At 60.5% G+C, this 94,358-nt stretch carries 92 protein-coding genes; 44 read left to right on the forward strand and 48 right to left on the reverse strand.

The features are described 5' to 3' along the window. Window positions 1–157: 157 nt before the first annotated feature. Together ftsB and ispD are read left to right on the forward strand one after the other, a co-directional pair. The gene (ftsB, locus tag GIW48_RS09215) at window positions 158–436 is read left to right on the forward strand and encodes a cell division protein FtsB (protein ID WP_017137157.1); all 279 of its coding nucleotides are present in this window, start codon (window positions 158–160) and stop codon (window positions 434–436) included. Continuing rightward, complete coding sequence (gene ispD / locus GIW48_RS09220) at window positions 433–1,140, forward strand: 2-C-methyl-D-erythritol 4-phosphate cytidylyltransferase (protein WP_138450440.1); 708 nt, start codon at window positions 433–435, stop codon at window positions 1,138–1,140. Before ftsB ends, ispD begins: the two co-directional genes overlap by 4 nt. Before the next feature lie 112 nt (window positions 1,141–1,252). On the opposite strand, the gene GIW48_RS09225 is transcribed toward ispD, so the two are convergent. Then, window positions 1,253–2,149: a LysR substrate-binding domain-containing protein gene (locus GIW48_RS09225; protein ID WP_017137159.1), complete on the reverse strand. Its 897-nt coding sequence runs from the start codon at window positions 2,147–2,149 to the stop codon at window positions 1,253–1,255. 109 nt (window positions 2,150–2,258) lie between these two features. On the opposite strand from GIW48_RS09225, the gene GIW48_RS09230 reads away from it, so the two are divergent. The 8 genes from GIW48_RS09230 (at window position 2,259) to rpoS (ending at window position 9,391) form a co-directional block, all read left to right on the forward strand. Next, window positions 2,259–3,371 (forward strand): S-(hydroxymethyl)glutathione dehydrogenase/class III alcohol dehydrogenase, encoded by a 1,113-nt coding sequence (locus tag GIW48_RS09230; RefSeq protein WP_017137160.1) that lies wholly within the window; start codon window positions 2,259–2,261, stop codon window positions 3,369–3,371. A gap of 8 nt (window positions 3,372–3,379) precedes the next feature. Then, window positions 3,380–4,225 (forward strand): S-formylglutathione hydrolase, encoded by an 846-nt coding sequence (gene fghA / locus GIW48_RS09235; RefSeq protein WP_017137161.1) that lies wholly within the window; start codon window positions 3,380–3,382, stop codon window positions 4,223–4,225. A 54-nt stretch (window positions 4,226–4,279) separates the two neighbouring features. Beyond that, entirely contained in the window at window positions 4,280–4,753 is a 474-nt protein-coding gene (gene ispF / locus GIW48_RS09240; protein ID WP_012722614.1) for a 2-C-methyl-D-erythritol 2,4-cyclodiphosphate synthase, read from the forward strand. After that, a complete protein-coding gene (truD, locus tag GIW48_RS09245) occupies window positions 4,750–5,808 on the forward strand; it encodes a tRNA pseudouridine(13) synthase TruD (RefSeq protein WP_169985389.1) in 1,059 nt (352 codons plus the stop codon). Before ispF ends, truD begins: the two co-directional genes overlap by 4 nt. Further along, on the forward strand, window positions 5,796–6,545 hold the full coding sequence (surE, locus tag GIW48_RS09250; RefSeq protein ID WP_017137163.1) for a 5'/3'-nucleotidase SurE: 750 nt from the start codon (window positions 5,796–5,798) through the stop codon (window positions 6,543–6,545). Before truD ends, surE begins: the two co-directional genes overlap by 13 nt. Window positions 6,546–6,586: 41 nt before the next feature. Next, window positions 6,587–7,222: a protein-L-isoaspartate(D-aspartate) O-methyltransferase gene (locus GIW48_RS09255; RefSeq protein WP_169850588.1), complete on the forward strand. Its 636-nt coding sequence runs from the start codon at window positions 6,587–6,589 to the stop codon at window positions 7,220–7,222. Between the two features lie 209 nt (window positions 7,223–7,431). Further along, entirely contained in the window at window positions 7,432–8,274 is an 843-nt protein-coding gene (locus GIW48_RS09260) for a peptidoglycan DD-metalloendopeptidase family protein (RefSeq protein ID WP_017137164.1), read from the forward strand. Window positions 8,275–8,380: 106 nt separating this feature from the next. Continuing rightward, window positions 8,381–9,391, forward strand: a complete 1,011-nt coding sequence (rpoS, locus tag GIW48_RS09265) for an RNA polymerase sigma factor RpoS (RefSeq protein ID WP_017137165.1) — start codon at window positions 8,381–8,383, stop codon at window positions 9,389–9,391. 235 nt (window positions 9,392–9,626) lie between these two features. On the opposite strand, the gene GIW48_RS09270 is transcribed toward rpoS, so the two are convergent. After that, window positions 9,627–9,836 (reverse strand): cold-shock protein, encoded by a 210-nt coding sequence (locus GIW48_RS09270; protein ID WP_002554837.1) that lies wholly within the window; start codon window positions 9,834–9,836, stop codon window positions 9,627–9,629. A gap of 389 nt (window positions 9,837–10,225) precedes the next feature. Between GIW48_RS09270 and dcd the strand changes: the two genes are divergently transcribed. Beyond that, window positions 10,226–10,792: a dCTP deaminase gene (gene dcd / locus GIW48_RS09275; RefSeq protein WP_017137166.1), complete on the forward strand. Its 567-nt coding sequence runs from the start codon at window positions 10,226–10,228 to the stop codon at window positions 10,790–10,792. Between the two features lie 107 nt (window positions 10,793–10,899). Then, the gene (locus tag GIW48_RS09280; protein ID WP_017137167.1) at window positions 10,900–11,100 is read left to right on the forward strand and encodes a hypothetical protein; all 201 of its coding nucleotides are present in this window, start codon (window positions 10,900–10,902) and stop codon (window positions 11,098–11,100) included. Between the two features lie 25 nt (window positions 11,101–11,125). Here GIW48_RS09280 and pdeM read toward each other — a convergent pair whose 3' ends face one another. The 15 genes from pdeM to GIW48_RS09355 all read right to left on the reverse strand — a co-directional run bounded on the left by pdeM (window position 11,126) and on the right by GIW48_RS09355 (window position 30,653). Continuing rightward, window positions 11,126–11,776 (reverse strand): ligase-associated DNA damage response endonuclease PdeM, encoded by a 651-nt coding sequence (gene pdeM, locus GIW48_RS09285; protein WP_236460209.1) that lies wholly within the window; start codon window positions 11,774–11,776, stop codon window positions 11,126–11,128. Next, window positions 11,776–14,256 carry a ligase-associated DNA damage response DEXH box helicase gene (locus tag GIW48_RS09290; protein ID WP_138452022.1) on the reverse strand — a complete coding sequence of 827 codons (2,481 nt, stop codon included), beginning with the start codon at window positions 14,254–14,256 and terminating at the stop codon, window positions 11,776–11,778. The genes pdeM and GIW48_RS09290 overlap by 1 nt, the downstream gene beginning before the upstream one ends. Before the next feature lie 57 nt (window positions 14,257–14,313). After that, window positions 14,314–15,078, reverse strand: coding sequence for an ABC transporter ATP-binding protein (locus tag GIW48_RS09295; protein ID WP_017137170.1), 765 nt, complete (start codon window positions 15,076–15,078; stop codon window positions 14,314–14,316). Between the two features lie 13 nt (window positions 15,079–15,091). After that, a complete protein-coding gene (locus GIW48_RS09300; RefSeq protein ID WP_236460211.1) occupies window positions 15,092–16,210 on the reverse strand; it encodes a succinylglutamate desuccinylase/aspartoacylase family protein in 1,119 nt (372 codons plus the stop codon). Window positions 16,211–16,219: 9 nt separating this feature from the next. Beyond that, complete coding sequence (locus GIW48_RS09305) at window positions 16,220–16,930, reverse strand: ABC transporter permease (RefSeq protein WP_236460212.1); 711 nt, start codon at window positions 16,928–16,930, stop codon at window positions 16,220–16,222. Beyond that, the gene (locus GIW48_RS09310; RefSeq protein ID WP_017137172.1) at window positions 16,927–17,655 is read right to left on the reverse strand and encodes an ABC transporter permease; all 729 of its coding nucleotides are present in this window, start codon (window positions 17,653–17,655) and stop codon (window positions 16,927–16,929) included. Before GIW48_RS09310 ends, GIW48_RS09305 begins: the two co-directional genes overlap by 4 nt. A 60-nt stretch (window positions 17,656–17,715) precedes the next feature. Then, a complete protein-coding gene (locus GIW48_RS09315; protein ID WP_017137173.1) occupies window positions 17,716–18,495 on the reverse strand; it encodes a transporter substrate-binding domain-containing protein in 780 nt (259 codons plus the stop codon). Between the two features lie 328 nt (window positions 18,496–18,823). Next, window positions 18,824–20,458 carry an ATP-dependent DNA ligase gene (locus GIW48_RS09320; RefSeq protein ID WP_236460214.1) on the reverse strand — a complete coding sequence of 545 codons (1,635 nt, stop codon included), beginning with the start codon at window positions 20,456–20,458 and terminating at the stop codon, window positions 18,824–18,826. Next, the gene (locus GIW48_RS09325; protein WP_017137175.1) at window positions 20,455–21,459 is read right to left on the reverse strand and encodes a ligase-associated DNA damage response exonuclease; all 1,005 of its coding nucleotides are present in this window, start codon (window positions 21,457–21,459) and stop codon (window positions 20,455–20,457) included. The genes GIW48_RS09320 and GIW48_RS09325 overlap by 4 nt, the downstream gene beginning before the upstream one ends. Before the next feature lie 235 nt (window positions 21,460–21,694). Then, window positions 21,695–24,136, reverse strand: coding sequence for a penicillin acylase family protein (locus GIW48_RS09330; protein ID WP_236460215.1), 2,442 nt, complete (start codon window positions 24,134–24,136; stop codon window positions 21,695–21,697). A gap of 205 nt (window positions 24,137–24,341) precedes the next feature. Further along, window positions 24,342–24,986, reverse strand: coding sequence for a glutathione binding-like protein (locus GIW48_RS09335; protein ID WP_170036474.1), 645 nt, complete (start codon window positions 24,984–24,986; stop codon window positions 24,342–24,344). 93 nt (window positions 24,987–25,079) lie between these two features. Beyond that, window positions 25,080–25,865 (reverse strand): ABC transporter ATP-binding protein, encoded by a 786-nt coding sequence (locus GIW48_RS09340; protein WP_236460216.1) that lies wholly within the window; start codon window positions 25,863–25,865, stop codon window positions 25,080–25,082. Beyond that, on the reverse strand, window positions 25,862–26,920 hold the full coding sequence (locus tag GIW48_RS09345; RefSeq protein WP_017137179.1) for a FecCD family ABC transporter permease: 1,059 nt from the start codon (window positions 26,918–26,920) through the stop codon (window positions 25,862–25,864). Before GIW48_RS09345 ends, GIW48_RS09340 begins: the two co-directional genes overlap by 4 nt. Before the next feature lie 204 nt (window positions 26,921–27,124). Then, window positions 27,125–28,243, reverse strand: a complete 1,119-nt coding sequence (locus tag GIW48_RS09350; protein WP_236460217.1) for an ABC transporter substrate-binding protein — start codon at window positions 28,241–28,243, stop codon at window positions 27,125–27,127. A gap of 25 nt (window positions 28,244–28,268) precedes the next feature. Beyond that, window positions 28,269–30,653 carry a TonB-dependent receptor gene (locus GIW48_RS09355; RefSeq protein WP_236460218.1) on the reverse strand — a complete coding sequence of 795 codons (2,385 nt, stop codon included), beginning with the start codon at window positions 30,651–30,653 and terminating at the stop codon, window positions 28,269–28,271. A 197-nt stretch (window positions 30,654–30,850) separates the two neighbouring features. Between GIW48_RS09355 and GIW48_RS09360 the strand changes: the two genes are divergently transcribed. After that, window positions 30,851–31,561, forward strand: a complete 711-nt coding sequence (locus tag GIW48_RS09360) for a response regulator (RefSeq protein WP_017137182.1) — start codon at window positions 30,851–30,853, stop codon at window positions 31,559–31,561. Beyond that, window positions 31,558–32,943, forward strand: a complete 1,386-nt coding sequence (locus tag GIW48_RS09365; RefSeq protein WP_099548572.1) for an ATP-binding protein — start codon at window positions 31,558–31,560, stop codon at window positions 32,941–32,943. The genes GIW48_RS09360 and GIW48_RS09365 overlap by 4 nt, the downstream gene beginning before the upstream one ends. 124 nt (window positions 32,944–33,067) lie before the next feature. On the opposite strand, the gene GIW48_RS09370 is transcribed toward GIW48_RS09365, so the two are convergent. The 4 genes from GIW48_RS09370 to GIW48_RS09385 are packed head-to-tail and all read right to left on the reverse strand — an operon-like array spanning window position 33,068 to window position 34,752. Further along, window positions 33,068–33,280 (reverse strand): SEC-C metal-binding domain-containing protein, encoded by a 213-nt coding sequence (locus GIW48_RS09370; protein ID WP_017137184.1) that lies wholly within the window; start codon window positions 33,278–33,280, stop codon window positions 33,068–33,070. Then, a complete protein-coding gene (locus GIW48_RS09375) occupies window positions 33,277–33,759 on the reverse strand; it encodes an LEA type 2 family protein (RefSeq protein ID WP_017137185.1) in 483 nt (160 codons plus the stop codon). The genes GIW48_RS09370 and GIW48_RS09375 overlap by 4 nt, the downstream gene beginning before the upstream one ends. Before the next feature lie 20 nt (window positions 33,760–33,779). Continuing rightward, a complete protein-coding gene (locus GIW48_RS09380; RefSeq protein ID WP_017137186.1) occupies window positions 33,780–34,250 on the reverse strand; it encodes a YchJ family protein in 471 nt (156 codons plus the stop codon). Between the two features lie 4 nt (window positions 34,251–34,254). After that, window positions 34,255–34,752: a DUF6231 family protein gene (locus GIW48_RS09385; protein WP_017137187.1), complete on the reverse strand. Its 498-nt coding sequence runs from the start codon at window positions 34,750–34,752 to the stop codon at window positions 34,255–34,257. 190 nt (window positions 34,753–34,942) lie between these two features. Between GIW48_RS09385 and GIW48_RS09390 the strand changes: the two genes are divergently transcribed. The 3 genes from GIW48_RS09390 (at window position 34,943) to GIW48_RS09400 (ending at window position 36,815) form a co-directional block, all read left to right on the forward strand. After that, window positions 34,943–35,638, forward strand: a complete 696-nt coding sequence (locus GIW48_RS09390; protein ID WP_017137188.1) for an OmpA family protein — start codon at window positions 34,943–34,945, stop codon at window positions 35,636–35,638. Between the two features lie 132 nt (window positions 35,639–35,770). Then, entirely contained in the window at window positions 35,771–36,064 is a 294-nt protein-coding gene (locus GIW48_RS09395) for a DUF1145 domain-containing protein (protein WP_017137189.1), read from the forward strand. Continuing rightward, the gene (locus GIW48_RS09400; RefSeq protein ID WP_026013715.1) at window positions 36,057–36,815 is read left to right on the forward strand and encodes a hypothetical protein; all 759 of its coding nucleotides are present in this window, start codon (window positions 36,057–36,059) and stop codon (window positions 36,813–36,815) included. Before GIW48_RS09395 ends, GIW48_RS09400 begins: the two co-directional genes overlap by 8 nt. Window positions 36,816–36,920: 105 nt before the next feature. Here the strand turns inward: GIW48_RS09400 and GIW48_RS09405 are convergent, their stop codons facing one another. Then, window positions 36,921–37,385, reverse strand: a complete 465-nt coding sequence (locus tag GIW48_RS09405) for a CopD family protein (RefSeq protein WP_017137191.1) — start codon at window positions 37,383–37,385, stop codon at window positions 36,921–36,923. Window positions 37,386–37,484: 99 nt separating this feature from the next. Between GIW48_RS09405 and dinG the strand changes: the two genes are divergently transcribed. The 6 genes from dinG (at window position 37,485) to GIW48_RS09435 (ending at window position 45,971) form a co-directional block, all read left to right on the forward strand. Further along, window positions 37,485–39,629, forward strand: coding sequence for an ATP-dependent DNA helicase DinG (dinG, locus tag GIW48_RS09410; protein ID WP_017137192.1), 2,145 nt, complete (start codon window positions 37,485–37,487; stop codon window positions 39,627–39,629). A 114-nt stretch (window positions 39,630–39,743) separates the two neighbouring features. Then, window positions 39,744–42,041: a beta-galactosidase gene (locus GIW48_RS09415; RefSeq protein ID WP_236460219.1), complete on the forward strand. Its 2,298-nt coding sequence runs from the start codon at window positions 39,744–39,746 to the stop codon at window positions 42,039–42,041. An 82-nt stretch (window positions 42,042–42,123) separates the two neighbouring features. Beyond that, complete coding sequence (locus GIW48_RS09420; RefSeq protein WP_017137194.1) at window positions 42,124–43,269, forward strand: EstA family serine hydrolase; 1,146 nt, start codon at window positions 42,124–42,126, stop codon at window positions 43,267–43,269. Window positions 43,270–43,411: 142 nt separating this feature from the next. Beyond that, complete coding sequence (locus GIW48_RS09425; RefSeq protein WP_099548575.1) at window positions 43,412–44,569, forward strand: OmpA family protein; 1,158 nt, start codon at window positions 43,412–43,414, stop codon at window positions 44,567–44,569. Between the two features lie 27 nt (window positions 44,570–44,596). After that, on the forward strand, window positions 44,597–45,244 hold the full coding sequence (gene pdxH, locus GIW48_RS09430; RefSeq protein WP_099548576.1) for a pyridoxamine 5'-phosphate oxidase: 648 nt from the start codon (window positions 44,597–44,599) through the stop codon (window positions 45,242–45,244). Window positions 45,245–45,506: 262 nt separating this feature from the next. Then, window positions 45,507–45,971 (forward strand): glycine zipper 2TM domain-containing protein, encoded by a 465-nt coding sequence (locus GIW48_RS09435; protein WP_017137197.1) that lies wholly within the window; start codon window positions 45,507–45,509, stop codon window positions 45,969–45,971. Between the two features lie 282 nt (window positions 45,972–46,253). Here the strand turns inward: GIW48_RS09435 and GIW48_RS09440 are convergent, their stop codons facing one another. Further along, a complete protein-coding gene (locus GIW48_RS09440) occupies window positions 46,254–47,876 on the reverse strand; it encodes a methyl-accepting chemotaxis protein (RefSeq protein ID WP_236460220.1) in 1,623 nt (540 codons plus the stop codon). Between the two features lie 196 nt (window positions 47,877–48,072). Next, a complete protein-coding gene (gene nhaA / locus GIW48_RS09445; protein ID WP_138454015.1) occupies window positions 48,073–49,248 on the reverse strand; it encodes a Na+/H+ antiporter NhaA in 1,176 nt (391 codons plus the stop codon). A 215-nt stretch (window positions 49,249–49,463) separates the two neighbouring features. Here nhaA and GIW48_RS09450 point away from each other — a divergent pair, with 215 nt between their 5' ends. Further along, complete coding sequence (locus GIW48_RS09450; RefSeq protein WP_017137200.1) at window positions 49,464–50,558, forward strand: PLP-dependent cysteine synthase family protein; 1,095 nt, start codon at window positions 49,464–49,466, stop codon at window positions 50,556–50,558. Window positions 50,559–50,692: 134 nt separating this feature from the next. Here GIW48_RS09450 and GIW48_RS09455 read toward each other — a convergent pair whose 3' ends face one another. The 3 genes from GIW48_RS09455 to GIW48_RS09465 all read right to left on the reverse strand — a co-directional run bounded on the left by GIW48_RS09455 (window position 50,693) and on the right by GIW48_RS09465 (window position 53,781). Then, on the reverse strand, window positions 50,693–52,306 hold the full coding sequence (locus GIW48_RS09455; protein ID WP_236446415.1) for an NAD(P)/FAD-dependent oxidoreductase: 1,614 nt from the start codon (window positions 52,304–52,306) through the stop codon (window positions 50,693–50,695). A gap of 106 nt (window positions 52,307–52,412) precedes the next feature. Further along, the gene (locus GIW48_RS09460; RefSeq protein WP_236460221.1) at window positions 52,413–53,084 is read right to left on the reverse strand and encodes a COG3650 family protein; all 672 of its coding nucleotides are present in this window, start codon (window positions 53,082–53,084) and stop codon (window positions 52,413–52,415) included. Window positions 53,085–53,181: 97 nt separating this feature from the next. After that, window positions 53,182–53,781 (reverse strand): short chain dehydrogenase, encoded by a 600-nt coding sequence (locus GIW48_RS09465; RefSeq protein ID WP_236460222.1) that lies wholly within the window; start codon window positions 53,779–53,781, stop codon window positions 53,182–53,184. Window positions 53,782–53,885: 104 nt separating this feature from the next. Between GIW48_RS09465 and GIW48_RS09470 the strand changes: the two genes are divergently transcribed. Further along, the gene (locus GIW48_RS09470; RefSeq protein WP_099548581.1) at window positions 53,886–54,800 is read left to right on the forward strand and encodes a LysR family transcriptional regulator; all 915 of its coding nucleotides are present in this window, start codon (window positions 53,886–53,888) and stop codon (window positions 54,798–54,800) included. Here the strand turns inward: GIW48_RS09470 and GIW48_RS09475 are convergent. Genes GIW48_RS09475 through GIW48_RS09490 form a run of 4 tightly spaced genes read right to left on the reverse strand, consistent with a single transcriptional unit; the run spans window position 54,791 to window position 57,265 of the window. Beyond that, window positions 54,791–55,276 carry a DoxX family protein gene (locus tag GIW48_RS09475; RefSeq protein WP_017137204.1) on the reverse strand — a complete coding sequence of 162 codons (486 nt, stop codon included), beginning with the start codon at window positions 55,274–55,276 and terminating at the stop codon, window positions 54,791–54,793. The two genes, GIW48_RS09470 and GIW48_RS09475, sit on opposite strands and share 10 nt — an antisense overlap. Then, window positions 55,273–56,049, reverse strand: a complete 777-nt coding sequence (locus GIW48_RS09480; protein WP_017137205.1) for an HvfC/BufC N-terminal domain-containing protein — start codon at window positions 56,047–56,049, stop codon at window positions 55,273–55,275. The genes GIW48_RS09475 and GIW48_RS09480 overlap by 4 nt, the downstream gene beginning before the upstream one ends. Beyond that, on the reverse strand, window positions 56,046–56,933 hold the full coding sequence (gene bufB / locus GIW48_RS09485; protein ID WP_236446413.1) for an MNIO family bufferin maturase: 888 nt from the start codon (window positions 56,931–56,933) through the stop codon (window positions 56,046–56,048). Before bufB ends, GIW48_RS09480 begins: the two co-directional genes overlap by 4 nt. 23 nt (window positions 56,934–56,956) lie before the next feature. Further along, the gene (locus GIW48_RS09490; RefSeq protein ID WP_017137207.1) at window positions 56,957–57,265 is read right to left on the reverse strand and encodes a BufA1 family periplasmic bufferin-type metallophore; all 309 of its coding nucleotides are present in this window, start codon (window positions 57,263–57,265) and stop codon (window positions 56,957–56,959) included. Window positions 57,266–57,490: 225 nt separating this feature from the next. On the opposite strand from GIW48_RS09490, the gene GIW48_RS09495 reads away from it, so the two are divergent. Beyond that, a complete protein-coding gene (locus tag GIW48_RS09495; protein WP_236460224.1) occupies window positions 57,491–58,783 on the forward strand; it encodes an MFS transporter in 1,293 nt (430 codons plus the stop codon). A gap of 50 nt (window positions 58,784–58,833) precedes the next feature. Here the strand turns inward: GIW48_RS09495 and GIW48_RS09500 are convergent, their stop codons facing one another. The 5 genes from GIW48_RS09500 to GIW48_RS09520 form a co-directional block, all read right to left on the reverse strand. Further along, window positions 58,834–59,535, reverse strand: a complete 702-nt coding sequence (locus GIW48_RS09500; RefSeq protein ID WP_017137209.1) for an ABC transporter ATP-binding protein — start codon at window positions 59,533–59,535, stop codon at window positions 58,834–58,836. 1 nt (window position 59,536) lies between these two features. Next, window positions 59,537–60,304, reverse strand: coding sequence for a high-affinity branched-chain amino acid ABC transporter ATP-binding protein LivG (gene livG / locus GIW48_RS09505; protein ID WP_017137210.1), 768 nt, complete (start codon window positions 60,302–60,304; stop codon window positions 59,537–59,539). Further along, window positions 60,301–61,554 carry a high-affinity branched-chain amino acid ABC transporter permease LivM gene (locus tag GIW48_RS09510; protein ID WP_099548585.1) on the reverse strand — a complete coding sequence of 418 codons (1,254 nt, stop codon included), beginning with the start codon at window positions 61,552–61,554 and terminating at the stop codon, window positions 60,301–60,303. The genes livG and GIW48_RS09510 overlap by 4 nt, the downstream gene beginning before the upstream one ends. Then, the gene (gene livH, locus GIW48_RS09515) at window positions 61,551–62,474 is read right to left on the reverse strand and encodes a high-affinity branched-chain amino acid ABC transporter permease LivH (protein ID WP_017137212.1); all 924 of its coding nucleotides are present in this window, start codon (window positions 62,472–62,474) and stop codon (window positions 61,551–61,553) included. The genes GIW48_RS09510 and livH overlap by 4 nt, the downstream gene beginning before the upstream one ends. Before the next feature lie 228 nt (window positions 62,475–62,702). Further along, window positions 62,703–63,830, reverse strand: coding sequence for a branched-chain amino acid ABC transporter substrate-binding protein (locus GIW48_RS09520; RefSeq protein WP_017137213.1), 1,128 nt, complete (start codon window positions 63,828–63,830; stop codon window positions 62,703–62,705). Between the two features lie 137 nt (window positions 63,831–63,967). On the opposite strand from GIW48_RS09520, the gene GIW48_RS09525 reads away from it, so the two are divergent. Both GIW48_RS09525 and GIW48_RS09530 read left to right on the forward strand, forming a co-directional pair. Next, window positions 63,968–64,174 (forward strand): hypothetical protein, encoded by a 207-nt coding sequence (locus GIW48_RS09525; RefSeq protein WP_138453093.1) that lies wholly within the window; start codon window positions 63,968–63,970, stop codon window positions 64,172–64,174. Then, window positions 64,171–64,491: a DUF2288 domain-containing protein gene (locus GIW48_RS09530; protein WP_017137214.1), complete on the forward strand. Its 321-nt coding sequence runs from the start codon at window positions 64,171–64,173 to the stop codon at window positions 64,489–64,491. Before GIW48_RS09525 ends, GIW48_RS09530 begins: the two co-directional genes overlap by 4 nt. 376 nt (window positions 64,492–64,867) lie before the next feature. Here the strand turns inward: GIW48_RS09530 and GIW48_RS09535 are convergent, their stop codons facing one another. Together GIW48_RS09535 and GIW48_RS09540 are read right to left on the reverse strand one after the other, a co-directional pair. After that, on the reverse strand, window positions 64,868–67,132 hold the full coding sequence (locus tag GIW48_RS09535; RefSeq protein WP_236460225.1) for a putative bifunctional diguanylate cyclase/phosphodiesterase: 2,265 nt from the start codon (window positions 67,130–67,132) through the stop codon (window positions 64,868–64,870). Between the two features lie 138 nt (window positions 67,133–67,270). Beyond that, window positions 67,271–67,636 (reverse strand): YkgJ family cysteine cluster protein, encoded by a 366-nt coding sequence (locus tag GIW48_RS09540; RefSeq protein WP_099548587.1) that lies wholly within the window; start codon window positions 67,634–67,636, stop codon window positions 67,271–67,273. A 251-nt stretch (window positions 67,637–67,887) separates the two neighbouring features. Between GIW48_RS09540 and GIW48_RS09545 the strand changes: the two genes are divergently transcribed. Further along, complete coding sequence (locus GIW48_RS09545; RefSeq protein WP_017137218.1) at window positions 67,888–69,234, forward strand: spinster family MFS transporter; 1,347 nt, start codon at window positions 67,888–67,890, stop codon at window positions 69,232–69,234. 128 nt (window positions 69,235–69,362) lie between these two features. Here the strand turns inward: GIW48_RS09545 and rapA are convergent, their stop codons facing one another. Beyond that, on the reverse strand, window positions 69,363–72,209 hold the full coding sequence (gene rapA / locus GIW48_RS09550; protein WP_186616816.1) for an RNA polymerase-associated protein RapA: 2,847 nt from the start codon (window positions 72,207–72,209) through the stop codon (window positions 69,363–69,365). A gap of 217 nt (window positions 72,210–72,426) precedes the next feature. On the opposite strand from rapA, the gene GIW48_RS09555 reads away from it, so the two are divergent. Continuing rightward, window positions 72,427–72,768: a hypothetical protein gene (locus GIW48_RS09555; protein WP_017137220.1), complete on the forward strand. Its 342-nt coding sequence runs from the start codon at window positions 72,427–72,429 to the stop codon at window positions 72,766–72,768. On the opposite strand, the gene GIW48_RS09560 is transcribed toward GIW48_RS09555, so the two are convergent. The 3 genes from GIW48_RS09560 to GIW48_RS09570 form a co-directional block, all read right to left on the reverse strand. Next, the gene (locus tag GIW48_RS09560) at window positions 72,765–73,946 is read right to left on the reverse strand and encodes an aminotransferase class V-fold PLP-dependent enzyme (RefSeq protein WP_236460226.1); all 1,182 of its coding nucleotides are present in this window, start codon (window positions 73,944–73,946) and stop codon (window positions 72,765–72,767) included. The genes GIW48_RS09555 and GIW48_RS09560 overlap by 4 nt on opposite strands. Then, window positions 73,943–74,413, reverse strand: coding sequence for a RidA family protein (locus tag GIW48_RS09565; RefSeq protein ID WP_099548591.1), 471 nt, complete (start codon window positions 74,411–74,413; stop codon window positions 73,943–73,945). Before GIW48_RS09565 ends, GIW48_RS09560 begins: the two co-directional genes overlap by 4 nt. A 90-nt stretch (window positions 74,414–74,503) precedes the next feature. Beyond that, the gene (locus tag GIW48_RS09570) at window positions 74,504–75,376 is read right to left on the reverse strand and encodes a LysR substrate-binding domain-containing protein (RefSeq protein ID WP_236460227.1); all 873 of its coding nucleotides are present in this window, start codon (window positions 75,374–75,376) and stop codon (window positions 74,504–74,506) included. A gap of 158 nt (window positions 75,377–75,534) precedes the next feature. On the opposite strand from GIW48_RS09570, the gene GIW48_RS09575 reads away from it, so the two are divergent. The 3 genes from GIW48_RS09575 (at window position 75,535) to ccoM (ending at window position 76,543) form a co-directional block, all read left to right on the forward strand. After that, entirely contained in the window at window positions 75,535–76,020 is a 486-nt protein-coding gene (locus tag GIW48_RS09575) for a lipocalin-like domain-containing protein (RefSeq protein WP_236460228.1), read from the forward strand. Between the two features lie 101 nt (window positions 76,021–76,121). Further along, on the forward strand, window positions 76,122–76,283 hold the full coding sequence (locus tag GIW48_RS09580) for a hypothetical protein (RefSeq protein WP_017137225.1): 162 nt from the start codon (window positions 76,122–76,124) through the stop codon (window positions 76,281–76,283). A gap of 143 nt (window positions 76,284–76,426) precedes the next feature. Further along, on the forward strand, window positions 76,427–76,543 hold the full coding sequence (ccoM, locus tag GIW48_RS29750; protein ID WP_017137226.1) for a cytochrome c oxidase subunit CcoM: 117 nt from the start codon (window positions 76,427–76,429) through the stop codon (window positions 76,541–76,543). 198 nt (window positions 76,544–76,741) lie between these two features. Here the strand turns inward: ccoM and GIW48_RS09585 are convergent, their stop codons facing one another. From GIW48_RS09585 to GIW48_RS09595, 3 genes are all read right to left on the reverse strand, one after another. Beyond that, window positions 76,742–78,217 carry an inorganic phosphate transporter gene (locus GIW48_RS09585; protein WP_017137227.1) on the reverse strand — a complete coding sequence of 492 codons (1,476 nt, stop codon included), beginning with the start codon at window positions 78,215–78,217 and terminating at the stop codon, window positions 76,742–76,744. 339 nt (window positions 78,218–78,556) lie between these two features. Then, on the reverse strand, window positions 78,557–78,757 hold the full coding sequence (locus GIW48_RS09590) for a hypothetical protein (protein WP_003189295.1): 201 nt from the start codon (window positions 78,755–78,757) through the stop codon (window positions 78,557–78,559). Window positions 78,758–79,052: 295 nt separating this feature from the next. Beyond that, entirely contained in the window at window positions 79,053–79,274 is a 222-nt protein-coding gene (locus GIW48_RS09595) for a hypothetical protein (RefSeq protein WP_157786502.1), read from the reverse strand. On the opposite strand from GIW48_RS09595, the gene pcaR reads away from it, so the two are divergent. The 11 genes from pcaR (at window position 79,263) to pcaC (ending at window position 90,332) form a co-directional block, all read left to right on the forward strand. Then, on the forward strand, window positions 79,263–80,105 hold the full coding sequence (gene pcaR, locus GIW48_RS09600) for a pca regulon transcriptional regulator PcaR (protein ID WP_017137228.1): 843 nt from the start codon (window positions 79,263–79,265) through the stop codon (window positions 80,103–80,105). The genes GIW48_RS09595 and pcaR overlap by 12 nt on opposite strands. 144 nt (window positions 80,106–80,249) lie before the next feature. Further along, the gene (locus GIW48_RS09605) at window positions 80,250–81,590 is read left to right on the forward strand and encodes an MFS transporter (protein ID WP_017137229.1); all 1,341 of its coding nucleotides are present in this window, start codon (window positions 80,250–80,252) and stop codon (window positions 81,588–81,590) included. A gap of 311 nt (window positions 81,591–81,901) precedes the next feature. Continuing rightward, a complete protein-coding gene (locus GIW48_RS09610; RefSeq protein WP_017137230.1) occupies window positions 81,902–82,759 on the forward strand; it encodes a CoA transferase subunit A in 858 nt (285 codons plus the stop codon). Continuing rightward, the gene (locus GIW48_RS09615) at window positions 82,759–83,538 is read left to right on the forward strand and encodes a CoA-transferase subunit beta (protein ID WP_017137231.1); all 780 of its coding nucleotides are present in this window, start codon (window positions 82,759–82,761) and stop codon (window positions 83,536–83,538) included. The genes GIW48_RS09610 and GIW48_RS09615 overlap by 1 nt, the downstream gene beginning before the upstream one ends. After that, window positions 83,535–84,737 carry a 3-oxoadipyl-CoA thiolase gene (gene pcaF, locus GIW48_RS09620; protein WP_169985849.1) on the forward strand — a complete coding sequence of 401 codons (1,203 nt, stop codon included), beginning with the start codon at window positions 83,535–83,537 and terminating at the stop codon, window positions 84,735–84,737. The genes GIW48_RS09615 and pcaF overlap by 4 nt, the downstream gene beginning before the upstream one ends. Before the next feature lie 17 nt (window positions 84,738–84,754). Continuing rightward, a complete protein-coding gene (pcaH, locus tag GIW48_RS09625; protein WP_017137233.1) occupies window positions 84,755–85,459 on the forward strand; it encodes a protocatechuate 3,4-dioxygenase subunit beta in 705 nt (234 codons plus the stop codon). Window position 85,460: 1 nt separating this feature from the next. Then, the gene (pcaG, locus tag GIW48_RS09630) at window positions 85,461–86,027 is read left to right on the forward strand and encodes a protocatechuate 3,4-dioxygenase subunit alpha (protein ID WP_056857459.1); all 567 of its coding nucleotides are present in this window, start codon (window positions 85,461–85,463) and stop codon (window positions 86,025–86,027) included. Window positions 86,028–86,216: 189 nt separating this feature from the next. Further along, window positions 86,217–87,512 carry an MFS family transporter gene (locus GIW48_RS09635; protein ID WP_236460229.1) on the forward strand — a complete coding sequence of 432 codons (1,296 nt, stop codon included), beginning with the start codon at window positions 86,217–86,219 and terminating at the stop codon, window positions 87,510–87,512. A gap of 9 nt (window positions 87,513–87,521) precedes the next feature. Further along, on the forward strand, window positions 87,522–88,886 hold the full coding sequence (locus tag GIW48_RS09640) for a 3-carboxy-cis,cis-muconate cycloisomerase (RefSeq protein ID WP_236460230.1): 1,365 nt from the start codon (window positions 87,522–87,524) through the stop codon (window positions 88,884–88,886). Between the two features lie 10 nt (window positions 88,887–88,896). Next, a complete protein-coding gene (pcaD, locus tag GIW48_RS09645; protein ID WP_017137237.1) occupies window positions 88,897–89,688 on the forward strand; it encodes a 3-oxoadipate enol-lactonase in 792 nt (263 codons plus the stop codon). Window positions 89,689–89,933: 245 nt separating this feature from the next. After that, window positions 89,934–90,332 carry a 4-carboxymuconolactone decarboxylase gene (gene pcaC / locus GIW48_RS09650; protein ID WP_017137238.1) on the forward strand — a complete coding sequence of 133 codons (399 nt, stop codon included), beginning with the start codon at window positions 89,934–89,936 and terminating at the stop codon, window positions 90,330–90,332. A gap of 27 nt (window positions 90,333–90,359) precedes the next feature. Here pcaC and GIW48_RS09655 read toward each other — a convergent pair whose 3' ends face one another. The 3 genes from GIW48_RS09655 to GIW48_RS09665 all read right to left on the reverse strand — a co-directional run bounded on the left by GIW48_RS09655 (window position 90,360) and on the right by GIW48_RS09665 (window position 94,287). After that, on the reverse strand, window positions 90,360–91,955 hold the full coding sequence (locus GIW48_RS09655; protein WP_169985442.1) for a M91 family zinc metallopeptidase: 1,596 nt from the start codon (window positions 91,953–91,955) through the stop codon (window positions 90,360–90,362). Between the two features lie 110 nt (window positions 91,956–92,065). Beyond that, a complete protein-coding gene (locus GIW48_RS09660; RefSeq protein ID WP_017137240.1) occupies window positions 92,066–92,953 on the reverse strand; it encodes a polysaccharide deacetylase family protein in 888 nt (295 codons plus the stop codon). Window positions 92,954–93,036: 83 nt separating this feature from the next. Beyond that, window positions 93,037–94,287, reverse strand: coding sequence for an OprD family porin (locus GIW48_RS09665; RefSeq protein WP_236460231.1), 1,251 nt, complete (start codon window positions 94,285–94,287; stop codon window positions 93,037–93,039). Between the last annotated feature and the right edge of the window lie 71 nt (window positions 94,288–94,358).

Genomic DNA, 94,358 nt, shown 5'->3' on the forward strand with positions numbered 1-94,358 from the left:
AAAGTCTAAGGATTGTGTCGGAAAGTTCACGACAGTGTGTATTTCGGCGCTAATCTGATGGCTATCAAGCACAAGCCTGGGTCTTCCAGGCTTCGTGCTATCAGTTGCTGTAGAAGTTTTGCATGGCTGTCTTTTTTTACTGGATACCCGGATTTCGATGCGCAGTCCCAATTGGTTGTTCCTCGTCTTGCTCTTGTTGCTGGCTGGCCTGCAATACCGCCTATGGGTGGGTAATGGCAGCTTTGCGCAGGTAAAAGAGTTGACCCAGCAGATTGCCGACCAGCATGCCGAAAACGAACGTCTGCTGGAGCGCAACCGCGTCCTCGATGCCGAAGTGCTTGAGCTGAAAAAAGGTACGGAGACCGTTGAAGAGCGGGCTCGCCATGAGTTGGGCATGGTCAAGGAGGGTGAAACCCTCTACCAGTTGGCCCAATGAGTAACGATTTACCGGCCTTCTGGGCCGTGATTCCTGCCGCGGGCGTCGGTGCCCGTATGGCTGCGGACCGTCCCAAGCAGTATCTGCAACTGGGCGGGCGCACTATTCTGGAACACAGCCTTGGCTGTTTTCTCGACCATCCAGGCCTCAAGGGGCTGGTGGTCAGCCTTGCTGTCGATGATCCCTATTGGCCAAACCTGCCGTGTGCCAACGACCCTCGCATCGTGCGTGCGGACGGCGGCGACGAGCGCTCGGGCTCGGTGCTCAATGCGCTGTTGCAACTCAATGCCCTGGGCGCCAGTGATGATGATTGGGTGCTGGTGCACGATGCCGCGCGGCCAAACCTGAGCCGTGATGACCTCGACAAACTCCTGGCTGAACTGGCGGATGATCCGATCGGCGGCCTGCTGGCGGTGCCGGCGCGCGACACCCTCAAGCGCGTCGACAAACATGGACGTGTGGTTGAAACCGTCGACCGCAGCCTGATCTGGCAGGCGTATACGCCGCAGATGTTTCGTCTGGGTGCGTTGCATCGTGCCTTGGCCGATAGCCTGGTGGCCGATGCGGTGATCACTGATGAAGCCTCGGCCATGGAATGGTCCGGTCAAGCGCCGCGCTTGATCGAGGGGCGTGCGGACAACATCAAGGTGACCCGGCCAGAGGATCTTGAATGGCTCAGGTTACGGTGGGCTAACCGCAGGTAGTCAGTTAAACCGTGTCGACTTCATCGCAGGCAAGCCAGCTCCCACCTTTGAAATGCATTCCCCTGTGGGAGCCGGGCTTGCCCGCGATGAGGCCGGTAAAGGCGCCGAATAATCAGCCACAGTACTCCGGCCTTTCAGCCAACCCAGCCTTCAAAAAGTCCACCAGCTTCCTGACCTTCGGCGACAAATGCCGCTGCTGCGGATACAACGCCCACACCGCCGTATTCGGCGGCTGATGCGCCTCCAGCAACGACACCAGCGCGCCAGTGTGCAAATGTTCCAGCACGTAATAATCCGGCAGTTGGCACAACCCAACCCCTTGCAGCGCCGCATCCAGTACCGCCTGCCCACTGTTACAGCGCCAGTTTCCCTGCACTCGCTGGGAAAATTCCCGGCCATCCTGAGCCAGTTGCCAGATATCCGAGCTGCCGATCAGACAGTTATGCCGACTCAATTCCGACAAACTATGTGGCCGACCATACCGCGCTAAGTAGGACGGCGATGCGCACAGGTACATGCGCCGAGGTGCCAGGCGGCTGGCGACCATGCGTGAGTCTTGCAAGCGCCCCAGGCGAATCGCCAGGTCCAGCCCCTCGTGCACCAGGTCCAACTGGCGATTACTCAATTCGATATCCACGCGCAACTGCGGGTACAGCCCCATGAACCGCGTGACCAACGGCACGATGAAGCGCTCGCCGTAAGCCACCGCGCAGGTCATGCGCAACATGCCCTTGGGTTCGCTGGTGAGGTCGCCCACCGCGCGCAACGCTTCTTCACGACCATCTTGCAAGCGCTGGCAATGTTGCAGAAAGGTCTGGCCAGCTTCGGTGAGCGTCACCTTGCGCGTACTGCGATACAGCAAGCGCGTTTGCAGCCGTTCTTCCAGGCGCGCCACCTGCCGGCTGATATGCGATGAAGACACGCCAAGCCGCTCGGCCGCCGCGGTGAACTGGCTGCATTCAGCCACGGCGACGAACTCATCTATGCCTTCCCAGCGGTTTTCCAGCATGTTGATTGTCCCTGTGCAGCAATAATGTTTTGCTTTTGCCTGGATTATTCATCAGTGAGCCATGTTTTACACTCACTGCCTCAGTTTTTAACTCCCTGGAGAAACCCGGATGATCAAGTCCCGCGCCGCCGTAGCCTTTGAAGCTAAAAAGCCCCTTGAGATCGTTGAAGTGGATGTCGCCATGCCCAAGGCCGGCGAGGTGCTGTTGCGTGTGGTTGCGTCCGGCGTGTGCCATACCGACGCCTACACCTTGTCGGGCGCCGACCCGGAAGGCATCTTCCCGTCGATCCTCGGCCACGAAGGCGGTGCGGTGGTTGAAGCGATCGGCGAAGGCGTGACCTCGGTAGCGGTTGGCGACCACGTGATCCCGCTGTACACCCCGGAATGCGGCAAGTGCAAATTCTGCCTGTCGGGCAAGACCAACCTGTGCCAGGCCATTCGCTCCACCCAGGGCAAAGGCCTGATGCCCGACGGCACCACGCGTTTCTCCTACAAGGGCCAGCCGATTTTCCACTACATGGGCACCTCGACCTTCTCCGAGTACACCGTGTTGCCGGAAATCTCCGTGGCCAAGATCCCTAAAGAAGCGCCGCTGGAAAAAGTCTGCCTGCTGGGCTGCGGCGTCACCACCGGCATTGGTGCAGTGATCAACACTGCCAAGGTCAAGCCGGGCGACACCGTGGCCATCTTCGGCCTCGGCGGCATCGGCCTGTCGGCGGTGATTGGCGCGGTGAAAGCCAAGGCCGGTCGCATCATTGCCATCGACATCAACCCGGCCAAGTTCGAAATCGCCAAGCAACTGGGCGCCACCGACTGTATTAACCCGAAAGACTATGACCGCCCGATCCAGGACGTGATCGTCGACTTGACCGACGGCGGCGTGGACTTCTCCTTCGAGTGCATCGGCAACGTACAACTGATGCGCGCCGCCCTCGAGTGCTGCCACAAAGGTTGGGGCGAGTCGGTCATCATCGGTGTGGCCGGTGCCGGCCAGGAAATCTCCACCCGCCCATTTCAACTGGTGACGGGGCGCGTCTGGCGCGGTTCGGCGTTCGGCGGTGTGCGCGGTCGTACCGAATTGCCAAGCTATGTGGAAATGGCCCAGACCGGCGAAATCCCGCTGGACACCTTTATCACTCACACCATGGGCCTGGAAGACATCAACAAAGCGTTTGATCTGATGCATGAAGGCAAGAGCATTCGTACCGTCATCCACTTCTGAGGTCGGCCATGAACCTGGAAAACCTGTCGTGCCAGAAGAGCTTCGGTGGCTGGCATAAACGCTACAAGCACCATTCCGATGTGCTCGGTTGCGACATGACTTTCGCCGTCTACCTGCCGCCGCAAGCGGAGCAGGGCGGCAAGTTGCCAGTGCTGTACTGGCTGTCGGGGCTTACCTGCACCGATGAGAACTTCATGCAAAAGGCCGGCGCCCAGCGCATGGCCGCCGAGCTTGGGTTGATCATTGTCGCGCCGGACACCAGCCCGCGTGGGCCGGGTGTGCCGGGCGACCCGGACAACGCCTGGGATTTTGGCCTGGGTGCCGGCTTCTACCTGAATGCCACGCAGGAACCGTGGGCCAAGCACTATCGGATGCATGATTATGTCGTGCAGGAATTGCCTGCCTTGGTTGAAGCGCATTTCCCGGCTTCAGACAAGCGCGGCATCAGCGGCCACTCCATGGGCGGTCACGGTGCGCTGGTGTGTGCCTTGCGCAACCCGGGGCGTTACCAATCGGTGTCGGCGTTTTCGCCGATCAACAATCCGATGGATTGCCCGTGGGGCCAGAAAGCTTTCTCCCGTTACCTGGGCGAAGAGCGCTCCAAATGGCGCGAGTGGGATGCCTGCGTGCTGATCAGCGAAGCCTCGGAAAAACTGCCGCTGCTGGTGGATCAGGGCGATCGCGACGATTTCCTTGCCGTGCAGCTTAAGCCTGAGGCGTTGCAGCAAGCGGCCAAGGCTGCCAACCATCCGCTTGAACTGCGCCTGCAGCCGGGTTATGACCACAGTTACTTCTTTATCGCCAGCTTCATCGAAGATCATTTGCGACATCATGGTCGTGCTTTGCTCGGTTAATGTGAGGCAAAAGTAGGTAGAATCACGCCCTGAATTAAATCGGGGCGTTTTTTTATGCGTATTGGCCACGGCTACGATGTGCACCGTTTCGCTGAAGGCGATTTCATCACCTTGGGCGGCGTGCGCATTGCACACCACCATGGGTTGCTGGCTCATTCCGACGGCGACGTTGTGCTGCATGCCTTGAGCGATGCCTTGCTCGGCGCGGCTGCGTTGGGCGATATCGGCAAGCACTTTCCAGACACCGACCCGACCTTCAAGGGCGCGGACAGCCGTGTCTTGCTGCGCCACGTGGTCGGCCTGATCCATGCCAAGGGCTGGAAGGTCGGCAACGTCGACAACACCATCGTGGCCCAGGCGCCGAAAATGGCACCCCACATCGAATCGATGCGCGCGCTGATTGCCGCCGACCTGCAAATTGAATTGGATCAAGTCAACGTGAAAGCCACCACCACCGAAAAGCTCGGGTTTACCGGCCGGGAAGAAGGCATCGCGGTGCACTCCGTCGCCTTGTTGCTGCGCGCATGAATGATCTGCAATTGCTGGGCCCGCGTGCCTATGGCGAGGCCTTGGGCAGCGCGGTTTTGAAGGCAACGGCTGAAGACTTCCAGGTCGACGAAGTGCTGGACATTCCCCTGAGCGGCGACGGTGAGCACCTGTGGCTGTGGGTAGAAAAGCGCGGCCTGAATACCGAAGAGGCTGCGCGCCGTATCGCCAAGGCTGCTGGCGTGCCCTTGCGCACCGTCAGCTATGCCGGGCTCAAGGACCGTCAGGCGTTGACCCGTCAGTGGTTCAGCGTGCAACTGCCGGGCAAGGCCGACCCGGACATGAGCGGGGCCGAAAACGACACCCTCAAGATCCTCAAAATGGGCCGCCACAAGCGCAAGCTGCAACGCGGCGCGCATTCGGCCAACGGCTTTACCCTGCGCCTGACGCAATTGGCCGGCGATACCGCCGCCATCGACGCACGCTTGCAACTGATCGCCCAGCACGGCATCCCGAACTACTTCGGTGCCCAGCGTTTCGGGCATAACGGCGGCAACGTGGTGGATGCCCGTGAGTGGGCGGCACGCAAGGCGTTGCCCGAGCAGCGCAATGTGCGTTCGCGGCTGCTGTCGACCGCGCGCAGCTTTCTGTTTAACAAAGTGTTGGCGGCGCGGGTCGCGGACGGCTCCTGGCAACGTGCCCAGGTCGGTGACCTGCTGGCGTTTACCGACAGTCGCAGTTTTTTTCCGGCGGGTGAGGCTGAATGCAGCGACCCGCGCCTGGCGATTCTGGATCTGCACCCCACCGGCCCACAGTGGGGCGAGGGTGATTCACCGGCCGGCGGCGCGACCCACACGCTTGAGCAAACCATTGCCGCGAGCGAGCCAGAGCTGCGCGATTGGCTGGTGAACGCCGGCATGAGCCAGGAACGTCGCATTCTGCGACTGCCCATTGGCGGGTTGACGTGGCATTATCCCGGTCCTGACATTCTGCAATTGGAATTCGTCCTGCCGGCCGGATGCTTCGCCACTGTGTTGGTGCGCGAGCTTGTTGATCTGGTGCCGGTGGGGCCGACGGACAACCCATGCGTATTCTGATATCAAACGATGACGGTGCCACCGCACCCGGTCTTGCCGCGCTTTATGCTGCGCTGCAGGATTACGCCGAGTGTGTGGTGGTTGCCCCGGACCAGGACAAGAGCGGCGCCAGCAGTTCGCTGACGCTCGACCGTCCGCTGCACCCGCAGGTTCTGGCCAATGGCTTTATCAGCGTGAACGGCACCCCCACCGACTGCGTGCACCTGGCAATCAACAGCTTGTTGGACCAGGAGCCGGATCTGGTGGTGTCGGGCATCAACCTGGGCGCCAACCTGGGCGATGATGTGCTGTATTCCGGCACCGTGGCGGCGGCCCTTGAAGGGCGTTTCCTGGGGCGCACCTCATTCGCTTTTTCGTTTGCCTCACGGCAACTGGATAACCTGGCGACGGCGGCGTATTTCGCCCGCAAGCTGGTGGAGGCCCACGGCTCGCTGGACTTGCCACCGCGCACGGTGCTCAACGTTAATATCCCCAATTTGCCCCTCGACCATATCCGCGGCATCCAGCTGACGCGCCTGGGCCATCGCGCTCGTGCGGCAGCACCGTTGAAGGTGGTCGACCCGCGTGGCAAGGAAGGTTACTGGATTGCCGCCGCCGGCGATGCCGAAGACGGCGGCCCCGGCACCGACTTTCATGCGGTGATGCAAGGTTATGTTTCGATTACCCCGTTGCAGCTCGATCGCACCTTCAGTGATGCCTTCAGTAGTCTGGATGGCTGGCTTGAGGGGTTGCGTTAATGGCGCGTGAACAAGACGACCTGTTGCGTCGTGGTATCGGGATGACCTCCCAGCGTACCCGCGAGCGTTTGATCCAGCGTCTGTATGAAGAAGGCCTGTCCAACGCCCAGGTGCTGGAAGTCATCCGGCGCACGCCTCGGCATCTGTTCGTGGATGAGGCGCTGGCGCATCGTGCCTATGAAGACACTGCGTTGCCAATCGGCCATAACCAGACCATCTCGCAACCTTATATGGTCGCGCGCATGAGTGAACTGCTGCTGGCGGCGGGGCCGTTGGACAAGGTGCTGGAGATCGGCACCGGTTCGGGTTACCAGACCGCCGTGCTCTCGCAGCTGGTGGAACGGGTGTTCTCGGTGGAGCGCATCAAGGTCCTGCAGGACCGCGCCAAGGAGCGCCTGGTGGAGCTCAACCTGCGCAACGTGGTGTTCCGTTGGGGCGACGGTTGGGAAGGCTGGCCGGCGCTGGCGCCGTATAACGGCATTATCGTCACGGCGGTCGCCACCGATGTGCCCCAGGCGTTGCTCGATCAGCTCGCCCCTGGCGGGCGCTTGGTCATCCCGGTGGGCTCTGGCGAAGTGCAACAATTGATGCTCATTATTCGCGAGGACGAAGGCTTTTCCCGGCATGTACTGGGTGCTGTGCGCTTCGTTCCGCTGCTCAATGGCCCGCTGGCCTGATCATTTCTTTGCAAACAGTGAATTCTGTTGATGGGGATGTGTCTTACGGCGGGGCTTATTGAGTCAACATGATTGGAAGCCGGGTTTAAACGCGATGAATTTTTCGTTTCAGTCGTGTACCGGTAAAAAGCCAATGCCCAGTTATACTTGCGACATATTTCAAGCCTGATACAGGCATTCATGTTCGGCCAGCACAAAGGGAGCGGCGGGTGAGTCTCACAGGTCTAGCGCAGCGTATGAGTAAAACAAGTTTTCAGCGACTGGTGCTTGGCCTTGTCTTGAGTTCCTTGTTGGTGGGTTGCTCAAGCTCTCCGTCCAGCGGCGCTCGGGTTGTCGACCGAAACGGTGCCAGCGCCGTGCCGCAAAAACCGACAGTCACCACCGGGCAATATGTAGTGCGAAAGGGGGACACGATGTTCTCAATCGCCTTCCGTTACGGCTGGGATTACAAGGCGCTCGCAGCTCGTAACAATATTCCTGTGCCGTATACGATACATCCCGGGCAAACCATCCGTTTCGATGGGCGTACCGGTTCGGCATCTACGGCAGTTGTGACAAAGTCCGGATCTTCGGCCTCGTCCTCAAGCAAAACCACAATCATCACCAGGCCTGCAGGCACCGCTGCGCCTACGGTTGCGAGCAAGCCGGCAGCCACGCCGTTGCCACCTGCCGGGCCGGCGCCGACCGGTTGGGGATGGCCTTCAAACGGGGTGCTGATTGGAAAATTCTCTTCAAACGGTAGTTTGAATAAAGGCATTGATATCGCCGGGGATTTGGGACAGCCTGTTTTAGCTGCGTCTGATGGGACAGTGGTTTACGCCGGGAGTGGTTTACGGGGCTACGGCGAGCTGGTCATCATCAAACACAGCGATACCTACGTCAGTGCCTACGGTCATAACCGCAGGCTGTTGGTTCGGGAGGGGCAGCAGGTCAAAGTCGGACAGACAATTGCCGAAATGGGGTCAACTGGTACAGACCGGGTGAAACTGCACTTTGAGATTCGCCGCCAAGGGAAGCCTGTAGATCCGCTGCAATTCCTACCCCGTCGTTGATGTGTTGCACAGCCTGTTCCCTCACGTAGAAGGAACAGGCTCCAGCGTTGCCAAGGATAAAGGCGTCGCTTGAGCTTGAGGTCGAACTCACCAAAGGACTATAACAATGGCTCTCAGTAAAGAAGCGCCGGAGTTTGACATCGACGATGAGGTTCTCCTTGAAATGGAGATCCTCACCGAAAAGGAATCGATGTCGAATGATGAAGGAGCTGCTAAACCTTCAGTTCGCACCAAATCCAAAAACGCCACCGCGTTAAAGCAGCACAAGTACATTGACTACACGCGGGCGCTCGACGCTACGCAGTTGTACCTCAATGAAATTGGCTTTTCCCCTTTGCTGACTCCCGAAGAAGAAGTCCATTTTGCGCGCTTGTCGCAAAAGGGCGATCCGGCTGGGCGCAAGCGCATGATTGAAAGTAACTTGCGGCTGGTGGTGAAAATCGCCCGACGCTACGTCAATCGTGGCCTGTCGCTGTTGGACCTGATCGAGGAGGGCAACCTGGGCTTGATCCGGGCAGTGGAGAAGTTCGACCCTGAGCGGGGCTTCCGCTTCTCTACCTATGCCACCTGGTGGATTCGCCAGACCATCGAACGGGCGATCATGAATCAGACCCGTACGATCCGGTTGCCGATCCATGTGGTCAAGGAGCTCAACGTCTACCTGCGGGCGGCACGTGAGCTGACACAAAAACTCGATCATGAACCTTCGCCTGAGGAAATCGCCAACCTGCTGGAAAAGCCAGTGGGCGAGGTTAAACGCATGCTCGGCTTGAACGAGCGCGTGTCTTCGGTCGATGTCTCGCTGGGTCCGGATTCGGATAAAACCCTGCTGGACACCCTGACAGATGATCGCCCGACAGATCCTTGTGAGCTGTTGCAGGACGATGATCTTTCCCAAAGCATTGACCAGTGGCTGTCCGAACTCACGGACAAGCAGCGCGAGGTGGTGATTCGCCGTTTCGGCTTGCGCGGCCATGAGAGCAGCACCCTGGAGGATGTAGGCCTGGAGATCGGCTTGACCCGTGAGCGGGTGCGGCAGATTCAGGTGGAGGGCCTCAAGCGCTTGCGTGAGATCCTCGAGAAGAACGGCTTGTCGAGTGAGTCGTTGTTCCAATAAAGACGCAGTACAAAATGTGGGAGCGGGCTTGTGTGGGAGCTGGCTTGCCTGCGATAGCATCACCTCGGTGTACCTGATACACCGAGGTGTCAGTATCGCAGGCAAGCCAGCTCCCACATAAAGCTCGCTCCCACATTTTTTTGTGCCTGGTATTACCTGGGTGCCGGGACTAAATCCCAGGCATAAAAAAACCCCGCTTTTAAAGGCGGGGTTTTTTCGACTAAGTCAGTACAAGTTAGATAACTTGAACTTCTTCAGCTTGCATGCCTTTCTGACCGCGGGTAGCGATGAAAGAAACCTGTTGGCCTTCTTTCAGGCTTTTGAAGCCGTCGGATTGGATAGCTTTGAAGTGAACGAACAGGTCGTCACCGGATTGTGGAGTGATGAAGCCGAAGCCTTTTTCATCGTTGAACCACTTAACGGTACCAGTTTGGCGATTAGACATGGTGTATCTCCTTGGACAAAGTTAACTGCGACTCAGGAAAAGCCCTGGCCGAGACTGAGTGCAAAGAGCAGGAAAAATTCTTGGAGATGGTTGGATCGAAATTCAACATATCGTGTAGAGATTCTCAGTGACACAAGCAGCACAGTGGCGCCACCTTAACCCTTTTTCCGGGACGTGCCAATGGTATTTCCGAAGGTTTCTCTATTTTCGTGACTGGCGGTGGTATTTACAGTCGCCTGGCACTGTAATGTGGGGCCCGGCCCCGCTGGCTGCCGCTTATAGACGGCTGCACATTCATCAACAAATGCCCTGCGCCCTTTGAACCCCAGGGCCAGCCCCGGTAAGATGCCCAACAGAATTTTTCCACCTCGCTATTCAGGACACCCGCCATGAGCATCAAATCGGACAAGTGGATTCGCCGCATGGCGCAAGAACACGGCATGATCGAACCTTTCGTTGAACGCCAGATCCGTGGCGAAGGCGCGGCTCCCGTGATTTCCTACGGTGTTTCCAGCTACGGCTACGACGTACGCTGTGCCGATGAATTCAAGGTGTTCACCAACATCAACTCGGCGATCGTCGATCCGAAAAACTTCGACGAAAAGAGCTTCGTCGACGTTAAAAGCGACGTGTGCATCATTCCGCCAAACTCCTTTGCCCTGGCGCGCACCGTGGAGTTCTTCCGTATTCCACGTGACGTGTTGACCATCTGCCTGGGTAAAAGCACCTACGCGCGCTGCGGCATCATCGTTAACGTGACGCCGCTTGAGCCGGAGTGGGAAGGCCACGTGACCCTGGAGTTCTCCAACACCACCACCTTGCCGGCAAAGATCTACGCCAACGAAGGCGTGGCGCAGATGCTGTTCCTGCAGTCCGACGAAGCCTGTGAAGTGTCCTATAAAGACCGCGCCGGCAAGTATCAGGGCCAGCGTGGCGTAACTCTCCCACGCGCTTGATCGAAAGGTCTTACACGCAAAGGGAATTAGTCTGCGTGAAGTGACTCTATTGGGTGTACTGCCTCGGTGCGTGCAAAACGCGCCGAGCCACGCTTGAGGAGTACTTTATGAAGATCGACCCGCGAATCAGCGCCGAACTCGCCCGGCTTGAACCCAACCAGATTGGTGTTCTGGCCTGGTCCCTGATGGCCGACCCAGCGTATGCGGGTGGCATCCCTGGCCAACCTGACGAAGATTGGCCGCAGCAGCCCACCGAGCCCGGTGAGCCAGTCCTTCCCGATGAGCCGCCTCCCGCGCCTGTCGCCTGACTTATCAAAAGACATGGCTGGCGCTTCAGCACACCGGCCATACGTCTTGATCGCCGATCACAAATACTTGCCGATCGTCGCTTTTCTCTACGGAGTAACCGCCGGTAAAAGCTCCGAATGCCGGCAGCAAGCTGATCTTCGAGCCGATCTGGAAGCACGGCAAACGCAAACTCTGCCGACCTTTGCCGCGCAACCGGTACACAGGATGCACATGCCCGGCCAGCACATGCTGGCTGGGATGGGCATCCGGCTCATGCTGCAATGCAAACGGCCCCATCAATAGCGGCTCGGCCACCACTTCAATCCTCAAGTCGGCAGGCGGGTCGCCAGCGCGTTTATCGTGATTACCGCGAACTAAGGTCAGGTTCAGTGCGTGATTGCGCTCGCGCCAGGTTCTCAAGGCGCTCAGGGTGCCGCTGGCGTGCGAACCCGGGCCGTGCAGGAAGTCACCGAGAAAGATCACCTGCGCGCACGGCAGGGCCGATAACAGGCGGTCCAGGCGCTGCAGGTTGTCGGTAGTGGTGCCCTGCGGCACCGGTTGCCCGAGGCTGCGATACGCCGAGGCCTTGCCAAAATGCGCATCGGCGATCAGCAGGCACTGGCGGGCGGGCCAGTAAATCGCCTTTTCCGCCAGCAGCCACAACTCCTCACCCTCAAGCGTCAGCGAATAATGCATCAACGTTTCCCGGTATCCGCGACTTTTTCCAGGTCCTTGACCATGCGTGCAATACGCTCGGACAGCTTCTCCGAACTCATGCTCTCGCGCATTCGCTCAACCAGCAGTGGAAAAGCCAGCGGCGTCGGCCGTTCGATCATGTGCAGGTCGAGTTTCAGCGCCGACAAATGACGCAATGTCTCTTCCAACCGACGAATATCCAACTCATCACGCAGGACTTCTTCTCCGGCCTGGGTCAGCAAAAGGTTCTCTGGGTCGTATTGTTTGAACACCTCAAAGAACAAGCCGCTGGAAGCCTGCACCTGCCGTGTGCTTTTCGGCGCGCCAGGGTAACCGGCAAACACCAGCCCGGCGATGCGGGCGATTTCGCGAAAGCGGCGCAGCGCCAGCTCACCGGCATTCAAGCTGGCCGCCACGTCCAACAGTAAGTTCGTTGGGCTTAGCAACGCTTGATTCAACACAACCGGCCAGTCCACCGGCGTAGCGCTCAATAGTTCCAGCCCGTAATCATTCACCGCAATCGAAAAGGTCACCGGCTGGCCTTGGCTGACCCGCCACGCCAGCAGGCTCGCCAGCCCCAGATGCACCTGGCGACCGGCGAACGGGTAGAGAAACAGGTGCCAGCCTTCCCGCGACTTCAGGGCTTCCGCCAGCAAGTACGCACGTGTCGGCAGGCCAGACCAGCGCAACTGGGTTTGTAACAGAGGTTGCACCGCCCGCATCTCCGGGCCATCGAAGTGCCCGTGGGCGGCTGCATCAAAGCGCTCGACCACCGCCTGCGCCAATTCATTGGATAGCGGCATGCGCCCACCATTCCAGCGCGGCACGGCCGCCTTTTTCGCGGTGCTGCGCCGTACGTACGCGGTCATGTTTTCCACTCGCACCAACTCCAGCAAACGCCCTGCAAACAAAAAACCGTCGCCAGGCTTGAGCCGGGCGATAAAACCTTCCTCGACACTGCCCAGATTCTTGCCGCCGCCGCCCTTGCTCCAGAATTTCAACTGGATACTCGCATCGCTGACGATAGTGCCCACGCTCATGCGATGACGCCGCGCCAGGCGTGCATCCGGCACGCGCCACACGCCATGCTCGTCGGGTTCCACTCGGCGGTAATCCGGATAGGCCGTCAACGACAGGCCGCCATGGCGCACAAACCCCAGCGCCCAGGCCCAGTCGGCGTCAGTAAGGTCACGATAAGCCCAGGCATCACGCACCTCCGCCAACAGCGCATCCGGGGTAAAACCACCGCCCAGGGCCATGCTCACCAAGTGTTGTACGAGCACATCCAATGGCTTGTAGGGCGATTCGCGAGCTTCGATGCGCCGCTGCGCTATCGCGTCCTGGGCGGCGGCGGCTTCCACCAGTTCCAGGCTATGGGTTGGCACCAACGTCACCCGTGATGGCCTGCCTGGCGCATGACCAGAGCGGCCGGCGCGCTGCATCAGGCGCGCCACGCCTTTGGCCGAGCCGATTTGCAGCACGCGCTCCACCGGCAGGAAATCCACACCCAGGTCCAGGCTCGAGGTACACACCACGGCCTTGAGCTGGCCGTCTTTCAGGGCGCGCTCCACCCAGTCGCGTGTTTCACGCGACAGCGAGCCATGGTGCAGGGCAATCACGCCGGCCCAGTCCGGACGCGCCTCCAGCAACGCCTGGTACCAGATCTCCGACTGTGCCCGCGTATTGGTAAACACCAGGCAACTGCTGCTGGCGTCCACTTCGGCCACCACCTGCGGGAGCATCTTCAAGCCGATATGCCCAGCCCAGGGAAATCGCTCGGTGGTGGGCGGTAACAAGGTGTCGACCTTCAGTTCTTTAGCCGTCTGCCCCTGCACATTGATCCCACCGCCTTGTGGGACCAGAACCTCAAGGGCGTGGGACTGATTGCCCAAGGTCGCGGAAATCCCCCACACCATCAAATCCGGATGCCAGCGCCGCAAGCGCGCCAACGCCAGTTGCAGTTGCACGCCACGCTTGTTGCCGATCAGTTCGTGCCACTCATCCACGATCACCATGCGCAGGTGCGCCAGGCTGGTCTCACTGTCGGCACGCGCAAGCATCAATGTCAGGCTTTCCGGGGTGGTCACCAGCGCGGTGGGCTGACGCCGGGTTTGGCGCGCGCGTTCGCTGCTGCTGGTGTCGCCGGTACGCAGGCCGACACTCCATGGAATCTCCAGTGCCGCCAGTGGCGCCTCCAGGGCGCGCGCCGTGTCGGCGGCCAAGGCGCGCATGGGCGTGATCCACAACACCGTCAGTGGCTCAGCGGGCGCTTTGCGTTTACCGGTGGCGGGCGGGCGAGTGACGGCGAAGCGGTTGAGGGCGGCAAACCACAGCGCATAGGTTTTACCCGCGCCGGTGCTGGCGTGCAGCAGGCCTGATTGGCCGTCTTTAACCGCCGCCCACACGGCTTTTTGAAAGGCGAACGGCTTCCAGCCCTTGGTGGCAAACCATGTTTTGGCGAAATCGAGGGGTTTTGCCATTCGGCAGCTGACGCTCTGGAGGCTCTATGTCAGAGACCCTCCAGGCGTCGCAAAGGTTTACTTCAAGTTACCGCTCAGAAATTGCTGCAGGCGCTCGCTCTTCGGGTTGCCCAACACATCTTCGGGCGTGCCTTGCTCTTCCACCAGGCCCTTGTGCAGGAACAGCACCTGGTTCGACACCTTGCGCGCAAAGCTCATCTCGTGGGTGACCATGATCATGGTGCGGCCTTCCTCGGCCAGGCCCTGGATCACTTTCAACACTTCGCCGACCAGTTCGGGGTCGAGGGCCGAGGTGGGTTCGTCAAACAGCATCACCTCCGGCTCCATGGCCAGGGCGCGGGCGATGGCCACCCGTTGCTGTTGGCCACCAGAAAGGAACGCCGGGTATTGATCGGCCACGCGTGCCGGCAGCCCGACCTTATCCAGGTAGCGACGGGCACGGTCTTCGGCGTCCTTCTTGCTGCAACCCAGTACCCGGCGCGGTGCCATGGTGATGTTTTCCAGCACGCTCATATGGCTCCACAGGTTGAAGTGCTGGAACACCATCGCCAGCCGCGTACGCAGGCGTTGCAATTCGGCGTCGTCGGCCACGCGCATGCCATGGCGATCGCTGACCATGCGGATCTGCTGACCATCTAGGGTCATGGCGCCGTCGTTGGGCGTTTCCAGAAAGTTGATGCAGCGCAAAAAGGTGCTTTTGCCCGAGCCGCTGGCGCCGATCAGGCTGATCACATCACCGGTGTTGGCCTTGAGCGAGACACCTTTGAGCACTTCATTGTCGCCATAGCTTTTATGCAGGCCTTCAACGGTCAATTTGTACATGGGGCGTGCATCCTCAAGGCGAAAGTAGGTAGCCGCTGCGGTAGGCTTGCGTGCCTGCAACATGGCTGATCACCATGCCGGCAGTGGCCATGCGCCGCAGCGAACGGGCGTAAAGCAGGCCGGCATGTTTGCAGTGCACAGGCGTTACGCGGTCAGTAATGGGGTCGATGATTTCGGCGATCAGTTGCCCGGCTTCCAGGTATTCACCGGGCAGGGCGCTGAACACCAGCAAGCCGCCGACCGGCGTGGTCACCGGTTCCACGCCCGCCAGCGGCGTGGCCGGGTAGGGCAGCTCGGGCAGTGGCGGCGCGTCACCGGTGATGGCACCGAAGTGAGTCAGGTAGTCGATGATCGCCTGGCAATCCAGCGCCGCCAGGCCGTGGTTGACGTCGCCCTGGCCGCGCAGTTCGACGGTCACCGAAAAGCTGCCCATCGGGATCGGGAAGCGCTCGCCGAAGCGTTGCTGTAACTGCCACCACACCAGCGTGAAGCACTCGTCGAACGACTGCCCGCCGGAGTCGGTCGCCAGCAAGTTGGCTTCCGAGCCGATATAGCGCGCCAGCGGCTCCACCTGCGGCCAGGCCTCGGGGGTGGTGTACAGGTGCGCCACGGCTTCAAAGTCGCAATGCAGGTCCAACACCATGTCGGCATCGCAGGCCAGGCGTTGCAGCACCAGGCGTTGGGATTGCAGCTGGGTAGCAGGCGTTTGCGCCGCAAGGGCCAGGCTCAGGGCGTCGCGAATAAGCTCGACGTTGTGCGTGGGGTCGTCGCCCAGCAGGTCTTCGACCTGATTGCCGACCTCCTCACTGAGGTCGACAAACAGGCGATTGAAATTTTGCCCGCTTTCCAGCTCGTAGCGGCCCAACGGAATGTCCATCAACACCTGCTCAAGTCCCACCGGATTGGCGATGGGCACCAGCACGATCTCACTGCGCAGGCGCCCAGCCGCCGCCAGCTCCGCCAGGCGCAGCTTCAGGTGCCAGGCCACCAGCATGCCCGGCAGCTCATCGGCATGCAGTGATGACTGGATATAGATCTTGCCTTCAGCCTGTTCCGGGCCGAAGTGGAAACTGTGAACCTGCCGCGCCGTGCCCGGCACCGGCGCGATCAGTTCATGCACCTGATGACGCATGACGACTCCTTAGTGGCTCGGCCCGAGAAAGGCCAGCCAGCGACGTTCCGCCAGACGAAACAGCCCGACCAGCGCGAAGGTCACGGTCAGGTAGATCAGCGCGGCGATGCCGAATGATTGAAAGGTCATGTAGGTGGCCGAGTTGGCATCCCGCGCCACCTTGAGAATGTCCGGCACCGTCGCGGTAAACGCCACCGTGGTCGAGTGCAGCATCAGGATCACTTCGTTGCTGTAGTAGGGCAGCGAGCGGCGTAGGGCCGAGGGCATGATCACATAGGCATACAGCTTCCAACCGCCCAGGCCGTAAGCCTTGGCCGCTTCGACTTCGCCATGAGCCATGCTGCGGATCGCGCCGGCGAAAATTTCCGTGGTGTATGCGCAGGTGTTGAGGGCGAAGGCCAGAATGGTGCAGTTCATCGCATCGCGAAAGAACGCATCCAGCACCGGTTGCGCGCGCACGGCGGCGATGCTGTAGATGCCGGTGTAGCAAATCAACAGTTGGATATACAGCGGCGTGCCACGAAACAGGTAGGTGTAGAACTGCACCGGCCAGCGTATGGAGCGTTTGCGCGAAACGCGGGCGATGGACAGCGGAATCGAGACCAGGAAGCCGATCACCAGCGCCGCGCTGAGCAGCCACATGGTCATCGCCAGCCCGGTGATGTGCTGACCGTCGCTATAAAGGAAAGGCCGCCAGTATTGCTGGATAAGTTCGATCATCGCACGGCCTCCCGGGACCCAGCGGAGTAGCGGCGCTCAAGCCAGCGCAGGACGACGTTGGATGCACTGGTGATCAGCAGGTAGATCAGCGCCGCGATGACCAGAAAATAGAACAGCTGATAAGTACTCTTGCCCGCATCCTGCGCGGCCTTGACCAGGTCCGCCAGACCGATGATCGACACCAGCGCGGTGGCCTTGAGCATCACCATCCAGTTGTTGCCGATGCCCGGCAAGGCAAAACGCATCATCTGCGGGAAGGTCACGAAGCGAAACCGCTGCCCGCGCGTGAGCCCGTAGGCGGTCGCCGCTTCCAGCTGGCCACGCGGCACGGCGAGGATCGCGCCGCGAAAGGTCTCGGTGAAATAGGCGCCATAGATGAAGCCCAGGGTGATGACCCCGGCGCTGAATGGGTCGATCTCGATGTAGTCCCATTCCATAAAATCGGTAAAGCCGGTCAGCCAGATTTGCAGGCTGTAGAAAATCAGCAGCATCAGCACCAGGTCGGGAACGCCGCGAATCAAGGTGGTGTAGAGCTGGGCGGGGATGCGGATCAGGCTGACGCTGGACAGTTTGGCGCTGGCACCGAGCAGGCCCAGCAAGACGCTGACGGCCAGGGAGGCGACCGACAGTTTCACGGTCATCCACGTACCTTGCAGCAACAGCGGGCCGAACCCCTTCAGACTGAAGGCACCCAGCCCCAGGGTTTGCAAAAGATCTTCAAACATGAATTCAGGACCTAATGGCGATAAAAAAGCGCCCACCGCAAACCGGTGGGCGCCGGGGTGTTATTTACCGCTGTAGAGGTTCAGGTCGCCGAAGTGTTTCTTCTGGATGGTGGCGTAGGTGCCATCATCGTGTAACGCTTTGATACCTTTATCGAGCAAGGCCTTGAGGTCTTTGTTACCTTTTTTGATACCGACCGCAGTTTTGGATGGCAGCAGTGGGTCATCGATGGCCTTGCTGACTTCGTAGTCAGCGCCGGCTGGCGACTTCAAAAAGCCCAGTTCGGCTTGCAGCATGTCCTGTACGGAAGCATCCAGGCGGCCCGAGGTCAGGTCGGCGTAGACCTGGTCCTGGTTGGCGTAGGCCTTGGTGGTCACACCGGCTTTGTCCAGCACGGCCTTGGCGTAGGCTTCCTGAATGGTGCCTTGCTCGTAGCCCACGGATTTGCCCTTGAGGGACTCAGGCGTGGAGAAGTTCGCGCCCTTTTTGAACACCAGGGACGTCGGGCCGGAGAACAGCTCGCTGGAGAAATCGATCGCCTTTTCACGGGCTTCGGTCACGGTCATCGAGGAAATCACGCCGTCGAACTTGTTGGCGTTGAGGCCTGGAATCATGCCGTCGAAGTCGCTTTCAACCCACTTGCACTTCACTTTCAGCTCGGCACAGATCGCATTGCCCAGGTCGATATCGAAGCCTACGAGGCTGCCGTCGGCGGCCTTGGACTCGAATGGCGCGTAGGAAGGATCGACACCAAAACGCAATTCCTTGTATTCCTTGGCCAGCGCGGTACCAGCAGCCATGCACAGAGCCAGTGCAGAAAGGGTCAGCAATGCTTTTTTCATTATGTAATCCCTGGAAACCAAGATAAGCGCTTGTGGCGCGGTTAGGACTGTTACTGAACGGTGTCAGACGGATCACAAGTAGCAATTTCTGCACCATAGTTCCGAATGAGTGTTTTAAAAGGTGGGATAAGGGAGATGTGAGTGTAGGAGATGCCCGAAAATGGGCATGGAAAATTCAGCGCACCATTTTGAAGCAAATGAAATTCAAAATGCGGGAGCGGGCTTGCCCGCGATAGCGGTGTGTCTGCCCAATCTCTCTAAGCTGACCCACCGCCATCGCGGGCAAGCCCGGCTCCCACAGGGTTTTGCAGTGTTTGGGGGGAAGGGGTCAGGTCAACAAATCCTGCAACGTGCCGAGGTTGTCGGCTTCTTCCACTGTCTTATCCTGCCGCCACCGCAACATCCTGGGAAACCGTACGGCAATCCCGCTCTTGTGGCGTTTGGACAAGGCAATCCCCTCAAACCCCAGCTCAAACACCATGCTCGGCGTTACGCTGCTGACCGGGCCGAATTTTTCCACCGTGGTCTTGCGCACGATGGTGTCGACCTTGCGCATTTCTTCGTCAGTCAGCCCTGAATAAGCCTTGGCAAATGGCACCAGCGTGCGTTCAGTGCCGGGCGGGCCGTCCCACACTGCAAAGGTGTAGTCGCTGTACAGACTGGCGCGGCGGCCATGGCCGCGCTGGGCGTAAATCAGTACGGCATCGACACTGAACGGGTCGACTTTCCACTTCCACCACACGCCCATGTCCTTGGTGCGGCCCACGCCGTACAGGCCATCGCGGGCTTTTAGCATCATGCCTTCCACGCCGAGGCGGCGAGAGTCTTCGCGTTGCTCCGCCAGGTCCTTCCAGCTCGCGCCCGTCAGCAAGGGCGATGGCAACAGCACGGGCTGGTTGCACTGCGCGATCACTTGCTCAAGCTGGACGCGGCGCTCGGCCTGGGTGTGGTTGCGCCAATCGTCGCCCTGATGTTCCAGCAGGTCATAGGCCAGGACCGCGACTGGCGCATCCTCCAGGACCTTTTTGCTCAAGGTTTTGCGGCCGATGCGCTGTTGCAACAGCGCGAAGGGTTGCACCGCGTCTTTCCACACAACAATTTCGCCATCGATTACCGTGCCATCCGGCAGGCCGCTGACCAGGCTGTGCAGTTCGGGGAAGCGCTCGGTGACCAACTCTTCACCGCGCGACCAGACCCACAGGCGACCGTCGCGCTTGACCAGTTGCGCGCGAATGCCGTCCCACTTCCATTCCACCTGCCAGTCGGCGGGTGCGCCGAGCAAGGCGTCGAACTGCTCCACCGGTTGCGCCAGCCCATGGGCCAGAAAAAACGGATACGGCTGACCGCCGCGTTGCGCATGCTCGTCGGACGATTCGGCGGCGATCAGCTTGAGGTAGCCTTCGGCCGTAGGCCGGTTGGACAAATCGGTGTAGCCCACCAAGCGTTGTGCCACACGTTTGCTGTCCAGGTCGGCCATGGCGGCGAGGGCGCGGGTGACCAGCAGTTTGGACACGCCGACACGAAAACTGCCGGTGATCAATTTGATGCACACCATCAGGCTCGGCTGATCGAGCTGCGCCCATAACGCCGGCAGGCGTTCGGCCAATTCCAGCGGCGGCAGGCCACGCAGGGGCAGCAGCTTTTCCTCCAGCCACACTGCAAGCCCGTCTTCCGAGGTATAGGAGGATTCGGGCAACAACAGGGAAATGGTCTCGGCCAGGTCGCCTACCGACTGGTAACTTTCTTCGAATAACCAAGGTTCTATGCCCGATGCTGCGGTGGCCATGTCGCGCAGCAGACGGGTCGGCACCAATTGCCGGGGCCGCCCGCCGGAGAGGAAGTACACCGCCCAGGCCGCATCTTCGGGTGGCGCCTGGCGGAAGTAGGCTTGCAGCGCGGCCAGCTTGGCGTTGCTGGAGGTGGTGGCGTCGAGGTTGGCGTACAGCTCGGCGAAGGCTTTCATGCCGTGGCCTCTTCTTCGTCATCGCCGTATTCGGTGGTGAAACCCTGGGCATCCAGGCCTTTTTCCCGCAAGTGGCGCACCAATACGCCGACAGAGCCATGGGTGACCATCACCCGTTCGGCGCCGGTCTGTGCGATGGCCCACAGCAGTCCGGGCCAATCGGCGTGGTCCGAGAGCACAAAGCCTCGGTCCACACCGCGCCGCCGTCGCGTGCCACGCAGGCGCATCCAGCCGCTGGCGAAGGCGTCGCTGTAGTCGCCGAAGCGCTTGATCCAACTGCTGCCACCGGCGGACGGCGGCGCAATGATCAGTGCCTGACGCAGCAATGGGTCAGTCTTTTTGAAGTCCCCGGCATACAGGGTTTCGGGGATATAGATGCCGGCCTCGCGGTACACGCGGTTCAGCGGTTCCACCGCGCCATGGCTGAGAATCGGGCCGATGCTGGCGTCGATGCCATGCAGGATGCGCTGGGCTTTGCCAAAGGAATAACAGAACAACACGCTGGCTTTGCCGACCGCGATATTGGCCTGCCACCAATCATTGATGCCGGCAAAAATCTGCGCCTGGGGCTGCCAGCGGTAAATCGGCAGGCCGAAGGTGGATTCAGTAATAAAGGTGTGGCAACGCACCGGCTCAAAGGGCGCACAGGTGCCATCGGGTTCGACTTTGTAGTCGCCGGAGGCTACCCAGACTTCGCCCTGGTATTCCAGGCGCACCTGCGCGGAACCGAGCACATGCCCGGCGGGATGGAAACTCAGGGTGACGCCGTGGTGGATGAGTTTTTCGCCGTAGGCCAGGGTTTGCAGGTTGATGTCCTGGCCCAGTCGCGAACGCAGGATGCCTTCGCCGGGAGCGGCGGCCAGGTAATGCTGGTTGCCGGTGCGGGCGTGGTCCCCATGGGCGTGGGTGATGACGGCGCGGTCCACCGGGCGCCATGGGTCGATGTAGAAATCTCCCGCAGTACAATAGAGGCCTTCGGGGCGGGCGATGACAAGGTCCATGGGCGTGCCGGGGCAGTGGGCTTATCAGGTATGAGGGGAGCGAGACTTGAGAAGTTCTATCTAAATGCAGGCGATCAAATGTGGGAGCTGGCTTGCCTGCGATTGCGGTGTGTCAGTCGATTAATTAGTGACTGACACACTGTTATCGCAGGCAAGCCAGCTCCCACATTTTGATGGCGTGACGCGGAGCGTCACAGGATGCATTCCCACGCAGAGCGTGGGAACGATCACCGGGTTACTTGCCGGGTGTGAGGGTCAAGCGGGTTTTCCCGTACACCTTGTCAAAGTTCTGCGGCTGCATCGGGAAGCTCAGGTATTGCGCCTTGAGCGACGCATCGATGCCGTTCGCATAACTCGGGCTGGCCGGGTTGCCGGATTGGCCGATGCCACCTTGACCCATCATCGGTTCGATTTGGCTGAAGTCGACGATCATGCGCAGCGCCGGCACTTGGGTGGTGACAAAATCCTGCCCCCAGCTGTACGGCGCCGGGTTCAGGGTGTTGTGGTCGCCGCCACTGGCAAACGGCCCGCGGATCACCTGGCCATTGGTGTTTTTCCAGGTGGTGGTGTGCAGTTTGCCCCACTGCCAGGCCTTGTGATCACCACCCAATTGGCTGTCGCCAGCGGTGATGGCGGCGGCAAGGCTGCGGGCGAGGATCGCCGGTTTGTCTTCTTTTTGCGCGGTGCGCACGTCGTCCCAGAAGGGGCTGTCTTCGCGGCCCAGCAGGTGGTCGGCGTTGGCGGAATAGGACAGGTTGGCGTTGCTGACAAAGGCTTTCCAGCTGGCGCTGGTTTCCGGGCCGAGTTCGTCGAGGAAGATCTGCTTGGTGCTTTCCTGCAGGAACAACTCATAGATCGCCGCGTCTGCGGAGGTCGGTGCCAGGCGGCCATCAAACGCCATCAAGCGACTGAGCGCTTCGCGTGCCTTCACAGCTTCGGTTGCCGGCAGCGCATCGATTGCCTGTTTCAGTGGCTGGGCCATACCCGGCGCCTGGAACATGGTCTTGAGCTTGGCGGCAAACGTGGTGGTCTGGTCGTACTGCATGGCGATCATGCTGCGGCTGTCATGCTTGCCGGCGTTGGCCAGTTGTGCCAGGCGCTCGCTGCGCTCCGGGGCGTCCCAGGAATTGGACAACTGCATGCCATAACCGCGTGGCGCGGTGCGCTGGTTGGCCGTGCCGATCCAGCCTTGGGCCGGGTCCTGATCGTAAGGGTGCAGCATCGCGTCGGCGTAGCCGTCCCAGTCAAAGCGCGCGTCCCAGCCCGGCGAGGGCAGCAGGCCTTCGCCTTCGCGACGGTTGGGGAAGCGGCCAGTGACTTGCCAGCCAATGCTGCTCGCGTCGGCAAAGATCATGTTGAGGGCGATGGCGCGGATTTCCCGGGTCGCGTCCGAGGCCTTGCCGGCGCTTTGGGCGCGGGACAGGTCGAAGAATGCGTCCAGGCTCTTGTCGTCCTTGAGGTCGGCGGTTTGCAGGGCCAGGCCGAACCCGGTGGTGAGTGCCTGGCTGCTGTTGAGCAGGGCGCCGTGGCGGGTTTCGTACACCACTTCGCGAATCGGCCGCTGGCCCTGGGCGAAGTAGGTTTCGTTGCGCACGACGGCCGGTAGCCATTTGCCGTTGTTCTCGTAGTACAACGCGCTGCCTTGGCGTTTTACCTTCTCCAGGAACAGGTCCTGGGTGTCGCCTTTTACCGCGCTCATGCTCCACGCCACTTTGCCGTTGAAGCCGGACAGCAGGGTCGGCAAACCGGCAATCGAGACGCCGACCGCCTGGTATTTCGGGGCACGGATCTGCACGTAGTTCCACGGCGATGGCGCTTGTGGCTGGGCTGCCAGGTCGCTGGCCAACAGGCTTTTGCCACTGCGGCTGCGTTGCGGGCCGATGGCCCAGTTGTTAGAGGTGGTGACGGCCAGTGCGTTGAGGCTGTTCAACTGCTGGCCGACGCTTTCAAGCCCTGCAAGGCCGGTGATCTGGCTGAGGTTCACGCCCTTGAGCTTGTCGGCTTCGTCCATCGGGATCGGCTCGTCCGGCGCACTCGGCGTCAGCCAGGCGAGCTTGTCGGCCCCGACTTTCTGCGCCAGCACCAGCGACGAGAGTTCTTCCTGCAGGTTGCTCGACTCGCTGAAATTCAGCAGGCAGAACAGCAGCGCCGAATCTTCCGGCTTCCAGTACTCGGGCTTGAAGCCGGTCTGGGCCAGGTCCGGCGGCAGCTTGTCGCGGTAGCGGAACAGGTAGGCGTTGACGCCACGGGCATACACTTCAAAGAAGCGCTTGAGGCGCGGCGACGAAGCGTTGTACAGCTCGCCGGCGCTTTTTTTCAGGTTGACCGCGCGCATGAAACGGTCGACATCCAGCACTTGCGGGCCGGACATCTCCGCCAGGCGGCCCTGGGCCAACAGGCGCAAAGTGACCATCTGCGTGATGCGGTCGCTGGCGTGTACATAACCGAGGCTGAACAGCGCGTCATGGAAGGTGTTGCTTTCGATCAACGGCATGCCCTGGGCATTGCGGCGCACCGACACATTCTGTGCCAGGCCTTTGATCGGTTGCACACCGGCCACCGGCGGCAGGGTGTCCTGGGTGCTCTGGAGCTGGCAACCGGCCAGGCTTAAAGCACTGGCCACTGCCGCGGCAACGCCGAACCGGGGGATAAAGTGTGAGAGGGCTGGCGAGGCCATGGCAAAGCTCCTGCGGGGGTAGCGTCATTAAAGGCGCTACGTTAGTGAGCGCGGCGAAACGACGCAAGCAGGAGTTTGGGTTAAGCGTGAGATCTTGAGACCGGTAGAGAACAATGTGGGAGCTGGCTTGCCTGCGATGCTGACGCCTCGGTGTGTCAGTTACACCGAGGTGATGCTATCGCAGGCAAGCCAGCTCCCACATAGATCAGGATTTTGGCGGATTCACTTTCTGCACCAGTTCATACGCCCGCACCGTCGCCGGCCGTTCCTTGATGCTGTTGAACCAGCGCTGCACGTGCGGGAAGTCCTCCAGACGCTGGCTCTGCCACTTGTGGGAAACGATCCACGGGTAGATCGCCATGTCGGCGATGCTGTAGTCCTCACCCGCCACGAACGCGCGGTCCGCCAGGCGTCGGTCCAACACGCCGTACAGGCGCGCGGTTTCGTCCACATAGCGCTTGATCGCGTAAGGAATCTTTTCCGGTGCGAATTGGCTGAAGTGATGATTCTGACCCGCCATCGGCCCCAGCCCGCCCATTTGCCAGAACAGCCATTGCAGCGCTTCCTGGCGGCCGCGCAGGTCTTTTGGAATGAATTGGCCGGTTTTTTCCGCGAGGTACAGCAAGATCGCGCCGGATTCGAACAGCGAAATCGGCGCGCCGCCGTCGGTCGGGCTGTGATCGACGATGGCCGGGATGCGGTTGTTGGGAGCGATCTTCAGGAAGTCCGGCTTGAACTGCTCGCCCTGGCCAATGTTGATCGGGTGCACCGTGTAGGGCAAACCGGCTTCTTCCAGGAACAGCGATACTTTGTGACCGTTGGGGGTGGTCCAGTAGTACAGGTCGATCATGAAGCTCTCCAAATGAGCGAATGCCTGTCTCTATAGGTGATGATCAAGGGGCAATAATTCAATCAAACATTTGCGTCTAACCTTAGAAGCCAATCACACCGCCCCATCGACCAACACCTGCAATGACTGCTGCGAGCACCGCTCAATGCGCACCTGTACGCCATAGACCTCGGCAAACAACGCCGGGTCGAGCACCTCATCCGCCACGCCGCTGGCGTACAACCTGCCCTGGCGCAGCACGGCAATATGGTCGGCGAAGCGTGCAGCCAGGTTGATATCGTGCAGCACCACCACGGCGATCAAATTGTGTTCGCGCACCAGCGTGCGCACGCAGTCCATGACTTTTAATTGGTAATTAAGGTCGAGCGCGCTGGTGGGTTCGTCGAGCAGCATCACTTGCGGGCGACGCGCAATCAGCTGGGCGAGGCCGACCAATTGGCGCTGGCCGCCGGACAACGTGCTCAGCAGCTGATCGGCCAAATGCGCGATGCCGATACGCTGCAACGCTTCGAAGGCTTCGCCCAGGCAGGCCTCGCTGGACAATGGAATGCCGTCCACATTGGCCACACGCAGCGCGGCGATCACGCTTTCCATCACGCTGAGGCTCAGGCCCGGCGGCAGGTTTTGCGGCATGTACGTCACGCGTCGCGCTCGCTCGGCCACCGACATGGCCGACAGGTCGAGGTCACCCAGCCTGACCACGCCTTGCATCTTTTCCAGCCCGGCAATGGCCCGCAGCAGCGTGGATTTACCCGCGCCATTCGGGCCGATCAAGGCGGTGAGGCTGCCGTGGGGCAGGGTCGGCAAGCTCAGCTCATGCACAATCTGCCGACGCCCGTAGCGGATAGTGGCGTTGTGTACCGATAAGCCCGCACTCATAACTGCCTCCCGCGCTTGAACACCAACACCACAAAAATCGGTACGCCCACCAAGGCGGTGACAATGCCCACCGGCACAATCACGCCGGGCATGATCAGTTTGCTGGCAATCGACGACAGCGCCAGCAGCAACGCGCCGGTCAACGCACTGGCGGGCAGCAGGAAGCGTTGATCCTCACCTACCAGAATCCGCGCGATATGCGGCCCTACCAAGCCGATAAAGCCGATGGTGCCTACAAATGCCACGGCGGTGGCCGACAGCAGGCTGATGCGCAGCAACGAGAAAAACCGCAGGCGCTTCACATCCACGCCAAAGCTTTGTGCGCGGTCCTCGCCCATGCGCAGCAGGGTCAGGCGCGGCGCGGCGGCGAAGGAAAACGGCAGCACCACGGCAACCACAAAGGCGAGGATGCCGAGCTTGTCCCAGTTGGCGCGGGTCACGCTGCCCAAGGTCCAGAACACCAATTGTTGCAGCACGTCTTCGGTGGCCACCAGTTGCAGCAAAGCCACCACGGCGTTGCAACTGAACACCAGTGCGATGCCGAACAGCACCAGGCTTTCCACGCCCGCACCGCGCAGGCGTGACATGGCTTGCAGCAAAAACACCGAGGCGGCGGCAAAGATAAACGCCGAGATGGAAATCGCGGTGTTGGCCGACACCCACAGCGTGGTCACCGGAAACACGATGACCAGCGAGGCGCCCAAGGCCGCCGCCGACGACACGCCCAACGTAAACGGGCTGGCCAGCGGGTTATTGAGGATCGCCTGCATCTCGGCCCCGGCCAGAGACAGCGCGCAACCCACCAGCACCGCCATCAGCGCGTAGGGCAGGCGCACGTTCCAGATGATCACCTGGTCGGTGGCGCTCAGGTGCGACGGATGCAGGATGCCGTCGAGCAACGCCAGCAGGCCCATGCCCGACGGGCCGCTGGCCAGGTCCACCAGAATGGCGCAGACCAGCGCGATGCCGAGCAGCGCCAGCAGCCAGGCACGCCGGGCCAGCAAACGGCGATAGCCATGAGTGGCGCTGGCAAGGTCGAGGGTTTGAGTGGTCATGGGGCTCACACAATGTTGAAAACAACGAAAATCCACATGTGGGAGCTGGCTTGCCTGCGATAGCGGTGTGCCAGTCGATTAATTCAGTGACTGACACACCGCTATCGCAGGCAAGCCAGCTCCCACACTGACTGCATTCCTGCATTCCTGCATTCCTGCATTCCTGCATTCCTGCATTCCTGCATTTGTGCATGGCGCTAGGGGTTACTTGGTTTTGGCGTCAATCCAGTAAGCACCCTGCAGCGGCATCCCCAAAAACTGTTGGTTGATCTGTTCCATAGTCGCTTGCGGGTCGAGCTTGGCGAACAGTTCCGGGTGTACCCATTTGGCCAATACTTCAATCGCCAGCAAGTTGTATGGCGAGTTGTAAAAGTCATGCCACAGGCCGTGGGCATCGCCTGCGCGGATGGCACGCAGGTTGGCGAACTCCGGCCGCGCCAGCACACGATCAAACGCCTCACGGGCTTCATCGGTGCTCACGCCAGCGCCGAGAATCAGCCCAGGCTTGTGGTTGCCGGTGGCCACGTACACATCCGGGTCGGCCTTGAGCGCGTATTCAACGCTGATATCCCCCAGCGCACCCGGCACCACCTCGGCGGCGATATTGCGCCCGCCGACCAGCTTGATCACTTCACCCATGCCGCTTTTGCCGGTGGTGTGCCCCGGTGCCTGCCAGGCACCGGCGAGCAATTCGAGGAACACACTCGGGCGCGGGCCGGCGGCAGGCAAGGTGGCAACGGCGTCGGTGATGGCCTTGATGTGCTGGTCATAGAAACCCAGAAACGCCTTGGCCTGGGCTTCACGGCCCAAGGCCTGGCCCAGCGCGTTCATGCTGGTGTGGGTGCCTTGCACCGGGTTGATGCGAAAGTCGACGAACAACACCGGGATGCCGGCTTTGGCCAGCACGTCTGCCACCGCGCTGTGTTCGGTCGGGCCGTGGCCGGAAATGCTGAACACCGCCAGGTCCGGTTTCAGCGAGAGAATCTCCTCAGCACTGACACTCTGCTCCGACGCTTGCCCGATCAACGGGATGTCTTTGACCGTAGGAAACTTCGCCACATAGGCGTTGTAAGTGTGTTGGTCCAGCAGCTTCAAATCGTTCTGCCAGCCGACGATGCGCTGGAACGGCGCGTCCTTGTCGAGCAAGGCAAACGCCGAAATCAAGCGGCCTTCGCCCAGCACCACACGTTTGACGTGGTCTTTGACCTCGACCTTGCGGCCCAACACGTCGGTGACTTCATGGGCAGCGGCAGTTTCGGCGTGGCCGAGGACCAGCGCGGCGCACAGCACGCCGAGCTTAAGCACGTTACGAGGTTTGAACATGGAAAGGACTCCGGGTGAGGGGCAATCAGAATTCATAATCGACACTGGCGGTGAGCGTGCGAGCGGCACCTGGGATGCCGTAGAGCTGGAAGCCGTCAAGGGACGCGCCAACCTGGCTGTAGTAGAACGTGTTGAACACGTTGTTGAGGTTGAGGTTGACCGTGGTGTCCTTGTTCACCTTGTATTGCGCCGCCAGGTTGCTCAGCCAGTAACCCGGGGCTTTTTCGTGGTCGCGGGTGTAGATCGCATACACGCCGGACGGGCCGTTGGCGTAGCTGCTGTTGTTGTTCAAACCGCCGACATCCTTGTTGTCGCTGTAGCGGCGACGGCCCACGTATTGCTCGCCGTAGCTGAGGCTCAGGGCGTCGGTGACGGCGTAGGTGGTCCACAGGTTGGCGGTCAGGTCGGGGACGTTCTTGGCTTCCGCGCCTTTATTGATACCTTTGGTCTGCGTGCTTTTGAGCGCCGAAAAACCGGTGTAGACGGTCCAGCGCGGGGTGATGTTGCCTTGCAGGCCGAGTTCGATGCCGTCCACACGCTTGGCGGGCAGGGCGCGCACCGGGGCGGATTCGCCGTCCTGGTATTCCCAGGCGTTGTCCAATTCGGTGCGGAAGATCGCCGCCGTGACATTGAGCCTGTCGTGGGCAATGTCCCACTTGGTGCCGATCTCGTAGGTTTTCGACTTGGCCGGGCTGTAGTTGCTGGTGGTGGACGCGCCGTAGATCTGGTTGTTGGTGGACGCGCCCAGCGCCGACGGTTGCGCCGCCTCGCTGTAGGACACGTAGATGCTGCCGTTCGGCAATGGCTTGTACACCGCGCCGACGCGACCGCTCACTGCGCCGTCGGTGCTGCTGATGTCGGCCTGGCCGCGCTGGCTGGTTTGCGCGCGCCAGTTGTCGTAGCGCAGCGAGCCGAGCACTTGCCATTGCTCGTTGAGGGTGACGGTGTCGCCCGCGTAGACACCGGCGTTATCGATCACCGAGCGCGGGTCGCCTTCGCCTTTGGTCACGTAGGTGCTGGCGAAGCTGTGGCTGGGGTCGTTCATGTTGAAGAACATGTCGCCGGCGGGTACTTCGGCGTTGCGTTTCAGGCCGCCGTAGGTCTCGTGATAGAACTCCAGGCCGCTGACCACCGCGTGTTGCAGGCTGCCGGTGTTGAACGTGAAGCTGAAGTCGGTCTGGTTATCGAGGATGGTGTAGCGCTTGGACAAGCCGAAATCACTGCCGCGCAGGATGCCGTAGCCGGTGTTGCTGTTGTTCACATAGTCGGTGTAGGCATTCACCGTGCTGCCGGGCACTGGGCTGATCGGGCCTACGCCGGTGTAGCCCAACGTCGCACAGCGGGCGCCGCTGCAGGTTTTTTTACCGTTGGCGTCGGCGGCGAAGAAACGCGCCGGGGACAGTACGGCGAAGTTGTCGCTGCGTTCCCAGCGGGTCTGGTTGCGCAGGTTGGCGTCGTTCCAGTCGAAGTCATGTTCGAAGCGTGCGGTCAGCGAGGTGGTTTCGTTTTCCTGCGTATACAGGCTGGAATCGCCGTACCAGTTGGAACGTTTCACACCCGGCATGCGGTGGCCGTCGGTGCCACGCTGGATCGGCACGCCGCCGTCCGGGGTGTTGGTGTCTTTCTGGTAGAAGGTGTCGACGAAGAACCGCGTGTCGGTGCCCAGGCCAAAGCCGAACGAGGTGGCGATGCCCCAGCGGTCGTAGTCCACGTCGTCGCGGTCAGCCACCTGGTTGTAGTGCTTCATCAGGTTGATGCGCACGGCGGTGGTGTCGGTCAGCTGTTTGTTGATGTCGGCGGTGAGGCGTCGGTAGCTGTCGGTGCCGATCCCGGCGGAGACTTTGTTGGCGTCGCCCAGGTGCGCTTCTTTACTGACCAGGTTGACGCTGCCGCCCACTGCCGAAACCCCGGATTCGATAGACCCGGTGCCCTTGAACACTTCAGCCTGTTGCAGGTTGAAGGTGTCGGTGCGCGTGGACATGCCGGCGTCACGCACGCCGTCGACGGTCAGGCTTTGCTCGGAAGAAAACCCACGAATCGAAAACAGATCGCCCCAGCCCAGGTTGCCCTCGCCGGACATGAAGGTGATGCCCGGCACGTTGCGCAACACTTCCTGCAGGGTTTGCGCGTTCTGCTCCTTGAGCACCTGCTGCGGCACGATGGTCACGCTTTGAGGGGCGTCGAGCAGCGGCTGGCTGATTTTGGCCGAGGTCACGCGGTCGACTTTGAAGGTGGAGGTGGCTTCCTGGCCGTCGACCTTGATTTGCGGCAGGCTTACCACCGAATCATTCGGCGTGGCGGCCGGCGCATCGGCCCAGGCGGTCGGCGCAACACTGCCGGCGGCGAGGAAACCGAACATCGGTGCCAGGGTTGTGTGCAGCGTGTGACGTTGGGGCGTGGGCAATGACATAGGTGATGATCCGAGTCTAAATTACAATTACTCTCATTTAGGTTCGGTAGTCTAAAGAGCGATTCCGCCTGCCATACCCTGGCTTTGTATCGCTGATGCGTGATTATGGTTTCCCACAACATTCCATTACATTTGCGTGTATCGCTGGATGAACTTTCGGCTATCTCCTGCGTTTTGAGTTTTCGGATTGACTGCCCATGGCCAAGCTTGACCACCTGCTGATCGTTGATGATGACCCGCAAATCCGTCAGTTGCTTTGCGACTACTTGAGTGACGCGGGGTTTCAGGTGTCCACCGCCGCCGACGGCAAGGAAATGCGCCGCCGCCTGGCGCTGAATGTGATCGACCTGATCGTGCTTGACCTGATGCTGCCTGGCGAAGACGGCTTGAGCCTGTGCCGCGAACTGCGCGTCAGTTCCAACACGCCGGTGGTGATGCTCACCGCCAAAGGCTCGTTGATCGACCGCATCGTCGGCCTGGAAATCGGCGCCGACGACTACCTGCCCAAGCCGTTCGACCCGCGTGAGTTGCTGGTGCGAATCAAGGTGGTGTTGCGCCGGGTGCAGAGCTTTCCCGATCGAGCACGCCTGGATGAAGCACCGAGTATTCGTTTTGCCGGCTGGCAACTCGACACACGGGCGCGGCAATTGCTCACGCCCGAGGGCGTGGTGGTGAGCCTGGGCAACTCGGATTACCGTGTGCTGCGCCTGCTGTTGCAGCACCCCAACCGGCCGTTGAGTCGCGACTTTTTGCTCAACCATGTCTTCGACAAGGACAGCACGCCGTTCGACCGCTCCATCGACGTGTGTGTCAGCCGCCTGCGCTCGCAGCTGCCGGTGGGGCTGATCAAAACCGTGCGCAATGAGGGTTACATGCTGACCGCCGATGATGTGGTGCTGGAGTCGTGAGACTGCTGCCGCGTTCGCTGTTCGGGCGGCTGGTGCTGATTCTGGTCAGCGGCATGCTCGCGGCCCAGGCGCTGACCAGCAGCATCTGGTACGACCGTCGGCATGGCCAGGTGCTGGAAATTCCTGCGCGGTTGATCGCCACACGCCTGGCAGACGTGGTGCGCCTGGTACACAGCGACCCGCAGCAGGCCGACCAGTTGATCAAACTGCTCAATACGCCGCATTTTCAATTGACCTTGAGCGATCAGGCCAGCAACACGCCGAGCACGTTGACCGACAGTGACCGGCCCACCGAGCGGCTGATCAAGCAGGTGCTGACGGAGAAAACCGGTTCTGCCCAGACCCTGATGTTGCTGCGCCTGTCTCTGGTTGATGGCGAAGGGCAAGGCGCCGGGCTCTCGACCCTGCTCAGTTCCAAGCCGGTCATCGGGCAGTTCCTGATCGACCTGCGCCTGCCCGATGGGCGCTGGTTGCAGGTGGACGCCAGTGAGGAGCAGGGCTGGACCAGCACGTCGCCGCTGGACTTACTGTTCGACTACGTGATGCGCATCTATTTGCTGCGCGTGCTGGTGCTGGTGATCATCGCGTTGGTGGCGGTGCGCCTGGCCATCCGCCCGCTCAATGCCTTGGCCAAGGCCGCCGAAGCCCTGGGCCGGGATATCCAGCGCCCGCCGTTAGCGTTGGACGGCCCCACCGAAGTGCGCCGCGCCGCCCAGGCGTTTAATGCGATGCAGCAACGGTTGATAGCCAATATTGCCGAGCGCACGCGCTTTCTGGCGGCGATTTCCCACGACCTGCGCTCGCCGATCACACGCCTGCGCCTGCGCACCGAGATGCTCGAAGACACGCGCACCAAGGAGCGGTTTCGCAGTGACCTGGAAGAAATGGAACACATGGTCTCCAGCACCCTGGATTTTGTCAGCAGCGGCGAAATCAACGAGACGCGGCAGAACATCGACATCAATGCCTTGCTGCAAAGCCTGCAGGCCGACCTTGAAGACGTGGGCGAAAGCGTGACCATTGTCGGTCGCGCCCGGCAACCGCTGCCGGGCTATGCGCGCAGCCTCAAGCGTTGCGTGCAGAACCTGCTGGAAAATGCGGTGCGTTATGGCCGAGAGGTGGTGGTGCGGGTTGAGGATCAGGTGGACAGTTTGAAAATCGTCATCAGTGACCGTGGCCCAGGGATTCCCCAGGAGCAACTGGAGCAGGTGATGGAACCGTTTTACCGCATCGAAGGCTCACGCAATGCCGACACGGGCGGTTACGGGTTGGGGCTAAGCATTGCGCACACGATTGCGCGGGCGCATGAGGGGCGGTTGAGTTTGAGTAATCGGGAAGGCGGGGGGTTGGAGGTGGTGTTGCAGTTTCAGAGAAAGCTCTGATCTGAAATACGGAGCAAATGTGGGAGCTGGCTTGCCTGCGATAGCGGTCTGACAGTTATACCTGTGTCAGCTGACCCACCGCCATCGCAGGCAAGCCAGCTCCCACATTGACCGTATTGAGCGTTTACGCCCCGTGGCACTTCTTGAATTTCTTCTCACTGCCGCACGGGCACGGATCGTTGCGACCCACGTCCTTCAACGCGTTGCGCACCGGCTCCTGGTGAGCGTGGCCGCAGTTCGGGCCGTGGACATGGCCGTGGTCGTGATCATGGCCGTGATCATGCTGATCGTGATCGTGGTTGCAGTCAGGACCATGGACATGGGGTTGCTGAGTCATCGATGTCGCTCCGGAATAAAATCGCCGGGGATTATCTCGCCATTGTGGGCGACCTGCACGTCATTACCGATGAATAATCCGGTTTTCAGCTCGCCTTCCAGGCGATAGGGCACGGGTTTGGTCGGGTTTTTGAGCATTTGCACCACATCGCGGATCTTCGGCCAGAGGTTGGTGCGCACCTTCACCCGAAAAAAACCATGACTGCGCGGCGGTATGGTCAGCCATTCGTTGGACTCGCCTTCGGTCAAGACAAAACCGCCCAGGCTGACCTTATAGATCAGGCCGCGCACCGTGAGGTCGGCGTCGTCGCGGTTGTCGACGCGAAACCACAGTTTGAATTTCTGCTCCAGCAGCTTGGCCCGTACCACCTCGACTTTCACCAGGGCGACGTGGGGCGTAGGCGCATCGTCTTCAAACCACGACGCGCAGCCGCTGAGACTCAAGGTCAACGCCAGCATCAAGCTGTACATCCGAAGCATGGCGTTTTCCCTGTGGGTGATTAGAGGTAGCTGGAACAGCACTTCTTGAATTTTTGGCCACTGCCGCACAAACATACATCATTGCGCCCGGCCTTGAACTCAACCGTCGGATCGATGAAGTACCAGCGCCCGTCATTCTGTACGAAAGACGACTGCTCACGGTGGCTGTGTTCGCCGGTGCTGTCATGCCAGCGTGCGGTAAAGGTCACGAATGCATGTTCCGGCTGGCCGCCGAACACTTCCGAACTTTCCACCTCCAGGCCCAGCCAGGTGCTCTGCGCGCTCCAGGCGCTGATCGCAATGCGGTCCAGGCCGGCTTGCTGCGCGGGCAAGGTTGTGGCCACCAGGTAGTCCACCAGGCCCAGCACATAGGCGCTGTAGCGCGAGCGCATCAGCGCGGTGGCGCACGGCGCCGGGTGGCCGGCGTGATAGTGGCCGCAGCAGGCATCCAACAGGTTGCCGCTGCCGCAGGGGCAAATGGATGTACTCATCGGGTTACCACCAATACTTTCCAAAATTTTCCGGGTTGGCCCAGAAACGGGCGTTGAGCCAGTCGGGCACCTGTTTGTAGTCAAGCAGATCATAGGTAAACAGTGTCAGTACCTGCTCGTCGCGCTGGAAACGCTCGCCGGCTTGCAGGGCCAGGGAGAAGAAGTCGGTGTCTTTCCAGCCGCAGGCGCCCAGGTCCACCAGCACCGCAATGCGGCTGCTATTAAGGTTGCGAATGCCGCCGAGCAAGGTCAGGCCTTGCGGTTTTGACAGGTGCTCCAGGCAGTCGACCACCAGCGCCAGGTCAAAACGCTGCGCCGCCAGTTCTGCCGGCAACGGCCCGGGCGGGGCGATGGCCACGATGGTGTCCGGGTGCTCGGCCTGGAACGCCTCCAGCGCCGGAAACTGGCTGGCGCCCAACAACAACAGGCGTTTGGGCTGGTGCAAGTCGAGCAAAGCGGCCAGGGCTTGCTGGGGTGTACGGGAAGAAATACCAGCGGTCATCACAGATCCTCACATCAGAACCCTAGAGACTAGCGCGGCTGAGCGTGCGGGCCTAGAGCGGGCGGCAGCGAAAAGTCCTACAAATGCGGCGATCCTCAATGAAACCGGGGGTGTGGCGTACTGGCGCAGATGAAAAGAGCGGTCTTTACTCCACCTGTCGGCCCCCGCCGATCCCCTCAGGAGAAATCACATGAGCATCATGCGGACAGCTCTACCCTTGGTTCTGCTAACCGGAGTATTGACAGGTTGCGCAGGGTTGCAAAAAACCGATTGGCCCACCTGTGCAGCAGTCGGTGGTGTGACGGGCGCTGCCATTGGCGCCACTGAAAGTTCAGCCTATGCGGGCGCAGGCGCGCTGTTGATCGGCGGCATGGCCGGCGCCTATTGCTGGGTGCATGGCGATGGCGACGAAGATGGTGACGGTGTGCCGGACAGCCGCGACAAGTGCCCTGGCACGCCAAAAGGCGTGCAGGTCGATGCCAATGGTTGCCCACCCGCACCGCCGGCCGCCGTGGTTGAGGAAGTGGTGGTGGTCAAGGAAGAAACCATCGTGATTCGCGATGTGCACTTCCAGTTCGATTCGGCCAAGTTGACGGCAGCGGACAAAACCAAGCTCGACATCATTGCCACTCGCCTGAAAAAAGAAGCCCCAGGCGCGCAACTGCGGGTCAGTGGGCATACCGACAGCGTCGGTAAAGATGCCTACAACCAGAAACTCTCGGAAAAACGCGCTCATTCGGTGACGGATTACCTGGTCAGCTCCGGTGTGCCTCGCAGCAACTTTGTCTCGGTGACCGGTGCTGGCGAAAGCCACCCAGTGGCCGACAACAAAACCGCTGAAGGGCGTGCGTTGAACCGTCGCGTGGAAATCCAGATCAACCGCTGACAGCCCTTGCCCCTGCGGGCACCGCAGGGGCATTGCCGGCGAGCCCTGGCAAGTTTTTTCATCCTTCACTGGCAAATCGCCTGCAGAAGTCGGTACTGTGCGCCCAAAGAATAATAGGCAGGGGCATGCGGGATGAAGGTGTTTTGGGGGCTGGGAAAGTTTCTGACGTTGTTGTTCTGGGTAGTGGTGCTGGTCAACCTGTTCCGGCCGCTGACGAATCCGTTTCACCTGTTGGTCAGCCTGGCCGGCAGTCTGTTGATGCTTACCCACCTGCTTGAATTGCTGTTGTTCAACAGCAGCTTGAAACACCGTGCCCACCCTTGGCGTGACCGCTTGCAGATTCTGCTGGTGGGGATGTTCCATGTGCGGGGCCTGTCGGCGCCTGCTGCGGTTAATGAAACGAACGAGGAGGCCAATCATGCGTAAGGTTTTTCTGTTGGCCCTGTTGGTCAGCCCCATTGCTATGGCGCAGAGCGTCAGTGTTGAAACCAACTCGCTGATGCGCCTGCCCAGCAGCACCAGCGTGTTACAACTGGAGCGCCTGGATGTGGCGGACTACGGCACGTTGCTGGTGCCGGCGACCATCAGCCAAGTGACCGTGGATGAGTTGCACCTGGGTCGCGAGGCGCGTATCACCATCGCCCCCGGCAATACCGCGCTGCAATTGCAGGTGCGTAATGCGCAACTGGAACATGGCAGCCAGATCACGTCGCGCGGCGCCCCCGGTACCCACGAAAAGCCGGCCAAGGCCGGGCGTGACCTGGTGCTGCGCATTAACGCGCTGACCGCCGAAGAGCTGTCGGTGGACGCGCGTGGCGGCGCCGGTGCCCAAGGTTATGCCGGCCTCGATGGCGCCAACGGTGTGGACCCAGGCTGCACCTGGGGTTCCGCCGGGCGTGGTGCCAATGGCGATAACGGCGGCGACGGCCTGCCGGGCGCGTCGGGGGCGACTGTGCGGGTCGAGCTGCCACAGAGCTTCCCGGCCGAGCAGATCAAAGTGTGGGTCGACGGCGGGCCGGGTGGCTTGGCCGGTACGGCGGGCAAACCGGGCAAAGGCGGGCAGTCCAAAGGGTGCCTGGTGTACCGCGCCGACGGTGGTGATAAAGGCCGGCCAGGGCTGGAAGGCCAGCCGGGGCCGGCTGGGGCTGCGGGTGCTGTGACCATTCAGCGGTTGTGAGTCGTTTGGGCTGACGCCATCGCGGGCAAGCCCGGCTCCCACATTTGGAATGCATTCCAACCTGTGGGAGCCGGGCTTGCCCGCGATGGCGGACTAACAGCCGCCTCAGAACATCGGCCGCGCCGAAGCAATCGCCACCACCACCAACCCCACTATTAAATTAATTCCTACCAATTTGCGGATCTGCCCCAGCGCAGCCGCGCCCGCCGGCCAATCCTCAGCCGCCACCGCTGTGCGCAGTTCCGGGAACTTCAGTGCCTGGATGCGGATAAACAGCGCCGTCATCACCAGATACAGACCCATCATCACCTGCACATAGCGCGGCGCAGTCTCAAAACCACTGAAGCGCAGTTGCAACAGGCCGATGCCGCTGATCGGCAAAATCAGCACCGCGACCCAGACCCACACAAAAAAACGCTGAAACACATTTGCCCACAGCTTGAGCCGGGCAGGGCCTTCAAGTGCCGCCATGGCGGCGGGGCGCAGGATCATCCAGGCGAAAAACATACCGCCTACCCAAACCAGGGCGGCCAATACATGCAGGGTGTAAGCGAGGCTAAACGCGGTCATTGTGGTACTCCGTTCTGCGCGGGATTAATTAGCGGGGTATGATAGCGGCCGATCCGAACCACTGAAAATTTATCCAGCGTTTTTTGCGCCCGACTATCCATGATCAGCACTGAACTCAAAACCACGATCCAGGGCGCCTATTCGCGTTTTCTCGAAGCCAAGAGCTTGAAACCGCGCTACGGCCAACGCCTGATGATCGCCGAAGTGGCCAAGGTCCTCGGGGATATCGACACCGACGACGAAGGGCGGCGCAGTGGCGACCCTGCGATTGTGGCTGTCGAGGCCGGCACCGGCACCGGCAAGACCGTGGCCTACAGCCTGGCCGCGATCCCTACCGCCAAGGCTGCCGGCAAGCGCCTGGTGATCGCCACCGCCACTGTCGCCCTGCAAGAGCAGATCGTCTACAAAGACCTGCCCGACCTGATGCGCAACAGCGGTCTGAACTTCACTTTCGCCCTGGCCAAGGGGCGTGGGCGCTACATGTGCCTGTCCAAGCTCGACGTGTTGCTGCAGGAAGGCCATGCGCAAACCGCCACTGCCTCCTTGTTCGAAGAAGAAGGCTTCAAGATCGAGGTGGATGAAGTCAGCCAGAAGCTGTTTACCAGCATGATCGAGAAGCTGGCCGGCAATAAATGGGACGGCGACCGCGACAGCTGGCCCACCGCTCTTGAAGATTCGGACTGGGCACGCCTGACCACCGACCACAGCCAGTGCACCAACCGCCATTGCCCCAACTTCGGCCAGTGCGCCTTTTACAAGGCCCGCGAAGGCATGGGCAAGGTCGACGTGATTGTCACCAACCACGACATGGTACTGGCCGACCTGGCCCTGGGCGGCGGCGCGGTGTTGCCGGACCCGCGCGACACCCTCTACGTATTCGACGAAGGCCACCACCTGCCGGACAAGGCAATTGGCCACTTCGCCCATTACACGCGCCTGCGTTCCACGGCCGACTGGCTGGAAACCACTGCCAAGAACCTCACCAAACTGCTGGCCCAGCATCCGCTGCCCGGCGATTTGGGCAAGTTGATCGAGCAAGTGCCGGAGCTGGCGCGGGAGATCAAGACTCAGCAGCAGTTCATGTTCAGCGCCTGTGAACAGGTCGCCGACTTCAAACCCGGCGAAGACGTGGAGGGCCGTGAGCGGCCGCGCCATCGGTTTGTTGGCGGGTTGATCCCCGAGCATATGCGCGAAATGGGTATTGAGCTGAAGAAGGGCTTTTCACGCCTCACCGACCTGTTCACACGCCTCACCGACTTGCTCAAGGAAGGCATGGATGGCGAGGTCAATATCGGCATCGCCAGCAACCAGGCCGAGGAGTGGTACCCACTGTTCGGCAGCCTGTTGTCACGCTCCCAGGGCAACTGGGAGCTGTGGACCGCCTTCACCGTCGAAGACCCGGAAGACAACCCGCCGATGGCGCGTTGGCTGACCCTGTCGGAAAGCGGTGCGCTGTTCGATATCGAGGTTAACGCCAGCCCCATCCTCGCCGCCGAAATGCTGCGTCGCAACCTGTGGAACGTGGCTTATGGCTGCCTGGTGACCTCGGCCACGCTGACGGCCCTGGGCACTTTCGACCGTTTCCGCATGCGCGCCGGGCTGCCGAAAAAAGCGGTGACGGCCGTGGTGCCGAGCCCGTTCCACCATGCCGATGCTGGCGTGCTGCGCGTACCGGACCTCAAGGCCGACCCACGGGATGCGGCCGCGCACACGGCGGCGATCATCCGCGACCTGCCCGAATTGGTCGAAGGTTCGCGCGGCACACTGGTACTGTTTTCGTCACGTAAACAGATGCAGGACGTGTTTGACGGCCTCGACCGTGACTGGCGCAAACAGGTGTTTATCCAGGGCAACCTGTCCAAGCAGGAAACCCTCAACAAACACAAGGCGCGGGTTGATGGCGGCGATTCCAGCGTGCTGTTCGGCCTGGCCAGTTTTGCCGAAGGCGTGGACTTGCCCGGCGCCTATTGCGAGCACGTGGTGATTGCCAAGATCCCGTTCTCGGTACCGGATGACCCGGTCGAGGCAGCCTTGGCCGAGTGGATCGAGGCGCGGGGCGGTAACCCGTTCATGGAAATCTCGGTGCCGGATGCGTCCTTGAAGCTGGTCCAGGCCTGCGGTCGCTTGCTGCGTACCGAGGAAGACCGGGGCACCATCACCTTGCTCGACCGCCGCTTGGTCACGCAGCGCTATGGCAAAGCTATCCTTAATGCCTTGCCGCCGTTCAGGCGCGAAATTTCTTAAGCCACTCATTTATTAAGCTGCTGTGGGCGAAGTCGCCCACTTCGTGGTCTATCTCACTGCCAACGCTTTATGTCATCAGGCCAGTTATCGGCCGATTGGGAGAACCTTGTTCGTATGATTCGCACGCTGCCTGCTCTTTTTGCCCTGTTATTCGCTGCGCCCTTGATGGCCGCGCCTGCCGGGCAACAAACGCTGTTCAACTTCGTCCGACCTGCCGATGTGGTCAAGGTGGCGACTCAGGACGCCAGCCTGCCGCAATACAACGCCGAACAAACCCCCGAAGGCGAGGTGTTGCGCCGCATCACCTTCAACCCGGTGGCCGAACCGAGCCTGGTGCTCAGCCCGCAGGCCGGGAGCTGGGACTGGTCGCAATCCGGCGCCATGAGCCTGCGTATCCAGAGCGCCATGGACTGGGCGTTGACCCTCTATGTCAAAGTACAGAGCGTCGACGGCAAGACTCTGGTCAGCCGTATCGACCTGCCGGCCGGCCCGGCCCAGACCCTGTTGATCCCGTTGCAAGCCAACTCGCCGCTGAGCCAGGGCATGAAGGCCGGCCCGCCCATGCCGATCACCCTGGACGGCCAGCGTGTATTGCTGGCCGCCAGTGCTGGCGAGATCGACCGCAGCCAAGTGGCCTCGGTCACCTTGTCGATGCTCAAGCCCAACGCCGCCCAAAGCATTTTGCTTGAGCGTTTTGGCGTGCAGGACAGCGAGCCGGTGCTGAAGGCGGTCTACAGTGAGCTGGTGGACGCTTATGGCCAGTCCACCCGTGCGCGCTGGCCGGAAAAGGTCAGCACTGACGAGCAACTCAAAGCCGCAGCGGCCAAGGAGCAGCAACAGCTCAAGGGCTGGCTGGCCGAGCGTGACAAATCCGCTCTGGACCAATACGGTGGCTGGAACAAAGGCCCGGCGTTCGACGCCAGTGGTTTTTTCCGTACCGAGAAGCGTGACGGCCGCTGGTACCTGGTGACGCCGCAAGGCCATCCGTTCTATTCGTTGGGTGTTAACACCGTGGCACCGGACAACAACCAGACCTACGTGGCCGGCCGCGAGTGGATGTTCGCCGCGCTGCCCAAGGCTGGCGAACCGTTCGACAAGTACTACGGCAGTGGCGATAACCGGGGCGGCAACGGTGCCGATCAGGGCCGCGGCTTCAATGTCGGGCGTTGGTACGATTTTTACGGCGCCAACTTGCAGCGTACTTATGGCGGCGAAGGTTTCGACCAGAAGCGCTGGGTCAGCCACACCCTCGACCGCCTGCAAGCCTGGGGCTTCAACACCGTGGGCAACTGGAGTGATGAGGACCTGGCCCGCGCCGACCGTGTGCCCTACACCTTGCCGCTGTCGATTGTCGGTGACTACGCCAGCATCAGCACTGGCACCGACTGGTGGGGCGGCATGCCGGACCCGTTCGACCCGCGCTTTGCCATGGCCACCGAACGCGCCGTGGCCATTGCCGCCCGCGACCACCGTGATGACCCGTGGCTGATCGGCTACTTTGCCGACAACGAGCTGGCCTGGGCCGGCCCCGGCGATGATCCAAAATCCCGTTACGCCTTGGCCTATGGCACGTTGCGCATGACCACCGACGTACCGGCCAAACGCGCATTCCTCAAACAACTGCGCGACAAGTACCGTAACGAAGAAGGCCTGTCGAAAGCCTGGGGCATCCACCTGGCGGGTTGGGAGCTGATGGAAGACCCAGGCTTCGAGCCGCCGATGCCGAGCCCCGAACACCCGGAAATCGAAGCTGACTTCAAATATTTCCAGAAGACCTTCGCTGATGCCTACTTCAAAACCATCTCCGATGCGTTGAAATGGCACGCGCCCAACCAGTTGCTGCTAGGTGGTCGGTATGCCGTCAGCACGCCCGAGGCCGTGGCGTCCTGCGCCCAGTATTGCGACGTGCTGAGTTTCAACATGTACACCCTGAAGCCGCAGGACGGTTATGACTTTGCTGCCTTGCGCGCGCTGGACAAGCCGGTGCTGATCACCGAGTTCAACTTCGGCTCGGCCGACCGTGGCCCGTTCTGGGGCGGCGTGACACAGTTGGCCCGTGAAGAAGACCGTGGCGTGGCGTACAGCAACTTCCTCAAGCAGGCCATGGCCGAGCCATCGATTGTCGGCGTGCATTGGTTCCAGTACCTGGACCAGCCGGTCACCGGGCGTCTGCTGGATGGTGAGAACGGCCACTTCGGGCTGGTGGGCATCACCGATGTGCCGTTCCAGGGCTTTGTCGAGAGTGTGCGTAAAAGCAACCTGGCGGCGGTCGACCAACTGGGCAAGGAAGCCGAAAAAGCCAAGGCGGCCAGCAAGGTTCGCGAGAACGAAGGCGGCAAGTCCGGGCAAGAAGGCAAAGGCGCGGGGCAGGGCGCCGGGCATGCGGGTGGACACTCTGGAAATGGCCATTGATTCATCACTGACGGGTTCACAAAACCTGCAATGACTGGAACAATGTCGGCCACTTCTTACGGTGTTTTCCAAGGCGGCTTAGGTGCAGATTCAGGGTCATTACGAGCTCCAGTTCGAAGCGGTACGTGAAGCCTTTGCCGCGTTGTTCGATGACCCGCAGGAGCGTGGTGCCGGGCTCTGTATCCAGATCGGCGGCGAAACCGTCGTCGACCTGTGGGCCGGTACCGCCGATAAGGACGGTGCCGAGGCCTGGCACAGCGACACCATCGTCAACCTGTTCTCCTGCACCAAGACCTTCACTGCCGTCACGGCCCTGCAGCTGGTTGCCGAAGGCAAGCTGAAACTGGATGCGCCAGTTGCCGACTACTGGCCCGAGTTTGCCGCGGCGGGTAAAGAAACCATCACGCTGCGCCAGTTGCTCTGCCACCAGGCCGGGCTGCCGGCGATTCGCCAGATGCTGCCGACCGAAGCCCTGTATGACTGGCCACTGATGGTCGACACCCTGGCGGCCGAAGCCCCGTGGTGGACGCCGGGCGAAGGGCATGGCTACGAGGCCATCACTTATGGCTGGTTGGTCGGCGAGTTGCTGCGCCGTGCCGACGGGCGCGGGCCGGGCGAGTCGATTGTGGCGCGGGTTGCGCGGCCCCTGGGCCTGGACTTCCATGTCGGTTTGGCGGACGAAGAGTTTTATCGGGTTGCGCATATAGCGCGCAGCAAAGGCAATATGGGCGATGAAGCCGCGCAACGTTTACTTCAAGTAATGATGCGCGAACCTAATGCCATGACCACCCGTGCATTTGCCAACCCACCGTCTATTCTGACCAGCACTAATAAGCCCGAATGGCGGCGGATGCAGCAGCCAGCGGCAAATGGTCACGGTAATGCGCGCAGCCTGGCAGGTTTTTATAGCGGATTGTTGGACGGTAGTTTGCTTGAGAGCGACATGCTCGAACAATTGACCCGCGAACACAGTATCGGGCCAGACAAAACATTATTGACTCAAACCCGTTTCGGTTTGGGGTGCATGTTGGATCAACCGCAACTGCCCAATGCGACCTTTGGCCTTGGCCCGCGTGCGTTTGGCCACCCTGGCGCCGGTGGTTCGGTGGGGTTTGCCGACCCTGAGCGCGATGTAGCATTTGGTTTCGTGACTAATACACTGGGCCCTTATGTACTTATGGACCCGCGTGCGCAGAAGTTGGTCGGAATATTGGCCGGTTGTCTGTAAAGAGCTTGCTGTTTCACGTTTTTTTGTTACAAAGGCAAGTATAAGAAGGCGCTGAACGAAATTGTGTAACTTTACTGTTCTCTAAGCGTCTGTTTAACGGGTCAACCAGGCCCCCCGTTTTTTCTCATTTTGTGGATACCTCATGTTATCGAACAAGTCCTTGGCACTGGCGCTGTGCCTCACTATTACTGGCTGCGCACAAACACCACAAAGTGATGCCGAAGGTGGGCACTGGTGGTCATTTGGATCTGACAAGGCTGCTACCAAGGACGCCGTGACACAAACCGACGCCAAGCCGGATGCCAAACCTGCCGCCGGCGCCAAGCCTGTCGAACCTGTGGCCGCCGCTGCTGCTCCAGCGCCTGCACCGGTAGCCAAGGCTGACACCGGCTTCAACTGGTGGCCGTTCGCTGCCAAAAGCGCCGACGAAAAAGCGGCGGATGCCAAAGCCGACCTGAAAGCCGACCTCAAGGCCGCAACCCCTGCTTCCACGCCGGATGCTGCGCCTGCCGTCGCCAAGACCGACACCGAAACCAAATGGTGGTGGCCGTTCGAAAGCAAGCCAAAGCCACTGGCCAAGGTTGATGTGACCAACGTGCAGATGCCCGACCCGAAAATCACCCAAGCCTGGCTGGATGATTATGAGCCGCGTCTGCGCGCCGCCATCAAGGACAGCAACCTGCAACTGGAACGTCGTGACAACGTATTGGTCGTGATTGCCCCGGTGGACGGCTCCTACAACCCGAAACGCCCGGCAATGCTGCTGCCGGTCACACTCGGCCCGTTCACACGCGTTGCCAAAGCTGTTGAAGCTGACCCCAAGACCGCGGTCCTGGTCCTGGGTCACGTTGATGCCACAGGTACCGCCCCGGCCAGCCAGGCGTTGACCAAAGAACGTGCGCAATCCATTGCCTCTATCTTCAGCCTCAGCGGCTTGAAGCAGGATCGCTTGATGCTGCGCGGTATGGGCGACCTGATGCCGCGTGCCGCCAACGACAGCAATCAGGGGCGTGCGCTGAACCGTCGCATGGAGATCATGTTCACTCAGCGTACAACTATGTTGGCGCTGCTGAGCAAGTACAACTCGGGCAAACCACCGGTCGCTGACATGGTCGCTGTGCAAACTGCGCCAGCCCCTGTGCCGGCTCCGGCTGCGAAAAAAGCGGCTCCGGCGAAAAAAGCCCCGGCCAAGAAAGCTGCCGCCAAGCCAGCTGCGAAAAAAGCCGCTGCCAAGCCTGCCGCGAAAAAAGCCGCACCGAAGGCTGCCGCCCCGGCTGCGAACGACCAGGCGAAAAACTGATCCGTTGAAACAGAAGGATAAAGCTGCATGACCCAGGCACTGGCCGATATGCGCCGTGACTACACACGGGACGGTTTGAGCGAGGCCCAGGCCCCGGACGAGCCGTTTGCGTTGTTCCACCAATGGTTTGGCGATGCGGTGAAAACCGAGCAGCCACCGGTGGAGGCCAATGCCATGACCCTGGCCACGGTCGACCAGGACGGTCGCCCGCACTGTCGCATCCTGCTGCTCAAGGGCCTGGATGCACAGGGTTTTACCTTCTTCACTAACTATCAGAGCGCCAAGGGTGAACAACTCGCGGCGCGGCCGTTTGCGGCCATGACCTTCTTTTGGCCCTCCCTGGAGCGCCAGGTGCGCATCGAAGGGCGGGTGGTCAAGGTCACGCCTGAAGAGTCGGATGCCTATTATCAGGTCCGGCCTTTGGGCAGCCGTCTTGGCGCCTGGGCATCGCCGCAAAGCCAAGTCATTCGTGACCGTGAAGAGCTGCAGGAGCTGCTCAAGCAGACCGAACAGCGTTTCAGCGATACCCAACCCGACTGCCCCGAGCATTGGGGTGGCTATCGTTTGTTGCCTGAGCGCATCGAGTTCTGGCAAGGCCGCGCCAGTCGCCTGCATGACCGCCTGAACTATCGCCTGCAAGCGGGCGAGTGGACGCGCGAGCGCCTGGCGCCCTGAGCTACACCTTTCGTCATTCCATCTGAATGGTGATCATCACGCCGAAGTCTCTACACAGAGGCTTCGGCGTTTTTGATTGCGTGACTACAATAAAGAGCGCTTCCACGTGATTTTTGGATCAGGGCGGGAGCTACCGTTCGTCGAGTTTTTTGGTGCTGGCAGTCTGTACTCAGGCTGAATGAAAGCAATTTTCTGGCGTGCTTGCCGTGACAGGCGCCAAGCAGCGGCGTCTAATGAATACCTGTCCTTTGGAGTTGATGCTATGCGTAAGTCTGTTTTACTAGTTGCCTGCTTTACCACCCTGTCGTTGCTGTTGGGTGGCTGCGCCTCGAGTCTGACCGGCGACTCGTACTCCCGTGACGAGGCGCGTCGTGTACAGACCGTTCGCATGGGCACCATTGAATCCCTGCGTCCGGTGAAAATCGAAGGCACCAAGACCCCAATCGGCAGTGTTGCCGGTGCAGTGGTCGGCGGCGTTGGCGGCAGCGCGATCGGTGGTGGCCGTGGCAGTATCGTCACTGGCGTAATCGGTGCGGTTGCCGGTGGCTTGCTGGGTTCCGCCGCTGAAGAAGGTCTGACCCGCACCCAGGGTGTTGAAGTTACCGTTCGCGAAGACGACGGCAGCATGCGCGCCTACGTCCAGGCCGTCGACCCTAACGAAATCTTCCGCATTGGCGACCGCGTGCGCATCATGACGGTTAACGGCACCAGCCGTGTAACGCGCTAAGCGCTGGTTGTAGAAACGCAAAACCCCAACCGGGTGACGGGTTGGGGTTTTTTATTGCCTGCGGTTTTTTGAGAAAATGCAGGCGATAAAAAACCGCTTTAGTAGGGCGGTTTTTATTGCAAGCCATGTCTAAGTTTGCCTGTGGCGAGGGAGCTTGCTCCCGTTGGACTGCGTAGCAGTCCCATGCTTTTAAAGCAAAGAGCAGGGGCCGCTACGCGACCCAGCGGGAGCAAGCGCCCTCGCCACAGGTACGGTGTCCGGGCAGGCATTCACGCACTCACTTCACACCTGAAAGTGCTTCACCATCGTATTCAACTCATGCGCCAGGCTGGCAAGCGATTGCGAAGCGGCGGTGGTCTGAGTCGAGCCTTCGGCGGACTGAATCGACAGCTGTTGAATATTCAGCAAGTTGCGGTCGACCGCCCGGGCAACGTCAGCTTGCTCCGCTGCCGCCGTGGTAATCACCAGATTGCGGTTGTTGATCTCGTCATTGGCGGCAAGGATATCCGCCAGCGCTTGCTGCGCCAGTTCGGCCAGGCTAATGGTTTGCTGGGTCATGGTGCTGCTGTCGAGCATGGTGTTGACGGTGCTGGCGGTGTTGGTCTGGATGCTGCCAATCATCTGTTCGATTTCCTGGGTCGATTGCGCGGTGCGATGGGCGAGGGCGCGTACTTCGTCGGCGACCACGGCAAAACCACGGCCCGCATCACCGGCCCGCGCCGCTTCGATGGCCGCGTTCAGTGCCAATAAATTGGTTTGCTCGGCAATGGTGCGGATAACGTCGAGCACTTTGCCGATGCCTTTGGCCTGCTCGGCCAGGCCGCCCACTTGGCTGGAGCTTAGCTCTACACCACGGGTCAGGGCCTGGATGGAACTCAGTGCCTCGACCATACGTTGCTGGCCTTTCAAGGCGATGCTGCGCGACGCCTGGGACAGGTCGGAGGTGGTGGCGGCATTCCGGGCGACCTCTTCAATGGCCGTGGTCATCTCGGTGACGGCGGTGGCGGCCTGCTCGATCTCGCCATGTTGCTGCTGCAGGTCGCGGCTGCCCTCGGCAGTAACGGCATTCAGTTCCTCGGCCGCTGCCGCCAGTTGGCTCGACGAGCCGGTTATTTGCCGCAGTGTCTGCACCAGGTTATTACGCATGGTCTCTTGTGCCCGCAACAGGCGTGTGGCTTCGTCATTGCCGGTCGGGTTGATGGGCTGGCTGAGATCGCCCTTGGCGATGGTTTCAGCCACCCGTACCGCCTCAATGATGGGGCCGGTGATGCTGCGGGTCAGCAGCCAGGCCACCAGCACCGTGCCGCCACTTACCAGCACGATGACGATGGCGATACCGCCCACGGCATGCTGGTACGCGGCCACGGAAGTCTGGCCGGCAAGTTCTGCGCCCTTGTTGGCGAGGTCGATCAACTGATCGAAGTTCTTGGTCATCTGCTCATAGCTTTCTCGAATGCTGTTGAGAAAGTCACGGGCGCCAGCCTTGTCACCTGAGCGCGAGCGTTTGAGCATCTCGGTGTGGTTCTTGGCGTACCCTTCCAGGCTCTGGTTAAACACGTCCAGGCGCGATTTTTCCTCCGGCGTGCGCAACAGCGCTGCATATTGAGCCAGTTGCTCCTTGACGCTTTTCAGGCGACCCGCGGATTTGTCTTCGTAGGTCTGCATATCGGCGTCGCTTGCGGACAGGATGTGCGCCATTTCCCCCAAGCGAAAACGATCCAGCGAGGCATTGGCCAGGGCGAGGATCCTCACGCGCTGCATCCAGTTGTTTTGGATGTCGGCAGCCTGGGACTGCACTTCGCCGATCTGCTTGAGCGCGAACAGGCCGAGAAACACACTCAGCGACGCAATAGCAGCGAAGCCGATGAAGGCTCTGGCTGCGATTCTTATATTTCTCAGGAACATGGGTTTTCGCTCGGGCTGGGAACGCGTTGAAGAGCTGTGTCAGGCGGGTGCCCCAGACGGGGCAGGCGGATCGCCACAATCCTTAGTCGGCGGCCGAGACAAAGTCTTTAGGCGTTACGCGAAAGTGTCATCTTCGCCAAAAGAAAAACCCCAACCGGGTAACCGGTTGGGGCTTTTTGTGGGGCGTTCAGAGCGCTCAGGCTTTCTTGCGACTCGCCAGCGCTGTGACCGCGTAGCCAATACAGGCTGCCAGGATCGACCCGGTGAGGATGCCCATTCGATCCTCACCCGCGAACTCACTGGCGCCCGGCACAAAGGCCAGGGAGCCGACAAACAGGCTCATGGTGAAGCCGATGCCGCACAAGATGGCCACTCCCAGCACCTGGCCCCAATTGGCGCCGCTGGGCAGGGTGGCGATTCCGGTCTTGATGGCCAGCCAAGTGAGGCCGAACACGCCGATGGTCTTGCCGATCAGCAGGCCGGCAGCGATGCCCATGGGCACGTGGTGAGTGAAGCTGTCCAGGGTAACCCCGGTCAGCGACACGCCAGCGTTGGCGAAGGCGAACAACGGCAGGATAGCGTAGGCCACCCAAGGGTGCAGGGCGTGCTCCAGAGTCAGCAGTGGCGAGGGTTCGGCATTTTTGGTGCGCAGTGGAATGCAGAACGCCAAGGTTACCCCGGCCAGGGTGGCGTGCACGCCACTCTTAAGCACGCAGACCCACAGGATCAGGCCGATGATCATATACGGGCCGAGCTTGACCACGCCCAGGCGGTTCATCGCGATCAAGGCGACCAGGCACGTGGCCGCGCCCGCCAAGGCTGCATTCGACAGTTCGGCGGAGTAGAACACCGCGATGACGATGATAGCGCCCAGGTCATCAATGATGGCCAGGGTCATCAGGAACAGCTTCAGTGACACCGGTACACGCTTGCCGAGCAGGGCCAGGACGCCGAGTGCAAAAGCGATATCGGTGGCCATCGGGATTGCCCAGCCGGCAAGTGCGGCGGGGTTGTCCTTGTTCAGTGCCCAATAGATCAAAGCCGGCACCACCATGCCGCCAATCGCGGCCGCCCCCGGCAGTACCACTTGCGATGGCTTGGACAGGTGGCCGTCGAGCAACTCGCGTTTGACCTCCAGGCCGATCAGGAGGAAGAACAGCGCCATCAGGCCATCGTTGATCCACAGCAGCGCTGGCTTGGCGATTTTCAGCGCGCCAACCTGCGCCACCACCGGCGTATCGAGGAAGGCGCCGTAGAGGTGGGATAGTGGTGAGTTATTGATGATCAGCGCCAAAGCGGCAGCGGCGATCAATAACAGACCGCTGGCGGCCTCCAGCTGGAAGAAACGGGTGAAAGTGCTACGCAGAGGCAAGGGATGCTCTCCAATAAGGTTCAATAGGTGGGTACCCTAACCCGTACTGTTAGTTGTTAAAACAAAAGTTATATTCTTATTTGTTATAAGAGAGGGTCAGGATTGGTCTTGCGTCAAAGCTTAGCAATTGTGTGTCTAATTGAGTCGTCACTGTATCTGTGTGGCGTGTAGGAAAGCCCCTAAAATCGGGACTGAAACCCTTAGAGACTCACCTCATGAACGACCACCGTACCTGGGCTCGCGAAGCCATCCGTGTCATCGAAGCGGACTTCCAGCGCAGCGCCGACACGCACCTCATCCCTCTTCCATTGCCGGGGCTGCCGGGTATCGAGTTGTACTTCAAGGACGAGTCCAGCCACCCCACTGGCAGCCTCAAGCATCGGCTGGCGCGTTCGCTGTTCCTTTATGCGCTGTGTAATGGCTGGCTCAAGCCGGGTGCGCCGGTGATCGAAGCGTCCAGTGGGTCTACTGCGGTGTCGGAGGCGTACTTTGCGCGTTTGCTTGACCTGCCGTTTATCGCGGTGATGCCGGCCACCACGTCCCAGGCGAAGATCGACCAGATTGCCTTCTATGGTGGCAAGAGCCATCTGGTAAAGGATCCGACGCAGATCTACGCCGAGTCCGAACGTTTGGCGAAGGAAAGTGGCGGTCACTTCATGGACCAGTTCACCTACGCCGAGCGCGCGACGGACTGGCGGGCAAACAACAACATCGCTGAGTCGATTTTCCAGCAGATGCGTTTTGAGCATTACCCGGAGCCGAGCTGGTTGATTTCCAGCCCCGGCACCGGTGGCACCACGGCGACCCTGGGCCGCTACGTGCGTTATCGCCAGCATTGCACCCGCGTGCTGTGTGCCGATGCCGAGCGTTCGGTGTTTTTTGACTACTACCAGACGGGCGATGCCAGTTTGCGTCTGGAGTGCGGTTCACGCATCGAAGGGATCGGCCGGCCACGCGTCGAGGCTTCGTTTTTACCCCAGGTGATTGATGCGATGGTCAAGGTGCCGGATGCGCTGTCATTGGCAGCCATGCATTACCTGGCCGAGCGGTTGGGGCGGCGGGTGGGTGGTTCCAGCGGGACTAACCTGATCGGCGCTTTGGTCGCGGCGCTGCAGATGAAAGCGGCGGGGGAGTCGGGGTCGATCGTGGCGATCTTGTGTGATGGGGGCGAGCGGTATGCGAACACATACTACGATCAGGCTTGGTTGGCGGAGCAGGGGTATGAGCTTGGCGGCTTGATTGCAGCCGTTGCGGCCAGTGTAGAGAAGGGTGAGCCGTTGCCTGCCAGCGTCCTGCGCGCCAATATCTGACACGCCCCATCAACTAATGTGGGAGCTGGCTTGCCTGCGAAAGCGGAGTGTCAGTCGCCGAATTTATCGACTGAACCACCGCCATCGCAGGCAAGCCAGCTCCCACATTTGATACGGGTTGGCTGTAATAGTGCTTAAGCTTCTATACCCAGCATATCCCGCGCCAACGCCTCGGCAATCCGAATTCCGTCAACACCCGCCGACAGGATGCCACCGGCGTAACCTGCGCCTTCACCGGCCGGGAACAAACCTTTTACGTTCAGGCTCTGCATCGACTCGTTACGGGTAATGCGCAGTGGCGACGAGGTGCGGGTCTCAATACCGGTCAGTACCGCATCGTGCAGCGAGTAACCTTTGATCTGTTTCTCGAACGCCGGCAGCGCTTCACGAATCGCCTCAATGGCGAAGTCCGGCAATGCCAGCGCCAGGTCGCCCAGGGCCACCCCCGGCTTGTAGGACGGTTCCACACTGCCAATGGCGGTGGACGGCTTACCAGCGATGAAATCACCCACCAGCTGCGCCGGCGCCTCGTAGTTGCTGCCGCCGAGGATGTAGGCGTGAGACTCCAGGCGCTCCTGCAACTCGATACCGGCCAGCGGTCCGCCTGGGTAATCCACCTCAGGCGTGATGCCGACCACGATGCCGGAGTTGGCGTTGCGCTCGTTGCGTGAATATTGGCTCATGCCATTGGTGACCACGCGGTTCGGCTCGGAAGTCGCCGCCACCACGGTGCCGCCCGGGCACATGCAGAAGCTGTAGACCGAACGGCCGTTCTTGGCGTGGTGTACCAGTTTGTAGTCGGCGGCGCCCAGTTTCGGGTGCCCGGCGTATTTGCCCAGGCGCGCTGCGTCGATCAGTGACTGCGGGTGTTCGATACGGAAGCCCACCGAGAATGGTTTGGCCTCCATGTACACGCCACGGCCGTGCAGCATACGGAAGGTGTCGCGGGCGCTGTGGCCCAGGGCCAGAATCACGTGCTTGGAGAGGATCTGCTCGCCGCCGTCGACGACCACGCCGTTCAACTGGCCATCTTCGATCAGCACATCAGTGACGCGCTGCTCAAAACGCACTTCACCACCGAGAGCGATGATCTGCTCGCGCATGTTTTCCACCACGCCGGTCAGGCGGAAGGTGCCAATGTGCGGCTTGCTGACGTAGAGGATTTCTTCCGGCGCGCCGGCCTTGACGAACTCGTGCAGCACTTTGCGACCGTGGAACTTCGGGTCTTTGATCTGGCTGTAGAGTTTGCCGTCGGAAAAGGTCCCGGCACCGCCTTCGCCAAATTGCACATTGGACTCGGGGTTGAGCACGCTTTTGCGCCACAGGCCCCAAGTGTCTTTGGTGCGCTGGCGCACTTCCTTGCCGCGTTCGAGGATGATCGGCTTGAAGCCCATCTGCGCAAGCAACAGCCCGGCGAAAATGCCGCAGGGGCCGAAACCCACCACGATCGGCCGTTCAACCAAGCCTTGCGGCGCCTGGCCCACCACTTTGTAGCTGACGTCCGGTGCCGGGTTGATGTTGCGGTCATCGGCGAACTTGAGCAGCAGGGCGGCCTCGCCCTTTACGTTCAGATCGATGGTGTAGATGAAGCACAGCTCCGACGATTTCTTGCGCGCGTCGTAGCTGCGTTTGAACAGGGTGAAGTCGAGCAGGTCATCACTGGCGATGCCCAGGCGCTGCACGATGGCAGGCCGCAGGTCTTCTTCGGGATGGTCGATGGGCAGCTTGAGTTCGGTGATTCGTAACATGACAGGATCCGGTGGGCGGCGGGCTTCGATGCCGGCTGTTTTGCAAACCGGCGATTATAAGCCCCAAAGGCTGATTCTCGTCATGTTAAAACAGCCCAAGGCTGAATCAGTCGTCCCGCGAGCCGCCGAATGATGCACAACCGCGCTGGACCTGGCCATTGACCCGCAACTCGGCGGTCATGTGTTGCAAGCTCCCGCTGACGGCATCGATGCAGCGTTGTGGGGCTACCCACAGTTCGATGTGCTGGTTATTGGCTTCGGTCATCAGGTTGAAACGGCCGTCACCCAGTTGCTCTTCGACAAAAGGCACCGCCAGTGGCGGCTGGCCTTCGCGCTCCAGCACCATGCCTTTGCCGGTAACGTTCATCGCCCAGGCCGGTTTATGGCCATTGGCCCGCAGAATCATGCGTTTGAAGTCCGGGTCGTTACAGGCCGAGGTCGAGCGTTCTACACGATACAGTTGTTGCAGGTCGACCGAACCCTGGGTGCCGCTGGCCACCCCGGAAAACTTGCCGCGTAAATCGGCAAACAGCACGCCTTGCTGGCCGGCCAGGGACGCGGCTTCCTGCAAGACGCTGGTGCCGCCGGTGTCATTGACCACGTAGTTGCGTTTGTCGCCGCACGGCTGGAACAGCAGCTTGTCGCCCACTGCCGTGAGCTCACCCTGCATGCGGGTCAGCCCGACGGTAGACGGTTTGGCCGGCTCGCTCTCGAACATCTGGCAAGCGGTGAAGAGGGGCAGCAGGGCAAACAGAGCAAGGGTACGGGCGGCGCGCATTATTGGGTCTCCAAACTAGTGCCGCCACGTTACGCAGGCTCGCACCGCACCACAAGCCCGTTCGCCGGGTTCAGGCGATTCTGACAGACATCATATTTCAGCCAACGATGAAGGTCTGACCAGTCTGTAAGCCTTCGACGCTTTTCGCGTAGGCCAGTGCTACATCGGCACCCGAAGCCGGTTTGAAACCGCGGAAGTACGGCGCGTAGCTGCCCATGGCTTCGAGCAAGACGGTCGGGCTCACCGAGTTGATGCGCAAGCCGCGCGGCAATTCGATCGCCGCCGCCTTGACGAAGGCATCCAATGCGCCGTTGACCAATGCGGCAGAGGCGCCGGTGCGGATCGGATCGCGGTTCAGGATGCCGCTGGTAAAGGTGAACGAGGCACCGTCGTTGGCGTAGTCGCGGCCGATCAGCAGCAGGTTGACCTGGCCCATCAACTTGTCCCGCAGTCCCAGTTCAAAGTCGACTTCGCTCATCTCACCCAGTGCCACAAAATTCACACTGCCTGCCGCGCAGACCAACGCGTCGAACTTGCCGGTCTGCTCGAACAGTTTGCGGATCGATGCGCTGTCGCTGATATCCACCTGGAAGTCGCCGCCGCTGCGGCCGATGCTGATCACCTCGTGACGCTGCGCCAGTTCCGCCTTGACCGCTGAGCCGACCGTGCCGCTGGCACCAATCAATAGGATTTTCATCGTGCTGTTCCTCCGGGGATTAAGTGAGGTTTCAGTCTAGGATGGCTTTTTAAGTGGATAAACGCGCTAATAGGCAACCTTTGGTTTTCAGTTGGAAACAATCTATGAGCGAAATGGATGACCTGGCGGCCTTTGCCGTGCTGATCGAGGCGGGCAGTTTTACCCTGGCGGCGGAGCAATTGGGCTGCAGCAAGGGCCAATTGTCCAAGCGCATCAGCCAATTGGAAGCGCAGTTTTCGGTGGTGTTATTGCACCGTACCACTCGCAAGCTCAGCCTGACCGCCGCCGGTGCGGCGTTGTTGCCCCAGGCTCAGGCGCTGGTGGCCCAGGTGGAGCGCGCCCGTCAGGCGTTGGCGCGGCTCAAGGACGATCTGGCTGGCCCAGTGCGTATGACGGTTCCGGTGTCGCTGGGGGAAACCTTCTTCGATGGCTTGTTGCTGGAGTTCACCCAGCAATACCCGCAGGTTCAGATCGAGCTGGAACTGAACAACAGCTACCGCGACCTGGCGCGTGATGGCTTCGATTTGGGCGTGCGCATGGGGGCGATGGATAACGAGCGGCTGGTGGCCAAGCCACTGTTGGCCTGGCATGAAATGACCTGCGCCAGCCCGGCCTACCTTGCGCAGCATGGCGAACCGCTGACGCCTGCGGATCTGGCCGCGCACACCTGTCTGCTCAACAGCCATTACAGCGGGCGTGAGGAGTGGTTGTACCACCAGCAACATGAACTGCTGCGGGTGCGGGTCAGCGGTACCTTCGCTTCCAACCACTACAACCTGTTGAAAAAAGCCGCCTTGGTGGGCGCCGGCATCGCCCGCCTGCCGTCCTACGTGTTACCGGCAGAACTGGCCGACGGGCGCTTGCGCTGGCTGCTGCGTGATTATCAAACGCGCAGCATGCCGATGTACCTGGTTCATCCTTATCAAGGTGGCCTGCCGCGCCGAACCCAAGTGTTGGCCGACTACTTGGTGGACTGGTTCAGACGCAGCGGCGAAACCCTGGATCGCCTTCAGCGGTAACGGCGCGCGATCAGGTGATCAATCGACAGGCAACCTGGGCCTTTGGCCACCAACAGCAGCAGTAACGCGATCCAGGTGCCATGGGTGGGGTAGGCCTCGGGGTAGACGAACAGTTGAATGGTCAAGGTCATGCCGATCAGCGCCAGGGCCGAGAAGCGCGTGGCAAAGCCCACCAGGATCAGTACCGGGAAAAAGTGTTCGGCAAATGCTGCCATGTGCGCGGCCACTTCCGGTGACAGCAAGGGCACGTGGTACTCGCTGCGAAACAGCGGCAGGGTTGAAGCGGCAAGCTTGGGTTCGCCCAATTGGAAGGTGCCGTTGATGATATCAATCGCAAAGCCTTCGACTTTGGTCTGGCCGGACTTCCAGAACACCGCCGCAATGGAAAACCGTGCGAGAAATGCGATCAGGCTGTAGGGGATTTTTTCGAACAGCGCGATGGTCCGTTTTACCAGGCAAGTAGGGGAAGTGTTCATGGCGATTCCTTTTGTTCTGTGTGCAAATGAATGATGGCGTCGTGGCTGATCAGCAGTGTCAGGCAATGGTTGAGGTCGAATTCGGCTGATGCTTCAAGCGCGTGCTCTACCGCCATTTCCAGGCCTGATCCCTGGTCAAGGCTGTTGATAAACGCCACCGAACCGCTGTCGATGGCGAAGACCTTGACCGCCAAGCCCTGGCGTAACACCAGTGCACTTTGGGCGTACCAAGGGTTCAAGGTGGCAATGGTGCCTTCGGTCTGGTGCGCGGCCCATACCGCAACCACGGCGTAGGGTGAATTCAAGGTGGCCAGGGACGGATGCAGGTGCAGGCTTAGCTGCCCCAGGTCGGTCGGCCCTTGCAGTTGTTCAAGGATGGCCTGCTGATTCAGTGGCTGGCGGTCCGCGGCGTGATAAGCACGCACCCGCAGGCGTTCCAGGCGTGCGACGTCCGCCAGGTAAGGCACGCTCGCAGCCGGTTCGAACGCCTGGATGAACGCGGCAAACGTGCTGCCGTAATCGCTGATCAACGGGCTGTCGGGCGGGCTGGCTTGCACGTACAGGCTGGCCATCGCGCGAAAAAATTCATCGCCAACCAATTGCAGCGTTACCGGATAAGCGGCGGCGAGCGCGTTGATCAGCGAGCTGTGGACATTGTTTCGATACACCGCGAAACGGCTGGCCGGGTCGGCGCCGTTGCTGCTGAACAATCCGTCGGGGCAGGCCTGATCGGCGTCGAGCAAGGCGCCGGCAAATGCAGCTTGATCGCTCATGGCTTCAATACCTTCGCCTGTGACAGATGCCAGTCGGCGTGTTGGGCTTCGGCGTGTAACACGCTGAAGGCGGGCACCTGGTTGTCCCGCTCGATCAGCGTGGCCACCGGGCCGGTGTACTTGAGCACCTGTTCATAGAGCTGCCACACCGCGTTATCGATGGGCGCGCCATGGTCATCGATCAGCAGGCGGTCGCCCAGGCTGTCGGTGTCTTCGGCAAAGCCGGCCAGATGAATCTCACCGACGGCCTTCAGCGGTAGCGCATTGATGTAGGCCAGTGGATCGCGCTGATGATTGATGCACGACACATAGACGTTGTTGACGTCCAGCAACAGCCCGCAACCGGTGCGCCGGATGACCTCGCTGATGAAGTCCGTCTCGTCCAGGGTCGAGCGTTGGAACTGCAGGTACGTCGAGGGGTTCTCCAGCAGCATCGGCCGCTTGAGGGTGCTTTGTACCTGATCGATGTGCTCGCACACCCGGTCCAGGGTCGCGGCGTCGTAGGCAAGCGGCAGCAAGTCATTGAGGAACACCGGGCCGTGGCTGGACCAGGCCAGGTGTTCAGAGAAAGAGTGGGGTTGATAGCGTTCGATCAGCGTGGCCAACCGTGCCAGGTGCTCACGATTAAGCGGGCCTTCGCCGCCGATGGACAGACCCACGCCATGCAATGACAGTGGGTACTGTTCGCGTATCAAACCCAGGTAGTGATGAAACGGGCCGCCGGCGACCATGTAGTTTTCGGCGTGAACTTCAAAAAAACCGATATCGGGCGAGGTCTCGAGCACTTCAAGAAAGTGCTCGTTCTTCAGCCCCAGCCCGGCCCGGTAAGGGAGGCCGGGCACCTGAGCCGGTGAGACCGTGTGCTGGGGTAAAAGCGTCATCATCAGTACTCAGGTTTTGCAGGGTTTCAGGACTTGGCGGTGAAGGCTGCTTCCTGGCCGAAACCGGTCGGCGAGGTGGCGCTTGGGGTCTTTGCGCAAGTGCCGGCTGGGACCAGTTTCCAGGCGTTGGCCTGGTCTTTGACTTTCGAGGTACCGGCGCAGGTAGTACCGGCGCCTGCAGCGCAATCGTTCTTGCCGGCTTCGGCGACACCAAAGCACTTGTCCATTTTCGCTTCGTCAGCGTGGGCCATGTTGGTCAGGGCGGAAAAGCTCAGGGCCGAACCCAGGGCCAGAACGAGGGTAGCGGCGGACAGCGAACGGGATTTAGTAGTCATGGTGTAACTCCAGCAGTGAGGTTGGGTAAGGAAGCGTTTTTGCTTGCTTACCCCTCTAGAGTTGGGGCATCAGGCTGCGTTACAGCAGGTGATAAATAAATTTTCGAGGCCGAGCAAATGGCGCCGTGAGTCTTAGTGTTCGCAAGCCCCGTATGCGCTTGCTGTAGGATCAAGCAATGCCTGGCACTGGGCGAATGTGCGCAAGACCAATAAGGAGCGTTGGCTGTGAAGAACCGCTTTGCAGATTTTTTCATCAGCAGAAATTTCTCATTCCTGTGGCTGGGGCAAGCCCTCTCATCGTTTGGCGAGTTCGTTTTCGAGAGCACCGTCATTGTGTGGCTGGTGACTGACCTGTTTCACGACAGTGCGTTCTTGCCGACGGCCGTAGGCCTGGCAGTGGCGGCTTCGGCTATACCGCGTGTATGGGTGGCCCCACTGGCCGGGGCTTGGGTCGATCGGATGGCCCCGCTGTACGTGATGATCGCGGGGGATGGGATTCGGGTGCTCAACTTCCTGATCTTTTTCGTGATCTATTCACTGGCCGGGTTGGACCCGATGCAAGTGTTCGTCGGCGTTCTGCTGTTGTTGTTGGTGAACAGCACGGCCGCACAGTTTTTCAACCCGTCGCGCCAGGCGATAATGCAAGTGGTCATCCCTACGGCTCGACGCGTTGAGGCATCGGCCAAGGCAATGTTTTCCCTGACGGGTATTTCAGTGTTGTCGGCGTCCCTTGGGCCGGCCTTATTTGTCTGGGTTGGCCCCGCCCTGGCACTGCTGATAAATGTGCTGGCTTTTGCCTGTTCGGCCCTGTGCATCGCGTTTACCCAGGGCCTGCGCCGGACCTTGCTGGCCGAGCAACAACGGCTGCCCTTTTGGCGTGGAGTGCTCGCAGGGCTGCGGTTTTCCTGGGGGCACGCCTCGATCAGGACGTTGTTGATCGGTGTCGCGTTGTACGGGTTTTCCCTGGGGGTCAATAACGTCGCGTTGTCCTTGTATGCATTCAAAACCCTGGGCTTGAGCCCTTATGAATACGGCCTGATTCTCGCGGCGTTCCCTGTCGGCGGGTTGGTTGCTGCCGTGCTGGTCCGGCCGCTGTTGAAGTCATTGAGCACGCGCCAGGCCTTTACCTTTGCGTTACTGTGCATGGGGTTCAGTTACCTGGCGTATTCGCTGCATCCGCCGTTTTACCTGGCCTGGGCGCTGATGTTCAGTTGTGGGTTGTTCTTCTCGGTGTTTGCGATTGTGCAAGGGCCGATGCTTCAGGAAGCCGTGCCTGAAGGCTACATGGGGCGTGTGTCCGCAACGGTCACGCCGGTACTGGCCATCGCCTCGTTGACCGGTACGCTGGTGTGTTCTCAGACATTGAATAGGGCAGAGCGCGTCATCGCCTATTTCGACGCGCCGCTGGATGTGTACGGCGCGTATATCTTCCTGGCGGCGGGCTTGTTGCTATTGGGCGGGGCATTGATGCTGGCCGGCCAGCGCGCGGGCAAGGGGGAGTTGGTCGCGACGCTTTGAACCGCGATAAAAAAACGGCCCGAAGGCCGTTTTTTTGTTACCTCAATGGCTCAGCCACCGAGATAGGCTTCACGCACCTTCGGATCCGTGAGCAATTGCTCCCCGGTGCCCTGCATCACCACCCGGCCGTTTTCCAGCACGTAGGCGCGGTCGGCGATTTTCAGCGCCTGGTTGGCGTTCTGCTCCACCAGGAATACCGTCACACCGTCCTTGCGCAGTTGTTCGATGATATCGAAGATCTGCTGGATGATGATCGGTGCCAGGCCCAGTGAAGGCTCGTCGAGCAGCAACAGCTTGGGCTTGCTCATCAGCGCCCGGCCGATGGCGAGCATTTGCTGCTCGCCGCCGGACATGGTGCCGCCGCGCTGGCTGAAGCGTTCCTTGAGCCGTGGGAACAGGTGCAGCACCTTGTCCATCTGCTCCTGATAATCGCCCTTATCGGTGAAGAACCCGCCCATGGCCAGGTTCTCTTCCACCGTCAGGCGCGAGAACACACGACGGCCTTCGGGCACAACGGCAATGCTCTTGCGCATGATCTCGGAGGAAGCCTGGCCCACCAGTTCTTCACCCATGTAGCGGATGCTGCCGCTATGGGCCTGCGGTGAACCGCACAGGGTCATCAGCAAGGTCGACTTGCCGGCACCGTTGGCGCCGATCAGCGTGACGATTTCACCTTGGCGCACTTCCACGTTGACGCTGTGCAGCGCCTGGATCTTGCCGTAGAAAGTGGAAACGTTTTCGAATTGCAGCATTTTACGCTTCCCCCAAATAGGCTTTGATCACTTCCGGGTTGTCGCGGATCTGCTCCGGCGTACCGTTGGCCAATGGCGTGCCCTGGTTGATCACCACGATGTGGTCGGAAATGCTCATGACCAGTTTCATATCGTGTTCGATCAACAGCACCGTGGCGTTGTTTTCCTCACGCAGCACCGTGATCAGCGCCTTGAGGTCTTCGGTTTCCTTGGGGTTCAGGCCGGCGGCCGGTTCGTCGAGCATCAGGATCCGCGGGCGGGTCATCATGCAGCGAGCGATTTCCAGTCGGCGTTGTTGGCCGTAAGCCAGGGTGCCGGCCGGGCGGTTGGCAAACTCGGTGAGGTTGACCTTGTCCAGCCAGTACGCCGCGTATTCCATGGCCTCGCGCTCGCTCTTGCGGAACGCCGGGGTCTTGAACAGGCCAGCAAAGAAGTTGGTGTTCAAGTGCCGGTGCTGGGCGATCAACAGGTTTTCGACCGCCGTCATGTCCTTGAACAAGCGCACGTTCTGGAAGGTACGCACCACGCCCTTGCGGGCGATCTCGTGACCGGCCAAGCCCTGGATGGGTTGGCCATCCAGCAGGATGCTGCCACCGCTCGGCTTGTAGAAGCCGGTAAGGCAGTTGAACACCGTGGTCTTGCCGGCGCCGTTCGGGCCGATCAGCGCCACAACCTGTTTCTCTTTGACGGTCAGGGCCACGCCGTTGACCGCGAGCAAGCCGCCAAAACGCATGCTCAAGTTTTCGACTTTCAGGATCTCGCGGCTCATTTGCGCAGCTCCATGTGTGGGCGTTGCATCGGCAGCAGACCTTGAGGACGCCAGATCATCATCAGTACCATCATGGCGCCGAACATCAACATGCGGTATTCGCTGAACTCACGCATCATTTCCGGCAGCAGGATCATCACGATCGCCGCCAGGATCACGCCCAGCTGCGAGCCCATGCCACCCAGTACCACGATGGCGAGAATGATCGCCGACTCGATAAAGGTGAACGACTCCGGGGTCACCAGGCCTTGGCGCGCGGCGAAGAAGCTGCCGGCGAAACCGGCGAAGGTTGCCCCCAGGGTGAATGCCGAGAGTTTGATGACGGTCGGGTTCATGCCTAATGCACGGCAGGCGATTTCATCTTCGCGCAACGCTTCCCACGCGCGGCCGATCGGCATGCGCAGCAGGCGGTTGATCACGAACAGTGCCGCCAATGCCAGCAACAACGCCACCAGGTACAGGAACACCACTTTGCTCACCGGGTTGTAGTCGATCCCGAAGTATTCGTGGAAGGTCTGCATGCCTTCGGCTGCGGTGCGGTCGAACGACAGCCCGAAGAACGTCGGTTTGGGGATGCTGCTGATGCCGTTGGGGCCACCTGTGATATCGGTGAGGTTCCGCAGGAACAGCCGGATGATTTCACCGAAGCCCAGGGTCACGATCGCCAGATAGTCACCGCGCAGGCGCAGCACCGGGAAACCCAGCAGGAAGCCGAACGTGGCCGCCGCCATGCCGGCCAGTGGCAGGCAGATCCAGAAGCCCCAGCCCAGGTAGTGCGAGAGCAGCGCGTAGGTGTAGGCACCCACGGCATAGAAACCCACATAACCGAGGTCGAGCAGGCCGGCCAGGCCGACTACGATGTTCAGGCCCAGGCCCAGCAACACGTAGATCAGGATCAGGGTGGCAATGTCGACGGCGCCGCGCGAGCCGAAGAACGGCCAGATCAACGCGGCCACGATCAGCCCGATGATGATGTAGCGCTGGGTACGCGGCAGGGTCAGGAATTGGCTGACCTTGGGCGACACCAACGGGCCACGGTTGCCCTTGAAAAACGCACCGACCTGCTGGGTGAACAGCACGCGCAGGAACATCAGCACCGAGCACAGGGCGATGATGGTCAGGGTCACGGGACCGGTGCCATGCACTTCCAGGTTGATGCCGACAATGCTCAGCTTGAGGCCGAGTACCGGAAAGGCCACGGCCCAGACCAGCAAGGCGCTGAAAAACGCCGATTTAAGATATCTGCTCATACTTTCTCAACCTCCGGACGGCCCAGGATGCCGGTCGGGCGGAACAACAGCACCAGAACCAACAGGCCGAACGCCACGACGTCCTTGTACTGGTCGCCGAACACGTCGGCGCCAAAGGCTTCAGCCACACCCAGCACCAGCCCGCCGAGCATCGCGCCCGGAATACTGCCGATACCGCCCAAGACCGCTGCGGTAAAAGCCTTGAGGCCTACCAGGAAACCGGCGTTGGGGTTGATCACGCCGTACTGCATGCTCAGCAGCACCGCCGCAATGGCTGCGAGTGCGGCACCGATCACGAAGGTCAGGGCGATGATGTTGTTGGTGTTGATGCCCAACAGGTTGGCCATCTTGATGTCTTCGGCGCAGGCCCGGCAGGCGCGCCCCAGACGGGAGCGGGAAATGAACAGGGTCAGGCCGAGCATTGCCACCAGGGTGACGACGAAAACCAGCACCTGCATGTACGAAATCAGCACTTCTTGTGCGCCACCTGGGCCGAAGGAGAAGCTCCCCGGAATCAGGTTGGGAATGGACTTATCCTTGGAGTCCTGGGACAGCAATACAGTGTTCTGCAGGAAAATCGACATGCCGATGGCGGAAATCAGCGGGATCAAACGGTTGCTGCCACGCAAGGGGCGGTAGGCGACGCGCTCGATACTGTAGCCATAAGCACTGGTCACGACGATCGATGCCAGGAACGCAGCGGTCATCAACAGCGGCAGGGAATGGATACCCAGCATGGCCAGCCCGGCAAGGGCGATGAAGGCCACGTAGGAACCAATCATGTACACCTCGCCATGGGCGAAGTTGATCATTCCAATGATGCCGTAAACCATTGTGTAGCCAATGGCTATCAAGGCATAGGTGCTGCCAACGGTCATGCCGTTAACCAGCGTTTGGAAAAAATGATAGATCTCAGGCATTACAGCGCTCCTAAAAACCCGATACGCATTTCACTGGTGGAGTCATTTCCGGCTCGGTGCCCTGCTCTGTGATCAGGTTGCACGAAGCGTTTGCCAGCGAACCGCTGGTGACGGTTTTAAGATTTTCAGGTGAGCCAGCGCCCGGATCGCGGGTGACATGGCCCATAAACCTCGTAAAACAAAGCCCACTGCTCTCACAGTGGGCTTGTTGGACCAGTAACGCCTGGCTTACTGAGGGGAAACTTCGGTTTTTGGTTTACCGAAGTGCCATTCGTAGACCACGAATTTGAAGTCCTTCAGGTCGCCCTTGGCGTCGAAGCTCAGGTCGCCAGTTGGGGTCTTGAAGGTGCCGGCGTGGATAGCAGCAGCCACTTTGGCGGTGTCTTCGCTTTTCGCGGCGGCGATACCGCCGGCGATCACTTCAACGGCCGAGTAGGCCGGGAACACGAACGGACCGGTTGGGTCCTGCTTGTTCTTGGTGAACTCTTCAACGATGGCCTTGTTGGCCGGGTCGGTGTCGAAGGATTTCGGCAGGGTAACCAGCAGGCCTTCGGAAGCGCCCTGGGCGATTTGCGAGATGGAGTCGTTACCCACACCTTCTGGGCCCATGAACTTGGCGTTCACGCCTTTTTCCTTGGCCTGGCGCAGGATCAAGCCCAGCTCTGGGTGGTAGCCGCCGTAGTAGACGAAGTCGACGTTGGCTTGCTTGAGCTTCTGGATCAGCGAGCCGAAGTCTTTGTCGCCAGCGTTGATGCCTTCGAACAGGGCGACTTTCACGCCTTTCTTCTCGAGGGTCTGCTTGACGGCGGTGGCGATGCCTTCACCGTACTGCTGTTTGTCGTGGATAACAGCAACGACTTTCGGCTTCACGTGGTCGGCAATGTAGTTACCGGCCGCTGGGCCTTGGGCGCTGTCCAGGCCGATGGTACGGAACACCAGCTTGTAGCCACGGGAAGTGATTTCCGGGCTGGTAGCCGCCGGGGTGATCATGATCACGCCTTCGTCTTCATAGATGTCGGACGCTGGCTGAGTGGAGCTGGAGCAGAGGTGACCGACCACGAACTTGACGCCGTCGTTGACCACTTTGTTCGCTACGGCAACGGCTTGTTTTGGATCGCACGCATCGTCGTATTCTTTCGCTTCAAGCATTTTGCCGTCGACACCGCCCTTGGCGTTGATGTCAGCGATTGCCTGCTTGGCACCCATGAATTGCATGTCGCCGTATTGCGTCACTGGACCTGTCTTAGGCCCGGCGATACCGATCTTGATGGTGTCGGCTGCGAACGAATGGCCGGCAACCCCAGCCAGGACCATAGCGGCAAACAGTTTGGAAATCTGCTTAGTAGCCTTATTCATAGTGCTCCACTCTTACTGTTGTATTTTTTATAGTTCTAGCGGCCTTGTGAGCTGCAGAACCGGATCAGATATCGCGGATATCCCCCGGCATTGCCCTGGCAACTGTACCGGTACAGTGTAGAGCGCCGGTTCATCGCTTGAAAAGCTGGCTGCTGGGGGCAAACCTTGGGTGTGTCGCTTTAATGAAAGAAAAAGACAGAATTGCGGCGGGCTTATGCCAGAGTTTCGGGCAATCCTTGGCTTTCCTGACACTTTCGTTCGGTGCCTCATTTGCAACTGGGTTTTTCTGCCTGACGCCTGACGCTATGATTGCGCCGATTTTTTCTTCAGGTGAATTCCCATGACGCAAGAACCTAGCACCCTCTATGCCAAGCTGCTCGGTGAAACCGCCGAAATTTCCTGGAAGGAGCTTGAACCGTTCTTTGCCAAGGGTGCCCTATTGTGGGTCGACGCTGGCCTGGATTTGATCGAAGCGGCCGAAGGAATGGCCGAGGATAACCGCGACAAAGTCGCTGGTTGGCTGGCCGCAGGGAGCCTTGGCGAAGTGTCTGCGACGCGGGCGTTGGACTTGGTTGAGCGTGATCCGAGCCTGTGGGCGGTCGTGGTTTCGCCGTGGATTCTGATCCAGGAAAGGGCGGCGCAAGAAAGGCTCGCACTATAAAGGTGCGCGTTTTCTTGCCGAGCAAGTGTGTAGCCGAGTAACCGCTGGCGCCGTGATGGCATCTTGCCGTAGAGAAAGGTCACAGGTGACGGTGACGTAAGCGTCACGGGAACAGTTTTAAAGTGGGCGGAACATCGGGGGAATTGTTTCCGGGTGTGGCAAAGCCAGATCATTCCCACGCTCCGCGTGGGAATGCATCCGGCGACGCTCTGCGTCACGAAGAGCGGACGCAGAGCGTCCAAGGCGGCATTCCCACGCAGAGCGTGGGAACGATCAACCCTGACTTTTCAAGAGGAGTACCCGGCGTACTCCGATGATTCGGCCGCTCGTCGGCGTTCATCCAAGTAGATGATGGCTAAATCCCAAAGATACGACGTCATCGAATGGGCCTGACAATCGACGGCGGGCCGATGCGGCCTGCACCAGGGTCCTTCGGCGCGATGGCGTCCTTATTGCCCTCGATGCTGAACGGGTAGAGTGGGTTGCGCATCTGGATGCCCTGGATCACACCCACCACATCGCTCAAAGGCACCGCCGGGCTCAGCAGGTAACCCTGGATAAAGTCGCAGCCGTGCTTGAGCAGCAGTTCAAATTGCGCCTGGGTTTCAACGCCTTCGGTGACCACCTGCAAGTGCAGGGTGTGGGCCATGCCGATGATCGCCTGGACGATCTCGACATCGGCGGTGGACTTGGGAATGTCCTGGATAAACGACCGGTCTATCTTCAGGGTATTGAGCGGCAGGCGCTTGAGGTAGGCCAGGGATGAATAACCGGTGCCGAAATCATCAATGGCCAGCGAAACGCCCAGGGCGCGGATCTGGCGCAACAGTGCCAGGGTGCTGCTGATATTGCCCATCAGCGCGTTTTCGGTGACTTCCAGTTCCAGGCGGCTGGCGGCGATCCCGGCAAAACGCAGGGCGGCTTCGATCTCATCGGCTAGCTCGTCACGGGCCAGGTTCAAGGCCGAGCAGTTCACGGCCATGGTCAGCTCGGTGTAACCGCGGTCAGACAGCAGGCTCAAATCGTGACAGGCCTGACGCAATACCCAGTGGTCGAGTTCGGCAATCAACCCGTTGTTTTCGGCGATGCCGATAAACCGGTCCGGGGCCAGCAGCCCATGTTGCGGATGTTGCCAGCGCACCAGTGCTTCCAGGCGGGTGACCTTGCCCAGCTTCATGTCGAAGATCGGCTGGTAGAACAGCACCAATTCATTGCGGCCGCGCAACGCAGCGCGCAATTGCTCCTCCAGTTGCAGCTCGAGGAAGGCGCGGGTTTTAAGGTTGGAGCTGAAGAAGTTCAAGCTGTTGCGACCGGAATCCTTGGACTGGTACAGCGCCAGGTCAGCGGTTTTAAGCAACTCTTCGCAGGTCAGTCCGTCATCGGGGAACAGGCTGATGCCAATGCTGGTGGTCATCACCATGCGCCGGCCGGCCAGTTCGATTGGTTCTTTCATCTTATGCATGATGCGCTGGGCCAGGTGCCGCGCTTCGTCGCGATGGTGAATGTTGATCAGGATGCAGAACTCGTCGCCGCCAAACCGCGCGACCACATCGCTATGGCTGCGCACCGACCCCTTGATATGCCCGGCCAGTACGGTGAGCAGTTGGTCGCCGGCATCGTGGCCGAGGCTGTCATTGATGCGCTTGAAGTGGTCGATATCGAGGAAGATCACCGCCATCATGCCGTGGCCGGCGGTTTTTTCGGCGACCTTCTCGGCAAAGATCTGGTTGAAGCCGCGACGGTTGAGCAGGCTGGTCAGCGCATCGAAGTGCGCCACTTGTTGCAGCGAGGCACGGGCTTGGTCCAGCTCACTGAGCAGGGCGTTGACCCGGCGCAGGTCACGCTCCTTGTGCTGCAGTTTTTTGTCGGCGAGGGCGGCGCTGACGCTGCTGCCAATCACCAGCAGGGTGATCACGGCCACCGACAGGCCCAGTTGAATCGGGTTGTTATCCAGTGGCAACGACAGGTCAGCGCCGGCCGGTACCAGCATCCGCATGGCCGCCATGCCGGTGAAGTGCATGCTAAGGATGCCGGCGCCCAGCACCAGGCTGGCGGCGTACTTGAGCAGTTGATGAAACACGCCGGCGCCGGTGCGCAGGTAGCTCGACAGCAACAGCGCGGCCAGGCTGGCGCCGATGGCAATCGCCACGGAGGCCATGAACAGGTCGGTCTCGAAGTACACATCGGCCTGGGAGCGCATGGCCGACATGCCCACGTAATGCATCAGCGCGATACCCAGGCCCATCCATACCGACGCCAGCAGGTATTGATGGAATCGCAGATGGGTATGACTCAGGGTTTGCATGGCGAACAGTGAAGCGATCAAGGCGATCACCAGCGAGGCGAACGTCATGATCAATTCATAATGAATGGCGATAGGTGCCTGGAAGGCCAACATGCTGATGAAGTGCGTCGACCAGATGCCACCCGCCAGGCAACCCGCTCCCAGCCAACGCCAATGACGGCGGGCGGTAGGGTCTTCGACATGGCCGACGCGCTCAGCCATGTCCAGCGTGCCGAAGCCGGCCGCGCAAGCAACCAGATACGCCAGTAGCACCAGAAAAGGGTTATGACTGCAATTGAGTAATAAGTGCCCGTTCTCTGGCAGGTCGGTAAAAAAATGCAGACCCAGCCATTCCATAGCAAGCCCCGTCATAGCGTCACGTCACAGCCAACGGCGATGACCTATGAAGTCGAGTATAGAAGCCGCGCAGGATTTTCCATGGATAATGGCACTTTGCTTTCAACCATTTTGGCATGCCTGCCATAGCGTTTGATGCTAAGCGCTGATCGGCAGGTCCAGTTCAAAAGGTGCTTCTAATGGCGGCAGGCCAAAGGCGGCGCGAGCGGTATCGCAGTCGACGTTCTGCTCGCCCTGGCTCCACGACGCATCGAACTCTCGGCAGGGGCTTGAGCGTTGTTCATAGATGGTGCAACGGGTGCCCTTGCCTACCTCACCCTCGAGGCTGCAACACCTGGCGGGTTTCTGGTCGGTACCAATCATCGCCACGCGTGTGGGGTTGATCTGCACCACCAGGTCATCGGGCACCGTGCCGCCCGATGAGGCGCACTCGCCCCAGAAGAAAGACACGCGAAAGTGTGAACAGCAGGCACCGCAACTCAGACACGGACTGGCTTCGGACATGGGCGTCATCGATAAGAAAAGTAGGATGTGGGTGTTACGGAAGGCTCGCCATTCTATCCGTGCCATGGCGGTTGGGAAGGGGGGCGCGAACTTATATTTTCGTAGGGAAAGTCCCGTCGCTGCGGGTGAAATCATGCCCTATCAGCTTTACGAATCATTACAGACAAGCGTGCCTGGCCTGATTATGTTGCAGGTACCGGGCAGGATGCATCGGGCATCGCAGCTCTCATAACAATAAAAGAGACGGACCCATGCAGAACTCGACCCAAGCGGCGAATGCCTGGCGCATTCTGTTCCTGCTGTTCCTCGCCAACCTGTTCAATTTCTTCGACCGCACCATCCCCGCCATCATCATCGAGCCAATCCGCATGGAATGGCACTTGAGCGACTTCCAGCTCGGTATCATCGGCACCGCCTTCACCATCGTCTACGCCATCGCCGGCCTGCCGCTCGGGCGCCTGGCCGATACCGGTTCACGCAGCAAACTGATGGGCTGGGGCCTGTTTGCCTGGAGCGGGCTGACGGCGGTCAACGGCATGGTCGGCAGCTTCTGGACCTTTTTGCTGGTGCGAATGGGCATCGGCATCGGTGAAGCCAGCTACGCGCCGGCGGCCAATTCGCTGATCGGCGACCTGTTTCCCGCCCACCGCCGCGCCCGGGCCATGGGCATTTTCATGTTGGGCCTGCCGTTGGGCCTGCTGCTGGCGTTCTTCACCATTGGCGCGATGGTCAAGGCGTTCGACAGCTGGCGCGCACCGTTCTTTATCGCCGCCGTGCCGGGGCTGATCCTCGCGATCTTCATGTTCTATATCAAGGAACCCAAGCGCGGCGCAGCGGAAACCGTGCAAGTCTCCCAGGAGCGCGTCGACCGCCCGATTCGTCGCGTTCTGGCGGTGCCGACCTTCCTGTGGCTGGTGCTGGCCGGGTTGTGCTTTAACTTCGCCACCTATGCGTGCAATTCATTTTTGGTGCCGATGTTGCAGCGTTACTTCCTGATGCCGTTGCAGGACGCCGCGGTGGCCACCGGCGTGATCGTCGGCATCACCGGGCTGGTGGGCCTGACCCTGGGCGGCTGGATTGCCGACAAGATCCATCAGCGCGTCGCCAACGGCCGGCTGCTGTTTGCCGCGTGCAGCTTGATTATCTCGACCATTACCACTGCCTGGGCCTTGCACGCGGGGCGCATTGAGATTGGCGTGTTTGTGGCGCTGTTCAGTGTGGGCTGGTTGTTTGCCTATAACTTCTACACCTGCGTGTACACGGCGATTCAGGACGTGGTTGAGCCACGCCTGCGCGCCACGGCGATGGCGCTGTTTTTTGCGGGGTTGTACTTGCTCGGCGGTGGCATGGGGCCGGTGGTGGTGGGCGGCCTGTCTGATCATTTTGCCCATTCGGCAATGTATGCCGATGGCGCCTCGCAGATGACCGAGGCGTATAAAGCGGTTGGGTTGCACGACGCCATGTACCTGATTCCGGTGGCGCTGTTCTTGACCATGCTGTTTCTGTTCCAGGCCTCGCGCAGTTTTGTGCGCGATGCCAAGAAGATGAAAGATGGGTTGGGGGCGGTTGAGGTGCCGGCTGCTGCCGCTGTAGCTTGATCGTTCCCACGCTCCGCGTGGGAATGCATCCTGTGACGCTCTGCGTCATGCTTCTAGGAGCGGACGCAGAGCGTCCAGAGCGGCGTTCCCACGCAGAGCGTGGGAACGATCAAAGGCCCGCATGTTGATCAGCCCGCCACCAACACCCGAATCGCTTCCAACCGCAGCGCAGCCTTGTCGAGCATGGCCAGGCCTTGCTCGCGCTGGTTGCGCAGCGCCACCAGCTCGCTGTCGCGCACGGTCGGGTTGACCGCTTGCAACGCGGTCAGGCGCGCCAGTTCTTCGTCGGTGTCGGCTGCCAGACGGCGTTTCGCCTCGGCCACACGCTCGGCGTGACGCGGGGTGATCTTCTCTTCGCCGGCATTGATGCGTGGCGTGAGCTGATCGCGCTGGGCCTGCACGAACTTGTTGGCGCTGGCGCGTGGCACGCTTTCCAACTGGTCGTTCAAAGTTTCAAACGACACACGGCCGGACAGGTCATTACCGTTGGTATCCAGCAGGCAGCGCAAGGCGGCCGGTGGCAGGTAGCGGCCCAGTTGCAGCGAGCGCGGCGCAACCACTTCACTGACGTAGAGCAGTTCGAGCAACACGGTGCCTGGCTTGAGCGCCTTGTTCTTGATCAGCGCCACGGCGGTGTTGCCCATCGAGCCGGACAGCACCAGGTCCATGCCGCCTTGCACCATCGGGTGTTCCCAGGTGATGAACTGCATGTCTTCACGCGACAGCGCCTGGTTACGGTCGTAGGTGATGGTCACACCTTCGTCGTCGCCCAGGGGGAAGCTGGCGTCGAGCATTTTTTCGCTGGGCTTGAGGATCAGTGCGTTTTCCGAATGGTCCTCGCTGTCGATGCCGAAGGCGTCGAACAGGGTTTCCATGTAGATCGGCAGGGCGAACTGGTCGTCTTGCTCAAGAATGTCTTCCACCAGCGCATCGCCTTCACCCGCGCCGCCGGAGTTGAGCTCCAGCAAGCGGTCGCGACCGGTGTGCAGTTCCTGTTCCAGACGCTCGCGCTCGGCACGCGCTTCGTCGATCAGGGCTTGCCACTCGCCGTCGTCGGCGTTTTCCAGCAGCGGCAGCAGGCGTGGGCCGAACTGATGCTGCAAGGCGTTGCCGGTCGGGCAGGTGTTGAGGAACGCGTTCAACGCTTCGTGGTACCACTGGAACAGGCGCTCTTGCGGGCTGGTTTCCAGGTACGGCACGTGCAGTTCGATCACATGCTTCTGGCCGATCCGGTCCAGGCGGCCGATCCGCTGTTCCAGCAGGTCGGGGTGGGACGGCAGGTCGAACAGCACCAAGTGGTGGGAGAACTGGAAGTTGCGGCCTTCACTGCCGATTTCCGAGCAGATCAGCACCTGGGCGCCGAACTCTTCGTCTGCGAAGTAGGCAGCAGCGCGGTCACGCTCGAGGATGTTCATGCCCTCGTGGAACACCGTGGCCGGGATGCCGGAGCGCACGCGCAGGGCGTCTTCCAGGTCCATGGCGGTTTCGGCGTGGGCGCAGATCACCAACACTTTGGTGCGCTTGAGCATTTTCAGCTGGTCGATCAGCCACTCGACGCGCGGGTCGAAGCGCCACCAGCGGTTTTCTTCTTCAACATCCGGTTGCGATTGGAAGCTGACTTCCGGGTACAGCTCGGCGTGTTCGCCCAGCGGCAGTTCGAGGTATTCGTCCGGGTTCGGCAGCGGGTAGGCATGCAGCTTGCGCTCCGGGAAACCCTGCACGGCGGCGCGGGTGTTACGGAACAGTACGCGGCCGGTGCCGTGGCGGTCGAGCAGCTCACGCACCAGGCGTGCGCTGGCTTCGGTGTCGCCATCGTTGACGGCGGTGAGCAGTGCTTCACCTTCGTCACCGAGGAAACCCTGGATGGTTTTGTGCGCTTTTGGCGACAGGCGGCCCTTGTCCAGCAGTTCCTGCACGGCTTCGGCTACCGGGCGATAGTTCTCGCTTTCGGCGCGGAAGGCGTGCAGGTCGTGGAAGCGGTTCGGGTCCAACAGACGCAGGCGTGCGAAGTGGCTGTCCTGGCCCAGTTGTTCCGGGGTGGCGGTGAGCAGCAGCACGCCAGGGATCACTTCGGCCAGTTGCTCGACCAGCGCGTATTCCGGGCTGGCTTTTTCTTCATGCCACACCAAGTGGTGGGCTTCGTCGACCACCAGCAGGTCCCAGCCGGCGGCGAACAGCGCGTCCTGGGCCTTCTCGTCGTCCACCAGCCATTCGAGTGCAACCAGTGCAAGCTGAGTGTCTTCGAACGGGTTGGCGGCATCGCTTTCGATAAAACGCTCTTCGTCGAACAGCGCAACCTGCAGGTTAAAGCGGCGGCGCATTTCCACCAGCCACTGGTGTTGCAGGTTTTCCGGCACCAGGATCAGCACGCGGTTGGCGCGACCCGACAGCAACTGGCGATGAATCACCAGGCCGGCTTCGATGGTCTTGCCCAGGCCCACTTCGTCGGCCAGCAATACCCGTGGCGCGATACGGTCAGCGACTTCGCGAGCGATGTGCAGTTGGTGAGCAATAGGTTGTGCACGCACGCCGCCCAGGCCCCACAGCGAGGACTGCAACTGACGGCTGGTGTGTTCCAGCGTGTGATAGCGCAGCGAGAACCAGGCCAGCGGGTCGATCTGCCCGGCGAACAGACGGTCGCTGGCCAGACGGAACTGGATGAAGTTCGACAGTTGGGTTTCCGGCAGGGTGACCTGCTCGTTCTGCCCATTGAGGCCGTGGTAGACCAGCAGGCCATCGACGTCGTCGACTTCCTGTACGGTCATTTTCCAGCCTTCGAAATGGGTGATGCTGTCACCCGGCGAAAACCTCACACGAGTGAGGGGCGCATTCCGTAGCGCATACTGACGAGTGTCGCCAGTGGCCGGATAGAGCACGGTCAACAAGCGCCCGTCCTGTGCCAGAACGGTGCCTAACCCCAGCTCTGCTTCGCTGTCACTAATCCAGCGTTGCCCCGGTTGATACTGCTGCGCCATGCTGCCTGACTCCCGCCGTGAAAAAGCCGACTATTCTAACGGAACACGGCTTCCAGACCAAAAGGAATAGCTGCAGCTTCAAGCTTTAAGCTCCAAGCGGCAAGAAAAAGGGCGATATGTTCGTCGGATAGATGACGATTGGTTCACAAGTTGGGGGCTTGATGCTCAAGTCGCCCCTCCCGCAGCCGACAGTCTGCGCAATAGGAGACTAAAAACCATGCTGCCACCCATACTGCCCTTGAGCGTTGTACCGGTCACGTCGCAACTTGATCCGGTGCGCCAGAAGCCGGATATCCCGCCCGTGGTGCCCGTGCAGGCCGGCTCCAACGAAAGCACCATCGACCTGAAAAAGGGCGATGCCGAGCAGTCGACTTTGTTACTGCGCGAAGAACAACGCCGCCAGCAAGAACAGCAGAAACGCCGGCGCGAAGCGGATGAAGACCCTGACGCGCACTTGGCGATCCCCGGCGATGAGCTCAACGCCGACAACACCGTGCCGGTAGCGCCGCTGATCGAGGACGCGCCGCGCCAGGGTTTGTGGGTGGACGTCGAGGTTTAATCGCGCAATTCGCGCAGCGCGGCGATCAGCAACTCGATGTCGTGTTCGGTGTTGAGTGGGCTGACAGAAACCCGCGCGATGCTTGTAAGACCCCGCGCCTGCATATCCAGAGGCGTGTAGGCCACACCATTGGCGCCGATGTTGATGCGCTTTAATCCCAGCCGACGTTTGAGTTCAAACGCCTCCCAGCCGGCGAGGTTAAAGGCGATCAATCCTGAGTGAACCGTGCCCAGATCGTGCAGGGAAACGCCCGGAATCTGACGCAGCGCGTCGCGGATTCGTCCGCTAAGCTGCAAGACCCTTTCCCATGTCCGCTCCACGCCCAGTCGGTTAACTTCCTGCAACGCATTGCCCAACCCCGCCAATAAGGCGTAGGACACTTCGCTGGTTTCAAAGCGGCGGGCATCGTTACGCAGGTCGAACCCTTCAACGGTCCAGGGCGCCGAGAACACGTCGCGCTGGGCGGGGCTCAGGCGTTGCAGAAAGTCTGGTCGCACATACAGCAGCGCCGTACCCCGCGGCCCGCGCAGGTGTTTACGCCCGGCCGACTTGAGCACATCGCAGTGCAGCGCCTGCACATCCACCGGCAACTGGCCGACCGCTTGGCCGGCGTCGATGAAGTAGGGGATTGCGTGGCGCCTGGCCACTTCGCCGATGGCCTGGGCAGGGTTGATCAGGCCGCCGTTGGCCGGCAGCCAGGTCAGGTCGATCAGCTTGACGTTGGCATCAATCATTGCTTCCAGCGCCAATGGGCAGACTGCGCCGGTTGCATCGCAGGGAATCACCTCCACTCGGGCACCCGCTTGCACGGCCAACTGCATACTCGCCAGGTTGCCGCCCCATTCATGGCGCCCGACCAGGATGCGATCGCCCGGCTGCCACGGCCCCAAGGCCTGGAAAGCCAGGCTCCAGGCGGTTGAGCCGCTGCTGGCGAAGGCAATCGAGGAGACGGGCGCATTGAGTAATTGCCCAGCTGCGCGCCGGGCTTTTTCTACCAGGATCGCGCCATGCTCGCCGGCCTCCATCGGGCCATCGCGGGCTTCGCGTTGCAACTGGTCGATGATCGCGTCGAGGGTGGCTTGGCTCGGCAGCGAGGCACCGGCATGGTTGAAGTGCACGATGCCTGATTGGCAGCCAGGTGTGTCGTCACGCAGATGCTGGACCTGCAGCGGGCTCACGACAGCAGCTCGAAAATTGCGTCCACCTCCACGGCGACGCCGGCGGGCAGGCTCGAGACGCCGACGGCGGTGCGCACGTGCCGGCCTTTGTCGCCCAGGGCATTGACCACCAGATTGGATGCGCCATTGGCAACGACGCTTTGGCGCGTGAAATCGCCGCTGCTGGCGATGAACACGCCCAAGCGGAGAATGCGCACTACACGCGACAGGTCATCACCGACGGCAGCACTTAACTGGCCGAGCAAGCCCAACGCCGCCAGCTCTGCTGCCTGGGCACCTTCTTCATCGCTGAGGGATTGCCCCAGCCGGCCGATGTAGGCGGGTTTGCCGTCGAGCATAGGAATTTGCCCGGAGATAAACAGCTGGTTCTGGCTGACCACATGATTGATGTAATTGGCCGCCGGCTGGCTAGGGGTTGGCAGCGTCAGGCCAAGGGCTTGTACGCGTTGGCGGATGGAGTCGCTCATGTTGGATCCTCTTGGGTTAAGAGGTTTGAGCATGTTTGTTGTATCAATGGGCGACAAACGGATAGATCTCACTCGACGTATCGAAATAGCTCATGCATCGGCGCAGGTGTCTTTCAACCATTGACTGAAGCATTCGACCGCTTGGCTCGCAGGGCCTTGAGGCACGACCAGCCAGTAACCGATTTCACTGTGGTAGGGCGGCCAGTCAAAGGCTTCCACCAGGCTGCCGTCCTTGAGCCTGCGCTCTATCAGGCGGTGACGGCCCATGGCGATGCCTTGGCCAGCCACGGCGGCTTCGACCACGATGTTGTAGTCGTGCAGCAGCACGCGGGAATGGTGGTCGAGGTTGACCTGGTAGTGCGCCGACCAATCCGTCCACTCGAAAGGGCGGTGCGAGGTGGCCATCAACAAGGGCGCATTGTGCAGTTGGCTGGCCTTGAAGGCCGGGCTGCACACCGGTGAAATGACTTCCGCCATCAAACGCGTGGCCTGTACATCGGGCCAGTCGCCCTTGCCATAGCGGATGGCCAGGTCGACCTCGGCGGTGGCGACGTTGGCTAATTGAATCGCGGGCAGCAGTTCCACCTGGATATGCGGGTAGCGGTTGAGAAACCCGGCCAGACGCGGGGCCAGCCACAGGGTGGCAAACGAGGCCAGCAGGCCCACGCGCAAAATTGTGGTCGTGGGGGCGACTTTCTGCGCGCGGGTGGCGGCGGCGATCATATCGAGGGCCGGGCGGATTTCGTCGTAGTAACCTTGGCCGTCGGCGGTCAGATCAATCGCGCGGGTGCGTCGGATAAACAGTGGTTTGCCCAGATACTGTTCGAGCTTTTGCACTTGGTGGCTGAGTGCGCTCTGGGTAACCGACAACTCATTGGCGGCCTTGATAAAACTCAAGTGCCGCGCCACCGCCTCAAAAGCGCGCAGGGCCAGCAGCGGCGGAAGGTCATTGTGCAGTGCCAACTGAGTGCGCCTACAGGGTAAGTTGGGAAGTGTCGATTTTGGGCGATGTGCTTCCTTTTGTCGCCCGCAGATTCTCCTGTCGTAGTTTGGGGATATGCCCTACATCTCCCCGGGCAGCCGTGCGCAAAGCTCTGTGTCTTTTTTGAGACGGTAGAGCGATGAAACTCCCTATAAAGGCAAATGTGATCGGGTTGGCTGTTTCAATGGGCCTTTGCGCGGGCGCAGCAGCGAATGAGTCACCGCTGGTCGGGGCCTGGAAGCTGGTCGGCTATCAGGTCGAGTCCCAGGATACCCGTGAGAAAATTCCGGCAATGGGCAGCCGTCCTTCCGGGCGCGTTATTTTTACCGCGGATCATCGAGTGGCTTTCGTGTTGACCGGTGAGGGAAGAAAAGCCGGCGCTTCCGACGCTGAAAAATCAGCGCTGTTGAATACGCTGGTGGCTTATACCGGTATTGAGCGGGTCGAGGGCAATCAATGGTGCACAGAGGTTGATTCTGCCTGGAATCCGGCGTGGGTGGGGACGGTGCAATGCCGCGATTTTCAGGTCAGCGGCGATACGCTGGAAGTGCTGACGCCCTGGCGCCAAATGCCGAATTGGCCGGGGACTACACGTTCCATCATTACATTTGAGCGGGATAAATAAGCGCCAGGAAAGAGAAGTACGAGGATTTTCACCCTGGCATTTGCCGTCGAGCGGGAGAGGCCGCATTATTGAGCCATTCCCGCCACGACGTAAGCCCAGCCATGAGTGAAGACGACAAACTGATTGACCTGAATGCCGAACGTGCCAAACGTGTGCATGACTTGAATGACAAGCGCCTGAATGAAGTTCGCCAGGCATTTGAGCAGGCGATGCCGCTTGGCAAAGTTAAGAAAAAACCCAAGAACAAGCCGAAAAAGCGTTGAAACAGCCTGCATTTGTTGATGCAGGTCAGTTATTACCCTTCTTTAAGCCCCGTTGCGGGCGACATTGATCCCGGTCAATTTTCCACTCCGCCTTCTCCATTAACTTAGCCCTATCGCAACAGGGCATGAGCAGGAGGCCGGTCATGTTTTTCGATAATGTGGTGTTTGCCGGGGTGCTGACTGTCAGCCTCATGGTGCTGTTTTTTGTAGGGTTTGGGATTTTTATCTGGAAGGACGCTAATAAGCGTAAAGAACCGTAAGTTCTTCTGGGTTACATGAGCACGCAAGGCATTTTGGGCGACTTCGGTCGCCCTTTTTTTTGCCTGCTATTTAATGTGATCGTTCCCACGCTCCGCGTGGGAATGCCGCCGAGGACGCTCTGCGTCCCGCACCTGTAGTTGCATAAAAAAAGGTGCGATCCTCATCGAGGTCGCACCTTCTTTTTCAACGGTTGGCTATCAACTGCCCAGCGCCTTGGAGGCCAGCCAGAACAACCCGGCTGACAGACCCACGGTTGCCGGCAAGGTCAACACCCAAGCCATCAGAATGGTCTTCACCGTGCCGCCTTGCAGGCCGCTCTTATTGGCAACCATGGTGCCGGCCACGCCTGAAGACAGTACGTGAGTGGTGGAAACCGGCAGGCTGAAAATGTTGGCCAGGCCAATCATGCTCGCCGTGGTGATCTGTGCCGACATGCCTTGGGCATAGGTCATGCCCTGCTTGCCGATCTTCTCACCGATGGTCAGTACCACACGCTTCCAGCCCACCATGGTACCCAGGCCCAGGGCCAGTGCGACGGCGAGGATCACCCAGAACGGGGCGTACTCGGTGGTGGCGGTCAAGTCTTTGCGCAGCTTGTCCAGGTCGGACTTCTCACGCGCATCCAGGCCCGGCAGCTTGCCGACTTTCTTCGCGGTGTCGTCCAGGCACAGCAAGTAGCGGCGCACTTCAATGCGGTGCTCGGCAGTCAGCGAGTGGTAGTCGGAAACGCCTTTCAGGGTTTCCATCAAGGCATTGATAGTCGGCTCGGTCTGCTGCGGGTTGCACCGGAACTTGCCCGGCAGGTCGTCCTTCACGCTTTTGCCCAGTGCCAGGAACTCGCCGAGCGTGGCGTTATTGCGCTCGTAAAACTGGCTCAAATGCACGGTGGCATCGCGAGTACGTTCAATCTGGTAAGTGGTGCTGCCCAGGTCGAGTACGAACTGCGCCGGTACGATACCGATGAGCACCAGCATGATCAGGCCGATGCCTTTCTGGCCATCATTGGAGCCGTGTACGAAGCTCACGGCCATGGCCGAGATCACCAGTACCAGACGGTTCCAGAACGGTGGGTGCTTCTTGTCGTCAAGTTTGCGGCGCTGGTCCGGGGTCTTGTGCATTTTCGACAGTGGGCGCCACCATTTCAGGCCGATCAGCACCAGAGCTGCGACCAGGAAGCCGGCCATCGGCGAGAACACCAGGGAAGCACCGATATCGATGGCTTTCTGCCAGTTCACACCGTCAGCCAAGGGGATGTCGTTGATCAGGGCATTGGCCAGGCCGACACCAAGGATCGAGCCGATCAAGGTATGGGAGCTGGAGGCCGGGATACCGAAGTACCAGGTGCCCAGGTTCCAGGTGATCGCCGCTGCCAATAAAGAGAAGACCATTGCCAGGCCATGGCCGGTGTTCACATTGATCAACAACTCCACCGGCAGCAAGTGCACGATGGCGTAGGCGACGCCGACACCACCGAGCAACACGCCGAGGAAGTTGAACACCCCGGAGAAGAACACGGCCAGGTGCGGCGGCATGGCTTTGGTGTAGATGACTGTGGCCACCGCGTTAGCGGTGTCATGAAAGCCATTGATGAACTCGAAGGCGAGGACAAAGGCCAGGGCGAGCAACAGGCTCACTAGAACCCAAGCATCCAGTCCGCTGAATAAATCGATCATGAAGGTTTTCTGACCCGGTCGTAAGGGGGCGCGATTATGCCAGAAAACCTCAGTAATCGATGCATTAGCTGCTCATCGGTAACAATCTTCACTGAAAAAACACCGGGCAAAGCGGCGCATCCCAGGGTTTTCGGGGCTTTGGCAAGTCTTTGATTTATAAAGTGCGGGGCCGAAAAGACACGGATTTGTCATGCAAACGTCATGTCTGAAACATTTGTATGAAATTTCGTTGGCTTCAGCAGGACGCTGACCAATGGTGAGCCAAGCCAATGCACGGTGCCTTCCGCCGGCGCTGGGCCGGCAGAGACAGCAAGACCCTGGAAACTCTGAGCGAAGGGCTTATGGCTCTTCGGTCTTGAGTTCCTGTTCAATCTTTTGAATTTCCTGGGCAAATGCCTGATCCAGCAAACTGGCCCGTTTGCGCCAGGGTTTGCGCTCGGGTTCAGGTTGCGCGGCGTAGGTGGTGACTTCCCCGCCGTAAACGTCCTTGTAACGTTGTTCCTGGCGCTCAAGTTCCGCGCGCAGTTCGTCTTTCGTCACAGTGTTACCTAATTAAGTTGAGTGTATTGACGGTGCAGCGTCATGCCTGAAAGTCGTCCTCGGGTTGTTCAAAATTGAACAGTAGAACCATTCAAGTTTGAAAAAGGGCCAAAGGGCAGATCTTATAAACAGGTATGTGTGACCGATGATGCCTGTAACGCGCATCGCCTCGTGAGCTCCACTCCCGATGATAATGAAATCGGGCTGACCTCTGCACAAGCTGCATTATAGCGGCGCATTTGGATAAAACTATCAGCATTAAGTTAAAAAGCGTCAACTTCGTGTGAGACTTTTGTTACATGACGGTGTGAGTCATTTGCGTGTTTTGCGCATGACTGTAGTGGTCTACCCGGCTGTCGGGTTCCATCGGCAAAATTGCGATAATCGCATGGCTGTCCGATAATCGCCCGATGTTGCGGGCGCAACCTTGTGCATCCCGGCCGGCACGGCTTGTAATGGCGGCCAACCCTCCCTGCGGTTGAAAACAAGAGAAAGGACCCTGGAAATGAACGATCAATTGCGCAACTCCTTCGCATCAGTGGCGCCGCCGATCGTGGCTTCACCGGCCAAGCGTATCCAGGCGTTTACCGGTGATCCGGACTTCATGACCTCCCTGGCGCGCGGCCTGGCCGTGGTGCAGGCGTTTCAGGAGCGCAAACGCCACCTGACCATCGCCCAGATCAGTCATCGCACCGAAATCCCGCGTGCCGCCGTACGCCGTTGCCTGCACACCTTGATCAAGCTCGGTTATGCCACCACCGATGGGCGCACCTATTCGCTGCTGCCCAAAGTCTTGACCCTGGGGCATGCGTATTTGTCCTCCACGCCATTGGCCGTATCGGCCCAGCCTTACCTGGACCGTATGAGCGAGCAATTGCACGAGGCTTGCAACATGGCGACCCTGGAAGGCGACGACATCCTTTATATCGCCCGCTCGGCCACCACCCAGCGCCTGATCTCGGTGGACCTGTCGGTGGGCGGGCGTTTGCCGGCGTATTGCACATCGATGGGGCGCATCCTCCTGGCGGCGCTGGACGATGCCTCGCTCAAGGACTATCTCGACCACGCCGACCTGCAAACCAAGACCAGCCGCACCCTGACCACGCCCGAAGCCTTGTTCGAATGCCTGCAACAAGTGCGTCAACAAGGCTGGTGCATCGTCGATCAGGAGCTGGAGCAGGGTTTGCGCTCCATCGCCGTGCCGGTGTACGACGCTTCCGGCCAGGTGTTGGCCGCGCTCAATGTCAGCACCCACGCCGGGCGTGTCAGCCGCAGCGAGCTGGAGCAGCGGTTTTTGCCAAGCATGCTCAGCGCCAGCCGCGAGTTGAGTGCGCAACTGTTTGCCTAAGTGTTCGGTGACCGCACAGATCCCGGCTTGATCAATTGACGCTGTTTCCCCCGACTTATTACTGTGCGGCAGCGCTCTGAAGAGCCGCCCAATAATAACGACGACCCCAGGTCGTTGGCCCGCCATCGGTGTGGAATAAAAATAATGAATCAGCCTTCTGTCGGTACCACCCTGGACGTGCAGTCCTTTATCAACGCCCAGCCACTCTCGCGTTACCAGTGGCGTGTGGTAATCCTGTGTTTCCTGATTGTCTTCCTCGATGGCCTCGACACCGCTGCCATGGGCTTTATTGCGCCTGCGCTGTCCCAGGACTGGGGCATCGACCGCGCCAGCCTCGGCCCGGTAATGAGTGCCGCGTTGATCGGCATGGTGTTTGGTGCGCTCGGTTCCGGCCCGCTGGCGGACCGTTTTGGCCGCAAAGTGGTGCTGGTGAGTGCGGTGTTGGTGTTTGGCGCATTCAGCCTGGCCTCGGCCTACAGCAGCAACGTCGATCAGCTACTGGTGTTGCGCTTCCTGACCGGGCTGGGCCTGGGCGCAGGGATGCCGAACGCCACGACGCTGCTGTCCGAATACACCCCCGAGCGCCACAAATCGTTGCTGGTGACCAGCATGTTCTGCGGTTTCAACCTGGGCATGGCCGGCGGCGGGTTTATCTCGGCCAAGCTGATCCCGGCGTTTGGCTGGCATAGCCTGCTGCTGATCGGCGGCATTCTGCCGTTGATTTTGGCGGTGGTGCTATTGGTATGGCTGCCGGAATCGGCGCGTTACCTGGTGGTGCGCAACCGTGGCACCGACAAGGTGCGCAAGACGTTGTCCCCTATCGAACCTACGATCGTTGCCCAGGCGAGCAGCTTCAGCGTGCCCGAGCAAAAAACCGTCAAGGCGCGCAACGTGTTCGCGGTGATCTTCTCCGGCACCTACAGCGCCGGCACCCTGCTGCTGTGGCTCACCTACTTTATGGGCCTGGTGATTGTTTACCTGCTGACCAGTTGGCTGCCGACCCTGATGCGCGACAGCGGCGCCAGTATGGAACAGGCAGCCTTTATCGGCGCGTTGTTCCAGTTCGGCGGCGTGCTGAGTGCGGTCGGCGTGGGCTGGGCAATGGACCGCTTCAATCCCCACAAGGTCATCGGTACTTTCTACCTGTTGGCCGGGGTGTTTGCCTACGCAGTGGGGCAGAGCCTGGGCAATATCACCGTACTGGCGACCTTGGTGTTGATCGCCGGGATGTGCGTCAACGGCGCGCAATCGGCCATGCCATCCCTGGCCGCGCGCTTCTACCCGACACAGGGCCGCGCCACCGGTGTGTCGTGGATGCTCGGCATCGGTCGCTTCGGCGCGATCCTCGGCGCGTGGATGGGCGCCACCTTGCTGGGCCTGGGCTGGAACTTCGAACAAGTGCTGACGGCACTGGTGATTCCGGCGGCGTTGGCCACGGCTGCCGTGGTGATCAAGGGCATGGTCAGCCATGCGGATGCTACCTGATCCCCGCGCGATTCAAGTGGGCGCTAAATTGCGTGGGAGCTGGCTTGTGTGGGAGCTGGCTTGCCTGCGATGCAGACACCTCTGTCTGTCAGGTAAACCGTGGTGATGCAATCGCAGGCAAGCCAGCTCCCACATAAGCCAGGCCCTCAGACTGAGCGAGTTTTCGTAAACGATTAGCTAGACAACAATCTGTTCGATAATCGAACGCTGAGTCGATTATCGGATTGTTTGGTCCATTTGCCCGGCTTAATCTTCAAGCACTTCGGCGCCACCTCAGCGCCTTTTTCGATCAACACCGGGAGCCCAACCCCATGGCTGAAATTCTCACCCTGCGTGATGCGGTCAAGCGCTTCGTGAACGACGGCGATACCGTCGCCCTCGAAGGCTTCACCCATCTGATCCCTACGGCAGCGGGTCATGAAATCATTCGTCAGGGCAAGAAAGACCTGACGCTGGTGCGCATGACGCCTGACCTGATCTACGACCAGTTGATCGGTGCCGGCTGCGCGCGCAAGTTGATTTTCTCCTGGGGCGGCAACCCGGGCGTGGGTTCCCTGCATCGCCTGCGCGACGCCGTTGAAAAGCAATGGCCGCAGCCGCTGGAGATCGAAGAACACAGCCACGCCGACCTGGCCAATGCCTACGTTGCCGGAGCCTCGGGCCTGCCGTTTGCAGTGCTGCGCGCCTATGCCGGCTCCGACCTGCCCAAGGTCAACCCGCTGATCAAAACCGTCACCTGCCCATTCACTGGCGAAGTGCTGGCGGCCGTGCCGTCGGTGCGTCCGGACATCACCGTGATCCACGCACAAAAGGCCGACCGCAAGGGCAATGTGCTGCTCTGGGGCATTCTCGGTGTGCAGAAGGAAGCGGCCCTGGCGGCCAAGCGTTGCATCGTCACCGTCGAAGAAATCGTCGATGACCTGAATGCACCGATGAACAGCTGCGTACTGCCGACCTGGGCCTTGACTGCGGTGTGCCATGTACCCGGTGGTGCGCACCCGTCCTACGCCCACGGCTACAACGAGCGCGACAACCGCTTCTATCAGGCGTGGGACCCGATCGCCCGCGACCGTGGGACCTTTACCGCGTGGATCGACGAATACATCCACGGCACCGCTGACTTCAGTGAATTCCAGGCCAAGCTGGCCCACGCGCAGGAGGCCAAGTAATGGCTTACTCGACCAATGAAATGATGACCGTCGCCGCCGCGCGCCGCCTCAAGAACGGCTCGGTGTGCTTTGTCGGTATCGGCTTGCCTTCCAAGGCCGCCAACCTGGCACGCCTGACCTCGTCGCCGGACGTGGTGCTGATCTACGAATCCGGCCCGATTGGCGCCAAGCCAAGCGTATTGCCGCTGTCGATCGGTGACGGCGAACTGGCAGAAACCGCCGACACGGTCGTGCCGACCGGTGAGATTTTTCGCTACTGGCTGCAAGGCGGGCGCATCGACGTCGGCTTTCTCGGCGCCGCCCAGGTCGACCGTTTCGGCAATATCAACACCACCGTGGTGGGCGATTATCACCAGCCCAAAGTGCGCCTGCCGGGTGCCGGTGGCGCGCCGGAGATTGCCGGTTCCGCCAAGAGCGTGTTGATCATCCTCAAGCAGTCGGCGCGTTCGTTTGTCGACAAGCTGGACTTCATCACCTCGGTCGGCCACGGCGAAGGCGGTGACTCACGCAAGCGCCTGGGCCTGCCTGGCGCCGGCCCTGTAGGGATTATTACCGACCTGTGCATCATGGAGCCGGAGGAGGGCAGCCATGAGTTTGTGGTCACCGCCTTGCACCCTGGCGTAACCCGCGAGCAAGTGGTGGCAGCCACCGGTTGGGCAATTCGTTTTGCCGACCACGTAAGCACCACCGCCGAGCCGACCGAGGTGGAGCTGACCGCGCTGCGTGATCTCGAAGCGCGCACTGCCGCCGCCCACGGCCAAGCACCGGGAGAAGCCTGATGCGCGACGTCTTTATTTGTGATGCCATCCGCACGCCCATCGGCCGTTTCGGCGGTGGCTTGTCCACGGTGCGCGCCGATGACTTGGCAGCTTTGCCAATCAAGGCACTGATCGAGCGCAACCCGTCGGTGGACTGGAGCGCGGTCGACGAAGTGTTCCTTGGTTGCGCCAACCAGGCCGGTGAAGACAACCGCAACGTCGCGCGTATGGCGTTGCTGTTGGCGGGCTTGCCGCAAAGCATTCCGGGCGTGACCCTCAACCGCCTGTGCGCCTCGGGCATGGACGCGATCGGCACGGCCTTCCGCGCCATCGCCAGCGGCGAAATGGAGCTGGCGATTGCCGGTGGCGTCGAGTCGATGTCCCGTGCGCCGTTCGTGATGGGCAAGGCTGACGCGGCGTTTTCGCGCAACATGAAACTGGAAGACACCACCATCGGCTGGCGTTTTATCAACCCGTTGATGAAGGCCCAATACGGCGTGGATGCGATGCCGCAAACGGCCGATAACGTCGCCGACGACTACAACGTGTCCCGCGCCGATCAGGACGCCTTCGCCCTGCGCAGCCAGCAACGCACCGCCGCCGCGCAAGCCGCCGGGTTCTTTGCTGAAGAAATCGTGCCGGTGCGCGTCGCCCATAAAAAAGGCGAAACCGTGGTGGAGCACGACGAGCATCCACGCGACACCACCCTGGAGGCCCTGGCCAAACTCAAGCCGGTCAATGGCCCGGATAAAACCGTCACCGCCGGCAATGCGTCGGGCGTGAATGACGGTGCGGCGGCGCTGATTCTGGCGTCTGCCGAAGCGGTCAAAAAGCACGGCCTCACCGCCCGCGCTCGCGTACTGGGCATGGCCAGCGCCGGCGTTGCGCCGCGTGTAATGGGCATCGGCCCGGTGCCGGCGGTGCGCAAACTGGTGGAGCGCCTTGGTTTGGCGGTCACCGACTTTGACGTGATCGAACTCAACGAAGCCTTCGCCAGCCAAGGCCTGGCGGTGCTGCGTGAACTGGGGATCGCCGACGATGCCGCGCAGGTCAACCCGAACGGCGGCGCCATCGCCCTTGGCCACCCGTTGGGCATGAGCGGCGCGCGGTTGGTGCTGACGGCACTGCATCAGTTGGAGAAAACCGGCGGCCGCAAAGGCCTGGCGACCATGTGTGTGGGCGTCGGCCAAGGCCTGGCCCTGGCGATTGAACGCATCTGATAAGAGAGGATTGCTCCATGAGTGACAAGCCCGGTTACCGGCGCCCGCAAGCGGGCACCCAACCTGATTACCTGCACCCGGCCTACCAGTCGACGAACCTGCGTTCGCCGTCCCAGCCATTGGTGTTTCTGCCGCACTCCTTGTCGGAAATCACCGGCCCGACCATCGGCGCCGAGCGGATCAACGAGAAGGACAACGACCTCACCGCCCAGCACGAAGGCGAGCCCCAGGGCGAACGCATCATCATCCACGGCCGTGTGCTGGATGAAAACGGCCTGCCGGTGCCGGGCATTCTGGTGGAGATCTGGCAGGCCAACGCCGCCGGTCGCTATAACCACAAGCGCGACCTGCACGATGCGCCGCTGGACCCGAACTTTACCGGCACCGGCCGCACCGTCACCGACGCCGACGGCTGGTATCAGTTCCAGACCATCAAGCCCGGCGCCTACCCGTGGGGCAACCACCACAACGCGTGGCGCCCGGCGCATATCCACTTCTCGCTGTTTGGCCCCAGCGTACTGACGCGGCTGGTCACGCAGATGTATTTCCCCGGTGACCCGCTGCTGGAATACGACCCGATCTACAACTGTGTGCCGGACACCAGCGCCAAGCAGCGTCTGATCGCGCGTTTTGATCTGGAAAAAACCATTCCGTCCTATGCCCTCGGCTATCGCTGGGACATCGTTTTGCGCGGCCGCGACGCCACGCCGATGGAGAAATGAGATGACCCTCAATGCGACCACGTCCCACACCGTCGGGCCGTATTACCACATCGGCCTGACCTGGCTGAACCGCGAAGACCTGACCGTGCCGGCCACCTTGGGCGAGCGCGTGGCAATCAGCGGGCAGGTGGTGGACGGCAACGGTGATGTCGTCAACGACGCCATGCTGGAAGTCTGGCAAGCCAATGCCGCCGGCAAGTACGACCACCCCGAAGACGAGCAGGCTAAGGCCGTCGATCCCAACTTTGAAGGGTTTGGCCGGGTGCCGGTGGATGCCGAAGGCCGCTTTCGGTTTACCACCATCAAGCCGGGCAGTGTGCCGGGCCTGCAAGGCACGACCCAGGCGCCGCATCTGGTGGTGCTGGTGTTTGCCCGTGGTTTGGTCAAGCACCTGCTGACGCGGATCTATTTCGATGGCGAAGCGTTGAATAGCGATGACCCGTTGCTGGCGTGTGTGCCTGCGGAGCGTCGCGCTACGTTGATTGCCAAGCCGGATGCGCAGGGTGTGCATCAGTGGAATGTGATTTTGCAGGGCACAGACAAGGAGACGGTGTTCTTCGATTATTGAGTTGAGCTGGCGGGCGCCATCGCGGGCAAGCCCGGCTCCCACATTTTGAACGGTGAACAGGTTCAAAGGTGGGAGCTGGCTTGCCTGCGATGGCGCCCTCAAGGCCGCACCTATGCAAAAGTCTGCTTGCGGAACATGGTTGTTGCAAAGTATGTCTAGGCTATAACCGTTCCCACTGAGTAAAAAAACATGACAACAAAAACGAGTCACTACACCGGAGAAGAACGCAGCAAACGGATTTTTGCGATTGTCGGGGCCTCCTCCGGCAACCTGGTCGAATGGTTCGACTTCTACGTCTATGCCTTCTGCGCGATTTATTTTGCCCCGGCGTTTTTCCCCTCGGACGATCCCACGGTCCAGTTGCTCAACACCGCCGGGGTGTTTGCTGCCGGATTCCTGATGCGCCCCATCGGTGGCTGGCTGTTTGGCCGAGTGGCCGACAAGCACGGGCGTAAAAACTCGATGATGATCTCGGTGCTGATGATGTGCGCCGGTTCGCTGGTCATCGCCTTTTTGCCCACCTACAAAGATATCGGCGCCTGGGCGCCGGCCTTGCTGCTGGTGGCGCGCCTGTTCCAGGGCCTGTCGGTGGGGGGCGAATATGGCACCACGGCGACCTACATGAGTGAAGTGGCACTCAAGGGCCAGCGCGGCTTTTTTGCCTCATTCCAATACGTGACCCTGATCGGCGGCCAATTGCTGGCGGTGCTGGTGGTGGTGATCCTGCAACAGATCCTGACTGAAGAAGAACTGCGCGCCTGGGGCTGGCGGATTCCGTTCGTGATCGGCGCCATTGCTGCGGTGATCTCCCTGCTGCTGCGTCGCACCTTGAAAGAAACCACCAGCAAGGAAATGCGTGAAGACAAAGATGCCGGCAGCATCGTCGCGTTGTTCCGCGACCACGGCAAAGCGTTCATCACCGTGTTGGGCTACACCGCCGGTGGCTCGCTGATTTTCTACACCTTTACCACGTACATGCAGAAATACCTGGTGAATACCGTGGGCATGCACGCCAAGACGTCGAGCTACATCATGACCGGCGCGCTGTTCCTGTACATGTGCATGCAGCCGCTGTTCGGCATGCTGGCGGACAAGATCGGTCGACGTAATTCGATGCTCTGGTTCGCAGGCCTGGGCACGCTGTTCACCGTGCCGATCCTGCTGACCTTGAAAACCGTCACCAGTCCGTTCCTGGCCTTTGTGCTGATCACCCTGGCCTTGGCGATCGTCAGCTTCTACACCTCGATCAGCGGCCTGGTCAAAGCCGAGATGTTCCCGCCGCAGGTGCGCGCACTGGGTGTGGGCCTGGCGTATGCGGTGGCGAATGCGATTTTTGGTGGTTCGGCCGAAGTCGTTGCGTTGAGCCTGAAATCCATTGGCATGGAAAATACCTTTTACTGGTACGTCACCGCGATGATGGCGGTCGCTTTCCTGTTCAGCCTGCGTCTGCCCAAACAGGCGGCTTATCTACATCACGACCTCTAGGGATGAGTTATGACACTGCGCACGAGCAATCAACTGTTCGACGCTTACTTCACCGCTGACAGCATGGCCGAGGTGTTCTGCGACCAGGGACGTTTGCAGGGCATGCTGGATTTCGAAGCGGCGCTGGCCCGGGCCGAGGCCCGGGTCGGGCTGATTCCGCAAGCCGCCGTCGCACCGATTGCCCAGGCGTGCCTGGCTTCGCTTTACGATGTGGATGCCCTGGGCGAGGCGATTGCCTCGGCGGGGAATTCGGCAATTCCGCTGGTGAAGGCCTTGGGCAAGTTGATTGCCGCTGAAGATGCCGGTGCCGAGCGTTACGTGCACCTGGGCGCGACCAGCCAGGATGTGATGGACACCGGGCTGGTGCTGCAACTGCGCCAGGCGTTGGCGCTGATTGAAGCAGACCTGGCGCAATTGGGCGAGGTGCTTGCTGCCCAGGCCCAGCGTTATGCCGACGTACCTTTGGCTGGGCGGACCTGGCTGCAGCATGCGACGCCGGTCACGCTGGGGATGAAAATTGCCGGGTGGCTGGGCGCGGTGACGCGCAGTCGCCAGCGCCTGGCCGAGCTGAAGCCGCGCTTGTTGGTGCTGCAGTTCGGTGGCGCGTCCGGCACCCTGGCGGCACTCGGTGAGCACGCCATGCCGGTGGCGCACGCCTTGGCGGTTGAGTTGCAACTGGGCTTGCCCGAGCAACCCTGGCACACCCAACGTGATCGGCTGGTGGAGTTTGCCAGTGTGCTTGGCCTGATCGCCGGCAGCCTTGGCAAACTGGGGCGCGACCTCAGCCTGCTGATGCAGACCGAAGCGGCGGAAGTGTTCGAGCCGTCTGCGCCGGGCAAGGGCGGCTCATCGACCATGCCGCACAAGCGCAACCCGGTGGGCGCCGCCGTGTTGATCAGCGCTGCCACCCGCGTGCCGGGGCTGGTGGCGACGATGTTCAGCGCCATGCCCCAGGAGCATGAGCGCAGCCTGGGCCTGTGGCACGCCGAGTGGGAAACCCTGCCAGAGATTTGTCGGCTGGTGTCCGGTGCCTTGAAACAGGCGCTGTTGGTGAGCCAAGGCTTGGAGGTCGACCCCGAGCGCATGGCGCACAACCTCGACCTGACCCAAGGGCTGGTGCTGGCCGAAGCCGTGAGTATCGTGCTTGCCCAACGCCTGGGCCGCGAGACCGCTCACCATCTATTGGAGCAATGTTGTAAACGCGCCGTCGCCGAACGGCGACATCTGCGCGCGGTTCTGGCGGACGAAGCACAGGTCACCGCCGAGTTGTCGGCGGTGGAACTGGACCGCCTGCTCGATCCGGCCCACTACTTGGGCCAGGCTCAAACCTGGGTTACCCGTGCGGTGACCGACCATTTTGCTTTGACTGCGTAAGGAGACCGCCGTGGCATTTGTACAACTGGCCGAAGGCCCATTGCATTACCAACTGGACGGGCCTGAGGGCGCGCCGGTGCTGGTGTTGTCCAACTCGTTGGGCACCGACCTGCATATGTGGGACATCCAGATCCCGGCCTTCACCCAGCACTTTCGCGTACTGCGTTTCGATACCCGTGGCCATGGCAAATCCCTGGTCACCGAAGGGCCGTACAGCATCGAGCAGCTGGGTCGCGATGTGATTGCGTTGCTCGATGCGCTGGATATTCAGCGTGCGCATTTTTGCGGGCTGTCCATGGGCGGCCTGATCGGCCAATGGCTGGGCATCCACGCAGGTGATCGCCTGCTGCGCCTGGTGGTGTGCAACACCGCCGCCAGGATCGGCACGCCGGAGATCTGGAACCCGCGAATCGAGATGGTTTTGCGTGACGGTGCGGCGGCCATGGTAGCGCTGCGCGATGCGTCGATTGCACGCTGGTTTACCGCCGATTTCGCCGCCGCCAACCCGCACCAGGCCCAGCAGATTACCGACATGCTTGCCGCCACGTCGCCCCAAGGTTACGCCGCCAACTGCGCAGCCGTACGCGATGCGGATTTGCGCGAGCAACTGTCCACGATCCAAGTGCCGACCCTGGCGATTGCCGGCACCGAAGATGCCGTTACGCCGCCGGCCGGCAGCCGCTTTATCCAGAATCAGATCAAGGGCGCCGAGTACGCCGAGTTCTACGCGGCGCACCTGTCCAACGTACAGGCCGGCGCCGCGTTCAGCGACCGCGTGCTGGCGTTCCTGTTGGCTGATTAAACCTGTGGCAGCGAGCTTGTTCTGGAGAGCTGACGTGTTCTGTATAGCAGGCTTGTTGTGACAGACAGGCTTGTTGTGGCGAGCAGGCTTGCCCTGCGTTGGGCGGCGAAGCGGCCCTGATACAGCCACCGCGTTCTTCCCGATGAACCGCATCGCCAGGTTTTGGGGCCGCTTCGCGCCCCAGCGCAGGGCAAGCCTGCTCGCCACACGTGTTCGAGCTTCTATCAAATGTTTAAGGAGTTTTTGTGGACGAGAAACAACGTTATGCCGATGGCCTGCAAGTGCGTCGCGAAGTGCTGGGCGATGCCCATGTCGACCGCAGCCTCAATGCCCTGACCGAGTTCAACAGCGAGTTCCAGGAAATGATCACCCGCCACGCCTGGGGTGATATCTGGACCCGCCCCGGCCTGCCTCGGCATACCCGCAGCCTGATCACCATCGCCATGTTGATCGGCATGAATCGTAGTGAAGAATTAAAACTTCACCTGCGTGCCGCCGCCAGCAACGGCGTGACACGCGCCGAGATCAAGGAAGTGCTGATGCAGAGCGCGATCTACTGCGGGATACCGGCAGCCAATGCGACGTTCCACTTGGCCGAGTCGGTGTGGGATGAGCTGGGCGTCGAGTCACGGGAGTCGGTTTGATCAACCCACTCCCTCGCTCAATACCCCTCAGGTGTAGGTAGTGCGTAACGGACGGCGCATCTCCTCTCGAAACCCATTTTCGGAAAACGGCTTGGGGTTTGTTGTACTCGGTTCGGTCGCGGGGTGACCTACAAAATTAAATGGCTGAGCAACGGTAAACAGTCCTACGGCTTGCCGTTCATCATTGGGTTCACCGTCGGGGTTCTCCGGTATGGCGGTGCTGCCTGCGAGGAACGTTCCCGAGGCGCCATTATAGGCGTGGGCCATTTCGTGATAGAGGGCGTTGACGGGTGCGCTGTCTGCATCCAGCGAATACGAGGGGTTGTATTGTATCTGCGCACCCGTTGCGACGGCGCCAGCTTGTTGGTGTGTGATGAAGCCTTGGGCCGCAGGTGCCAGCGTATCCATAGAGTGACCTGCTTCGAGGTGGTTGCGAATGGCCGCATTACTGAAGTAGTAGCTGCCGTTGTCCTCCGTCAATTCAGTAATGCGTACCGGGGAATCATTCCGCTGAGCCGCGGCGTCGGCAGTACCGAGCATTCTCTTGCCTTGCCGGGATATTCTTAGCAGCTCCATATCGTCTTCTACGTTTTGTACGAACTCGGCAGAGCCCTCAATCACATAGCCACTTTTGCCCACCTCGCTGTGTTGCGTGTGAACGCGCTGGGAGCCCGGGGTACGATGAACCTCGTCCGACGGTTTGGCGTAGATGACGGTATTGTCGTTATCAGACCTGACGATGTTTTTGTCGCGCCCGGTGTAAATTGTGGCGGGGCCATTTGTGACGATCAGGTTTTCACCTTTGCCACCGTGCAGGACTGTCGGGATTTGAGTGTCGTTGCGCGTGACAATCATGAAGTCGTGACCGTCGCCGCCGTCCATGAACAGGCGACGATCAGCCGAGCCTTTTCCTGCCTGCATACGGTCATTGCCATTGTTGCCTTTCAGGACACCGTTCCCGGTGCCGGCGATCAACACGTCATTGCCATCGTTACCGAATGCGATGCCGTCGCCGCTCCCAAGCTTGAGCATATCGTCTCCCGCACCGCCATAGAGGCGGGTGTCTCCTGCGCCGGCACGCGCGTAATCATTGCCGGCGCCGAGCTCGATGCGAATGGCGTTTTTAACTTCAGGATCGATCAGAACACAATCGTCGCCCCCGTTGGTCCTGATGCGTAAGGGTTGCGATTCACTGCCGTCAGGGGACGTCAGCAGGTTCAGTTGATAGGGCTTATTGTTGATGGTCGCGATCAGACTATGACCCGGGCCTTTTTTAATGGTTACCTTGTCGGCACGGTTACCGGTCTCGATTACAAGTTCGTTGGAGGACGAGCCTATCGGCTTGCCGTTTTCGCTCATGTAGGCGATTTCCTGGTAGAACTTCACGTGCTTGTCGTGTCGCAATACGTCGGTGTTGATGTATTTTTTTTGGGTACTGTCCAGCGGATGCTGATCGGGAGTGAGTTTGGAATGCGAGGATAGGTATAGAAAATCTATCGGTCTGTCGCGCCCCACGTAGTAGGAACGCCGGGCACTGATCTCAATGGGCGCTTGCGATGCTGTTGGCGTTGTATCCGGGAGGGCAATCGAATGCTGATTAAGCGATGGCGAAGTGACGTTCATGGGATTCTCTTTTTTATTGACGTCCCTATGTGTGTTGGCGGCGTGAACTTGAGTTCCCCATGAGCGGCAAGCGCAAGTAGCAGCAAATATAACCGGTCGTCGCAGAGCGACTAATGCGAGTCCGCATCCCACACCCAGTTCCACACCCCCGGCAGATGCACTACTTCATTCATATCCTTGACTGTGCGTGCCAGCGCTGCGCGTTCCAGCGTGGCGTGGTCGGTGTAGAACGGCTCGGCTGCGACCTTCATGCCATTGATCCGAGCGCTGTCCATCAGGATTTGCAAGTACTCCTGCATGTGTCGCGCGGTGTAACGGTTGATATCGTGGAAGGTCACCACCACGGGTATCACGCCGTCCACCGTTGGCAGTTCGCCCAGAGCAATGCGTTCGCGCACCACAGACAGTTGCCGATACAAGTTCGCTCGCCGGCGTGGGCTGCCATTGAAACCCCAGATTTTTCCGTCATTGGCACTCAGGTCAGTCAGCAGCACATGCATGCCGTGGCGCTGGTAGGCGGCGAAGGTGCGCCGGTCGTAGTTCCAGAAGGGTGGGCGTACCAGCGTGGGCGCAGTGCCAGTGATCGACGCAATGTCGGCTGCGCCCTCGGTGAGGGTGCTTTCCAGCTCGGCGTCATTGAGCCAACGGTGGTTGGTGTGAAACGCCGTGGCTGTGTGAAAGGCCAACACATGCCCGGCGGCGTATTCGCGCTCCATGGTCTTGCGACCCCGCAGGCTGCCACCGGAGCGGGACGCTTCGGTCTGCAGGAAAAATACCGCCTTGATGCCCGGCAGTATCGGGTTGTGCAGCAAATCGGCCATCACTGACCGGCTGGGGTTGTTATAACCCGAGGCGCTGGGGCCGTCATCGAAGGTCAACAAAAAGCGGATGGGCGCCTGAGCCTGCAAGCGTTGCGCCGTCTGCGGCGTCAGGACGACAGGTGCGCCGATGCAGCCGCAAAGGCTCAGAGCCAGGACCAGCATGGCGAAGAATTTCATGGTGTGCATGCGCTCGAATAGAGGCCGCTGCTGGGCGGATCAGCAGCGGCAGGCGCGCACCATACAGTAAGTCCGACGCTGGTTTACAGCAGACTTATCGGGTAGCTGACGATCAACCGGTTCTCATCAAATTCGTTGTTGCTGTAATCACGACGCATCGTGGAATTGCGCCAGCGCACATTGAGGTTCCTGAAGGTGCCGCTTTGCACCGTATAGCCCACTTCACTCTCGCGGCCCCACTCCTTACCATCAGTAATGGTGCCCGTATGCACGTTGCTACCGCTGATATAACGGTTCATCAAGGTCAGGCCCGGTATGCCGAGCGCGGCGAAGTTGTAGTCGTGGCGCACTTGCCAGGACTTTTCCTGGGCGTTGTCGTAGCTTGCGTTGTAGCTGTCATTGGCCAGGGTGCCGCCGCTGGTGCCGTTGACGCGCATCCAGGCACTGTTGCCGGTGAGTTTTTGCAGGCCGACATAGAAGGTGTTGCCGCCGTAACGGGCGGAGAAAAGGCCGGACCAGGTCTTGTTGTCCAGCTCGCCTGCGCGGGCGCTGCCGTCGTCCTTGCCGTAGAAAAACCCGAGGTTGGCGCCCAGGGTCCAGTCGCCTATGGGTTGGCTGTGGATCAAGTTGATGTATTGCTGGCTGTAGATGTCCTTGAGCTGGGCATTCCACACACCGATCTGGGTGCGTTTGTCGTTGAAGGCGTATTCACCGCCCTGGAAGTTGAAGCGGTCGGAGGTGAAGGCGGTTTTACCGACCATCGACATGTCGGTCATGCTGCTGTCGTCGCGCGGGCTGTTGGCGCGGAACTGGCCGCCGTAGAGGGTCAGGCCGTCGATTTCCCTGGAAGTGATCTGCCCGCCACGCAAGGTTTGCGGCAGGGAGCGGCCGTCGTCCGAACGCAAAATCGGTAGCACTGGCATCCACTCGCCGACCTTGACTTCGGTCTTGGAGATTCGCGCCTTGAACGCGACCCCAAGACGCCCGAAGTTATCCGCCGGGCGGCCGTCGCGGTCCAGCGGCAATAGCTGGGTGCCGCCGGTGCCGCGCCCGCCATCGAGCTTTTGCGAGTACATGCCCAATACATCCACACCGAAACCCACCGTGCCCTGGGTGAAGCCGGAGCGGGCATCGAGGATAAAACTCTGCGTCCACTCCTGCGCGCCACCCTGGGTTTTGGTCGGGTTGGTGTAATTGCGGTTGAAGAAGAAGTTGCGCAGGTTGAGGTTGGCGCTGGCGTCTTCGAGAAAGCCGTGTTCTTCGGCGGCGACGGGCAGGGCAAGGCTGGCGACAGCAGTTGCCAGCAATAGCTGGCGCGGGCGGAACGTGCTCATGGTGTTGGACCTGTTGTTATTGGGTTTATGCAGGTGCCGGCCATGGTGCGGGGCGGTGCGGGGGCGATGAA

Source organism: Pseudomonas sp. PA-6-3C (assembly GCF_021605825.1).
In the GTDB taxonomy this organism is placed as follows: Bacteria; Pseudomonadota; Gammaproteobacteria; order Pseudomonadales; family Pseudomonadaceae; genus Aquipseudomonas; species Aquipseudomonas edaphica.

Coding starts and splice junctions, on each gene's coding strand:
- ftsB (WP_017137157.1), top strand. CDS start 158: ATGCGCAGTCCCAATTGGTTGTTCCTCGTCTTGCTCTTGTTGCTGGCT.
- ispD (WP_138450440.1), top strand. CDS start 433: ATGAGTAACGATTTACCGGCCTTCTGGGCCGTGATTCCTGCCGCGGGC.
- GIW48_RS09225 (WP_017137159.1), bottom strand. CDS start 2,149: ATGCTGGAAAACCGCTGGGAAGGCATAGATGAGTTCGTCGCCGTGGCT.
- GIW48_RS09230 (WP_017137160.1), top strand. CDS start 2,259: ATGATCAAGTCCCGCGCCGCCGTAGCCTTTGAAGCTAAAAAGCCCCTT.
- fghA (WP_017137161.1), top strand. CDS start 3,380: ATGAACCTGGAAAACCTGTCGTGCCAGAAGAGCTTCGGTGGCTGGCAT.
- ispF (WP_012722614.1), top strand. CDS start 4,280: ATGCGTATTGGCCACGGCTACGATGTGCACCGTTTCGCTGAAGGCGAT.
- truD (WP_169985389.1), top strand. CDS start 4,750: ATGAATGATCTGCAATTGCTGGGCCCGCGTGCCTATGGCGAGGCCTTG.
- surE (WP_017137163.1), top strand. CDS start 5,796: ATGCGTATTCTGATATCAAACGATGACGGTGCCACCGCACCCGGTCTT.
- GIW48_RS09255 (WP_169850588.1), top strand. CDS start 6,587: ATGACCTCCCAGCGTACCCGCGAGCGTTTGATCCAGCGTCTGTATGAA.
- rpoS (WP_017137165.1), top strand. CDS start 8,381: ATGGCTCTCAGTAAAGAAGCGCCGGAGTTTGACATCGACGATGAGGTT.
- GIW48_RS09270 (WP_002554837.1), bottom strand. CDS start 9,836: ATGTCTAATCGCCAAACTGGTACCGTTAAGTGGTTCAACGATGAAAAA.
- dcd (WP_017137166.1), top strand. CDS start 10,226: ATGAGCATCAAATCGGACAAGTGGATTCGCCGCATGGCGCAAGAACAC.
- GIW48_RS09280 (WP_017137167.1), top strand. CDS start 10,900: ATGAAGATCGACCCGCGAATCAGCGCCGAACTCGCCCGGCTTGAACCC.
- pdeM (WP_236460209.1), bottom strand. CDS start 11,776: ATGCATTATTCGCTGACGCTTGAGGGTGAGGAGTTGTGGCTGCTGGCG.
- GIW48_RS09290 (WP_138452022.1), bottom strand. CDS start 14,256: ATGGCAAAACCCCTCGATTTCGCCAAAACATGGTTTGCCACCAAGGGC.
- GIW48_RS09295 (WP_017137170.1), bottom strand. CDS start 15,078: ATGTACAAATTGACCGTTGAAGGCCTGCATAAAAGCTATGGCGACAAT.
- GIW48_RS09300 (WP_236460211.1), bottom strand. CDS start 16,210: ATGCGTCATCAGGTGCATGAACTGATCGCGCCGGTGCCGGGCACGGCG.
- GIW48_RS09305 (WP_236460212.1), bottom strand. CDS start 16,930: ATGATCGAACTTATCCAGCAATACTGGCGGCCTTTCCTTTATAGCGAC.
- GIW48_RS09310 (WP_017137172.1), bottom strand. CDS start 17,655: ATGTTTGAAGATCTTTTGCAAACCCTGGGGCTGGGTGCCTTCAGTCTG.
- GIW48_RS09315 (WP_017137173.1), bottom strand. CDS start 18,495: ATGAAAAAAGCATTGCTGACCCTTTCTGCACTGGCTCTGTGCATGGCT.
- GIW48_RS09320 (WP_236460214.1), bottom strand. CDS start 20,458: ATGAAAGCCTTCGCCGAGCTGTACGCCAACCTCGACGCCACCACCTCC.
- GIW48_RS09325 (WP_017137175.1), bottom strand. CDS start 21,459: ATGGACCTTGTCATCGCCCGCCCCGAAGGCCTCTATTGTACTGCGGGA.
- GIW48_RS09330 (WP_236460215.1), bottom strand. CDS start 24,136: ATGGCCTCGCCAGCCCTCTCACACTTTATCCCCCGGTTCGGCGTTGCC.
- GIW48_RS09335 (WP_170036474.1), bottom strand. CDS start 24,986: ATGATCGACCTGTACTACTGGACCACCCCCAACGGTCACAAAGTATCG.
- GIW48_RS09340 (WP_236460216.1), bottom strand. CDS start 25,865: ATGAGTGCGGGCTTATCGGTACACAACGCCACTATCCGCTACGGGCGT.
- GIW48_RS09345 (WP_017137179.1), bottom strand. CDS start 26,920: ATGACCACTCAAACCCTCGACCTTGCCAGCGCCACTCATGGCTATCGC.
- GIW48_RS09350 (WP_236460217.1), bottom strand. CDS start 28,243: ATGTTCAAACCTCGTAACGTGCTTAAGCTCGGCGTGCTGTGCGCCGCG.
- GIW48_RS09355 (WP_236460218.1), bottom strand. CDS start 30,653: ATGTCATTGCCCACGCCCCAACGTCACACGCTGCACACAACCCTGGCA.
- GIW48_RS09360 (WP_017137182.1), top strand. CDS start 30,851: ATGGCCAAGCTTGACCACCTGCTGATCGTTGATGATGACCCGCAAATC.
- GIW48_RS09370 (WP_017137184.1), bottom strand. CDS start 33,280: ATGACTCAGCAACCCCATGTCCATGGTCCTGACTGCAACCACGATCAC.
- GIW48_RS09375 (WP_017137185.1), bottom strand. CDS start 33,759: ATGCTTCGGATGTACAGCTTGATGCTGGCGTTGACCTTGAGTCTCAGC.
- GIW48_RS09380 (WP_017137186.1), bottom strand. CDS start 34,250: ATGAGTACATCCATTTGCCCCTGCGGCAGCGGCAACCTGTTGGATGCC.
- GIW48_RS09385 (WP_017137187.1), bottom strand. CDS start 34,752: ATGACCGCTGGTATTTCTTCCCGTACACCCCAGCAAGCCCTGGCCGCT.
- GIW48_RS09390 (WP_017137188.1), top strand. CDS start 34,943: ATGAGCATCATGCGGACAGCTCTACCCTTGGTTCTGCTAACCGGAGTA.
- GIW48_RS09395 (WP_017137189.1), top strand. CDS start 35,771: ATGAAGGTGTTTTGGGGGCTGGGAAAGTTTCTGACGTTGTTGTTCTGG.
- GIW48_RS09400 (WP_026013715.1), top strand. CDS start 36,057: ATGCGTAAGGTTTTTCTGTTGGCCCTGTTGGTCAGCCCCATTGCTATG.
- GIW48_RS09405 (WP_017137191.1), bottom strand. CDS start 37,385: ATGACCGCGTTTAGCCTCGCTTACACCCTGCATGTATTGGCCGCCCTG.
- dinG (WP_017137192.1), top strand. CDS start 37,485: ATGATCAGCACTGAACTCAAAACCACGATCCAGGGCGCCTATTCGCGT.
- GIW48_RS09415 (WP_236460219.1), top strand. CDS start 39,744: ATGATTCGCACGCTGCCTGCTCTTTTTGCCCTGTTATTCGCTGCGCCC.
- GIW48_RS09425 (WP_099548575.1), top strand. CDS start 43,412: ATGTTATCGAACAAGTCCTTGGCACTGGCGCTGTGCCTCACTATTACT.
- pdxH (WP_099548576.1), top strand. CDS start 44,597: ATGACCCAGGCACTGGCCGATATGCGCCGTGACTACACACGGGACGGT.
- GIW48_RS09435 (WP_017137197.1), top strand. CDS start 45,507: ATGCGTAAGTCTGTTTTACTAGTTGCCTGCTTTACCACCCTGTCGTTG.
- GIW48_RS09440 (WP_236460220.1), bottom strand. CDS start 47,876: ATGTTCCTGAGAAATATAAGAATCGCAGCCAGAGCCTTCATCGGCTTC.
- GIW48_RS09450 (WP_017137200.1), top strand. CDS start 49,464: ATGAACGACCACCGTACCTGGGCTCGCGAAGCCATCCGTGTCATCGAA.
- GIW48_RS09455 (WP_236446415.1), bottom strand. CDS start 52,306: ATGTTACGAATCACCGAACTCAAGCTGCCCATCGACCATCCCGAAGAA.
- GIW48_RS09460 (WP_236460221.1), bottom strand. CDS start 53,084: ATGCGCGCCGCCCGTACCCTTGCTCTGTTTGCCCTGCTGCCCCTCTTC.
- GIW48_RS09465 (WP_236460222.1), bottom strand. CDS start 53,781: ATGAAAATCCTATTGATTGGTGCCAGCGGCACGGTCGGCTCAGCGGTC.
- GIW48_RS09470 (WP_099548581.1), top strand. CDS start 53,886: ATGAGCGAAATGGATGACCTGGCGGCCTTTGCCGTGCTGATCGAGGCG.
- GIW48_RS09475 (WP_017137204.1), bottom strand. CDS start 55,276: ATGAACACTTCCCCTACTTGCCTGGTAAAACGGACCATCGCGCTGTTC.
- GIW48_RS09480 (WP_017137205.1), bottom strand. CDS start 56,049: ATGAGCGATCAAGCTGCATTTGCCGGCGCCTTGCTCGACGCCGATCAG.
- bufB (WP_236446413.1), bottom strand. CDS start 56,933: ATGATGACGCTTTTACCCCAGCACACGGTCTCACCGGCTCAGGTGCCC.
- GIW48_RS09490 (WP_017137207.1), bottom strand. CDS start 57,265: ATGACTACTAAATCCCGTTCGCTGTCCGCCGCTACCCTCGTTCTGGCC.
- GIW48_RS09500 (WP_017137209.1), bottom strand. CDS start 59,535: ATGCTGCAATTCGAAAACGTTTCCACTTTCTACGGCAAGATCCAGGCG.
- livG (WP_017137210.1), bottom strand. CDS start 60,304: ATGAGCCGCGAGATCCTGAAAGTCGAAAACTTGAGCATGCGTTTTGGC.
- GIW48_RS09510 (WP_099548585.1), bottom strand. CDS start 61,554: ATGAGCAGATATCTTAAATCGGCGTTTTTCAGCGCCTTGCTGGTCTGG.
- livH (WP_017137212.1), bottom strand. CDS start 62,474: ATGCCTGAGATCTATCATTTTTTCCAAACGCTGGTTAACGGCATGACC.
- GIW48_RS09520 (WP_017137213.1), bottom strand. CDS start 63,830: ATGAATAAGGCTACTAAGCAGATTTCCAAACTGTTTGCCGCTATGGTC.
- GIW48_RS09530 (WP_017137214.1), top strand. CDS start 64,171: ATGACGCAAGAACCTAGCACCCTCTATGCCAAGCTGCTCGGTGAAACC.
- GIW48_RS09535 (WP_236460225.1), bottom strand. CDS start 67,132: ATGGAATGGCTGGGTCTGCATTTTTTTACCGACCTGCCAGAGAACGGG.
- GIW48_RS09540 (WP_099548587.1), bottom strand. CDS start 67,636: ATGTCCGAAGCCAGTCCGTGTCTGAGTTGCGGTGCCTGCTGTTCACAC.
- GIW48_RS09545 (WP_017137218.1), top strand. CDS start 67,888: ATGCAGAACTCGACCCAAGCGGCGAATGCCTGGCGCATTCTGTTCCTG.
- rapA (WP_186616816.1), bottom strand. CDS start 72,209: ATGGCGCAGCAGTATCAACCGGGGCAACGCTGGATTAGTGACAGCGAA.
- GIW48_RS09555 (WP_017137220.1), top strand. CDS start 72,427: ATGCTGCCACCCATACTGCCCTTGAGCGTTGTACCGGTCACGTCGCAA.
- GIW48_RS09565 (WP_099548591.1), bottom strand. CDS start 74,413: ATGAGCGACTCCATCCGCCAACGCGTACAAGCCCTTGGCCTGACGCTG.
- GIW48_RS09575 (WP_236460228.1), top strand. CDS start 75,535: ATGAAACTCCCTATAAAGGCAAATGTGATCGGGTTGGCTGTTTCAATG.
- GIW48_RS09580 (WP_017137225.1), top strand. CDS start 76,122: ATGAGTGAAGACGACAAACTGATTGACCTGAATGCCGAACGTGCCAAA.
- ccoM (WP_017137226.1), top strand. CDS start 76,427: ATGTTTTTCGATAATGTGGTGTTTGCCGGGGTGCTGACTGTCAGCCTC.
- GIW48_RS09585 (WP_017137227.1), bottom strand. CDS start 78,217: ATGATCGATTTATTCAGCGGACTGGATGCTTGGGTTCTAGTGAGCCTG.
- pcaR (WP_017137228.1), top strand. CDS start 79,263: ATGAACGATCAATTGCGCAACTCCTTCGCATCAGTGGCGCCGCCGATC.
- GIW48_RS09605 (WP_017137229.1), top strand. CDS start 80,250: ATGAATCAGCCTTCTGTCGGTACCACCCTGGACGTGCAGTCCTTTATC.
- GIW48_RS09610 (WP_017137230.1), top strand. CDS start 81,902: ATGGCTGAAATTCTCACCCTGCGTGATGCGGTCAAGCGCTTCGTGAAC.
- GIW48_RS09615 (WP_017137231.1), top strand. CDS start 82,759: ATGGCTTACTCGACCAATGAAATGATGACCGTCGCCGCCGCGCGCCGC.
- pcaH (WP_017137233.1), top strand. CDS start 84,755: ATGAGTGACAAGCCCGGTTACCGGCGCCCGCAAGCGGGCACCCAACCT.
- pcaG (WP_056857459.1), top strand. CDS start 85,461: ATGACCCTCAATGCGACCACGTCCCACACCGTCGGGCCGTATTACCAC.
- GIW48_RS09635 (WP_236460229.1), top strand. CDS start 86,217: ATGACAACAAAAACGAGTCACTACACCGGAGAAGAACGCAGCAAACGG.
- GIW48_RS09640 (WP_236460230.1), top strand. CDS start 87,522: ATGACACTGCGCACGAGCAATCAACTGTTCGACGCTTACTTCACCGCT.
- GIW48_RS09655 (WP_169985442.1), bottom strand. CDS start 91,955: ATGAACGTCACTTCGCCATCGCTTAATCAGCATTCGATTGCCCTCCCG.
- GIW48_RS09660 (WP_017137240.1), bottom strand. CDS start 92,953: ATGAAATTCTTCGCCATGCTGGTCCTGGCTCTGAGCCTTTGCGGCTGC.
- GIW48_RS09665 (WP_236460231.1), bottom strand. CDS start 94,287: ATGAGCACGTTCCGCCCGCGCCAGCTATTGCTGGCAACTGCTGTCGCC.